Source organism: Sphingobacterium paucimobilis HER1398 (assembly GCF_000416985.1).
Taxonomy (GTDB): domain Bacteria; phylum Bacteroidota; class Bacteroidia; order Sphingobacteriales; family Sphingobacteriaceae; genus Sphingobacterium; species Sphingobacterium paucimobilis.
On record NZ_ATDL01000015.1, the window covers coordinates 57672 to 173014 of the forward strand.

Sequence of the window (115343 nt, forward strand, 5' to 3'; positions counted from 1 at the left end):
GTGGAGCCGGACGAACATGATATCATCTATTATACGGATGATACCGACGATCTTGTCTATATAACAAGTAACCTCGAAAGTGCACTGGATCGATATGAACTGGATTACGAATCCGTAAAAACAATCGATGTAGATCAATTTGAATTAGCTTAGCGGATATTAATCAAAACAGGAACAATGATGTCCTTTGTTTTTTCGACCAAGTCTGAAAGCAAGGTGTATCCTAAAACACATCGATTTTTCTAGATTAGCTGGCATTTTTGCTGTCTTTTGTCGTGTGGAGAGCGTTACGATAAGAGATTCCCCATTTCGCTATTTCGTCAATAATTGGACCTAATGTTTTTCCATATTCCGTTATCTCATAGACTACAGTAATTGGTTTGGTCTGCTGTACTGTACGTGTCACCAATTGATTTATTTCCATATCCTGAAGTTCTTTTGACAGCATTTTAGAACCGATGCCCTCTACTTCTCGCAACAGATCCATGAAGCGCATTTTATCCGTTTCGAGTAAAGTGCCCAGAATATGGAACTTCCACTTGCCTGAAAGGATCTCCATCGTATCTTTGATAGCAGTTATCCTTGTTTTACAGGTCTCACTATAATTGACCGACAGCTTTTTTTTCATAACATTCAGATATTTCCTTGTCTATTTCCCTTTGTTACAAAGTTATGGAACTCCACACAACTTCCCAACAGGAAAGTAGTTTCCAAAAGGAAACTAATGCGTATTGTGCAGTGACTTTGCTTTAGATTTGCAGACAATAAAATCAAACAACAATAAGATATACAAAATGAAGAAAACGTTTATTTTAGCATTCGCAGCAGCAACATTATTTGTGTCTTGTCAGGGATCAGGCGGTGATAAAACAGCTACCAGCAGCCAACAAGAGGTAGCAGAACAAAAAGGAGCAACGTATGTATTGGACCAAGATCAAAGTTCGCTAAAATGGACGGGGTATCATAAAGGTGGTTTTGATCCAAGATTTGGTACATTAAAGACTGAAGGTACCGTAGCTGTAGAGCATAATGCAATAACAGGTGGCTCGTTTACAATCGATATTAATTCAGTAGCAACTGACGAGAAATCAGTAGACTTGGCTAAGACTGGTGGTAAAACAGCCGCGAATCTGGATGAGCACCTAAAAAACGAAGATTTCTTTCAAGCAGACAAATTCCCAACAGCTAAGTTTGAGATCACGGGTGTTACGGCTTTTGACAAAGCCAATGATAAAAGTGTGATCGAAGGAGCAACAAATATCATCAGTGGTAACCTAACCATTAAAGACAAAACTGTAAACGTCACATTTCCTGCTAAGGTAGACATCACTGCCGATACGGTGCATGTGGTATCAAAATTCACCATTAATAGACAGGATTGGGGATTGACATATGGAACAGACGGAGATCCGAAGGACTGGGTAATCTCCCAAGAGATCGACATCGAATTGAATATACACGCTAAAAAATAGTGTGACTATGATTTTCTCTGCCTAAGGTTACAGGCAGAGAAAATTGCCGTTATAAGGCATTGTACTTCTCCTACGCAGCGCTGCATATTATATATTTTAGGCCAAAATCCATTAATTCTATATCTTCGTGCCTATGGAAAAGAAAATAACCGTTTTATTCGTATTGCTTTGCAATATATTCTTTCTTTGGGCACAAGACAGTACCGTTTATAAAGGGATAACGATTCAACAAGGCGATCTTTTGTTCGTGGGTGCCCAACCTGAAAATTTATCCGGTGCCATCAATCGGGTGACGCAACGCAATGCCGGTGATTCTTTTTCCCATATCGGGCTTATAGAAATCATACAAGGTATCCCTTACATCCTGCACGCTACGGGTAGTAAAGGTTCCGTAAAGGAATCTTTGGATAATATGATCGGTGACAATGACAGACAGCAATATGTCGTCTATCGAATCGACAGCATGTACATGGAGGCCATTCCTAAGGCATTGGAAAAAGCGCATCAGATGCTTGGAAAGCCTTATAACTGGAGCTATGTACTGACTGACAGTTCATACTACTGTTCGGATTTCGTAGAGCGGGCCTTCCGTCATATTGCACTCTTTCGACTCGAGCCGATGACATTCAAAAACCCGCAAACAGGTACATTTGATGATTTTTGGTTATCGTTTTATGATAAACTAGGAATAGCGGTGCCGGAGGGAGAGTTGGGCTGTAATCCGAATGGGTTAGCGGCCAGCACAAAAATCTATCGAGTAGGTACATTAGAAATAGAAAAATAGGTTAACTATAAAGGGTCGCTATGTGCGCCCCTTTATAGTTAACCTAATCCCCTATCACTAGCCATTTACCATTTTAACGGCAAGGATATGCTTACACAGTCCTCTTTTGCCCTGATGATTGGTAAACCAATTACAGGTGCACTGTTGCTTATCTCCCTGAATGATGACGGTATGCTGTACTCCTGATCCTTCTACACGGGCTTCTATATAAGCTGCTGTATTCTTTATAAACTGAACACCGGCTGTTGCCACAAGTTTCTTTGCATTTTTGAGCCTTGGATTCAAAGCCAGAATCCGTTCCATCTTAAAGGGCAGGCGTCTGTAATAGTGTTGATGGCTATGCAGGTCGTAACCTAATAAACCAATAGATGACAGCGATGCGGACAGCGTATCCATTGTATCAAAGTCTACATCATGCTCTATCGATAACATGGTCGGATCAAAGAGCTCATTGGACTTGAGCAAACCATTGACAGCATGTATCCATTCATCGGGTACAGCCTTAATCATGTTTTCAAGCACATTGCCCTCTCCGGAGAACCCTCTATAACTATCTGGCGAAAGTGCCAGAGTCAGTCTCATCTTTCCAAAATCGGCTACAAAAGCGGCACTTTCCGCTCCTTTCTCTTGATAGACGATCAATTTGTCGGCGTAGGTCAGCAATCCCTCCAGAAGTCTTAACCGTTGAATGCCTCCGATACGGACAGCATCGCCCGTACCAATCGGTGAAAAGATAAACCTATTGGCCCGCTTAGTCAAATAGAACTCTCCTTTCGCATTTCCTTTGGGAATCCCTTGAAATAGCTGAATAAGCTGTATCTTATTCAATTCAAACTGTACCTCCATACCTGCCAAGTACAATTGCACAGAGGTGAGTCCTTTGATCCAACGTGGTGGTAAAGTTACTTTCTTTTCAATGACTTTGGCTTTATCTGTACTGATAGCGACTTCTTGACTTCCTACCCCAAGCACCATCTTTTCTGTCTTTTTTACAGCATTCAAAGCATTGAGCATAGGCTCATTGAAATCTACGTTGGTCGTACCACTTGCTATAAATTCGCCGTCTATAGCGTCTTCTAATAAATCCAACCGTGCATACACGCCGTTACACGATGAAAAACCTTCAAAACGGATCTGATTAGTTCCCGCAGAGACGATAGGGTCGCGGAGACTCGGAGGCACAGGGCCAAAACTGGAGCGCACGACTTTGGACAAGGTCAATAGGCATTTAGAGGTCAATAAAGGATCAGTCAAACTTCCCCAAAAGAAACAGGGCACATTGGCCACTTCAGCCAGTTCCGACTGATGTGCCAACACCAATTGCTGTATCCCCGACTGTTGGGTCAGCTGCGACTGTCTTGCATAGCTAATTGCTAAATCTTGTTCTGCCATATGGTTATTTTCTTATTTTCTTTAAAACCGGTTGTAGGCTTTTATAAGCCTCTAAACGTTCGAATACCTGACTCTGTTCTGCTGTGAGACTATGCTGTTCCTTCGTCTGCAGATCATAGTAATACGCTATGATTTTTTTAAAATTGGTGGGCATCTTATCCGCTAGACTATAATGCTGCAATGCGACATCCAATACCTGCAACAGGGCATTGTTATGTTTGGAAGAGATATCTCGGCATTGTTCCAAAACCTCTACAAAGCGACCTATCGGCCCATAACCATGACTCAGTAAAACACCTAAGCACTGTCCTAATACATCCGGTTGTAACCTATTCTCCTCTATAGTTGCTATCAGCACCTCGACTGACATCGCACGCACCTCTTTTTCTTTGTTAAAAGTAGACGTAGCCAAATACAGATTAGACTGCCCGTCCATTCTGAAAAAACCGTGCAGCATCTGATTCAGATAGGACGCTGGAGCCTTCCCTCCGATATCGCTCTTGCTATTGAGCCCTAATGTCAAGAACATAGAAAGACTCTCGGTATTCTGTGGCATCAGACTATGCAAATAAGGGATATCCATCCTATGGAGGTAATAGGCCGCAATAGAACTCTTGCCGCGGCTATAGATATCTTTATGATACAGAAAAGTATCAATACCTTGCTTGAATGCAGGTAGTGGATAATTCAATTCATCCCCATTGTATACTTGTTCAGATTTTCTAGTAACGTAATTATACCCATTGTAGTAGGTAGGCTCAATGGTCAGTGCCGGCCGAAAAGGTCTGGCCGCAAATGGGATATCGGTTAACGGCTCCTGATCAAACTCCTCGAAGTATTCATCGGGATAATGGGTACGCGCCACCGTGGCCCATACGCCAAGCCACAGTAACTCTGCTGAGTCTTTCGAACTCAATAGATTCTTGAGCCATGACCGCTGTTGTGTCTTGATAGCCGTATCGACCCCGAATGCGTAGTTCAATACCTCGCGCATCTGCGGATCATTTACCTGCGAGACCAAAGGTATGGCCTTATCTAGTTCCTCCCTGACGGTACGGCTCAATGCAATCGCTAAATCGACAAAATCAATCTTCACCCCTGCCTGTTGATAGTCGAGAAGACGTTGGGTCAATACTGCAGGAGCAATCCAAAAAGGCTTATGACTTGGCAAGCTCAATAATGGTAGGTTTATGCCGTCTATGAGATGCTGTTGCAACTGTTGCATCTGATTCCCCATAAGGCTCATCCATTTGGAATAATTGGTATTACGGTCCTTATTCTGATATACTGTCTTTGGCCTGTAATACATATTCAAGAATACACTTGAGAAATGATCAAAACAAGCAGATTCGCGGTAGATACCACTTAATTGTTTGACGTAAGGTTCCAGTTGTTTTCTATAATCGGCTGGAAATGTGGGGGCATATTGCACCCAAGCATTCATCAGTATTTCTATCGCTATGGGGTCTGTCCCACCAATCACTTCGCCTATCTTGAAAAAGATATCATTCCATGTCTGCGGATAGTCTATTGTCTCGCTCAGATAGCTTACCTCTACTGGATCAAATGCATAGGCCTCCCTACTTTCTCCGTTCAGGACGGACAAGATCTCTTCTTCGGAATAAGCTGCGTCTTGAAATAAGGCCTGCATATCAGTCGCTACCGCCCCCATCATCTGAGGCCTGTAAATCTGTAATTTAGAGGCCAGTTCTTCGCTGGATTCCTGCTGATGTTTCAAGATGAATTTCGCGGCTCTCTCCTGCAACGCTAAATCTGGAATCATAAACAGATCTGCTGCCAGCAAGGCAAGACGTGCCTTTAGTTCCGGATATTGTTTTAATAGTTTATCAAACTGTATCAAAAGCGTCTTAAGACTGGTCTTAACGTCGCTACGCATAAAAATTCCTTCACTCCAATCTAAAAACTCTGTCAGTTGAAAATCAGGATGTGCCAAAAATGGTTTAAGATAGTCTACTGTAAAATTGACTACAGCACTATGTTCGGCATGCAACAACGGGAAGAACTTCTGTTGATGGCTCAAAACCACGTCTTCTGGCAATTGCAGACGATCTATCAGTTTTCTAAAGTAACTTTTGAGATTAATATTCCAATTTTTGGTCTGGGCTTCCAACGCACCTGTTACAATCAGATCGCGATCGATCTTACCGGCCTCCAAGAGGGTGCTGAATACCTTGTCCCAGGTCAGTTCATTGACGCTATTTTGATAGCTGTAGTCGTGGTATATATTTTGAATATTAGTTTCATATTCAAATACCAACGGGATATCCCGCTGAATAGTCAGTTCATCTTCGGTCAAAACTTTAAAATGTTTTCCCGACTCCTTGTAGTTGACCGATGATACAGAACCCGCATACAACTCGGGCTCAAACTGTATGTGTCCTAAGTCCTCTAAACGTCTCAGCTTGGAGTACGTTAGTCTTTGCCACTCATTGCGTCGGGCCAGCTGTAAGAGATAACCTCCCAACCAATCGGGCTTAGCGTATGTCAGAATATTTTCTACATCAGGACTTTCAACCTGCTCCATAAGTTCATAAAAAATATCCCAACTACCCGCATCAGATCCCGAAAAGGTGGCTAAAGCAAGTAATTTGACGATACGTTGCTGTTCCTTATTCCCTCTGGTTCCCCAATCGTACTGTGCCTTTTTGCGATACACGGGGTCTTTGGAGAGGTCGACATAATCAACCCAATATCTTTTAGCTGCACGGATTTCCTTTTTCAGCACTTCTAGATTACCGGTAGCATACTCTTCCAAATAAGGTATGATATCACGAACTTTACCTTCACTGATCAATGTCTTCATCGCTGCGACCGCTTCTTCCTTGCGCTGGTTACTTGCTGTAGGCTTACGTGCAGACGTTAACTTGCCCGTAGATGGTACATCGACACTTCCATCTTCTGAATACCCTTTTTTGGTCTTTTCAGCGATGAGCTTTTCTGCGTCTTTTAGACAAGCCTCTTCCGAATCGAATGTTTTACTTTTACTTTGTCCCGACGTCCCATTACGTCCGTAAGTGACCGTATGGGTCGTGCCTTCTGTCTGTATCTCCCAAAATTTGTCAGATGTACCGTCGATGTATTTTAGATGCTTGAACATGATATTTTTTAACGTATTTTCGATTCTTTCCTTTATTTGTTTCCTCTGAAATGTAATACAAAACTATGCACGAACAATTGTCATGCCATGGCCTATTGTATTTATAACAGCCACATGTCTTATTTAGCCACCATCCAGATCAATAACAGTATTAAACTTATTATCGGCTAAACCTTTACTCTCCGAAATATAGAGAATTAAAAATTAGCTAGGAATACAAATGTCAAATAGCGATCTTTAGAAAGCAGTAATATGAACGTTGTTTTCTAAGAATACATTAATTAAAAACATAGATATGGGAATGATAGCAGGGTACCTTATGGTTGATGAAGGGACTTTAGACAGTCTGATGGATCTAAAAAATGAGGATCTGGCCAATCGTATTTTTGAAATAGAGGAAAGCGGAGAAGCGGAAAGTATGGATATTGACAAATTATGGGATGCGCTGCACTTCTTTCTCACTGGTGTCTCTGCCGCCGATCCCATTGAAGAGAATAAGCTCAGTGAAGCTATCGTAGGCGTACACGGTTTCAACCTGGATGACGAGGAAGCTGATTTTATAGCCTGTATTGAACAGGACGAACTCCATGGTATCATTGAGGCCTTGGAGAAAATAGACTTTGAATCTTTAAGCGAAAATTTTACTCCTTCTAATATGAAGGAGTATGACGTGTATCCCAATGGTATATGGCAAGAAGACAAAGAGCTACTATTAAGAGAATTCAGACAAGCGTTGGCGGAGTTATTAGCTTTTTACAGGAAGGCAGTGGCCATGCACCGCCATGTTATCGTGAGTATTTTATAAGGTTTAATAGAGATACATCTTCTTCATCTTGGCCGTATCCACTTTCAAAACATCGGTCAAATAATTCTCTACAGTACCAAACTCCTTTTTCATATAGACAATACCTGATTGGAGGTACTCCGGTTTGACTGTCAGCAACGGTTCTAGATTTGGATACTGATCGATATACTTCTTGTATTTATCAGCCAGAAAGACCTGCGACTGCATATAGTCCTGGAGCACTACGTCCTCGTCCACACCAAGCGCAAAAAGGAAAAGTGCCGCAGCCATACCTGTTCGATCCTTTCCGGCGGAGCAATGAAATGCCAAAGGCAGAGACTCTTCATTTTGCAGAAGTCTAAAGAAAGTTCGATATTGATTAATGCTTTCTCGGTCAGTCAACAGAGCTCTATTCAAGTCCATCATCATCGTATCCAGCTGTTCCTTCGGAAGCCTTACAACATCAGACAATGAGGATACGGAAAGATTGCCCGGAGCGATAGTCAGATTATATACCTTGCCTTGATCAATCTTCTTACTGGGCTCTTGCTTTCTCTCCTCCTCTGTTCTAAAGTCAACTATACTGGACAAAGACAAACTATTGAGATATTGCAGGTCATTTTCAGTCAAATGTGCCCAATCGCCGGTACGAAACACTTCGCCCCATTTCACGAATCGGCCGTCAGCCGTTTTCATACCTCCAAGATCCCTAAAATTATATCCGCCTTCCATTGGCAACAATCGCTCAGCTATAAAGGCGGTTCCAGTAGGTGTTACCAATTGAAAATACGAACGGTAAGCACGTTTTCCATGGAGCGCAAACTCGCCTTTGCCCTCGCCCTGAGCCACAGGCTTGGACCGATCAATAGCATCAACAGATCTCCGTTCGTACAACTTCCATTTCTCATCAACATCTAGTATCAATATGGGTTCATCGGCTTGCTTATCTCTCATTAGTGTTGCTTTGTTTGTTAAATCTTGTCCTGTATAACCTATCCGATGCTGATTACATGCTGATAAGCTGAGGATAATTGATGATACAAAAAGCAGTTTTTTCAAGGTATTATTATTGCCATGGATTATACTCCACGTAATTTACAATTACCTGAAGGTAACCATTTTTCATCATATAAAAAGACATTTATTTCCTAATTATACTCCTGAACTCCTCCACGTATAATAGTGCATGCGCTCTCCAAGAGGAGAAAAACAGAATAAGATCCCCGTTATCGTCAGGTTATTTTATCTTTGCGGTCAACTATTTTTTTTACATGAAATTATTGAAAGATCGTATCCTGAAGGATGGCAAGAGCTTTGAAGGCGGAATATTGAAGGTAGACAGCTTTATCAACCACCAAATGGATCCGATATTAATGAAATCAATTGGTGTTGAATTCGTACGCCGTTTTGGACATTTACCCATTAACAAGATTGTAACCATCGAAGCGAGTGGTATTGCTCCAGCGATCATGCTCGGCTACCTTCTAGAACTCCCTGTTGTCTTTATTAAAAAAGCCGTACCGAAGACAATGGAAAATATGTTGACTGCATCAGTATACTCTTTTACCAAAGATAAAACCTATGATATCTGTGTAAGTCAAGATTTCCTGACGCCCAATGATCAGGTCGTATTTATCGATGATTTTCTGGCAAACGGCAATGCTGCCATGGGCGTACACCAGCTTATCGAAAAAGCTGGAGCCAGTCTATTGGGTATGGGATTCATCATCGAAAAATCTTTTCAGAAAGGACACGAGCTTCTGCGTGAATTAAACATACCTATAGAGTCCTTGGCCCGTATCAAGTTTCTAGGTGACAACAGAATTGAATTTGAAGAATAACAAATGTTCTACCTGTAAACAGGGATTTTTGACGTAGAAGACTTCGACAATAAGCTATGTCCTCCCTACATACCACTACAAAAAACCCGAAAAGAAAGGCCTATTTGGACGACTCTTTGGTTAAAGATTATAGAAGACCTGATCGCATTTTTACCGCTATCAGGTCTATACATTCTTCGATAGAACTATTCTTCCACTTTTACACGATAGATCTTAACCATATCTAGCCCCTTATCCCCAAGTGCCTTCATAAAATCCTGTGTCAGATCGATAAGCTTACCGGTTTTCACATCAAACACCCAGCCATGCAAGGTTACCTGGTGATTCAATATGGCATGTTGCACTTCTGGAATCTTAACTACATTAAGACATTGCTCTGCCACATTTAATTCCACAAGTCTATCGTAACGCTCATCCATATTTTCTATTGCGTTTAAGTGTGCTTGATGCAACCGGTACACATCTCGGATGCACCCCAACCAGGGGTTGAGAATACCTAAGTGCTCATGCTCCATAGCCGATTTGACTCCTCCGCAATTGTAATGTCCACAGATTACAATATGTTTCACTTTGAGGTGACTCACTGCATATTCTATAACCGATTTAGAGTTCAAATCCGTATTAGGGATAATATTTGCAATATTACGATGTACAAAAACCTCCCCAGGCTCCACCCCCATCAATTCTTCTGCCGAAACACGACTATCCGAACAGCCTATATAAAGAATCTCCGGAGATTGCCCTGCTGCAAGCTTTTCAAAATAAGTCGGATCGATAACAAGTTGCTTTTTAATCCATTCTTCGTTACTCTTAAAGATGTTATTGATGTCTGTCATAGATAATTATTTGGAGTAAAGTATTAATACATGTGTTTTCACTAAATGATAGATAGTAGGAAAGATACAACTATTATTACCTATATCGTATTCGGATCACCTATTTTTTTTAATCTTCCGACAACAACAGCTATAGTCCATCTATCACTATACTATATAGTACGAATGTATATCTCTGCTTGCTACAGAATTAAACAAAAAAAACCAACAACTTAATTGTTAGATTTGTCTAATTTAATTCATACCTTTGTATAACTAAATGCAGCAGTGACTGTATATCAAAAAGCTTATGATGGATTTAACATCTTTACAGAAAGGGCAGCAAGCGAAGGTCAAGGGCATAAAAGAAGGGTGTCCATACGAAATTAAACAACGATTATTGGACTTGGGTTTTGTTCACGGAGCCGCTATTCGCATCCAAAATATAAGTCCACTGGGTGATCCAATTGCCTATGAGATACATCGTACATTGATATGCTTGAGAAAAGAGGATGCGCTGTATGTAGGTATCGAAATTAAAGAAGGAAACAAAGATGATAAATAGTGCATGTGATAATTGTGAACTCAACCCCAATGCCAACCTCAAGAGACTGGGAGAAAGCGCTGGAGAAGCTCGCTATACCATAGCATTGGCAGGCAATCCCAATACAGGTAAGAGTACGGTATTCAATGCGCTTACAGGATTAAAGCAGCATACCGGAAATTGGCCTGGCAAGACTGTCACCAGAGCAGAGGGAAGGTTTTCTTACCAAGATAATACATACAAGATAGTCGATCTTCCAGGTACTTATTCCTTACTCTCCACATCAGAGGACGAAGAAGTAGCCAGGGACTTTATTCTATTCGGCAAGCCGGATGTCACGGTTGTAGTTGTTGATGCCAGCCGCCTGGAACGTAACCTGAGTCTCGCCTTGCAGATTCTACAGATTACAGATAAAGTGGTGCTCTGTCTCAATCTTATGGATGAGGCCAGCCGACATGGCATTCATATTGATGTCAGAACGATTTCTAAAGATCTCGGCATACCCGTAGTGGCTACCAGTGCGCGCAAGAAGGAGGGTATCTCTGAATTGCTCGCAGCTATTCGACAAGTGGCCATTGGAGCCTTTAATACAAAAAAACAGCAACACGTACGGTTTACAGGCCAAAGTGGTGAAGCCGTTGAAGATATTTCCTGGCAGTTGGCCCAATTGGATCCTAGTCTCCCCAATACACAATGGCTTGCCATGCGCCTTATCGAGGGCGATGCCCATATTGTAAATGCATTAAACAAGGGGGATATCTCTCCCCATATAAAAGACAAGCATGCTGTAGCTATATTAAAGGAAGCACATGCGTATCAAGAGCAAATTGGCAATGAGTATCGCGACAAGATCGTAGAGGCGATATATACCAGATCAAATAAACTGGTGAAGGACACCGTCTCCTCCGATTTGTCCAGCCGATCATTCCGTATCGATCGCACCATCGATAATATCGTCACCCATCGCTTCTGGGGATTTCCAATTATGCTGATACTATTGGGGCTTGTTCTTTGGCTTACCATTATCGGAGCCAACTATCCCTCGGAACTGCTTTCCACGTTATTATTAGAGCAACTATATCCGCTATTGAAGACCGCGGCTGGAGCCCTTCATCTCCCCTGGTGGTTGGATGGCTTCCTGATTGATGGAGTGTACCTCGCGACTGCATGGGTGATTGCTGTGATGCTACCACCTATGGCCATTTTCTTTCCCCTTTTTACACTTTTGGAAGATTTTGGTTATCTACCTCGGGTAGCATTTAATCTCGACAGCCTATTTAAGGGAGCAGGAGCCCATGGCAAACAAGCTCTTACGATGAGTATGGGCTTTGGCTGTAACGCTGCTGGTGTAGTAGCTACTCGTATCATCAACAGTCCACGAGAGAAGCTGATTGCTATCATTACGAACAACTTCTCGCTTTGTAACGGGCGATGGCCGACGCAGATATTGATTGCTACCATATTCTTGGGTGCTTTGGTTCCTAAACAATGGGCCGGTACGGTCTCCATGTTGGCAGTAGTATTTATAGCTGTACTCGGTATAGCTTTTACATTTTTCACTTCTTGGTTGCTGTCAAGGACATTATTGAAAGGAGAGTCTTCTTTTTTCACGCTTGAACTACCGCCATACCGTCCACCGCGTTTTCTACAAACGATCTATACCTCACTAATCGACCGGACATTGATCGTCCTTTGGCGGGCCATCATATTTGCTGCACCAGCTGGTGCGGTCATCTGGCTGATATCAAATATCGATATTGGCAACCAGAGCATCGCACTTTGGATGATAGAGGGGCTCGACCCAATGGGAATACTAATCGGATTGAACGGTGTCATTTTATTAGCCTACATAGTCGCTATTCCCGCAAATGAAATCGTTATTCCCACCATCCTCATGCTTACGACTATGGTATTAGGCAACACATCTATGGGACAGGGTGCCGGCGTCATGTTTGAAGTGGGTGACGCTGAAGTAGCGACATTATTACACACGGCAGGATGGACGACCCTGACCGGCATCAACTTGATGCTTTTCAGCCTGCTCCATAATCCCTGCAGTACAACCATTTACACCATATATAAGGAGACTGGAAGCCGTAAATGGACGACAGTTGCAACTATCCTCCCCATCTTGTATGGAATCATAGTTTGTTTTCTAGTTGCCAGCATATGGAATTATTTTCAATAGCGGAGTTTTGTCGTGTTGGCATTTGCGATTCATTGTCCTGACATATTTTTAGTACATTTATAGCCTGTTTATCGCATAAACAATCATAACTAAATAATGTACATATGATTTTTGGATTATTTGAAACGCTTACTACAGCATGCTTAGTACTACTATTGGGTTTTTTTCTCGTAAAAAAAGTAAAGTTCTTTCGGGACTATAACATTCCCGAGCCGGTGGTCGGTGGATTTTTTATTGCAATAATACTGTATCTTATTTATCATTTTTACGGTATCAGTTTTCAATTTGAAGGCTCTCTTCAAACTGCTATGATGCTTATATTTTTCTCTTCAATCGGACTGAGTGCAGATTTTGCCAAACTGAAGAAAGGAGGCAAACCCCTTCTCATATTTATTGGGGTAACAGGTACTTTTATCTTTGTTCAAAACCTTTTTGGGGTCTCCGTAGCCAAACTGGTGGGCTTAGACCCCAGTTACGGATTAATAGCGGGCTCTATCACCCTTACCGGCGGACACGGTACAGGTGCGGCATGGGCTGAAAATCTGACAAATACTTTCCAAATAGAAGGAGCTATGGAACTGGCTATGGCCTGTGCAACCTACGGTCTCGTGATGGGCGGCATAATCGGTGGCCCAGTGGCCAATTTTTTATTAAAAAAGAAAAATATAAATCCGTCTGCCAAATTAAACACCGAAGAGGTTCCGATAGAACCCTTTGAAAATCCAGAATCCAAGCGCCGTATGAACGTCCACAATGTTATCGAGACGTTGACTATGCTTGCCGTTTGTGTGACCCTTGGACAGCTCTTATATGAAAGCATGAAGGGATCCGCTTACGAATTACCAAACTTTGTGTGGAGCTTGCTGATTGGTGTAATCATTCGAAATATACTCGCCCATACCACAACCTATATCGTTAACGATCATGCAGTAGATACACTTGGCAATACGGGCCTATACTTATTTTTGACCGTAGCATTGATGTCATTACAACTATGGCAACTTTCAGGTTTAGCCACCCAAGTTCTTATCGTATTGCTCCTACAAACACTAATGATGATTCTGTTTGCTATTTTCGTGACCTACCGGGTTATGGGCAAAGATTATGACGCCATCGTACTGAGCGCCGGACACTGTGGTTTTGGATTGGGAGCGACCCCCACAGCCATCGCCAACATGCAAGCGATCACACTCCGCTACGGCCCCTCTCATAAAGCGTTTTTAATCGTACCTATGGTTGGAGCTTTCTTTGTCGACTTGATCAACAATGTATTCATCAAATTTTTCGTCAGCCTATTGACCATGTAATTCCAAGCCATGATCAAGTTCAAATATACGATCCTCTACGTTGCCGATGTAGCACAAGCTATATCTTTCTATGAACGCACCTTTCAATTTCGGAAAAAATTTATTACCCCTGAAAATGATTATGGCGAGTTAGATACCGGTGATACGACAATTTCTTTTGCTTCTCATACACTAGCTTCAAAAAACATAACAGACGGTTTCATTGCCAGTGATCATTCTCACCCCCCCTTTGGTATAGAACTCGGCATCACGACCGATACAGTCGAAGAACTTGTTCAGCGGGCTCTGCATAATGGGGCGACCCTTGTTGCATCTCCGGTATGCAAACCCTGGGGGCAAACAGTTGCTTACATCCGTGATATCGATGGTTTCCTTATTGAAATCTGCACACCCATTTCATAATTAGAACATGAGATACCAAGCTCTATATAAATCACCTGAAGTATCCCAATACAGGCACCTACGGGAGGCCTCGGGGCTCTCGCCAAAGACAGAAGAAGCCGCTGCTATCGGACTCCGCAATTCACTTTGTTGCGTCATCATTACCGATCTTGAAAACGACAATGAAACAGTCGGCATGGGCCGATTGGTCGGTGACGGCGGATGCCACTGTCAGGTTGTTGACATCTGCGTATTGCCCCAACATCAAAAACAAGGACTCGGAAAACTCATTATGCAAAAGCTGCATGATTTTATCGAAGATAAACTACCCGAATCCTGCTATGTCAACCTAATCGCGGACGGCGAAGCCTACAGACTATATGAACAGTACGGATTTAAATCCGTCTGGCCCAATTCTAGAGGAATGGGGCGCGTAAAATAAAGAGGAGCATATTTTGATATGCTCCTCCTTCTACTTTATTTATTTCCACCAGTAGTAATAATTATGGGCACCATCATACTGAAATCCACATCGTGGGTACAAGGAATTACCTATATCATTTGTTTTCTCCGTTTCCAGCATCAAACCACAAGCTCCAGTCTCCTCACACCACTGTTTACTCCGGTCAATGAGTGCTACCGACAATCCTCCTCCCCTATAGTCTGGGTGTACAAATAGATCGCTCAATAACCACTGGCGCTCCAACTTGGTATAGTGAAACAGTTTGTACAACTGTGCAAAACCTACGGCTTTACCATCTACCATAACTAAAAAAATTTCCGATTCGCTGTTTAGGAATCTTTCTTTAAGAAATGCCTTCCCTTTTTCCAGATCGGATTCTTGCCGATAGAAAATACGATATAGATTAAATAATTCGGCTGTCTGATCGAGATCTTCGAGACTGGCTTTTTTGACTGTGTAATTCATTGCTTCTTATAGTTTACGGTATATTTAGGCCGCAAAAGTATTTTTTATTACGTCTACACAGATGATCCAGTTTTTAAATAAAACCCAGTCCAACTATTCCCTCTCTTTCTACAGCTCCAACTCAAACACCTTCTGCTCCTTTTTCTGACGGAATCCCATTTTGATATAGAATTTATGACTCTCCGTGCGTATAAGATTGCAACGTACCCGGACCATATTACAGCCTCTGACACCTGCCCACACTTTTGCTGTATCCACCAAGGCCGCACCGGTCCCTCGCCCACGCACTCGATCACTCACTACCAGTCCAACGATCTCTACATGATAGCCCGAGTCTAGACTAACCGTATGATTTACCTGCATCCATCCTACCACACTATTATCGATGACCGAAACAGCGATCATCACATTTTTATCTGATAGTAATGTCGCTAGTCTCTTCTCGATAGTTTCCAGATCGTTTGGATATCCCAATTGTATAGCCAGCTCTGTGATTTCCTTACTGTCGTCAATTTTCGCTTCTCTTATCTCCATCATTCTTTTTTTATAGTTACCCCAGCCCGTCTTTCTCGTTCACCCTTTTCTAAGTTATCAAAACTATCTCCCCATCCCTACAATCATTTTCATTTTTTTCAACTTTTATACGATGTGCTTTTTGTAACATTTTAAGTAAACACAACTAAATATACCTCCTTAAATGTGCATATTTGAATATGCCTTTATTTTTCACACTGGATGATATCTATAAATTGTATAATACCGATCCCACCATCAGAGTGGATGGAATCGTTGTTCTAGACAAAAATGATCGTCCAAAAATAGAATATCCCGACCATCGTCATCAATTTGACGGGCTTCTATTTAGCTTTATGATAAAAGGCACTATGAAGTCCAGAATACATTTTCTAGAATATGAGGTCAATGTCGATGACACGGTCGTCATACTTCCCCAACTCATGATAGACGTTCATGAATTTAGTGATGATGCTGAAATGATCACCATGGGGCTTTCATTGGATTTTATAGCATCATTCTCCACCTTGAGAGAGTTCATCATGAATGACCAGATCAGATGGAGACCAGTAATCAAGCTTAACGAGGAGAGACAACAGCAACAAAAAGAACTCTTAGCACTCATTCTAAAAATCTACCGTGAAAAACAAAGTCCCAAGAAAAAAGAAATATTACAGCATCTGATCATTGCGCTTATCCATATAATCGCTGAGGTCTATACGGTAGGTACAACACAAAATACCGAAACCAAAAGTAGGACACACGAGCTTATCGATAATTTCTATGTGTTGATTACGAAACATGCTATCGAAGAACGAAGGGTAAAATTTTATGCAGATCAGTTGTACCTTACCCCACAATATCTATCGACCCTATTAAAACAGACAACCGGCAAGTCCGTTCTACAATGGATAGATCACATCGTCATCATGCAAGCCAAAACGTTAATAAAAACATCAAACCTGACCATCAAAGAGATCAGTAATCAATTGCATTTTGTTGATTCCAGTTTATTCTGTCGTTATTTCAAACGACATACAGGCTTCTCGCCCAAAGCATTTAAACACATTTAAATTGTATTTTTGTTAACACCAACGGCATGAATTTTAAACATCATTTTACAGCGACGCTGCATTGGACCTCACAACAGGAATCACCTGAGAGACAGTCTACTCGAATATCGGCAAAGAATCACCACATAAAAATCGATGGAAAGGCTATATTGGAAGTCTCGGCAGCTAAAGCATTTAAAGGAGACCCAACCCTTTATAATCCGGAAGACCTACTGTTGAGCAGCTTAATGTCCTGTCATATGATGTCCTATTTATATGTCTGTTCACAACATCATATCACTGTTATATCCTATACAGACAGCGCTCATGCGCTATTGGAAACAAGTGGAGATGGTAGTGGACTGTCATCCATCATGCCACATGTACCGCTACCTCTCTTAGCGGTTAATGATACAGCTAGCTGTCCATCGCTTCGATCTGCTCATCACTAAAGCCATCTAGCTTATCAAGTTGGTCATCCGACCAGGTCAATAAATCCGTCAGCATAAAGACCTGAGGTTGCTCATCATTCAGTTGGTTCACGTTGTCCAGCAATGACCCTTCAATTCCTTTTGGTTCACCATCACTTAAGATCTGATATCCCTCATCCAACCACTTTTGTATCTGTTCACGTTTCATTCCTCCTCCTATATTTTCTTATAAAAACTTTTACCTACTCCACAAAGTTAATCTTGCCGCCGGCCAATCTTCTTTGTTTCCTTTCGGAAGGGTTTCCATACACATCGATAACACCTCCAGCCCGAGTTTGGACATCGATACTCTTTCCTACATTCACCTGACATTTACCTCCTGCATTCGTTCGTACATAGGCCTGATCAGACAAGAGCGATTTTGCATCATAATGACCTCCAAATGTACAATTTACCACTTGGTCGCGGGTTTCTCCTTCTAAGCTGATGCTACCTCCCGCCGTACTCCAAGCCTCGACTTTATCCGTATGTAAGCGCAGATTTATACTAGCTCCCTCATTGGCAGAAAGAAAGATTGAGTCCGTTTCTATTTCAAAACCATCTGTACTTATCTGAGCACCTTTACGACCAATTATACTCGACACGTTAGTCACATAGAGGCTGACATCTACCTTTTGTCCCTGCATAATAGCGCTTGTCGTCATTTTCAATCGCAACACATCATCTGTCTGTATCAATTCCAATTGGGAGGCATATTCACCTTCGATAACAATCTTGTCTTCCGCTCCAGACAGCAACCTTACCCGGATCTTATCCGTTACTTCCAGTTCTCTAAAAGGGGTCAGTGTCCGTGACAATTGCGCACTCGCCTGAAAAAAAGAACAGGCAGTCAAAATAAGTATCAAAAAAAAATGCTTCATAAATCTATTTCTATCGTCCCAATTTTACCAATTCCTGCTCCGTATACATCTTTGCCCCTTTCAGGTAGTTAAAAAGCAGATCTTTTGTCTTCTCGTCACCCATTTTATATAGGTTACTGACTAAAAAGTCTTTGTCTTGCTCGATGTTATCTTTATATCCCAAATAGCTGGGGATATAGTACTGTATGCATAACCGAATAAAGCGCAGTTCTACGTTTGCAGGTTCCGCTTGTATCTGCTTTTCCAGAAGCTTCTTTCCTCCATTAAAATAACTCATTTTTTTAAACGGGCTGCCCGTATGCTTGGCCATGAACATATGAAAAGCAGCTTCGTACCCCTTTTCCACGGGGCTCTTGGCATATTTTTCCAAGGTCTCCAAGTGCCGTTCACATAGTTCCTGGTTCTTTACCCCTTTATTAAAGTCTCTACGTACGTCATCCAAATTTAGATACTGGCCTTTAGCCAAGACCACAAAGTTGATAATTCCGATACAAAGCAAGATTCCCTTCATACTGATAAAAGTTAATTCTTTAACAACCATTTACCTATCTCAAACTACATCCGACATATCAGTTCACCCCTATCGTACAGACACGGCACGAAAACACAAACGTATAATGGTTACATCTGTTAAATTACAAAAAATGAGCCAAGTATTTCTCATCCTTTTATCATTTACCTCTGGTAGAGGAACAAAAAAATATTACGGTGATAATCCTCTTACTTGTTGGCGTATATAAAGTGTTGGTATAAACAGTTAGCAATTTCTTCCAACAGTACAGGTTCATCATCTTCGAATACCTGTTTGCAACCATTAGTAATCGCTACAATTCCGAAACGCTCTTCGGGATGAAAAAACATAGCGCTATACAAACCATAAGCAGATCCTGTATGTCCTACCATCGTCTTTCCAGGTATGAAGTTATCGTTTTGCCGAAGCGCCAGTCCATAACCGGACTCTTGATTGACTGGTGTCTGCATTATTTTGGATGCCAAATCTCCTATTATTCGCACACCCGCAGATTTACCAAATCCCATGTGCATGATCATATAACGAGCAAGATCTTCGGCCGAAATTTTCATTCCTCCAGTTGGCGAGAAAACAGGCGTCGTATAGCCTAACTTATAACTTTTCAGCTCTTCACGACGTGCGGCATAAGCTGCCGGCTGAGCCTCAAAACGCTGTTTTTGTCGATCGTATTCATAGATATTAGCAAAAGCCGTCTTATCCAACGAATCTATACAGTATCCTCCATTAAGACCTAGCGGAGTCAATATCTGCTGCTTAATATACGTATCAAATCGAACTCCTACAGCACGTTCCAATGCGGCACCAGCCATATTAAAGTTCAAATTACAATACTCATATTGAGTGCCTGGCTCATACGTATTGTACCCTTCTTTCCAGTCAGGGTTATTAGCTGGATTGATAGCATCCAGATTAAAATAGCCATTTTTGTCGTTGATACTCGATGTATGCGAGAGTAACATTCTCAAGGTAATCACCTTATCCGGGAAATTAGGATTTCTTACTGGAAAGCCGATCAGCGTTCCAAAATCCGTATCAAGAGAAATCTTATTGGCTTCGACAAGCTGCATCCATGCCGTCGCTGTAAATGATTTTGATATAGATGCTATTCTAAAAAGATCCTGTGACGCACTCAATTGCGTCTTCTGTTCCAAATCTTTATACCCTACTGCGTCACTATGAATGATCTGTCCATCTTTGACCACGACATAAGCGACACCTACAGCGCTATAACGCTCTGCTATGGCATTTACTTTCTGTTTTACATCCTGTGAAAACGCAACGGTAATACTTCCTAGAAAAAGCAACAATAGGATATGTTTCATCTTTAACGATTTGATATAAGGTTCTCTTCAAGACCTAAAGCTATGAAATATATCTTAAAGCCAATCGTAAAAGATAGCCCACAATGATAGCGATCGTAAAACTTGACAAAGTACCTACCAATACATACTCTGTAAATTTAGTGTCTTTGGCATTTTTCAAGTCACCAAAACGAAATATGGATTTGGCCGCCAACAAAAAACCTATTCCCGATAGAAACCCAACCTGAATGAACAATACTATAATAAGCCGTTCCATAATTCCGATAAGCATTCCGGCATCGATCAGAGTACCTTTTCTTTGGTCGTTCAGTTCATTTTCCTGATTCCATTTGCTGAAAAACACCCGTAAGAAAATAGGGCTTACCACGGCAATCAATAAGAAGGCAATCACACATACTATAGCTTGGTCAGACAACAAGTGTTCCCACAGGCCCGGTGGCACGCCAAAACAATAAAACGTAGCTGTAATCAATACAGCCAAGTGTAAAAACTGATCCAATGCAAATAGAAAAACAGGCTTATAGGGCCACAGTTTCTCCCACCATATCTTGAGACTGTCTATTGCCAGGTGTGCACAGCCGATTCCCAGTATCAGCAACCCGTATTGAGGCCACGACGGATACAATACAGCAGTCAGGAGCAGTACATGTACCAGCACATGGAGCAATAGATAAAACACATTATCCCGGCGTTTGATTACCCAGCTCCGAGGTTGCAAGACAAAATCTCCGAGCAAATGTGCCAATAGTAACTTTAAAAATAGAGTCAGCATCTTTTCATTAGTTGTTCTGTGCAATAGATGATTGCTTTGTTCAATTTGTTCCATCCCGCCTTGGTCAGCTCAGTGCTCACCTGACTTTGATGTTTACGTTGTAATTTTTTTGCTAATTCCTGTTGGTTTGCTTTAGGAAATCGCAGTGCCTCGGACACTGTCTCCGCCATGTTGACCGTCCATCGATTTGCGATTTCAACACACAGATTCAGCATGATATTGCTTAGCTCATCCCAGTCCGCCCACGGCGATCTTACTGCGATAAGATCCTTATGAAGCGATTCGAAAGCTTCCCCTGAACGGACAAATGCATCTCCAAATGAATTCTTGATATGATCATCCATATAATCAACCGTACCTATCCCCAATCCCATCCTCACTTCCAAATCTCCCATCGACTTGATTCGGGACTTGAGGTAGAACATAGATTCTATAGATTTCTCTAGAGCAATCATCAGCTGAAAGCTATCTCCCCGGAAAATATCATATCTATCTGAACAGTCTTTCAAAGCCGATTCCAATTGAGGGAGCCATTCTCGGATATCCTTTGAACGCGAATCCACGATGTCCCCTGTTATAATTGCATAAAACTCCATTATGTCTTCATTTAATGCGATCATCTTACCTGATGATATTCAAATTTATCATTAATTTTGATGATATCTATAATTATCATTCATTTCAATGATAAAAACTTTATACACACTTGTCTGTTTTAAGATTTAAATATCTATTTTTAAAACAAATTGAAACCCAATTAAGTGCTGTACATATGAGTAAATTCCAAAAACAACTTAAAGCGAGTTCAAAATCCAAGCTCAAGGATTTTCCTACCCACATTGACAACATCAGTCCTGAGGAAGCCAAAAAAGAGCTAAAACAGGTACGAAAATCTATTGCAAATATACAGGAAGTCATGTACGCACACAACAAATACAGCGTATTGATCTGCTTACAGGGTATGGATACTGCCGGAAAAGACTCCTTGATTCGCGAGGTGTTCAAGGATTTCAATGCTCGTGGCGTAGTCGTACAGAGTTACAAGACACCAAGCTTCAGAGAGCTGCAGCACGACTACTTGTGGCGCCACTATATAGCACTGCCAGAACGGGGCAAGTTTACTGTTTTCAACCGTACCCATTACGAGAATGTACTCGTCACACGCGTACACCCAGAATATATACTCCAAGAAAACATACCAAAAATAACCGAAGTCAAAGATATACCTAAAGATTTCTGGAGAAACAGATATCAGCAGATCAATAATTTCGAACACCACATCCAACAAAACGGAACGATCATTCTTAAATTTTATCTACACCTATCCAAAGGCGAACAGAAAAGCAGATTACTACGGCGCTTGGACAAAGAGGATCACAATTGGAAATTCTCTCCAGGGGATCTTAAAGAGCGTAAGCGTTGGGAGGAGTATATGTCTTATTATGAAGAGGCCATACAACACACCAGCAAACCTGATGCTCCTTGGTACGTCATACCAGCAGATAATAAAGAGATATGCCGCTATCTCGTAGCACAAATAATCTTGGAAGAACTAAAAAAGCGTAAGGATATCAAATATCCAGATCTTCCTAAAGATATCGAAAAGCACATTGCGTGTTACCGCAAAGAATTAGAAAACGAGAAATAGGTTGGCCGTTCCAACACGTCCGCTACTTCAGCTATGATTAACTAATTGTTTTTTTTCAAGAACAAAGGCTATCCTATTGATAAGTTCGTAAATGGAGGTCATTTTTTATCAGGATTTATCAAAAAAATAGATTTGAAAATGAAGTATATATAATATATTTGTATCACCATGAGCACAACATCATATTTATCAGATAGAATCAATAGCCTTTCCGAATCGGCTACCTTAAAAATGACCAAATTAGGTCGTGAATTAGCCGCACAAGGCATCAATGTCATCAGTTTAAGCGTGGGAGAGCCCGACTTTAACACGCCAGAGCATGTTAAAGAAGCAGCCAAAACTGCTTTGGACCAAAACTATACACGGTACACTCCTGTCCCGGGATACCCGGAATTACGCAAAGCGATTGTTGATAAACTAAAAAACGAAAACGGATTGGACTATGATATTTCTCAGATTGTCGTATCCACCGGAGCCAAGCAGTCCTTGTCCAATGTTATTTTAACCCTGGTCAATCCTGGTGACGAGGTCATTATTCCCACACCTTATTGGGTTTCTTACTCCGAAATGGTTGTTCTTGCAGAAGGTAAATCTGTATTCATAGATACCGATATCGAAAGCAATTTTAAGATCACGCCGGCACAATTGGAAGCTGCTATAACACCGAAGACCAAAGTATTCATGTTCTCCTCCCCTTGCAACCCGACAGGATCGGTGTACAGCAAAGAAGAGCTACAGGCATTGGCTAATGTATTTGAGAAACATCCTGGCATCTTCATCATTTCAGATGAGATCTATGAACATATCAACTTCATTGACAAACACGAATCTATTGCTCAGTTTCCGAGCATCAAGGACCGCGTCATCATCGTCAATGGCTTTTCAAAAGCCTTTGCTATGACAGGGTGGCGCCTGGGCTACATTGCTGCAAGCAAAGAAATCGCTGCTGCCAATGACAAAATGCAGGGGCAGACAACCTCTGGAACTTGCTCTATCGCACAGCGTGCAGGAATTGCCGCTTACGAAGGTGGATTAGAAAGCGTCAATAAGATGAAAGAAGCTTTTGCCCGTCGCCGTCAGTTGGTATATGACTTATTGAATGATATACCAGGTGTTAAAACCAATCTTCCAGAGGGAGCTTTCTATTTCTTCCCTGAAATCAGCTCTTTCTTTGGGAAAAAAGACCAAGATGGCAATACCATCCATAACTCGGGAGACCTCGCACTGTACCTGCTCAACCAAGGTCATGTCGCTACTGTAGATGGAAACTCTTTTGGCAATGACAACTATATCCGACTATCCTACGCTGCTTCAGACGAAAATCTCAAAGAAGCTCTTCGCAGAATAAAAGAAGCATTGGCAAAACTTGCTTAACCCATAAAGAAGCTCCCTCTCCGACAGGGAGCTTTCTTATTTTGCCAACGATCTTAAACGTGCCTTTATTAAAAAATCTGATTTTTTGAAGCTACTCCCCTTTTGCACACTTCGCGGTATATAACAGAAAAAAGGGAACTCACAAAAGAATTTGCCACGATTCTGAATAAAAATGCATACCTTTGTGTGCTTTTTTAGCCCTATTGAGGACTGTTAAAACACATAAACACTGTTTACACATGAAATTATCACAATTTAAATTCAACTTACCTGAATCTCTGTTGGCATCTGAGCCATCTGAACAACGTGACGAATCGCGTTTAATGGTCTTACATAAAGATACGGGTAAGATTGAGCATAAAATCTTTAAAGACGTCCTAGATTATTTTGATGATAAAGACGTGATGATATTAAATGACACCAAAGTTTTCCCTGCCCGTATGTACGGTAACAAGGAAAAAACAGGTGCTACTATCGAAGTATTCCTTTTACGCGAGCTCAATAGAGAATTACGTTTATGGGACGTTTTGGTAGACCCTGCCCGCAAGATACGTGTAGGCAACAAACTTTACTTTGGTGATGATGACTTATTAGTTGCAGAGGTTGTGGACAATACCACTTCAAGAGGCCGTACTATCCGTTTTCTTTTTGAAGGTACAGACGAAGAATTCCGTCGTAACATCGAAATCCTTGGAGAGACACCACTTCCAAAATACATCAAGCGAAAAGCTACACCAGAGGATAAATTCCGCTATCAGACCATCTATGCCAAGAATGAAGGCGCCGTCGCTGCACCTACAGCTGGACTTCATTTTTCGCGCGAGCTGATGAAACGCCTGGAACTAAAGGGGGTGGACTTTGCAGAGATCACCTTACATATCGGCTTGGGCACTTTCCGTACTGTCGAGGTAGAAGACCTTACCAAGCACAAAATGGATTCTGAACAATTCATTATAACAGACGATGCTGCAAAAACAGTCAATCGTGCGATTGATGACAAACGCCGGATATGTGCTGTGGGCACAACATCCATGCGTGCTATTGAATCTTCCGTTTCAGCCGACAGACATTTGAAACCCGGTTCCGATTGGACCTCCAAATTCATCTATCCGCCATACGAGTTCAGTATCGCCAACTCCATGATTACCAACTTCCATACACCAGAATCAACTCTATTGGTTATGATTGCTGCTTTTGGAGGTTACGAAAATGTAATGAATGCATACGAAGTAGCTGTAAAAGAGAAGTACCGTTTCTATAGCTATGGAGACGCAATGCTTATTATCTAAGGATTGTAGCAATATTTTACGTACGTTTGAAGCGTGGATAGACACTATCCACGCTTTTTTAGATTATGTCCAATAAAATTGTCATTATAGCCGCTGGCGGAAGCGGTTCTCGCTTTCAGTCCACCCTACCCAAGCAATACCTCTTGCTCAATGGGCTTCCTGTCATGATGCACACCATCCATAGTTTTGTCGGCATTGCTGATCGGATCATCATCGTACTGAACCAGCAGATGAAAGAAACCTGGCAAGCACTGTGCGCCGAACACCATTTTGAAGTGCCTCACGAACTCGTAGATGGAGGCTCCACACGCTTTCAAAGTGTACGCAATGCCATCCGACATATCGTCAAGACATCTACAACAGCCATAGGTCACGATACGGTAATCGCTATTCATGACGCCGCCCGTCCTTTGGTCGACCGTAGCCTCATTAGAGAATCTTTTGATATGGCGTTACAAGGCAAGTGTAATGTATTGGCTACCCCCAGCACTAATTCCATCCGCATAGGCAGCCTGTCAGATTCCAAAGCAACCGACCGAAACACCATATGGCAGATACAGACTCCGCAATCGTTTCCAGCCCCTATATTGATCGAAGCATTTGAACAAGAGGAACTCCCTGAATTTACCGATGATGCTTCTGTCGTCGAGCGAAAAGGATACGCTATACAGTTGCTCGAGAGCAACGACAGGAATATCAAGCTGACCTTTGCGTCCGATTTCAAAATTGCTGAATTTTATCTGGACGCTGCTAAGCATTCCCTCGAATAATACGTAATAATACGACAATAATAGCGATCACCAATAGAATATGGATGATTCCTCCGGTTGCATGTCCACCAAAAAAACTGACAGCCCAGATAATAACAAGAATTACGGCGATTAAATAAAGTAGATTTCCCATAGCTTTATAGTTTAATTAATTTACAATGTTACGTTACTTATTTTACTCTAACGAACAGCCGGAAATCTAAAAGGTTTTGTTGAGAAACAAATTATTTCACCTCGATAGACAATCCATCGTATGCGGTGTGAACATGTGAAGGCAATATACCCTCAATGTATTCATGCTTTCCAAACCGGTGGCTTATATGGGTGAGATAGGCCTGTTGGGGTTTTATGTCATCGATAAAAGCGAGAGCCTCTTCCAATGTAAAATGCGATATATGGGGTGATTCCTGCAGTGCATTGACGACCAGCACGTCCACACCTTCCAATAGAGAGCGACTCTCCTGGGAGACGGTTTTTGCATCCGTTATATAGGCAAAGTTGCCTATACGGTATCCCATAACAGGCATCTTATAATGCAAAACTTCAATCGGCATTATCTGCTGACCGAATATATCGAATGCTACTCCAGGATTGACCTCTTCAAGATCCAGTTGTGGTACACCAGGATACTTTACCGCAGAAAAAGCATAGTAAAACTCGCGCTGCAGCGCTTCTAGCGTAGGAGCATCGGCATAGATAGCAATAGATTGCTGTTGATGGTAATTAAATGCGCGAACATCGTCCAACCCTGCAATATGGTCTTTATGGGCGTGTGTCATGAGGACAGCATCCAAATGATCCACATGTTCACGTAACATCTGGTATCTAAAATCGGGACCTGTATCGATTACCACATTATACCCATTATCCAATTCCACCAGAACAGACGTGCGCAGACGCTTGTCCCGCTTATCCGTAGACAGACATACCGGACAATTGCAAGCAATCACTGGCACCCCCTGAGAAGTTCCTGTTCCTAAAAATCGAATTTTCAATACCTAATCGTTTGTTTTCAATAATGACTTATAAAACACCCACTGCTTTTCCTCCATATCCTCCTTTTGGAGCTCAAAATCCCCGATAAGTTGTATCAGTGAATTGATCTTAATCTCTAGGTTCGAAAACTTATTGACAACGATTACCTTAGAATTTTGGATCACACAAGCCCCTGTTCTAAAGTTACCTTTTTCGTAACGGACTTTATAGCCCAACTCTTCCAATAAGTTCTCAATCTTATCCAGATTATACTGTGTAATCGATACCACTACTTCAATTTAAACTATTAATCTTTAACTAATTTTCCTCCTTTAGCAAGAGGTATCCTTACGCAAGAGCACCCTGTCTATATAGTTTCCGATGAAACCAAATCCATAGGCCATCAACTGCGTAAAGGCCGTCACCACGGACAACAGTCCTACCTTCAGGCTCTTTGTTTCGGAAGTGCTGTGCAATAAAAGCAATACGATGAAAGAAACCAAAAAAATATTTCCAAACCATACCAGATAATGTAGGAATATTGCATCACCAAACAGCAGCATATCCACCATATTAAGAACCAATACCCCTATTACTCCTATCGTAAACACCGCTGGCAGTGCATGTACAGGTTTCAGCTCCTTTGGGTAGATTTGTGCGATATCTATACGTCCCTTTCCAAAATTATAGATCTGCCTAAAAAACTGAGGCAGGCTGGTCCGTCTCTTATGGTATACAAACGCCTCTGGAATAAGACCTACCTTAAAACCCGCATTGATCATACGAATACTGAACTCAATATCCTCCGACCGTCGGGACAATTTATATCCTCCTGTTTTCTCCCATACCTCCCGCGATATCCCCATATTGAAACTTCTCGGGTGAAACTGGCCTACATGCTTTTTATTTCCACGTATCCCTCCCGTGGTAAAAGGACTTGTCATCGAATAACTGATAGCCTTTTGTATCGGGGTAAAAGATTCATGTGCTGCATCAGGCCCTCCAAAGGCATCCCAGCCCTGTAGGTCCAGTGCCTCTTTGACCATCGCTAAATACTCCTCTGGAACGAGGATGTCCGAGTCAAATACAATGAAATAAGATCCCTGCGCACGCTCAAATCCATAATTCCGAGCAAAGCCCTGACCTTCGTTCCTTTTCTCAAAATAATGAACATCCAGTACGCCTTCAAAGCCTTTGATCACCTCTTTAGCGGGTCGTGTCGATCCGTCTTCGACAATGATAACCTCAAAATCCTTATAAGTCTGCCTAGTTAAAGATGACAGCAACTCCTTAATCTCTTCAGGCCTATTATACAGGGGTATGATTAACGAAAAAAACATAGTTACACCACTCGTTCAATATGGTACTTATTCCGTTCAGAACTATTCCTTGACAGCAGTTCCGCAATAAAGCCAGTCAAAAACAACTGTGTACCGATCATAATCGCTAAAAGCGACAGATAAAACAACGGCTGATCGGTTACATTTCGGTATTCCGTACCGTTAGCAATGCTCATTAATTTATCCGAAATAAGATAGATCGTCATAAAAAATCCAATCAAAAAGCTGATAACGCCTATCGGACCGAAGAAGTGCATTGGCCGCTTACCGAATTTGCCTACAAAAAATATAGACATCAAATCCAAAAAGCCCTTAACAAACCTCCCAGCACCGAACTTGGTGGTGCCATATTTCCGAGGATAGTGCTGTACCACCTGCTCCTGTATATTCGAAAAACCAGCCCATTTGGCTATGACAGGAATATAACGGTGCATCTCACCATACACCTCAATACTCTTTACCACATCTTTCTTATAGGCCTTCAGCCCGCAGTTAAAATCATGGAGGTTATGTATACCCGACATCGCCCGGGTCACTGAGTTGAACAATTTGGTAGGAAGAGTCTTGGTAATCGGATCATAACGTTTTTGCTTCCATCCAGATACCAGATCGGCTCCTTGATTCATAACACGGTCATACAGTTCCGGAATCTCGTCCGGGCTGTCCTGCAGATCAGCATCCATAGTGATGACGACATCTCCCTGTGCCGCTGCAAACCCGACATTCAGGGCAGCAGACTTACCATAGTTACGTCTAAACTTGATTCCCGAGATCTGCTCGTGCTGTTGCTTCAGCTCCAGGATAACGGCCCAGGAAGTATCCTTGCTACCATCGTCAACCAGAATGATCTCGTAACTAAAATTATGGGCGACCATTACACGTCGAATCCAATCGGTCAATTCCGGAAGCGACTCGGCCTCATTATACAGTGGTACTACAACTGAAATATCCATATACTTATTAAAGAATCATTTACTTTTTGACGACTTTCGTACGAAACAACAAGGCTAGAACCATCGCAAAAACGAAGTTGACCAAAAGACTTATAAAAATAGGAGGCACCGAATTACGAAAAGACAGTTCAGAAAAAGCAAATGTCCTATCCTGCTCTATGATCTCCATCTGCTGATCGATCTCATCATCTGTCGCACCCCTGTTTTCCATTTCTACAATCTTGAGGTTCATCAGGTTTTGGTAACTTTCCTCAAGTACTGTTTTATCCAAAATCACCTTTTGGTACACCATAATACCTATTGAACTCACGACAATACTTGCTGCGAGAAAGATATAAATACTCTTCAGAGCCCTACTGAAAGTCCAATCGATACCATTTCTTCTTTTCAGAAGATACACCAGTCCGATCGGAATCAATACCGTTCCGATGACCTTTAATGTAGTACTTACCATATACAGCGCCGAATAACTGTCCGCCATACGGCTGTGGTGTATCGCTATTATCGAAAAAATAATGGACAGCACCCCTGATATCGCTCCATACACCAGAGAATCCTTCTTCTCTTCTTTTGTCAATTGATTAACCATATATTCAGGTTCTATTTACTAAAGTTAACAATAACCTGGTATATAGCAGTTTCATACGCCTTATTTGAAGCGCTATTTTCAAAATCTTTTAATTGCACGCCCGACGGGTTTGGCTCAAAGAAGAACGAAACCAACGGGTAGAAAAGTTCAAAAAGCTCTTCCTGCTCCGTTACCGTCCTAGATACCTTCGCGATTTCAGAGTAATCACTTTCGACCAATATCTGGTTAGCAATCACCTTTTCATAGATACTATATTCATCTTGGAATTCATCTTCTTCGACCAATAAAAACTCCTTCAAATAATCCTCGAGCGAAGGTTTAATCTCATCGTCTTCACACTCCTTCAAGTACAAAAACACATTGAGCAACTCCGTACCTCTATCGATCGTATCTTCTTCAATCTGCTCCCACTCTTCCGAGTCCAGATAATCCTCTTCCAGCTTCTGTACATCTTCAGCAAAGAAGTTGATCATCAACAGGTCAAAACTGATCTCCCGCAATTCTTCGAAACGCTGATGATCGTCAAATACCTGATCCAACTGTGCAACCTTCTCCATAAAAGACAAGTCCAAGTCATAGACCCCGGTCAACGCAGGCAAGAATTCCTTACTATCGATCCCCTCGATACGCGCATATGTATTTACAGCAGCATCTACTGCATTTTTTACTTTAATATCCATGTTACTTTTAATTAACAATCAACTTATTATTATTTATTACCAGATTTACTTTTCCTTGTAAATCCTGCCCCATTAACGGGTTATTTGTTCCTTTGGAACGATTACTTTCCGCATTAAAGATCCATGTGGCATTCATATCAAAAACAACTAGGTTAGCCGTTTCTCCCACCTCAAATTTAGGAACTTCCATTCCCAACACCTTCCTAGGTCCTACAGCCATCTTTTCGACAATAGCTTCTGCCGTCATGCCTGCACGGATAGCCAATGGCAAAGCTGTCTGCAAACCTGTTATACCGTTTTTAGCGATATGAAACTCCACATTTTTAAATTCGATCTCATGAGGCGTATGTTGTGAAACTATTGCATCAATAACGCCGTCCTTAAGACCTTTCAATAAAGCTTTTACATCTGTCTTCGTCCTTAGTGGAGGACACACCTTATAATTGGAATCAAAGCTAGCCACATGGTCATCCGTAAATACCAACTGATGTGCAGCCACATCACAGGTTACTTTTATTCCCTTCGCTTTCGCCTTCTTGATCAGATCGACCGACTCAGCCGTAGATATCGTTGTAAAGTGTATAGGAGCATCGTTATATTCTGCGAGAAACAAATCTCTGGACACCATCAAGGCTTCGGCAAGATTTGGACTTCCTTTCATTCCCAAAAACGTACTCATCACCCCTTCATTCATCTGATTATCTCCTGACATCGACGCATCTAAGGCAAAAGAGATGATCAACCCATCAAAGCCTTTGGCATACAACAGCGCACGTCCCATAAGTCCGGCCTCCTGAAGGCTGTGATTACCATCCGAAAAGGCAACAGCTCCATTCGACTTCATATCGTACAACTCCGCCATCTCTTTTCCTTCGCGCTTCTTCGATATGGCACCTATCGGATAAACATCGACCAGGTTGCCCTTTGCTGCGTTCACCAATAGCGCCACTTCTGCTCTGCTATGCACTGCAGGATCAGTATTAGGCTGTACAGCTATAGCCGTAAAACCACCAGCCGCCGCAGCAGCAGTACCTGTTGCTACATCCTCTTTAGTCTCGTAGCCGGGCTCCCCTATATTCGCATTCAGGTCAAAAAAACCAGCGCTTACGATACATCCTTTGGCCTCGATCACCTTCAGATCCGAACCACTCTGTTTCAGCTTCTTCCCTATATCTACAATCTTTCCATCTTGGATTAAGATATCGATTTCCTCCCCGTTCAATGGGTGATTGGGTAAGACTAACCTAGCTGAAGAAATTAAGACTGTGTTCATGGATATGTTGCTAATATTTAATTTGTTGTAGAAATCTTAAAGAAAAGGAACCGACAAAAACCAAAGAAAAGAGCATAGAGATAAGCCTTGCCCTACATAAAATCATAAAGTAGAATGATACTATATGTCGCTTCATTAAAGGACAAACCTACATAAATTCTCTTTTATACGCAATATAATTGCGTTGTAATGTAAAGCAAATTTTGCAGGTCTTCTCCTTCATTTGGATTTTTCTACTCTCCCCATCTGTAGGAGTCTATTTTCAGATCGGCTAACGAGAATATGCGATCCACCACTGTAGCAGCCAGTTCTTCCATGGTCTTCGGAAGACTATAAAAAGATGGGCTAGCAGGGCATATAATCCCTCCCGCTTGAGTCACGCTGGCCATATTGTTGATATGGATCAGGCTCAGTGGTGTTTCTCTCGTGACGAGTATCAGCTTTCTTCTTTCTTTCAAGATCACATCGGCTGCTCTTGTCGTCAGATCTGAAGAAGTGCCATTGGCAATACGGGCCAGCGTTCCCATGGAACAAGGACATACGACCATCGTATCGTAATTAGCAGATCCCGAAGCAAAAGGAGACATAAAATCATGCTTCGAATAAAAGGTAAAATCCTTATAGTCGCGGTAGGCTTCGTTCTCTAATTCAAAACGCCATACATCCTTTGCATTATCAGACATCACCACGCCTACGTGCGATACCTGATCCCCCATCTGCTCCAACTTATCCAATAGTACCTTAGCATATAACGAGCCTGAAGCCCCGGTCACTGCGACCACTATCTTACGTTTCATCATATTCTCTTTTCGTGTAGTTAAGCCGACCTCCATCGCAATCAACGTGTTTCCAGCAGTCGGTTTATCGGAATAGAATATTCCATTCCCAGTGACAAAGCTAGCTAAAAACTTCAGTAAGTATTTTTGTTTTACGTCAGCGCAATGGCATAAAAATATCCAAAAACAAGACACACCTCATTTCCATTAATCACAGAAATAAAAAAAAACCATTGATAATCAAAGAGAATACATCTATAAAAAAAAGGGTCGAATAAGAAATATTCGACCCTACATCTACCTATGAAAAACATGCCCTTGGGGAGGGCACTACAAATGTACTAAGAGAAAGTATATTTACAACGCATCGTCGATTCTTTTATTGTCAGTTTTCGAATATTTGTAGTTGTTCAGCTACAAGATCGCTACAGCATCTACATCCAGATACGCCAGGAGCGATAATTCCCAAAACGACAAGAGTTGAGAAATAATTAACATTTTAAATATTACCAACATTTTATCCGAATACCCTTTTTTTTTATTTATTTCGAATCAGTTAAAAAGTGCTACTATACTATGAGTTCGACCATACTAGAAGAATATATCGAAACCGGTAACCATCAGGATCTGGAGCTATTGTTAGGCCAGGACAACAGCCTTGTCCACCAAAAGACCAGTCACGACATTTCTCCACTTCTGTTGTCCTGTTATTACCACAAACCTCAGGTAACTCAAGTCATTTTAAAATTCATCTCTACCATTACCGTACATGAAGCGTGCGCCACAGGCCTTCTGCAACATATACAAATGATGATAGAACACAAGAAAGAAGTCGTAAACGAGTTTTCCGATCATGGTTTTACCCCATTGGGGATAGCCGCACATTTTGGCAAAGAAGATGTGGTACGCCTCCTTCTATTGCACCATGCCAATCCGAACATCTGTTCACAAAACGGATACACGACATACCCTTTGCATGCTGCTTTAGCAGCAAACCATACGGGTATCGCCAAGATGCTTATCGAAAGCGGTGCAGAGGTCAATGTCCTTCAATATGGCAGTGTAGCCCCCTTGCATCTTGCCGCCCAGCACGGCAATATCGATCTTATCGTCGCACTCCTCGAGCAGGGAGCAGATATAACACAGCTGACCAACGCAGGCCAATCTGCCTCCGATCTAGCGGCAGACAAAGGTTTTACAGCGATCGCTGAGATACTGAAGATTTAATCCGACGGCCTTAATATCGCCGTCCCGACCGCGCAGTCCAAGCACTTTTTGCTCTCGCAGTACCCATTTTTCAGGCGCAGCAGCGCCTGAGAGTCTGCAGCACTGTGGCAATGAAGCCCTTGACTGCTATAATAAGTAACCACTTCGTTCTTTTCGGGAGGCAACTGCTCCATCCACTTCAGTGCCCGTTCGATCAGAGTTTCATCTTTCAAAAATTGACCATAGGAAAACAAGACGGGGATAAAACAATTGATAGCGATCAGATGGAGATAGGTATCCGTCCATCCGGTGCTGTGTTCCTTTGTCGGACTGCCAAACCTAAAATGGGTCTTCCAATAGGTATCCAGTTGCACTGCGCGCATCCGATCAAACCATTCTTGAAGATCCTCCGTCGTACGCATTCTTTCCAATCCATAGACCAATACGGGCAATTGCGCTGCCAATTGTGCCAATCGATATGTCGGAAAATTATAAGGTCTGGTTCGCATAAACTTCCAATAGGCCGGAGCCATACATTCCAGGTTGTGAAGCTTTCGCAACAAGCCATAGCTCGTCTTCAAGCGGACAAAGTAATCATCTGTGCATGCATCTTCCAAAAAACCAGCTACACCAAAGAGCAGGGCTGTTATCTTATCTGGTTCATCCCGGTATTTATACAGCAGATTCGGTGCTATTCTAGACAATAACTCTTCAAAGGCTGCCGCATTAACATTCGTACCAAATGCCCTTCCAAGAGCAATCAGGAATACCCGTTCCCAATCTTGCTTTGTAGCCGCCAGCCAATGGTGATTTCGCTTGTACTTTTCCTCCAGACGCTCGATGAGCAGACGGGTCAGCCACCCCGGACGTATCTTATCCAAAACCCCACTCATCCTTCCTTCACAAGCGATATAGCGCTCTTCTTTCCGCAACTCATCATAGCGCTGCAGTAACTCCGACTGTACAAAATCACGCAACAGCAATGTAGGGATCGCAGTCCCATCCAGTCGCTGTATCCCCTCTGTACTTCTCCGCCACACCACATGCAGCACTGTTGCGCTATAAGCCGGATCCAGATGGTGTCCGTGCCGCTTCCAATCCCCCTCATCAACATGCATTTCCACATGCCCCTTCCATCGAACACCGTTCAGTTCGATCAAGGCATATTCAAAATCAGGGCCCGCATTTCGATTGTACAGTCCCACCTCTATCGTTTTGAGCGCTTCCCCTTCTTGAGTCTTTAGGTTAATTGGATCATATAGTCTATAGCGCCAGATAAAATGTAATAATTCTTCCGGATAGTCCATCCCTAAAGATAGCAACAATCACTTGAAAAACAAATCATTACAATCAGCAGTATCGAAACACCCTAACGGTAGTATAGACGTAAGACATCGGTGGCGACCTGTTTTTCTACTTGTGGCGATTTTCCCAATGCAGGTGCTGGGATTCCACTTCCCCAGGTCACATCACCGACAAACACCCGAGCCTCATCCCACAGACCCGCGCTTATAAACATATCCAATGTCTTGGTTCCTCCCTCGATGATCACCGATTGTACATCCATCAGGTAGAGCTGGTACAGTATATTCTGCGGCAAGTACAGGTCAAAATTCTCCAATGCTATATATTTTAAGTGACCGTCCCATTCCGTCTTTTCTTCATTAAAGACAATCAGATCCGTCTGACTGTTTTCAAAAAGACGATTAGTGGTAGGTACCGCAAGCTTTTTGTCGATGAGAACACGCTTGGGCGACTTGCCTGACCAGAGTCTATTGTCCAGCATAGGATCATCAATCAATGCCGTAGCCGTTCCGATCAAGATAGCATCCTCTTCTGAGCGCCACTTATGCGTCAGCTGTTTGCTGACCTTGTTGCTTATCCACCGCTGGCTACCATCCTCAGGGGCAAAGAATCCATCCTTTGTTTCGGCCCATTTCAATATAACATACGGACGATTCTCTTTAATTCGAGTAAAGAAACGTCTGTTGACAAAACGACACTCTGCTTCCATCACACCCACCTCTACCGCTATACCAGCCTCACGCAGCTTCTGTATTCCGAGCCCATTGACCTTCGCAAAAGGATCAGCACAGCCTATCACCACCTTCGGCACCCCCAGGTCAATCAACATATCCGCACAGGGAGGCGTCTTACCATAGTGTGCACAGGGCTCCAACGACACGTACACCGTACTCCCCTTCAGCATATCCAGAGCCGTTTCCTCCCCATAAGTCAGCTTCACAGCGTTGACTGCATTCACCTCCGCATGCGCTCCCCCATAGGGCGAGGTGTAGCCCTCCCCTATGATCTTGTCTTTCCATACGATTACCGCCCCCACCATGGGGTTAGGGCTCGTAGTTCCAGCCCCCAACTGCGCCAGTGCTATACAGCGAATCATGAACTTCTGATTTTCAGTCATAGCACAAACTTACCACTTTATATAAAAAGAGCCACTAGTCTAAACTTAAAAATTAGCTAAATTTGTCCTATGGACAACACATGGCATTCAATAGGGCGATCATTTCAGGAAGTATTGCAAACACTCTACCCACTGGCAGAGACAGAACAGTTATTTCTATTCGCTGTAGAAGATATCACCGGCAGTACCCCCTCCCAATACCACCGCATCAAGAATGAAGAGGCCACAGCAGCGCAAGCCGCTGCCATGCAGGATATACTGGCGCAACTTCAGACCGGCCGACCGATACAACATATAGTAGGTTATGCCCATTTTTACGGCCATATATTCGAAGTCAGTGAAGATACACTCATACCACGACCAGAGACCGAAGAGCTCGTACACCTCATTCAACAGGATCACAGGGGAAAGCAAGCTATGAACTGTATCGATATCGGCACCGGCAGCGGATGCATCCCCATCTCGCTGGCCCTGTGCATGCCGCAGCACAACTACTGGGCCGTAGATATATCCCCAGGTGCACTCACCGTTGCCAAGCGCAATGCACAGAAGCATGGAACTGCCATTCAATTCATCCAGGCCGATATCCTCGAGTGGGACCTCGTTTTTCAAGCCGGGCAAACCTTCGACATCATCGTCAGCAATCCACCTTACATTACCAATGACGAAAAGAAAGAGATGCATCAGAATGTATTGGCATTCGAGCCCCACAGCGCACTTTTTGTAGAAGACAGTGCACCTCTGTTATTCTACGACTATATAGCAGATTTTGCAAAAGCACATTTAAGTCCAGACGGGTATCTCTATTTTGAAATCAACCAATACCTGGGAGCCGAAACTGTCGAACTCCTTTCAAAAAAAGGTTTTCAGCAGGTAAAACTGTACAAAGATATCAACGGAGCCGACCGTATGATACGGGCGAGCCGCTTGTAAGCAGTCTACGGCGACATCTTTGCATCTTTTTTTTCACTGGGAAACAACGATTTAAAGACTTCTGCACAAAATAACACATCAAACACTTGGCACATATCAAGGATTTTTCTACCTTTGCATCACTTCAAACAACGAAGGATAATTCAAAATAAAGAATTAGGATTCCGTAGCTCAGCTGGTAGAGCAATACACTTTTAATGTATGGGTCCTGGGTTCGAATCCCAGCGGGATCACAAGAAAAGCTTCACTGCAAAGTGAGGCTTTTTTTGTGCCCTTCAGGGGCGAATCCCCACCTCTCCCCCTTACTTCTATTTTTTTCAGAATTCGCGTTCGTTACAGAACGCCTATCTTTGATTTTCGCAATAGTCCTTTAATCTGAATAAAAACATTGCCCAATTATAACTGCACCACCGATAAAAATCGGTTTTCTTCTTCCAGTTAAAGTGCTTAAGAATGACAGTGGTGACACCTTCCTTTTCTAGGAGTTCAAAAGAGATTCCCGTCCCAACCCATTCTTCATCAGATGCTATACATTCCCAAACAATCTTACGGTTTTCCTCCAATTCAACAATCTTCATCTTGGTCACATACCCTTCGTCAAAATCAAATTCATTGATAAAGCCAATTTCGGGCTTTACTTTTAATATGCTTGTCCATACTTGCTTTAAACCTTCCTCCGATGTAAGCGCCTTATACACCTTGTCTACAGGCGACTTGATGTAATTAAGTTGTTCTATGTGTTCCATTTATGAATAGTTTATCGATGTTCATTTCAAATCATTAATCCGGTTGATATACATCAAATTGATTGGGACACGTCTCCACCCTCTCAGCAGTTGCCGTACCATCCTTTAAGATCACAAATCTAACCCTCCTTTTTTTTAATCAACTTGGCATAAGACAATAAATCAAAATAGACGACAGATCTCCCTTATTATCAGCGATCAGCCTTTAATCAAATTAGGGTTTGTTTTTTGCATATATATCTTTTAAATTTGGTGGCGAAGCACTAACTTTTACCGAAAATTCCATTGCGTACCGACGACAAGTATACAGATATCGAGCTTATTGAACTTTCCAAAAACGGAGATCAACAGGCATTCGCTATACTATACGAGCGCTACCGCATCATCGCTTACAAGCATGCTTATCTCTTCTACCAAGACTATGATAAAGCACAGGATGTGACACAAGACGTTTTTACCAAGCTCTGGAACAAACGGGAAACTCTGCACATCACAAGCAACTTTTCAGCTTATTTACACCGCATGGTTCGGCATATTATCCTCAACCAGCTCGATCACCAAAAAATTGCCCAGAAGTTTTACGATTACACCGAAGCCCAGCAAACCACACCGCGTAATGATGTGGACGAGTATATCATAGAAAAAGAACTAACAGCGATATTGTACAATAAGATTGACAAGCTTCCAAAAAAAATGAAAGAAGTATTTCTCTTGAGCCGCGAAGAGCAGAAATCTCATCAGGAAATCAGCGAACAACTCAATATCACCACCAAAACCGTCAGACAACAGATTTACAACGCCCTTCTCATTCTAAAAAGCAATCTGAAGTATATCTTTATTCTTCTTTTTTCATCTTTTTAACTTTTTTCTTAGACAACGGCAAGACTTAACTGTCTTATGCTTATGGTGGCGCTTTATAGCCTATATTTTACATGAATAAAAAGGAATTCGAAATATTATTAGACCGCTATAAATCCGGTCAGGCTACTGCAGCAGAAAAGCAGTTGTTATACCGGTATTATAATGCGTTTATACAGCACCATGACCTAGAAGATTTTGATCCGTCCGAAGCGGAAAACCGGTTAAGACAGTGGTCACCTGTTATGGACATAGAGCCTACCAGAAAACGTTTATTCCCTTGGAGGCAAGTGGCCGCCATATTTGTTATAGCCTCTGTCGCGGCCATATATTACTTGCGCACCATACAAATAGGAACGGATACCGATATCCTCAGCGTACAGGAGTCCATCGGAGCCCCAGTCAGCAAAGCTATCGCCATACTTCCCTCCGGAGATACCGTTTTACTCGATGGCACACAAGAATCAGCACAAAAGCTCCTTGCGTTGCAAACGAAAGGAAAACAAACTAAAGAACAACTTATTACCGTAAAGACGCCCCGCAGCGGCAAGCTTCATTTCACCTTACCGGACGGATCTAGTGTATGGCTCAATTCGGAGACTACCATGACTTACCCTGCTGCATTTGGCGAAGACAACAGATCCGTCAAGCTCGAAGGAGAAGCCTACTTTGAAGTAGTCCAGATCCAACACGGAAATAGCAAAACTCCATTTACTGTGCATTCAGCACAGCAAGAAATAACCGTTCTGGGTACCAAGTTCAATATAGCAGCATACCCAGACGAATCTGTGAACAGCACCACACTTGCCGAGGGATCCGTTGCCGTGCGTCGCCCCAGCCAAGCCAGCAGTACACTGCTCAAGCCTAATCAGCAATACATCGCCTCACCTTCAGGTGAGCAGGTAATCAGCGTCAATGCCTCAGAAACAATAGCCTGGAAAGAAGGTATCATTACCCTTTCCAATCAGGACCTATCCAGTATTATACGGATGATCGAGCGCAACTACGATGTCACTTTTGAAAGCAGCGGATTACCTCGCGACCTCAAATTCAACGGCGAACTACAAACTACTTTGGCGTTGGACGAACTGTTGGACATATTGGAGATCAACTCAGGCCTTCAGTTTAGGCGTAACGGAAAAACGATAACAATAGTAAAAAACAAATAAAATGACTAACAATTTATAATACTAAATACAGGAGGAACTACATGGAAAAAAGATAATACAAAGACCCATAAAGCCTAAAAAAGCAGAGATGCGGACACATCCCTGCTGTAATACTAAAGGCTAATTTTTATTTACAACTGATTTTAAATAAATAACCTAATCATCAAATGTATGAATAATCGTGCTTATACTAAAAGATGGTACAATATTCTATTGTCTTCTTTTAGGAAAAACAAAGTAGCATCACCAAAAATCACATTAGAAATGCGTCTGTTAACTTATCTTACTTTAGGTGCCAGTTTGCAATTATCCGCCAACTCCTATGCCCAAAAAATAAGCATACATACGGATAAAGCAGCCCTTGAGACCGTCTTTAAGGAAATAAGAAAACAAAGTGGCTATTCTTTTATTTATAAAAGTGCTTACCTAAAGAATGCCGCTCCCGTATCGGTCTCTATAGACAATAGAAACCTCAAGGAGACGCTGGACAAACTACTGAAGGATCAGCCTTTTGACTACGTCATCAAAGGTAAAGTCGTATCCTTGGTACCACTGACTGCGCCACGCCAGGCCAATTCTGTTTCTTTTGACGAAGAAATAGTCCAACAGCGCCCTATCTCTGGCTATGTCAAAGATCAGCAGGGCAATCCCCTACAAAAAGCAACCATCCGAGTCAAGGGAAGTAATATCTCCACCTCTACGGACGAAAAGGGGTTCTTTCAACTGAATGGTGTAGACCGCAGTGCAACCCTTTTGATCAGCTTTCTGGGTTTTGACAATCTCGAGGTCTCCGCTGCCTCCAACCTGCAGAGCCTTACGTTACGACTCGCCAAGCAGGAAGTCGAAGAAGTCGTTGTCCATACTGGATTCCAGACCTTGAATAAGGAAAGAGCCACAGGTTCCTTTGGGCTTATCGACAAGGCTCAGATTGAAAAACCGACAAGCAATATTGCGCAACGCATTATTGGTACAACTGCTGGTGTACAGGCTACCCTCGATGTAGACGGCAACCCACGCTTCGAGATCCGTGGACAGACCAGTCTCAATATACGGGACAGTAAGGGTGAATTAACCGCCAATGCACACCCCTTAGTTGTTGTGGATGGGTTCGCCATACAGGGGGATTTCAATTCGATCAATCCGAATGATGTCGAGAGTATCACCATCTTAAAAGACGCCGCTGCAGCGTCCATTTGGGGAGCACGTGCGGCCAATGGTGTGGTGGTTATTGTCACCAAAAAGGCAAAACAAGGTACTCCGTTAAAAGTCGACTTCCAGGCCTTCACCCGTGTCGGCAAGAAATTTGATCTTTCCTACGTCAACCCTCTAGCCTCTTCGGCCGAGACCATCGAATATGAGAAACGCGCTTTCAACAGGTGGTACATAAGCGAGAATTCAGGTTCTTTGGAATCAAACTATAACAAAAAGTGGTCACAAGGATTGGTTGCCCTCAGTGAGCATCATTTGGGCTACATGAGTTTAGCCGATCGCGATGCCGAATTAGAGCGACTGAAGACATTGGACAATCGCAAGCAGATCGAAGACCTCTTACTGGCCTCCCCTGTTACTCAACAGTACAATCTTACGCTTCAAGGCAGCGGTGCCAAGATGAATAATCTAGTTTCTATGCTCTATGAGCGCAACCAGAGTAACTTCAAGGAAACGGGCAACGACCGCTACATGCTCAACTACCGCACCACTGCGAGCATCTTCCCTTGGTTGGACGTACATGCATCGACCATGTTGCAGTACAATGACTTTAAGAAAAACGGCATAAAGCTTTCGGATTCAGACAACTTCAGCATAAAAGACCTATCTCCTTATGACATGTTGGTCAATTCTGATGGCTCCTACACCAATATCCATCAGTATTATTGGCCTATTATGGAACGTTTTGTGCCTATGGATCGTTTTCCTTATACAGACTGGACTTACAATCCCGTACAGGAAATCTACGAACGCGATCACCGCACCAAAGAACTGAATACCCGCTTGATGGGAGGGCTTACCTTCAAACCATTTAAAGGGCTTACCTTTGATACAAAACTTCAGTATGAGCACTTCAATACCAACAACCGTTACTTATACAAAGAAAACTCCTTCTATGTACGCAAACGGGTCAATGAAGCTACCGCTTGGGACAACAAAAAGAACACCTTTATTCCCAACTTGCCTAAAGGTGGCTTGATCGAGCAACCTTTTGAAAAACCCAGAGAATGGGGTCGCAGCACTGTAAATTCCTACACGTTCCGCAATCAGCTCAACTATAATAGGACTTTCGGATTAGACCATGAGATCAATGCCATAGCAGGTAGTGAAATCAGTAATATCGTAAGCGAACAGTTCTATACCCCACCTTCCTACGGATTCAATGAGGAGACCCTTACCGTAGGCAGCTATCCGAATGGACCAGGCGGCACCTTCAATCCGATCAAGAACTGGTTAGGTAGCAACCAGACCTTCCGTTACACCAATTCCTTCACGTACCGTACCGAGCGCTTTGTCTCTATGTTTGCCAATGCCGCTTATACCTATCGGAACAAGTACACCCTATCAGGTAGTATCCGTACAGATGCGTCCAACATGATTACAGACGATCCGGCATATCGTTATGCGCCATTTTGGTCTATTGGTGGATCCTATCAGATCGGCAGGGAGGATTTTATGCAACAGTATACTTGGCTAGACCGTTTGAATCTGAGGTTGACCTATGGTTATAACGGTAATGTGGATCGCTCAACTTCCTTCCGCCCACTTGTGGCTCTGGACAGCAATCCAAATGTATATACCAATGAATATACAGGCCGAATCAGTAGCTATGGAAATCCAACGCTCCGCTGGGAGCGTACGGCGACCTGGAATGCCGGTATAGATTATTCCCTATGGCAGGGCAAGCTCTATGGAAAGATCGATGTGTACAACAAGCAAGGGAAAGACCTCATTGCACAACTATCCATTCCTGCAGTAAATGGAACCAACGCACAGAAGCTGAATAATGCCGAAATCAGCAATCATGGTATCGAACTTGAATTAGGTACTGCCTTACCATTACATGGATCCGATATCACCTGGCGTGGTAGTTTCAACTTTTCATACAACAAAAATAAGGTCAACAAATTATTTGTAGCCAATTATGCTGCTAGCGAATTATATGGACGGGATTACGGCGCCTACGTAGAGGGGTACGATGCCAATGCCTTATGGGTGTTCCAGTATGCTGGCGTGCATGATAAGCAACCTATGGTACATGGCACCAACGGCGAGCTTTATGATTTTGGGACTTGGACACCAGGCGATGGTCGTGACTACTTATTGCATGCCGGTACGCGCGTAGCCCCATATACATTAGGTTTTAGCAACAGTTTTCAAATCTATGATTTTAACCTATCATTCATCCTGACCGGTAAATTGGGACATAAGTTTCTTAAACAATCGTTCAATTATCCAGCCATTGGAACGAGTAGACTACTTCCTAACAATAAACTAGGCGAAGTCATGAATGGCGATCCTAATTCGATCATTCCATTACCATTAAATGACATCGAACCCCGGTATTATTTCTGGGATAGATTCTACCCGTACATGGATTACTTGGTCACCAATGCGTCCCACCTGCGTATGCAAGAGGTCAATGCCAGCTATCGCTTACCTACGGAAAAGTGGAGTTTATTAAAGCAGTGCAATGCTATGGTATACCTACAGGGCAATGACCTATTCACCGTATTATTCAACAACACAGGCGAAGATCCGGAGTACCGCTTAGGTACGATGAAACCACGTCCACGTTTTACATTTGGTTTGAAGGTTGGATTTTAATTAATAAGGAAAGATGAAAACTACAATAAAGAAAACGAGCAAACTATCCCTAGCTATACTTATTTCCGCCGCACTGTCTTTCAGCAGCTGCAATAAATTCTTAGATGAAAAGCCATCCAAATCTTCCGATCTGGTGGTGACCACGACGGATCAGTTGGACGCATTGCTTAATAGATATCAAACCTTCTATTCCGAAGGCAACCGTACGGCTATATACAGTACGGATGATTATAATTTCACTAAGCAGATCTACGATGCCCGTCCTGCAACATTTGGCATGGCGGCCGTGGAGTTTGCCCTTTGGGATATTGAGTATCTTCAAGACGATACCCGCGAAAACTTTTGGAAAAACGAGTATACCAAGATCTTCAATGCCAACATGGTACTGGAGAATCTAAGCCGTGTGAGCGGAAGCCAAGCAGACAAGGACCGGTTGAAAGCTGATGCACATTTGATCCGTGCCTACAGCTACCTTACTTTGGTCGATACCTACTGCCTTCCTTATACCGAATCAAACAAGAATGAGCCTGGTCTGCCGATCAAGCTGACCACCTCGTTTGAAGAGTCTACAGCACGGGCACCATTGCATGCAGTATATACACAGATTGAATCCGATCTTGCCGAAGCATCCAAAGCAAATGTTCCCCTTGTACAGCAAGGACGTGCAAGACACTGGCGCGCCAATACGGCTGCAGTCAATGGTCTAGCTGCCCGCTATTACCTGATTCGCAACGACTACAACAAGGCCCTTGATTTTGCCAGCAAAGCATTGAGCGAGTATAGCACTTTTGTTGACTATAATACCAATATGCGCTATGGACGTAGCAGTACAGTCAATATCAATACTGGTACGCCCAATGCGGAGACAGTCACATTGCAGTTTCCCTATACGCACGACAATCAAACTGACTTTACGGATATGTTACAGTGGAAGGAGTTTTTGTACTTCCGTATGCTGAATCACGAAAGCTGGTGGTATGTTCCGAGCCAGGAACTGATCGATCTCTATGACAAGAACAACGATCTGCGCTACGAGTACCACTTTGTCGAAGGCTATTCCTACGACCGTGGTATGACCAAGCCTGCGTACGATTGGCCCGGTTACGTTTTTTTCTATAAAGACCGTATACCTTCGGGGCCTACTGTAGCGGAGATGACACTCATCAAGGCCGAATGCCAGGCAAGGTTAGATCAAGTATCGGCTGCTATGACCACCGTCAATACCTTACGGGCCAAACGGATGAAACCAGGCGCATGGGTGGATCTCCAAGCGAGCAATAAAGACGAAGCGATCAAGAAGGTGCTCGAAGAGCGTCGTAGAGAGATGCCGTACACACAGCGCTGGTCCGACATCCGCAGGTTCAACAACAATGACTATGCAGGCGATGATGTACTTTTGACTCGCAGTTTCTATCCGTACAATGCTTCGACGGTACAGGCTGACCAAGCGATCAAAACGTATCAGCTACCCAAAGACTCCAGACGATTTGCTGTTCCTATTCCACGAACAGAGATCATTTCAAGTCAAGGGGCAATTGTTCAGAATACCTATTAATAAAACAAAAGGGACATCTTTACGATGTCCCTTTTTTGATTACAGTAGGCTGACTTCATTGATCATCAGCTCCAATTCATCCTCATTGTCTGCATCCGTTCTGAAGTTCTCAAAGATCAGATTCCCCTGCTTATCGATCAGAAAATTCATCGGTGCTGCCCCTCTATTATCCAAGTTGCCCTTATCCCGTCCCTTTACATCTTCCAATGGCATAAAGCTATAGCCTGTGGACTTCAAGAATGGCAATACATAATCATTCTGCGAGGAAGCGATATTGATTCCGATATAGGCTAGCTTATCTTTTGTAAATTTACGTACTACATTTTCGAAGTGAGGGAACTCTCCTCTGCACGGTCCGCAGCCCGGATACCAATACGTAATGAAAGTAACTTTCTCCTTAAAGTCTGCCAGACTATTGCTGCTTCCTGCATAGTTTTTCAACTCAAATGGTGTAGCCACTCGCGCGTTAGTCCTCAGGCTATTCGATATAGCAGCTTGCACTGCCCCCTTGTCCTTACCAAGCTCCTGTCCATAAGCTGTCAGCGATTCTTTAATAGCAGGAGAAGGAGATTTCGTATAGAATTCCATTAAAGTTGCAAAGGCCTGATCCGTCTGCCCACTCTGTTGCAATACCTCAGCCTTAGCAACCGGAATCATCTTAAATACCGATGAATAGCGTGAGACCTTGATACCATCCAATACCCCCAGTGCCTTATCCCAGTCCTTACTATCCTTCGCCTCTTTATATTGGGCAAATTTTACTGCGGTTTCTGCATTCTGCTGCCAATTTTCCTGCTTCGTCATTTCGAAAAGTTCTGTAGCGAGTGCTGCAGCTTCCGTATAACGCTTTTGTTTCATTAACAAGTCACTATATGCAGACATCCCACTTCCTGTCCAGTTGTACTTTGCCGGCGAGAAGTCTTTCTTAAGGCGTACATATATAGCCTCTTTTTCTTTAACATCCGACGTCTGATGCGCCAACCAATACAGCGCTTGCGCGCCTCGCTCACTGGTATTGAACTTGTCTGCTACAGCAAGACTTAGACTTCTGTTCTTCTCGGGATCGATATTTTTGAATGAACTTGCATAGTAAAAGGCATAGCTCGCATCTTCTGGATCTATTTCCGTAATTTTCTTTAAGTATTCTCTTCCCTTATCTTCCTCTCCCCAACGTGACGCATCAGACCACAATGCGGCATAGGCTTCCTTCAGATTCGGATTGATCTGGATTGCTTTCAACAGGTAAGTTTTCGCTTTGGGGCTATACTCATTCTCCAAAGCTGCTCCCAATGCAAATGGAATATTCGCATTTTTAGGTTTTTCCTTCATCCAGCCCTCATACAGACTGAAGAGTGCCGGATTTTCGATTCCCATAGCCTTGATCAGCTCCATGTGATACCCCACACTGTCAAAATTATTTTTAACCTTCTTCTGTAGTGCTTTTAATTCCTTAGGAGCGATCTGTTCTGTCTTGGCAGCCTGTTGTGCCTTTACTTCATTTGAAGCCGTACCGTAAGTCACAGCCCCCATCAGTGCCAGTCCGACAATAGTTAACTTTTTTCTGTTCATCTTTTAATATTAGTGCTTATTATAAAAAATCAGTTGCTATGTATAAGACAGCTATGGCTGGACTTTGTCTAAGATTTATTTACACACTGGTAGGCTAAAAGATTCATTACAAGACACTCAAAGTTATTCGCCTTAGTCGGACAATACCAAAAAACAAGACTATCCTATTTCGGTCAAAACGGAATATAAACAAGCCGCTCTTTAAATTTACCAGCGACAAAGACAAAGAACATCATACGCATAGGACGTATCTCCATTTGATGAACCAATATATAATGTATCATGCTCTTTGTCATAGGTGATCAGCATCGGGAACCGACTTGAGCCTCAGCAGATAGCACACCGCTCAGTAGGCCTACAAGCAATAGACTGCGTATCATAGATTATCTGTTTTTGAATACAAAGCACCATTCATCATCATCTGGATGGTTATCATAAGTGTTTAAAAATTCAGGAATAAAGATAGTCCCTATTTGTAAAAAAACAGCTATACAAAAAACAAAACATTTCGCTCAAGTGTATTTATTTAAAACAAACTTCATATATGCTCATCCTACTACTGTCCTGTTTACTTATCCTTCTCAGCATCCTCCCCTTTATACAACATCAACATTGGATTTTCCGCGTACCCGAGTTCCTAAAGCTACAGATTCTTATTCTGCAAGGGGCTGTCTTTGTACTGCTATTCATTTTTAGCAGCAGAGATCCACTCTTTTGGTCGATACAGTCTATACAACTGCTGTTAATGATCTATCATATGTATATCCTGTCTCGGTATACTAAGTTCTGGCGCACACCAGTAATTCAGAAATCTGCTTCAGCTTCAGATCATATTAAAATTATCTCCTGTAATGTATATCAGGATAATCGGGAGTACGAGCGTTTTATAACCTTAGTCCGAAAAGAAGCGCCTGACATTGTGCTTACGATGGAAAGTGATAACCACTGGGAGCAGGCACTACGTCAGCTGGAGAACGACTATCCCAATACTCAAAAAGTCACATTAGACAACACTTACGGAATGCACTTCTATACGCACCTCCGGGTAATAAAGATTCAGACACATTATTTTGTAGCCGATGATCTCCCCAGTATCGAAGCCGAACTTGAGACTAAGGATGGGCACCGTTTCATTTTCTTTGGTGTACATCCTCCGCCACCGAGTCCCACCGAAGAAGAAAATTCGAAAGAGCGTGACGGTGACCTTCTGAGCGTAGCCAAGCGTGTACGTCACTATACACTACCTGTCGTGGTTGCAGGAGACTTTAATAATGTAGCGTGGGCAAAGAGTTCGATTCTATTCAGAAAAACCAGCCAGCTTATCGATGCCCGTATCGGCCGGGGAATACTCGCGACTTTCCATGCTAAGTATTGGTTCTTTCGGGTTCCTCTGGATCTACTATTCCATAGCACGCAGGTATTCGTCGACCGATTAACGATTCTCCCCGATATCGGATCGGATCACTTTCCTGTATCCTGCACCTTCCATATCGACCGACAATCTGATGATCAGGTAGAGCGTGTGGAGAATCTGGACAAGGACGAGATGCAGGATGTGAACGAGCTGATCCAAGAAGGTAAAGAAGAGGAAAGCGACAATAGATAACAGCATGACAGATGAACAGCATCTTTATGAATAAAATATAGCCGGTAATAGGGATTGCCGTTGTCCTCAATTGTCCTTAATATTGACCTATATTTCGACAACTATGCATATAAATTATTTAAGCATTAGCTTGGTTGCTTTTTTGATGAGCGCCTGCACACAAAAAAACACGACTTCGACGCAAGAAACAGCCGATTCTGTAACGCTCACTGGGAATAAGGAGGTATCCAATCGGGCGGACATGCAGGAGATAACTGCAACTGACACATCCATCGATCAAGGAAAACAATGGTTGGAAAACATTTTCAAAACAAAAAATTCGGACAGATACTTTCCCGACTACAATGTAGAGGAAAAACTGTGCACCAAGCAATTTCAGGAATTTATTGCCGATTCGGGCGAACTGTACAGTGCTTCCAACCTGACGGACGAAGAATATCCCGCCGCCGAGAAACGCTATAAAGACAAATGGTCCAAAATCTATCCCATCGAAGAGCGCGAAATGTGGCTATTCGGGAGAGGCAATGGCGATATCGGAGAACTCCAAAAGCTAGAGATTTCGAAACTCAAAGACCATATCTACCGTGTATTCATCGATTATGGTGAGGGTATAAAAACACAGAATGAGGTAAGTCTCGTTCTTGAAAAGGGGCATTATAAAATTGATTACTGCAAGACAGAGTTTATTGATTGAGGTCAGTTGTAGACCATTACCTTAAGATTGCTTCATTTCATTCGCAATGACGGAGTTGCAAACGGTGTCGTCATCCCGAAATTGGGACAAGTAATCGACCGTAGTGGAGAATCCCAAAGGGCGCTTTGAAGCAATATCTAGAAACTATATAATCACCGCTATACAGTTGATAGACCCGTTCGATTCCGCTCCGCTACACTCAGGGTGACGTTTGCTTTTACTGTCATTAAATCTCCGAGGTGCTAATTAAAAAAACTCACCTTCCGCAAGGACCTGTATTATCTATTATTAAACAGTGCAATGACGACAGGTTATACCTGTCCACCCGATAAAAGTGGGGACAGGTTCAATAACACGCTTACTTAATCAAATTATCTGAATACAATTTAGCTTCTCGTATACCGTATATAGCACTAAAAGGCTTTATGAAAGCTCCATTACAAAACTGTTTCAGTACTTCAGTCAGCGGTTCCTTCTCCCTTCCTCGCAATAGGGCCTTAATACCAGAACTTGCTAAGAATTCCTGCTCCGTCCATTTTGAATCGTATAAAAAGGAGGCTTCATAATTAACCTTTTCTTTTTTGTATAAGGGTTCTATAACATAGATAGTGTCCTGTAGAACCTTGTAAAAGAAAGGTTCGCCGTACCCTACATCATCGATACGAAGTCCCTCCTCCGTTTTCTTTACCTCGAAAACATGATAGCTCATTAGTAGCCTAGCATACCCTATCGGAGGAAGATATTTTATTTCATTTTCCACAAAGTGACGACTAAGTGCCTCTTGCAACATCATATCATCGCACACCACCCTATCAAAGAAATTTGGCCCACGGTTAGAAAAGTAAATAGTGAATCTAGACGAATCCTTGAGCATAGATCCGATTGAAAGAAATAGATAATTCGTGAGCAACTCCTTAAATCTTCTCATACCTCCACGAAACTCTCCCCATACTCCCGGATTTGGAAAACCAAGATCCTGGAGACCATTCACATCAGTATAGCTATAAATATCCATCACTTGTGATTCTGTCTGAGGATCATACTCTCCCAGCAACATATACACTATCGAATCACGGATATTTTCATCTGTAAGGAACAAAGAGTCTAGAGAAGCATCCCACTCACACGAGTCTCCTTCCCAGTAAATACTATCTTTTATTCTATAGCATATTGGTCCATCTGAAAAGGATAGTCCTCCCCGACTTAAAAGCTTATTCAACCTCCATCCCCTTGCCTGAAAAAGCTTTTGAACGTCTTTAGAAAGCTGTTCTAGACTTTGATCGGTTGGCGATTGTGCATAGGCCTGTAATGTAAAAAGTAACGCAATCAGTGGTAATAAAAGATATCTCATATATAACAAGATGCCTAGCTGTACAACATTCCATAAACTAGCGCAAGGACGTTATGTACAACCTTACTAAAACAATTCCTCTTTAACCTGTATCTTGACAAAAGCCATCTTTTGTGTTTTACCTTTTGCAGGAGACGAATTGAGCGGGTACACCGCAGCATAGTATGTATTCTTATCGGCCCAGAAGGCTTTTTCATCATCCGCTATCTTGAAGTTGGTAAAGTTGACGTACAACAGGCCTTGCTGCCCTTTTTCCGATGGCACATACCTACTGATCACAAAATCACTGCCGACACTGGAGTTGGACGTAACCCACGACAGGCAGCTTCTGGCCGGAAGAACCTGCGGATAGCCAGCAGCATACAGATCATACCTGACCGAAGCGATCGGTTCATAAAACGTGTAGTAAGTCTCATTCGTAGCATCCGAACTTTCGTGAAATACCTGTAGTCCCATAAACTTCGATTGCCCGATATACGCATTATAGAACGTACCTTCTTCTTCCGAGGTGTTCTCATACGGGGTGATACGATACGCCTTGTCTTTATCCGTATACGTCCATATGTTGTTCTTTAATTTGACATCGGGGTTCTTTACCAGGACTTCATCCACTCGATGCGCTGATGCTTTTAGAAACTCCTGCTCTGATACTTCGGCTATCGTTCCATATGCGTCAAATGATTTATTTTTGAAATCATCCACGGCTTTATAGGTACTGCTTCTGATCTCATCCAGCTTTGCCCCTTTCAGGGTCAGATCAAATGAAGCTGTAAATTCCGATTTCAGGACAAAGGCCTGGATACTGTTTGAAATATTATTCTCGATGCTGTAATGTATCGCGTAGAAGCCACCGACCTCCTCAAAGCCGTAATAATTATCCAGCTTGTGGCGCTGTACCTTGAGGTAAGCCGAGTCCGCACTTGGCGCTATGAAAAAATGAACAGAGTCCATCTTGGTAAACAATTGAAAAGGTACCTCCTGTACATTGTCCACCCCCTTTATCTTCTTAAAGTCCGCCAAAGTGACCACCCGCGGTGTAGCCTGTACTTCCACTTTGTCCGATTCCGTTTTTTTATTCTGCGAATTGCATGCCGTGACTGTACCTACGATGGTAGAGACGAGTAAGAATTGATATAGGGCTTTCATCTGTGCGTGTTCTATTTTATTAGCGAATATATCAGTAATCACAGAATCCAGCAACACATCGACGATATATCACACAAAATTGGCTGAAAACAGGGATACCGTTATCAACGATATAAAGCTCTTTTCGGCAGAGCTCTGCCAAAAAGAGCGAACAAATCCGCGTTATGGAGTTATGGAAGCCACCTTATTCTCTACAGCATATCGAAATATTTATACTGCGGCGGAAAATATGTCAAAAAACACTATCTTTATTATCGCAACCGCCGTTACTGTAACCACGGTTGCGATAATTAAAAGTTAGTCCACGGATGAAATTTTATAATAGAGAAAACGAACTTTTGCTCCTTCGAAAAATTGAAGACCGCTCCGAACATGTAGCTCAGATGACTTTTATGGTGGGCAGAAGGCGTATCGGTAAGACCAGCCTCTTACTCAAAGCATATGAAGACACCCGTCATATTTATCTATTTGTTGCCAAAAAGAGTGAAGCGTTACTTTGTTTGGAATTCACAGAGGTTGTAAAACAGAGTCTAGATATTCCCTTTTTCGGTGAAATAAAAACATTCAAAGATTTGTTTGGATGGTTGATGGATTTATCAAAGAAACATCATTTTACAGTTATCATCGATGAATTCCAGGAGTTTGCTTCCATCAATAGCGCTATATTCTCGGATATGCAAAAACTATGGGATCTTCATAAATCCGAAAGTAAAATAAACTTGATATTATGCGGCTCCGTTTATTCCTTGATGATAAAGATTTTTGAAGGAGCGAAAGAACCACTATTTGGACGAGCCAACAATCGTATCCTGCTCAAATCTTTTGACATTGTTACTTTAAAAGAGATCCTTCAAGATCATTCCCCGCAGTACACGAGCGAAGACCTCCTAGCTTTCTATATGATAACCGGTGGAGTTGCAAAATATGTAGAACTACTAGTAGAAGCAAATGCATTTACTCAGAATGATATATTAGACACGCTATTATCCGAAAACTCACTCTTTTTAGATGAGGGCAGAAATGTACTTATCGAGGAGTTTGGTAAAGATTACGGCAATTATTTCTCCATACTTTCACTCATTGCGTTAGGCAAAACAGCGAGAGCCGAAATCGAATCTATTCTAGAAATACAGGTAGGAGGCTTTCTTGATAAGTTGGAGAACGAATACGGACTTATAAAACGTGTTCGTCCTGTATTATCAAAACCCAATAGCCGAAGTGTCAAATATAGTATCGAGGATAATTTTTTGAGTTTTTGGTTTAGGTTTATTTACAAGAATCGTAGTGCCGTAGAAGCGAATAATCTGGGTTACATCAGACAGGTAGTAGACCGAGATTATCCAACCTATTCGGGCAAAATACTTGAAAAATATTTTATCGAAAAGCTTAAATTAGAAAAAAGCTACAATCTGATAGGCACATATTGGGAGAAACAGAATCAAAACGAGATCGATATTGTAGCCCTCAATGACTTGGATAAGGTCGTACTATTTGCAGAAGTAAAGCGCAATGCCGAAAAAATAGATATCGATATCTTGAAACAAAAAGCACGGACACTGTGTACCGAACTAAAAAAATACAATCAGAATTTTATAGGCTACTCCTTAAAAGATATGTAGTAAACGACAGCACGCCCCAAGTGGACTGGGGCATACTGTCACTTCCTCCTCCACCAATAAAACACCACTACTATCGCGATAATGGCCAATGCCCACAGCCAGCTGGATAGCGGATAGGTGGTTTTCTTGGTATGCGTCAGCTGCTGTACCTGATCGCTTTCAAAACCTAGACTATCGTAGCTATGCTCTACTGCCGCAACTTGCTGTTTTAACGCACGCTGCTCACCGTATACGATCTGTCCCGAGCGACTCCAAAGGCCGATGTCCGGGTGAAAGTAAAAGCCACTGTCGCCACTAAAGTACCAGTAGCGGTAGCTGCTGTCTTGGCTATTGACCTGTACCCATGAGGCACTGGCCTCCAGGCGGCTCTGAGACTGACTATCCAGATGCAGCCGTTCGCTTTTTTCTTTATTTACTCTGCATCCGCAACATACCGTGAAGAGCAGGAAGTATAATATTCTGGTGTTCATATCCAAATTCATTTACTGTGTATTTTTGTAGAGTACATAGACCCATTCGACTTCGCTGCGCTACGCTCAGGGTGACGTGTCTAACTTCTATAATCCCGATAGCTCAGGACAAGCTCTCATAACTTTGTAACTTCTCTAACTTTGTAACTTTATAACCTTATCACCCTTTTTAACTCCTTTAACTCTCACCAACCCAATCCGCATAACCATACACTGTCCGTACATGCCTGCGCCGCGATTCTACCCGATCGTTGCTATTGCCTTCGATCGTCAGGATGAACTGTCCCTGCCTTTCTTTGATCAGCCCCACATGATGGATGCGCCGTAAGCTGCTGCTGTAGATGCCAAAGAGGTCTGCGGGCTGTATCTTATCCGTATCCTTATAGCTTTTGGCTTTGGGAAATAGAGCAGGCGACCAGGGATTGCGCGGTTGTGAAAGCCCCGACTGCCCATAGCACCAGCTGACAAAGGCAGCGCACCATTCATAGCCTTTGGTTAGTCCAGTGTAAGCCAGGTATTGTTCGATGCGAGGGCCATCGTTGTTACCAGTTGATTCTTTTACGCCCAGTTCTGCAGAAGCTATAGCTATTATTAAGTTTCTTTTGTCTTCCATGCCAGACGGGCGTGACACTTGGTATCGGCCAAGTGTCCAAGCCTTGTCGCTCGAACCTTTTGACTGTACTGTAGTGCTTCCTTCTGCTATTGTCAAAAGCTTCACAGGCGACATTAATCCCGATTGTAAGGGAGTTCTAGTAGCACTAGCTGAATAAAACGGTCTAGGTTGCGCAAGGCCTAAAGAATTGTCGACGCGGGGGCCATCGTTGTTGCCCGTTGATTCTTTTACGCCCAGTTCTGCAGAAGCTATAGCTATTATTAAGTTTCTTTTGTCTTCAATGGCAAAATGCTTACCTATTATGCCACTCAAGCCGTGGCGGGGCTCATACTTTTTTCCGCAAAAAGTAAGCAAAAACTCGTCGCTGGATATTTTTAAAACAATGGATTGTGCATCCTCCTTCAAATTTTTAAAAATATCGAAGGCGACATTTCTCGATATTGTACAGATTGAACTAGTAGCACTAGCTTTAAAAAACGGTCTAGGTTGCGCAAGGCGTAAAGAATTGTCAATGCGAGGGCCATCGTTGTTGCCTGTTGATTCCTTTATGCCCAGTTCTGCAGAAGCTATAGCTATTATTAAGTTTCTTTTGTCCTCAATGGCGGACCACCTAGGCACTTTCCCTTGATAGAAAGTGCCACAAAGATCAATACTATTTAACCTATGTTCATCACGGCTTCGTAAAGCTATCAAGGCGGTTTCCAAGGTCTCCATTCCTTTTTTCCTCCCCATAGACTGGAACCGAGCTTGCGAGCTCACCGAAGGTAAATCCTTATGTAGTGCAAAATGTGAGTTTTTGTAAATTATAGCTTTACGGCCTTTGACTCCATATGCTAAAAGGTCATCCTTAACGGGGAACTGCTTCAAAGGCGATAGATGAAGTAATTGTACGGATCTGCTCTTAGTAGCACTAGCTTTAAAAAACGGCCTAGGCTGTGATGCCGTTAAGAATTTAAATAATGGAACCGTTAAGAAAATCAAACTGTCTGAGCCAGATACATCGGGCGAGTTTTTGATTTTTAGGATCCAGGATTTGAATTTAGGAGGAGCAGCCAAGCCTTGACCTTTATGGACTTTTGTTTGTATATGGTGTCCATGAACTCCTTTCAGTCGGTTTGGTTCCTTTTCTGTCAAGAGAAAAGGAACTGGCCCAGCCGCGGCTACAGAGCGGCATAAAACAGGTCTTACAACACTACCCTCATCACCATTACTCCGGCATAGAGCAGTAAGAAGAATACCGAGAAATAAAGAATACATTGTTGCCATGATGTCAATTGATTAAAATGTGAACGGAAATTTTTACGGAACGTTTTAAAAGGTTGCCACAGGAGCTCCTGCAACCACAGGCTGCACAGTATCGCTGCCACGCCGATCAGCAGGCCAAATACGGCCACCGTAAGGATACCTATATCAAGTATACCCGCCTTGGGATCTACGAAAACCAGCAGTTTCCCTATTAAAGTGAACAGTAAGGTTAATACCACTAACCCACTGATTAAGTAATATTTCAAATTTGAAAGAAGAAAATTATCTCCAACCTTCCACCTCTGATCGGAAGCGGGCAGTCTGTATGTCCATGTTGCCATTTTTATTAGTATTTAGTAATTGTAAAGTTATAGCTGTTATGAGAGCATCTCCCGAACTATCGGCATCAGGAAGGGCCCGAAGGCCCATTCCAATAGTGTTCTCACAAGCACTAATCTACAGTGGCATCCTCACCGTAGTCTTTGATCTCTACAGCTTTCTTGCCAGGGGTATCCGTCAGCGTAATTCTGTACTTCGAATTTTCGTAATCGGGATTCTCCTCAGTCATGGTATAGTTCCAATGCGTATTTGTGGTGTCAAGTGGTGCGACTGTGGCTGCTCCACTCTCGACAACCACATCACTAGCATTAAGCACTTCTATTTTGACACTGAGGACCTGAAGTACGTCTTTGATCAACAAGGAGATCTTTTCACCTGCATTACCTTGGTACCCCATATCATCCAGTAGTGCTACATAGGGCTTTACGAGATAATCTCTAAAGGCTACGTTATAAGCCGTCTGATTGACATTGGCCTTTGCCTGGTAAGCTTGCTTGAGCTGCGGATCCTGTATTGCTGCTTTAGCGTACAGTGCGGCTCTTGTAAACTTGTTCATGACAGACTGTTGATCGCTCGAATACTCGCGGTTCGTCTTCTGCCGGGCTCTTTTAGCGATAATAGTCTGATCGCCTTTTAATCGAAACACAAGGTTCCGTCCTACTCGACCTGATGTGCCCTGCATGATCAGGTTGTCTTTTGATTTTGCCATTTTAAAAAAATTATTTGACGTTTATAATTCTGTTTGTGCAAGCCTGCTACCGGGGCGCCTTCCGATGTGCTTACGAAACAAAGGTTCAAACAAAACACCATAAAACAATGACTGCTAATTAATTGCGACCATATAAAACGAAAAAAGAAGAAAAAGGAAGGAATAGGAAGCTCTCTTGTCTTGCGTACCAGACGTGCACCTTGTTTCCTTCGGAGATTGCTTCGCAATTTTTCCCAAAAAGAAGCAAGAAGCAGTAAAACTCGTCACTGAAATCTTTTGGCTGTATGGCCAGTGAATCCCATTACAGTTACCAAAAAATTCGAAGGTGGCAGTTGAAGTGTGTATAAGCTTCAGCTGTTAAAGATGTACTGTTGTTATGTGGTTGTTGTGTCAAACATGTGTGGTTATTGTGTCAAACATGTATCGTTATTGTGTCAAACATGTGTCGTTATTGTGTGGCCGTTGTTTCTTTTAGGTGTTCTTTATGTTCTTTTTATGGGTATTTCCTATTCATAGAAGGTTTATAGACGGTTCATAGGATGTAAGAAGTCCCTTCACTACGATCGCAATGACGGGACGAACCAGATTCTTCGAAGGTTAAATTTAAGCACCTGTAATTCTACTAGATAGAAGACTCCGTCTCTGGTTTTCGTTTATATTTCTTTATGGTTTTGAGGATTTCTTCGGTAAGATAGTAGTCCTTGGCGTCGAGTTCATAGGAGGTAAACAGCTTTTTGAGTCGATAGAACTTGGTATCGGCTACTTTAAAGATCTCTTTGAGGTCGGCATTATCGATGATCATCTTTTTCAACATCTCTTTGTCGGTAGGGGTTGATAACGAAATCAGCTTTCCAATAAGCTGGTTCTGTTTTTTTGTCAACTTCAATCTTTTCTTGTCATGTTGAATCAATACTTTGATTAACTGCTCCATAATAGCTGTGGTCTAGGTTATCCTACATTGTTTTATCCTGATAACGTTTAAGCTGCACCAGCATTTCTTCGAGCAACTTGCGCAAGTTGATGATGGTATATCGATCCAGCTCGCTATACTTCTTACGCAGGCTTTCGTACGATAGGCTGTCTTGTGCATTTGTTCTAAAGCTTGTCTGCAGAAAATAGAAATAGGGTTTTAGCTGCTGCTCGGCGAGTATGCCTGTATCCCGTGCCAACCGCAACAATAAGAGTATCTGCCGCACTGTAAGCCCTACAGTACACTTTCCTTTATCTGTATGCACTAGCTCTGCAAAGCCACTTAACCACTGTCTGTAAAACATTATCTGGTCCTGGAAAAAGCTTTCGTAAGCGGCCTGCTTAATGCCTGACAGTTTTATAGCGCCCTGCAACTCTACACGGACGTCAATCTGCTCCTGCATATCCGAACAGCACTGACGGAGTGCTGCCATAAACTCCATAATCTGTCCATTAAAAGCCAACAGTTCCTTCTCCCGGTCTATTGCAGCGCCTTCATTCTGCAGCTCCAGCAGCCGTGATCGTATACTCTGCAACTGATGCTGTAACGCTGTATCTGACATTTCTATCTGTTTTTAATTACCCTCATATTCAGCATATCACGAACGTTCGCTTTATAAGTCCGGCCTATGGGCACCTCTTTAGAGGCCGAGTTGCGCAGTGTTATGATCTCACAGGCATTATCGACACTTGCTATATTCTTGAATGCGACTATACATCCTCTATGTACGCGAATAAAGTGCTCGGCAGGCAGCAGCCTTTCAAAATCGGCCAATGCCAGACTAATGATATGCGAACCATCTGTATGCGTTACTATGGTATTGTCGGACTGTGCTTCCAGGCATTCGATATCGATCAGTTGAAGGTTGAGCGTACTGCCTCCGCATACTTTAAACATCACGTAATCTTCCAGGCCGATCGGCAATACCGCAGTGCTACCTCCACTCTGTTTTTGGGTTATGCTCTGCCATACGCGGTCTATCGCTGTATGAAACAGCTCGGGCTTTACCGGCTTGGTGAGGTAGAATGCTATCCCCAGCTCAAAAAGCTCGGCACCGTACACCCGATCTGCCGAACAGCAGACCACCTCTACCTGATCCACCAACAATCTGATCAGATCCAACCCATGGATATGAGGCATGTGCAGATCCACAAATACCAGTTCGACAGGATACTTCTGTATCATAGCGAGCACTTCACGGGCATCCTGCGTCCCCCCGGCATAGAGCAGGTCGTGCCTTTTCTTTATCAGTGACTTAAGGGTATTGATGCCTTCTATCTCATCATCTACCACCAGACATTTCAATCTTTTCATATATAATTATTCGTTCAATTAATTGTTTTCTTGATGGAACTCATGAATGCTTCGCATTTATTTCATGATCCGCCAATTACCTTATTTCTGCTCTATCCGTAATCCGACATAATACCGATCATCTCCAATCTCCAGAGCTTCAAACTGATAACATCCTGGAAATGCGATCTCCAATCTGGAGCGCAGGTTTCTGTGCCCAGTGCCCAATGAGCTTTGCAGTCGCCTCGCCTTATCGACTATATTGGTACACTCAAACAGCACCGCCTCCTCGGTAATCGACAGCTTTATCTCTATAGGAGTCTGCCCCTCGGTGTATATCCCATACTTGAAGGCATTTTCGACCAGTGTAATCAGCGACACGGGCACGATCTTGTGCGACAGCGACATTCCCTCTACCCTGTAATCGATATAGGTGTGCTCGAAACGGCTACGTTCTAAGGCGATATAGCTTTCCAAAGCTTCTACTTCCTTATAGAGCAGCACCTTTTTTTTACCTTCCTCGGAGGCTGACAAGATGTACCACATCAGATCGCTCAACCTGTCCATATCACCCGCTACTGCGGGGAGCAGTTCCTGTGTCCGACTGCGCATCCCCGCCAGCGCATTAAAGAGAAAATGTGGGTTGACCTGTACAGTACGCAGGGTAAACTGCATCTCCCTGGCTTCTATCTCCTTCTGGTGTCTCCGCAGAGCTTCCTCCTGTCGTAAGCGGTCGTTGATCCGCGACCAGATATGAAACAGCAGGCTTCCCGCCATAATCCACACGCCGATATAATTGGCAAATACAGTCCAGTAATACTGTTCGCGTTTTGTGAAGAACAGCTCCTCCCTGAGCTCGCTCCACTCTTCTCCCATATAGTACATCCCTTCGGTCAGCAGTACATATAGAACGATAATAAGCAATAATGATTTCCAGATCATTTTTCTAAAAAAAACAACATACAGTATCGCTAGACAAGCGTTAAAGACAAAGAGCAGAATAAGCCAAGCGATCAGCTGACTGAGCCCATCGGCCTCGGGCTTTAGCTTGCTGTTGATAAGCAACATCAGAAGCAAATATATAGGCCAACAAACCAACTGTATCCTAATGCTCTCCCGTAAGAAGATTTTGCCAGGCATGATTCAAAGTATTGGTTAGCAGCCCTAATATACAAAATCTTCTGACGCTTAATAAATTATGGAGAACCTCCGTAACCTGTCCGCTGCAGTAACCTGATCTTGTCCTGGGCGATCGAGAAACAATACAGATCCCTTTTGCGGAACAGTCCGCAAGTACCATCACTCTCGTAATATATACCATATTGCATGGGGTCATCGTAAGGTCCAGCTTCGAGCGAGTACCACTCCAGGTGCCTGAGCTGGACATCCGGCCTTATCTTCTGGAGGAACGGCCAGTTGGTCCACTGCTCTGGCCAGCGCCCGAGGTAACCCGCAAACCAATCGTACAGCCTGTACAGCACGGAGCGCACAAACAGTGCCCTGTTGCTATGTGCCACCGGTGTTATCGCAGGCATACTCTCTATACGAACAGTATTGTCGTGTCGGACAGCCAGCATGGGGTAGATCGGCAGTCGAAGTGCATGCGCCAGTCCCACCGTTCCACGCGGTACCTCGATCTCTCTTCCCAGAAATGACACCGGCTCCAGGACATGTCTTTTGCCGTATGCTATCCCCTCCAGTCCATCTACATATACCAACAGGTGATGTCCCTTTGCGCTCAGTTCGTACATCTGACGGAGTGCCCCCCTGTCGGCCGCATTGAGCAGCGTAAAACGGCCTTGCCGTGTGGCCTGTCCAAGCAATTTTTCGAGACCCGTATTACGTTGTTCCCATTCGTGATACACCTTATCCCCGACTAAGAGAGCGAAGGGTTCCTTGGCTTTCAGCAAGAGGTAGTTGATCAATTGATAGGCGCCAAAGTGGTAGGTACATATCATTCCTTTCTGCGCTCTTATTTTCTTCAGAAAGCCTCTCCACCCCCTTATGGTATAGGGATAACTTCCGGAAAACAGCTTGAGATCCCAGGAATCCATCTTGAGCTGCCAGAGGCTATCTCTGAATATCCTCCGGTGGTCCCCATAGCTCAGCTCTGGGAAGAAGTATGCCATATTCGCGCTCATCTCTGTAAGGCGATTGATGATCGTGCGATTCCAATCTATCCCTTCCTTATAGAGTCTGTTGTGGAGCCGCTGCAGCTCCTTTTTGTAATCTTGTACGGTGTCCATATCATTACGATTTTAATCGATACGGGCACTGCCAATAATCTAGGGCGGCACCCGTACCAGTAGATTACCAATACCAATGTATGCCTGGTAAGAAGACATCACATGGGCTTGACTCGCCTTTTACCATTACCTGCGCGGCTACAATTGCTGTGGCACACGCCACCGTCTTCACGCGCTGCATTCTTTTCTTTTTCAAGGGTACATTGTGCACCGTTACTTTTCTTTTTGTTTTCATCGTTTCTGTTCATTTAATAAAACCTTAAATGGGGCCCCAAAAACGCATGCATCCATACCCCAAACGTATTCAAGAGAAAATAAAATGAAGAAAGAAAAGGTAGACAACCTTATTACCCGATGAGTGGCAGCCTACAGCCGACGAATGAAAACTGTCTCTCGATGTCACCTCGCAAAAGCTGCTTGATTCATTGTCCCTAAAGACACCTCAGCGAAAGGTAGATCCAATGTCACCCCTGTCACTTGACCCTTCGACTTTTAAGCCATTCATTTGTATACAAGCAAATTATAGACACATCGCAAAACCACGCCTTATGATACCTGGCTTTATGATCCATCTGGGAGCGATCTATCCGGCTATCGCCAAAAGCAATAAGTTGCCCAAAGAGGTATCCTATCGCATCCCCTATGCGCAGGTCGACAGCTGGTACAAGGACAGGTACAATTGGTGCTGCATGCAGTGGCACAATGCCAAGCACGTCTACCTCTACAACATAGAGCTACAGCTGTCCGAGCGGACGCGGATCGCTGTCGATATCAACCACCCCGATACACACTGGCAATATGCACTCCAAGGCGGCTACAGCCTAGTCGGTCCGGATGGCGCTATTCCGGTATTGGGGGAAGGCGGCAAGCACCTGCTGCGGGGCGCTCCTAGTCATCTACAGGTGGAGGTCGAAGCAGGGCGCCACTGGATCGTAGGCTTCCATGTTGCAGCGAGCTGGCTGGGCCGCTATCCCGAAGAGCTCGCTATCGACGAGCAGCACATCTCCCGGGAACTGCAGCACGGTATACTGTACCAATCTGCCCCAACAGCCATCAGCGAACTGGATCGAGCCGAGCTGTACTACCTATTGGGGCTTGGCCCCAGCCGGCATATCCTGCAGGACAGTCAGATCTACCTGCCCATCTCCAAACTTGTCGAACAGATGCAGACCCCAGATGATACTGCACTATCCCCCGTCCAGAATAAGGTACAGGCTGTAAGATACTATATCAAACAACTCATCGATACCGATCAGGCCGTACCATCGATCAGTGCACTGGCGGATCGATTTGGCATCGACAAAAATTATCTGGGGCGCAGGCACCAATTGCTGCACGGGGAAAGTCTCGCCACCTACATCTTCGACCAGAAGCAGGATCGAGCGCTAGTGCTCTTGGCGAAGAAGAAACCTATAAGCGATATCTCCCACCTATTGGGGTACAGTCACAGTTCGGCATTTCGAAAAGCTTTTATAAAAAAACATGGGATATGCCCGAGCGAATACCGGCGGCGCGGCACCTAGCTTTCGGGATTCAAGCGTTTCATGCGTGCTTTGTACAGATAGAGCATCATATGATGCATAAAAGCCAGGGGATCGAGCTGCATCTGGAGGATCGCCATCTCGGGTGTGGTTGCATACTCGGCGATGATCCGTTCAAACAGGCCAAAGGGGATCTTGATGCCCAGGGTATGGTGCCACCAGTACCACACGCGCTTGCGGTGGCCTATTTTCTTGTAGCATTCGACACCATCCGCCTGATAGGGATTCAGGGCCAGGGTTTTCAAGAAGGCTAGCGGCAGCTTGAACTGAGCCGTGGTATGGAAGGCACGGCAGCGACGGCAGTAATACACCCTGCGCTCGAGGCGCTTCTCATTGTCGGTAAAGATCATATTGGTAGCCACGATCATCTTGGCCCTATTGAGTGCCAGCGGGCGCTTGCCACAGGGCAGCTTTTCCAGCTGCTCCCATTCCAGATGGGCCGGTACGACCACACGCTTGCTCCATACCTCCCGGCTGGCCGACAGCCTATGGCCTATCACATCATAATACCTGACCATAACCGTATGCTCCCGTACCGCCAATACGAAAGCAAGCTTTCGTTTGGCAGAAGGCCACACCCATACCCATGTATTGACTTCATAATCCATAGCACCCTCCTTGATTTGTTATTGAAAATTAACAAATTTAATCCACATAAACTAATAATAAACTGAAAATCAACAAGAAAACCAAATCACAACTGCATTATCTTAATAATTGCACGATTAATCACAAAACATGAAAACACACAACGGTTTTTCTTTCTTAAGTTTGTAAGACGAGTGCCACAAACTGTAAGGCAGTCAAGTTACCCCTTAAAACATACCATCGAACATGGAAAAAATGAGCTTGAAAAAGATTGCTGCAGGATTGGCCAAGCCAACACTACTGAATGATTTCATTTCATACGGCGATGTTGCTGCTGTGATTGAAACTGTGGATGGAAATATTTATACAGGTATCAGTATTGATACGGCCTGTTCACTCGGACACTGTGCCGAACATAGCGCTGTATCCGAAATGTTAAAGCATGGCGAATACAGAATATTGACTATGGTAGCAGTTGACAGCCACGGAAACGCCGTCCCACCCTGTGGAAGATGCCGAGAGCTGATAAGTCAGTTGTCAGCGGAAAACAGAAAAACAACAATTGAAGTCAGCAACGGAGTTTTCAAAACGCTTGAAGAATTAATGCCTTTCGATTGGAAAAGAGATTCCGACCGAAAGTGGTAGCTATCACGCTAAAGAATACCCAAACAGGAAAATTAATAGTAAGCTGAAAATCAACAGCAAAACTGGATTATAACTCCTTTCCCAGACGTGTAAGTAGCGCAGTATTGAAATACAAAAAAAATTGTAGCAAAGAAAACTTATGGCTATATTTAAATAAATTAAAACCAAACTTCAATTTATGTTTTCATTTGGAATTATATTTATTTACCTCATCTGGGGAGGATTTATCGCAATCGTATTATATGGATTGTACCGCGTACTGTTGGCATTATTAGAAAAATACCTATCTGCTAAAAACGACCATACCGCAGCCATCCGTGAGCAGAACCAAGCACTACAGGAAATCGCTGCCGCTATCAGAGAGTCGAATGATAAAAACGGTGAAACGCCTGAGATTATTTAATTTGGTTAGTACTATGTAATCAACTTTACTTTTACGTAAAAGTAATTGATAGGCTATACTTAAAACAATAGATAATGTTTAATACTGGACAAAACTTGGAAGATAATTAGTATTAATTTGTGCGAGGGCAAAGAAAAAAAAGTATCTATTGAGAGGAGGAAAGAGAAGAAAGAAATCCACCTCTGATTTATGTTTCTTCGAGGCTATCAGAGGTGGCGTAAAAGATGTAGAGTATATAAGGGTTAATTAAAATACCTGAAGCATCTAACTTCAGGTATTTTTTTAGTCCATTACAGCGTTGAAAGCCTTAAAGTTTTTCTCTGATCAAGTCTCTTGTATAGCTGATTTCGGGATCCCTTTCGGAACGGAAGTATTTTAAAAAATCGTCTATCGACAGCTCTCGGTCAGGCATTACCCCTCTTCCATTGTCGGTCTGCGCATTGAAAAAGTACATCTCGGACATCGGGACAGTCAAGATAGATTTGGTATTGGGCAACTGATAGTTCAAGAACCAAGCTGCTGTGGTACTCTGCTCGCCACTACCGGTTTCTTTACCTATCACCAGTCCACGCTTGTTTTTCTGTACCAAGGATGCAAAATAAGTAGCAGCCGACACGGTAGCTCCACTGGTGAGCACATATACGCTACCTTTAAAAGCGTCTTTATCTGGTGGGTAGTTTTCAAGTTGGCTTTCCTTTAGCCGAGCATTGCCGACATAAAATCCAGTTAATGAATCCTTATTAAATCGCTGATTCATAAAATTATACATATTTCGTATATCTTCATCAGACATTTTGCGACCATTGTTTATAGCATATTCTGGATAAGCAATACTTATAGTTTTGGTCCGCTGGTTGTATACATTATCAAAAGATTCACTGGCTAAAAAAGAATATAACAGAGCTGAGATAGCAGGATTACCTCCTCCGTTTTTGCGGATATCAACAATGACGTGACGGATTCCTCGTTTCTTTACCTCTTTAAAAAATTCACTAAATTCTTTATACGCAAAAGACTCATCGAGAGCAAAGGACATCACGGTAAGAATGCCGGTGCTCTCTTTGTCAATATAAGTACCATATACATAATACGAGGTTTCCAAGCGGTTAAATGGTGCGATACCCAGCCTACTGCTGTGTACGCCTTTGGATGGATCTAGAGCTAGCAGTACTTGTTCTTGTTCCTTATTGCTGCCAGCTGGCCGATAGCGTACACTGTATTGTTTAGGACTAGCATTGTAATATCCCCATACACTCTGGAAATCGCCATAGAAGCGATCCGTCCCCGTACTAATAAAACCGTCACTGTAAGAGCTTGCCGCTAGCAGACGCATTATGGCAGCTGTATTCTGTCCATTAATTTCCAAGATCTCTGCCCCATAGGGAACGGAACTTCCTTTGCCATTGACAAATATTTTATCCTTTTCAATAACTACTGGAAACGGAAAAAAACGTGTATCCCTTATGGTCTGTCTAGAGTTTTCGGGGGATAACTGTAGTTTGGTATGTACATCCCTAAATAACTGCAAGGGAGAATATCGCAATATAGCGTAGAGATCTTCTTCTTGGTGAGCGAGGCGCATCAAAGAGTCCAATTGTTGCTCCAACCGGACGGAATCAACAAACTTGTAAGGGTGTGGATGTTGTTTCTTCAAAATATCTGACGCCAGCTTAAAATCTGAGATAAGCCCCTCCTTGGTCAACAAAAAGTCCTTATCTTCCTGAGCCCATAGCTGTCCTAGCCCGATAAAAATCAGGGAAATTAAAAGTAATTTTCTCATGGTTTATGTATTTATATTTTCTAAATCAAGTCCAGAATCCCTTCATTACGTATGATCATCATACCTTGTCGATCTTCTGTAATTCCTTCTTTGAGCGAGTAAGTATATTGAGGCCGATGTCCATTCATTATGGTCGGCATAAAGCCAAACTGAATACCAGGCAGCTCTTTTAGTTCCTCACCCACTTCGATAATATGTGTAGAGATCATAAAAAGTGATTGCCGGTAACGTGCAAAGCCCCGTGTTACGGCTAAGGTACCGTCAAAGGCATCCTTGACATTAGTTCCCTTAAATAGTTCGTCGAAGAATAACACCAATCTGGCACCTGACGCTACAGCTTCAGCGGCTTGCTTGACGCGTATTACCTCCGAGTAGAAATGACTATATCCTAAAGCAACATTGTCGGCCACATTGATGGATGAATACATCCCCTCTCTGACAGAAAATTCATAGGATTTTGCAGCAACAGGGAATCCCATATGAGCAAGATAAAGAGATATCCCCAAGGTCTTCATCCAAGTGGACTTACCAGCCATATTGGCTCCTGTTAGGAAAAAAAGGTTATGCTCTTGACCCAAGTGAAAATCATTACCTACAGCATGTTCAATAGCGGGATGCCTGAGATCAATTCCTTTCCAAATATTGGTCTCTACGGATTGAACAATGGGATAAGTAAAATTGCGCTCCCTTGCTACATTACTGACTGCAATATACACGTCCAACTCGGCGATAAACGACAATATATCTCCTACACAAGATGACAAGCTACCTTGAAGCTGTTGTTGATAACGTGCAATCTGGAATAAGGTAAAACCTTCGTAAATATTACTAACCACTAACTCTCTAAAGACCCCAGACTGTATTTGTTGTCGTATGAGTTCGATACGCTGTGACATAGGATATGGCATATCTTTGAGCTTCGGTATTAATTGATCTAATTTTTGTAAGACCGACACCAGTGCATGTAATGCCTGCAATTCTTTCTTGAATCGTGTATCGTTCAATAGCTGAACAAGTAAGCGATTCCAAAAAACCTGAAAGTAAGTTTTGATCGTGCTTTGAGAATATACCCGCGAAAAGTATTCTGCGAGTTCAGAAAGTTCTTTAGCATCAAAGGGAAACTCAATATCCTTGTGCTGAAAAAAGCGAAAGCAATCAATTCGATTTTCTATTTCTTCTTTAGTGACCAAAGGAACTTTAAACATCCGGTCTAGCAGATGCTCCCCCGCCCTGCTTTTAACACGGGAAAATAACTGTTGGACAGAACCTGGTTTAGATCGTCCCAATAGGTTAAGCTCTTCGAGCGTCTGTTGGTCTACTTTAAATTTCATGCGTTACTCCTTTCTCCAGAATATCTAATATTTGCTCATTTTGTATAATAAGCATACCATGGCGATCATCGCTCACTCCATCTTCCAATGTATAAGTATAAACTGGACGATGTCCCTCCATCTTCGTAGGCAGGAACTGAAATCCGATCGCACCTTCTTCACACAAGGGTTCGGTAGCCTCCACAATATGGGATGATATCACAAACTGACTGTTTTCCGATTGAAGAAAACGTCGGCTGACAGCGACAGTTGCTTCCATCGCGTCTTTCACATTGGTCCCCCTAAATAACTCGTCGAATATTACGAAAATAGATTTACCTGCTCGCAGACTTTCTACCACATCCTTGACCCGTAATACTTCAACATAAAAATGACTGGCTCCCATACCTAAATCATCAGGGAGATTTATGGTCGTGAATATACCGTCAAGGACAGAAAATTCCATACTCACAGCTGGGACAGGAAACCCCAGGTGTGCCAAATAAAGAGCAAGTGCCAGTGAACGCAGAAAAGTACTCTTTCCGGCCATATTAGCACCGGTCAGAAATAATAAGCGTCTTTCCTTACTAAATTCAAAACTATTGGCGACAGCCCCTTCAATGGTTGGGTAATACACCCCAGTAGCCCGCAGTATACCAGTCCCTCTCGGTAAGACGGTCGGTAGTGCCCAACCGTGCTTTGAAGCAGATTTTCCGACAGCGAGATAGGCATCTAGACGGTACAGATGTTGTAACAACTCTTTTAACTCGATCCAGGCAACACTTCGAAACAAGGTATCAAAAGCAGTTACAGCACTATAGGACAACTTCTTACCATTAAAACTTCCTAATACTGGTTGTAGTGATGGTAGACTCAGTATCGACAAAATGGAAGTGACAAGTTCCTCCAGCCCTACTGCTTTCATTGCAGCATCGGAATGAAAAAAACTATCTACCCTTTGCAACAGATCCAACATAGCTAATACCCCCTCCTCTATCTCTTTATCTTGCAGATAAAGTGCTTCGCGCTCTTGCTCCTCTGCCTGCGAATGCTGCATATAGCGCTCTACAATATCAAAAAGATTGGACGGAAAGGGAAAATCAAGGCCTATTGCCGAAAGGTATGAAAACATACGGATACGTTTTTTTATATCTTCCTCAGCGGACAAAGGCTGTAAAAACAATTGCTGTAGATGTTGAGTGCCTCCACGTGTATAAGTATGATCAAAAAGTTTGAATAATGGGGAATTTCTCAAATCCCCCATTAACCCTAAATCGCAACGGCTCTGTTCATCAATTTCTAATAATGGTTTCATATTATTGACGGTTACGACGAATTAAAAATACGATGGAAAAAAGTAACAGCAGACCCGGCAAAATGTACAGCATCACTATTTTTTGAATTCCTGCCGTAGTTGCAGTTAAATTCAGAAAGATATCGTTCCTTTTATCCTTCGTGATAAAAACGGGAAATAGGTTATCCGTCATCCAACTGTACATCGGCAATAGATCCCAAATCGGATTGACACGCAACGTACTGCCTACGTCGGCATCGCCATGAATAGAAACACGTTGGGTTTTATCATCAACCTTTTTAGACAGTGTCAACCAAACATCGAAATTAGGTTGCTTTATATCTCCTCGATCAGGCTCAAATAATGGCGGTAATGAATCCAGTACCACTATACCTCTCTTTAAGAAAGTATTACGGTTAGCCTGTGTTTGTGACAAAGTCCTTATAGCATACTCAGAGTTATCCTGATCATAATTCATGGCTGTAGCACCGACCACCTTTCGATAAAGGCCAGCACTATCTATCTTTGTTTTCTTTTGTATTGCTTCTACTATTGAAGGGAATGGTTCTGGGACTATTGCTACCAGTTCACTAGGAATATTGAGAGGAATAACGTGATCAGGCATCTCATCGTACGTTACTTCAATCAACCGACCAGGCAATAATGTTACGCCAGTATACAGAGAATCGAGCAAAGGATTTAGAATCATCTGCTTATCGGGTTCCCCAAACAAAGCAACATTACCACCTTTATCAGCAAACTTTTTTATTTTCGCTATTTTAGAAGAACTGAGCTCTGTCTTAGGGTCGGCAACAGCGAGTATCTTTATCCCTTCTGGAATCTCTTGGGTATCTAAATTGATAGAATCTACATCATAAGCAAAGTTAATCAGTGATAATCTAAAAAGACGATCTATGGTATGTTTATAATACTCCCTCTCACCTAACTTATAGATATTTCTCTCGAGGTTACCTGTTGTAAAAAGCAACTTAGGAGCGTGCTCTTGCTGTAGCCTTCTAAGAGCGGACGATACATGCATCTCATCTGGCCAATAAGTGTCATCAGGAAAGGTTCTTATAATGGCTGATTTACCGGTGGACTCTAGTGTCATAAACGGCATTGCGTATTCATCCTGGTAATCGCCTAGTTTGCGTATGGAATCGGGTGAGATAAAACGGTCAAAATCCGATTTATTTCCGCGCCCTTCTAATTGAAGAAGTGCAATTTCCTCGAGACTCTTCCCCTTATAATTTTTAAACAATGTGCTATCCCCATCTTTGACATCATAATAATACACGTAGTCAAATTTGATATCTGGCCGGAAGCGAACATATTTCTCCCAAAACCCCCATACATATTCATTTCTATTAGCAGGCGATGCACGATCGTAATACCTACTAAACAGGTTGACATAAAGAGTTGCCTTGAGTGGCTTTTCCTTAGGTAAATCACTGATAATCTGCTGACTCTTAGCTTTGATGGTATTATCTTTATTCGTGGTCACATCTATATAATAACGGATAGACGGTTTCATCGACAAGTATCCCGCAAACAATATGGGAATGATAACAACAAGATGCCTCAGCAGCGTTACAGACCAAGGTTTGGATTCGATAGATCGTTGCATACGCAGCCAAGTAAGTAACAGGAACAATATGCAAATCGACAGATAATATACGAGATCGTAAGACGTAATGAGACCGAGAATCATCTTTTCAGCTCTACCTGCAATTGACAGAAAAAATGTAAATTCTCTGAAGAAATCGTACTGTTGCCACAAGGAAGATATATTTCCCAAAATGAACAACGTCAAAAACGTAGCCAAAGCCGAAATAACTGGATATACCGTAAGACTGCTGAAATACATACCAATTGCAATGTAACAGGCCGACATCAAAAACATAGCCAGCAGACTGGGCACCAAGTACCCCCAATCCACATTTGATATCGAAAAAGTACCGTAAACCACAAAAACGCCAACGATAATTACAAGGATAAGTGCAAAAACTAATAAAGAAAGATACTTACCCAACAGAACATCTCTCATTTTCAGAGGAGATGAATGCAATAAACGGATAGTACCGGCAACCTTCTCTTTACTGATGATCGCCATGGTCAACAGTGGAAAAAACAGGTATAAGTGCTGAAAGACCCTTGGATAGATTGATTCGGTGAAAATTGATTTTGACAGCCCCCCATGAAAACCAGAGAAAGAGCTATCGTTTTCGATCAACATATCCTGCCATTTGCTTAGTGCTTCTATTATTGAGTAATATGAAAAAGAGCATAGTGCTATAAAAGCAATTAGTAAAAACCAAGCTATAGGTGAAAAGAACAACTGCCTGAGCTCTTCTTTTGCAATTCGAAGTATCAATTTCATGTTATTTATTTTTTATTGGTCAACTCCCGGAAGACTTCGTCCATATTATTCTCTATAGGACGCATAGACTTCAATTTCCATCCTTTTTGTATCGATAGTTCCATCAGCTGTTGTGATAGGATATCCAGATTATCGTAAGATATTTTAAATGTTCCTTTTGTCTCGATCTCCACACTGTTGACTCCAGGTAACTGGGCAAGCTGTTCCAGATGAGGCGGATTATCAAATATAACCTGTAGATAGGTCGATTGTATCTGTTGCTGAAAGACTGATGTCCTGTCCGAGAATAATACCTCACCTTTATCAATGAGAATAATTTCATCACATAATTGAGCTATCTCCGTCAATATGTGTGAAGATAATAGCACCAAACTCTGCTCAGCCACTTCCTTTATTAGCCGACGGGTCTCGATCAGTTGATTCGGATCAAGGCCATTGGTCGGTTCATCCATCACCACCAAGAGCGGTTTATGGATGATCGCCTGCGCAATCCCCACACGTTGTCGGTATCCTCCAGATAGGTTTTTTAAAAGACGTCTTCTAAAATGCATAATCTGACAACGTTCCAATACCTCTTCTACAGCTTTAGGAATAAGCTTCGTTTCCATAAGTCGTAGGCTAGCAGTATAATAAAGATACTCTTCTACACTCAGGTCTAAATACAAAGGAAGTATCTGCGGCAGGAAACCTATCGAGGTCTTAGCACGCTGTGGTTGCTTTCTCAGATCTACTCCATTGACTATCACGCGTCCATCTGTCGGCTTTAGCGCACCACATATAATATTCATCAGGGTGGATTTGCCGGCACCGTTGGCTCCTAGCAGCCCATATGCTCCGACCTTTGGGATATCGACATTTATGTCACGAATAGCCCATCCTGCCCCATATTTGTGGGACAGGTTTTCTGTTGTTAAAATACTCATATTATAGTTTATAGTTCTTTAAAAATGATGGACCAGAATTGTAGAAAAACTGGGACTTGTCAACTTGTGGGGTCCTCCTGTTAACACCAAGCTGACGCTACGATTGCGATAAATATTTGTATTAAGGGACTCTGTGGATATATCCAAACTAAATTCACAGAGCACCTGTCCCGAAATAGCGTCCCTAAATTCAAAGACATAGGGTGGGGTTCCTTTTTTCGCAGATAACATATGGAAATTGTTGTTGATCTTATCCAGATAAGATATTTCTTGTTGCGGACGATCACTTCCCCGAATGTAGACATCTACTGCAGACTGGTCCGGTGCTAAATGAACGAATCTTACGCCAACAAGGCTATCTGCAGGGGATAATCGGGGCAATTGTTCGTTTACCGTTCTATACTCCGGATTCTGCAAAGTTCCTGTTAGGAAAAGCGTCTGGATCGGAGCAGCATCGGCATCGATCGGTATTAAAAATAAAGGTTCGCTATCCGGTAGCGTATCAGGAACATGAAACAAGCCTAGTTCTTTATTCTTAGAATTAATAGTATACTGCCCTCCAGTGGTAAACCAAACGCCGTAGTTAACCTGATTGGCTGTCATATATCGAATAGGTTGTCGCCCTTTAAAATTAGTCTTAAGCGTACCAGCACCGACTACTGCATGCACCAGCGTCAAGGAGCTGACTCTTTGTAGCTCTTGATCTTCCTGCTTACAAGCGGAAACACAAAACAGACTAAACAAAGTTCCTATTGTACAACATTTTTTAACGAACTTGATCATAACCTTCATTTTGAATTAAGTTTTTATTGTTTCTTATTTCCTCTTCTGGAATCGGGTATAGCAGTTGCCAGTCTCCAAGCCAAGGACTATTGACCGGATACTGAGCGAGTAAGGCTTTGGCCCTTCCGCTTCTACATATATCTATCCAATAATGTCCCCATTCAACAAAGAACTCAACTTGGCGCTCCTGCCAGAGAGATGCGATCAATCCCTGCCGATCTAATGTTAATGGCAGATCGTCCAAACCGGCGCGGTCACGAATTCTATTTAAATCTGTACGTGCTGCAGCAATATCCCCACTGGGATCAATCAGTGCTGCTTCGGCACGGATTAAGTACATCTCAGCAAGTCGCAATACCATATAGTATTCTGGAGAAGGAGCCCCTAGCGCACCATTGTGCCTTCCCTGTTTATATTTAAAAGGATAATAAACAGGGGTCGGCGATGGCAACTGGGAGGCCGTACGGTCGGTATGACCCACCCAGATGTTTTTGCGTTGATCATCAGGCTGAAAACTGGCCAATAGATTATCGGAAAGTCTGTAGTATGCTCCTCCTGTATTTATGGGATTAGGCAGAAGCACAATTCCCTCGGGTGTAGCATTCAGCAAATCCGAATAGTTATTAGTAGGAAGAAGCTGCAGTATAGCCTCGGAGTTGTTGGCCTTGAATACATTCGAAAGATCCTCCAAGTTGAAAAGTTCGGAAGCTTGTATGACTTGATTTGCTTTTAACAAAGCGTTTGGATAATCTTTTCTATATAGATACGCTCTTGCTTGCAATGCGAGGGAAGCCCAAGCATTGACACGGACACGCTGTCCCGAGCCCGCAGCGAATACTCTTGGCAAATTACGTTCGGCTTCCTGCAGATCAATTAAGATCTGATTGTAAACTTGATCCTGTGGTGTTCGCCTATAGGTACGTGTCTGATTAAAATCCGTTGTGAGCACTAATGGAACATCACCAAAAAACTGGAGAAGAGACAAATGTGAAAACGCTCTCCAAAATTTGGCCTCCGCAATAAATTGTCGTTTTACACTATCTCTCAACTCTGTAGATTCGGATTTTAAAATCCCCTCTATCGTTGCATTAGCTAAAAATATTGCCCGATAAGCAGATGTCCACATCTGATCTGCATTTTCTTTGTTTAATTGCCATAACACAGGCATACCACTGGACCCCAGATCTGATTGTACTATCTCGTAAGAAGACCGGGCTCCCGCTAGAGTCGTCAGTCCTCCTGAAAAAATACTGCTACTGATATTATTTCCAGAAGTGCCATGAATGAGATAGTTATAAAGTCCCATCAAAGCATTTTCCGCTTGTTTTTCCGTAGCAAACATCTTTACTTGTGCAATAGCATCACGAGGCTCGTCAATAACCAACCATTTGGAACATCCACCAAACAAAATGGCTATGATAAAACTAAAGGAGATTATTAGATTTACTTTTTTCATAACTGATCGTTTTAAAACCCAATATTTAAACTTCCGACCAAAATTCTAGGAATTGGAATAAGCGATCCTTGGTTTATTTCCGGTTCAGCGGCATAAGCTGACCATTTGTATAAATTTTGGATATTCATAGCGACTCCCAAGCTCTTGACTCGCAGTTTTTTCAGTAATTGTTCGGTAAGGTTGTAAGAAACGGAAAGATTGTTCCATGACAAAAAAGACGCATCTACTGGAGTTGTCGGCAACTGAAGACTGGTAGTTGTAAATTTGCCATAAATCGCTTGATCTCCCGGATATTGCCAATGCCCCTCCAGTACACTTTTTGAATAGATGGCATTTTTCATACTTCCATATGCTAAGGAACGGATTAAATTATTTCCCAATTGTTTCGAAAAAGCAAACTGGGAAGAGATACCGAATGATTTCCAGTATAATCGGAAGCCAAAGCCTCCCGCATATCGAGGATTCATGTCATAAGACTTATTTCGATCGTCTTCAACACCTGGTTGGTTAGAAGATATTGAGGTAATGTATCCATCGCCATTGTGGTCTTCAAAGGCATACTTACCTGTCAAAGGATCTATTCCGATAAAGTTCAAATCGTATATAAGATTGGTTGAGTATCCAATTCTATAAACATTCGCATAAGGAGAGTCCTCCAACCCTGGGTATGAAATCAGTTTATTTACGGTTCTTCCCCAATTAAAATCAAAGTTCAGATTCCAATCCGTTTTTTTAATAACCTGTGCATTAAGCATAAATTCTAACGATTTGTTCTGAATATCGGCGGCCCAGTTACTAGTTACGCTTTTAAACCCCGTATATATAGGGATAGGGATTTCGGTTAATTGTGATCCCGACCTGCTTTCATTAACAGCTGCAGCAAAATTAATGCGATCATCCAGAAAACCTATATCCAACGCCAGTTCGGTAGATCGCAATGATTCCCAACGATACTCCATATTAAAAGGGGCAACTGGCATAAAAGGTTGGACTCCATCATAGGGATGAAACTTGGTAGATGTCTGCTGGTCAAGAACAGAATACAGACTTAAATATCTATAATCCCCAACTGCATCAGACCCGGTCAAAGCATGGTTTCCTCGGAACTTGAGAAAACTAACCCATTTTGGTAAATGTTGCTTTAACCACCTCTCCTCAGAGGCTATCCAAGCCAAGCCCACAGAACCAAATAAGCCGAACTGTTTGCCTGGGGCGAAGCGCGAGGAACCGTCTCTTCGTCCATTAAGATTTAAAATATATTTGTTCTGCCATTGATAATTAAGCCGCATAAACAATGAAGCATATCTGTATTCTGAAAACTGGGTAGAAACATCTTTCATCAAAGCATTATTGATACTGTTCATCATATCATCAGCCTCAAATAATCCTGTCACTGCATTCACATCTGTAGAGCTGGTTTGATAGCTCGTTCCTAACAGTGCACTGAGATTGCCGCCTAAGAAGTATCTACTGTACGAAAGCTTAGGTTCTATCATCAGACTGTTAACATCCGTCTTGTTGAACAATGCAGTCGAGATAGCCGCAGACAGTGGGTTCATAGAGATCTGTGGGATTGACACATCACTTTTATTGTTGGATTTGGTATAACTGGATAAAACCTCCAAATCGAATCCCCTGAAAATATTGACATTAAAAATCAAAGAAGCCATAAGATTATCTGTCTTGATCACATTTGGCCTCAACAGATACTCAAAAGGATGACTATAAAAAGGGGAATTTGTCGTATTCCACTCTTCAAAATTAAGGTCTCCATTATCGTTGAAAACTGAGGGCGCATTAGGCACCTGCAATGCTTGGTCGAACGTGGTAGCAATAGCATCCGTATTACTGTTTGAGTAGTTGATATTTAGATTGGTCCTTAAACGATTATCAAAAGCGTTGTTAGTCAAGTCTACAGAGATATTCCCCACACGATTTCCGCCTTCATAATTATATAAATCTTTATTCTTCGTATAGTTACCGTTCAGCCTGTAAGTTGTGCGCTGATCTCCGCCACTGATACCTAGACTCACGTTACTCTTATACCCTTCATTAGAAAGTGATTTCATCCAATTTTGCGATCGTGAAGAATTCCAAATTGTCAAATCTGGTGCGTTCTCGGGAGTCGGAGTTATACCATCGTTGTGTAACGCTTCTCTACGAACAGCAATATATTGATCCAAAGACAATAATTTGGGAAATTTTGAAACCCTTACTATTCCATGGGTAACATTGGCGCTGATTTTGGCTTCGCCTACCTGACCTTTCTTGGTGGTAATAAGGATTACTCCATTGGCAGCTCTAGATCCATAGATTGCGGTGGCATCGCCATCCTTCAGCACTGAAATACTTTCTATATCTTTGGGGTTGATATGGAACAAAGGACTCTGACCTCCTGTCATGGACCATCCATCCTGAATCAAACCTGGCGACACTCCTTTGTTATATGGAAAAGCTCCTGGAGATGCTATAACATTGATGGGCACACCATCAACTATATAAAGGGGTTCAGTAAGTGCATTGGGATTAAGGCTTTTCTTACCGCGAAGCTCAACTTTGATGGGTGCACTGGAATGTGTAGAAGTGGGTTGTACTATCAGTCCCGGGACACGCCCTTGCAATGCCAGCAAGGGATTCATCACGGGTTGTTTTTCTATTTCTTCTGCTCCTATTGTCACCACATTACCTGTACTAAAACGTTTAGATTGCTGACCATAAGCAATAACCTGTACTTCGTCCAAGGACGAGGTACTCTGCGGAAGCAATAAAGCCATCGATCCCTTTAAGGAATTTAACAGAGCAACTTCAGGCACCTTGGTAAGATCCAGGCTATCTTTTCTCTCTTTCCTCACCAACTGTACAGCACCTCCTCGACGTACCACACGAGCAGATTCTAAGCCCATCATAGTGATATCGATAGACTCGCCATCTTTGACCAGTAATTGGAACTCGCCTTTATTATTAGAAGTTGTACCTTTGAGCTTACCCACCACACGAATAGTCGCTCCTACTATGGGTTGATAGCTATTATTCAACAACACCCCTTTTACCGTATCATTTTCCTGCCTTTGAGTTAACGCAAGATTGGAATTCTCTATAGTCTTACGCTTAGCCGGCGTATAGCTGAAAGTGACATTCTTCTCGTGTACACTGAACTGTAAAGGAGCGATCTTAGACAATGCTTCCAAAAAATCAAGGAGAGACATCCGCTCAGTAGGTACCCGCACCCGGGGCACCTCTGAGAAGAGATTCTGATTGGCCAAGACTTTAAATCCTGTCTGCTCGCGTATTTCGTCAAATACCTGTTTGAGACTCAGGGGGCTGTTCTGTATATTGATCTCCTGCCCAAACGCATGACCTGAGAACAGCAACAATACCCCGAACATTCTCCATAAAAATGGGTTGAAAGTACGCCATCGATTTGGATTTAGCCATGCTATGGCCCGATAAAATCTGATAAACAACAATTTCATAATATTAGGATTGGTTTTCGTTATAAATCGTGAGTACGCGGTTTTCGAAATGCAGGGACAGCCCCAAGGACCGCAATATCATAAGAAAGCTCTTCAGGCTGGTCGTTCTGTCGATGTCTCCTGATAAGACCAGCTGAGGCAACGCGCCTTGGTATTGTACGTCAATATCATACCAACGGGCGATCTGCCGCATCGCATCTTTGAGCTCGACCCCCTCAAAATCAAAGCGTCCATCCTTCCAGGCTCCTATCTGGCCTAAGCTCACCTGATTCAGCGCAAATTTCTGATCACCACGTCTTATGCTGGCCTCTGTTCCAGGGGATAATAAAACAGGGGATATATGTCCTTGCCCTGGCGCCTGAGCTGCCTGGAGTTTTACACTTCCTTCCAGTAGAGCAACCTTGTGCTGGGAGTCGTCTTTATAAACGCTCATATTGAACTGTGTGCCCAGTACCTGTACTTCAAGGGTATTATGTTTTACAAAAAAAGGACGTTCTTTATCATGTTGCACATCAAAATACCCCTCTCCCTCTAAATGCACAGCTCTATTGCCTCGGGCAAATCGCGTAGGGTAACGTAGACTGCTGCCGGCATTAAGCCATACCTTTGTACCATCGCTCAATACCAACTGTACAATTTTACTACCACGGGGATTGGTCAGCGTATTGTAGGTTATAGGGTCTAATCCTTCTTCGGAAACTTCATAACGGACACCCTCCGCCGTCCTTCGCAAATCACGACCGAGCGCAAGATCCGAAGATAGACTGTCTAATATAACAGACCGCCCATCGGCCAGCGTGATATAGGCTTGTTGATCCAATGGGGCTGTAATCTGCTCGGCCCGCTGATAAACTACTTCATAGGGATCGATCAGGACTGCAGATGTAAAAAATACTTTCCATACGGTCAAAGCGGATAAGGCCAGAATAATACAAGCCGCGGCTATACGCCAAGATAGAGAAGGTAAGCGTCTGCTCGTCCTTCCTAATATCTGATTTTCTATCGAACGCAGTCTATTGACAGACAAACTAGGTCCATTAAAATCTGGCTCTAAAAAGGAGGCATCGATAGCAGCTTGAAGTCGTAACCGATAGGTGGGCTCTTCCACATAGGTAAAGAATTCATCTATCTCATCAATACTCAATCCGTCCGCTAAATAGGACTGTAATAATAGTTCAAATCGGTCTTCTTGTCTCATACGTTTATAATCTTGAAGATCATTATATCCCCAATCTATACGTAAAGACAGTTAGAACAGACAGCCCTCATACTGAAGGTTGTATTTTTTTTAAAATTATTTTAGGATAGGGTAAGTGACGATATACAATAACAGGTATTCCATACCGTATTTCTTAAGTTCTTCGCGGATATTACCCAATGCTCTGCTCATATGTATACGTACCGTGCCGGGAGAAATTCCGAGCTCTTCGGCAATCTCGGCATAGGTCAAAAACTGTTCTTTGGCCAACTGGAATACCAAGCGCTGTTGCTGAGGCAATCGGTTGATAATCTCCTGCAAATAAGTGGCAAGGTGCCTTTCGCGAAGACGATAGTCTGTAGAATTCTCGTAGATAGGCTGTTCGGTAATCCACTGTTCTCTCATAGCCTTATCCTTAGCCAGCTTTTGAAGATAGTTGACCAAGTAATTGCGACTCACGATAAACAACCAGTTTTTAAAACTGTCTAAATCTGCAAGGGTATCCCGCTTCTGCCATACCTTCAAAAAAATATCCTGCAATACTTCTTCTGAAAGTGCTGTTGACTTTAAATAACTATAAACAACCTTAAAGACGGGATCCTGATAATGTCTAAAAATCTCTACGAAAGCTTCCTCATCGCCTACAGAAATGCGCTGGAGCAGCTCTCTTTCTCCGATTATCTCTTGCAATATCATAAGTTAGTTTACTTGATTAATGATGAAAGGTAGTTATTTTTTCTCATATTATTATGAACAAGCCAAGAAATAAAATATTGAAATACCACCAGACTCAGAGCCACTTACGTATCATCTTACCGTGCCTTGAGCATAAGAAAACTCTCATCCATATTATCAATACGATGGCTTTGATCTGTTATTGAAATTCAACAAACAAAAGCACGATAAAGCAATAATAATCTGAAAATCACCCCAAAAGTCGTATTATAACCCCTATCAAATCGTGTAAGGACTACCTCCTGCCCTGTTATTCGCTCTACCTTTGGATTATGAAGCAATGTAATACAAAGATGAAAGCGACCATACTACATATCACCCATCACAGCATCCGGATATTTCTGATGCTCTTTTGGCTATATGTAGCTATGGATAAGATTTGGGATCTGCCTCAATTCCACCATTCCTTACTCCAGCAGCCATTTCCAGAGTGGTGGGCAGACATCCTTGTTTGGTTCCTGCCCGTTACCGAACTAACGATCGCCATCCTGTTTGTGCCGCGAGGAAACAGCGCATTCACATCAGGTAAGTTTCTACGCTACTCAGCTTTTTTATGGAATCCTTACTTCCTTTCGGCTGTGTTGCTTTTTATCTTCTCGATCTATATTGCTTTGGGTGTACTGGACGTGTATACCGAGCGACCGTGTGGTTGTGCTTCCGCATTGAGCAGCCTCTCTTGGACCTGGCATCTTGTTCTCAACATATTCCTATTGCTCCTGTCCCTAATGGGGTGGTACCTATATCATAAGTCATCCAAGGCGGTGCCATCACGATACAAATGGAGAAAAGCCATACGACTGTTTTTATCGCATATCGTAGTGGATGTTGTCTGTTTTCTGGTTTATATCATCACGGTTGTCAAAATGTTTAAAATGCGTTTTGCCCTATTCCCGGGCAGGCCGGTACGGAGATAAATTATGATACGTGGGGCTCCGCGTCAAACTTGCAAAAGAACACCCGAGGTACTAACAGGATGGATACCCCTCGTAAAAGCAATGTATCTGTCACGATTAAAGAAATTAGAGTTTTTTGTGGGGGTAAACTTTTTTTAAGATTACAAAAAAGGCCTCGATATGAAAGCAATCGCATTCATAAAAAAATACGCTACGGCAGGGATTGCCTTAGCGGCTATAATAGGATTTTCCGCATTTAAAATGAGCGATGATCCTATCCAATCGACAAGGGTATTGGCATACAACAATGCCACTGAACAGTACGAGGAAGTGACAGATTATAATACAAACAAATGTATTCCCGGAACGGAAATTTGTTCATTTACGACCGAGGCAGAGATTGGTTCTGCACCAGGTCAGGTGCCGTCTGAAATACCATTAGACCAGTTAAACGATTATCTACCATTGATGACTCAATTAGGTGATAATCATAAGCAATATGATTTTTCAAAATAATATAAATCAAAAAGCTTCTTTAATCTCCCGCAAATGCGGGAGATTTTAGTTATGGTCTATAATATACTATTCAATACTTCAAAAAACTCTTTTGTGCGACCAACAATAGTAGGTTTTGGTAAAAATGCTGTCACCAAGTTACCATCCTTATCTACCAACATTAGCTGCGGATAACCGTAATAATTATATTTAGACAACATTTCATGTTGATATCCATCCTGACCGATCCAAAGGTCCAACGTCCCGTCGCTAGTATATTGTCCTGACTTTACACCTTCGATAAATTTATCAAAAGTGCGATCTACATTGACAGTAACATGTAGTAGCTTATCCTTCTTATCATAGCAGGCCAGTTCTTTCTCCAAGGCCTTACTCAAATCAATACAGGCACGACAGCCCTTATACCAAAATTCAACTAACATGACTTTCCCTTTCAGGTCACTTAGTGGAACTGAATTCCCTAGCGCGTCTTTTAAAACAATAGGATACACAGGGCGGCCTTTTTCGTTATTGTCGTGCGAAAGTTTTGCGATATTAAGTAACTCTTCTGCCTTTAATAGCTTAAAAATGGAGTCTGGCTCCCTTACCGCTAGCGAATTATAAATTACAAGGTAATCCAGATAAAAAGTAGTTAGCAATTGATCCAGCAAATACCCATTATAACTTTGTTTAAGGTTATGAAACAACTTGACATCAACTTTATCTTTCGTCACTCCAGACATTAATCCAGCTTTCTCCAGCTCAATCAGGTATCGCAGATGAACATAATTATACAGTAATTTGGTATCCCAATTATCCGAACAGTACTCATCTGCCAGATGCATTATTTTTTCAACCGTATTCACAGCAAAATCGTTTAAACGAACACCTTGTTTGTCATACGCTTTGTAACTCATCGAGTTCATCAGTCCCCATATTTTAAAACACTTATAATCGAAAGCAAGCAGCTCTGCTATTTTCGGCAATCTTTCTTTGTAAGCTTGTGCTAAAAAGTCAATTTCACGTAAACAGACTTCTAACTCACTTATTTCTTTATTGTAGTCCGCTTCAGTCGTATTAGTCTTCGCTCCTTTCTTAGTATCTATTTGATGTAATTTATGTTGAAAAAGATATAAATCCTCATTAATATTCGATAGTATGATACCTCTATTCGTAACATTAAGATAGAGCTTAGAATCTTTTGCGATTAATAAAAGGTTGCCCCGAAAGTGAGCCAGTTCAATGCGCAGTCCCGAATCCCCTTCATAATAAACCTTAATATAATAATAGGCTGCAGGATCTTCTACCTCAAAATGGAATCTTCCCTTGCTATCTATTGTATCCGACAGATTCAGCGAATAGAATGAATTGAATTTTGACAGATAATTGGTATGTACTTCGAGATAAACCTTCCCATCGGAAGATATGTCCGCATCCAATCTTCCCGTAATTGAAGTTTTCGCAAAGATAGGATACGTTAAAAAGATAAATAAAATGGTGGTTATATGATTCTTCATAGTAAAGGATTATTTAACAGTTGAAATAATGGTTTCTTCTTCGGGTATTGGAAATACATAAAAGCTTGAATTGGGAGGAAGATGAAACATGGTTCCATCCAAATCCCTGTATAGGTTGATATTCCAACCTTCTTTATTCAGTCTTTTCAGATCAGACCATCGTAAACCTCGCCACGCCAGGCTTTTTCGTCGTTCGTCCAAGATCAGTTCTAACAGTTGATCGTCTGGGATATTTTGAATATCCGTATACCTCCCCGTTTCAAACCGATTCTTAAGTAATGTATTGATATCTGCTATTGCCAAATCATGCTGTCCTGTCCTTGCATATCCTTCTGCTCTGATTAGGTAGATTTCATCCGTTGCCAAACCTGAAAAATCATAGCCACCACCGAGGATATACCCTCTTTTTTTATTGTAGTTACCTACCCTATTTTTCATGTACATAATCGGAAATCGAAGATCATGTGGACTATATTTTTCCAGTAACAAGGTGTCCACTGCTAGAAATAAAATCTCATTGATGGAAGTCAAAAAAGCATTATTGGTATAGTGATTAGAGAAATAGATCACTTCGGACAGATCCTTTTCAAATGGAGTCGCACAGCTTAGACAGATACTGTTATAATCGATCAGTTTATCATATTTCTGTAGGCAGTGGTCTGCATATAACGTTGCATTAGGATAATCTCCCATGGCTAAATATAGGCGTGCGAGTAGAGCAAAAGCTGCCTCCTGAGACGCTCTATTTGGATTATTCAGCGGAAAGGGTTTGCCGTCCAATAAGTCGACTGCCTCCAATAAATCTGTAATAATAAAGCTGTAGGTCTGGTGTACCGAAGAGCGTCCCTCCATCTTGTCGATATCTGCAGATCTACGGAGCGGAAGTCCACTACCAACATCTTCATCTGTTGGATCAAAGACAGGACAAAATGCGGTAACCATATCAGCATAAGCATATGCCCGGTAGAAAAGTGCCGTTCCTCTTATAAAATCCCTACGTTTACCGTTGCCTGAATCGTCTATTTCCGCCAATCGATCCAATACAGCGTTGGCATAAAAAACAGCTTTATACTGCCCGTTCCAATCGGCTTGGTTAGGTTCTCCGGCAAAAGGTCTTTCATTCCATACGTACACGTTTTTTTCGGTCATACTGGGCATCGCATCATAGTCCTTCCTACTGACTATATAATAATCATCACAGGCCGCCAATTTCAGATTGCCGGTTTTTCCGAACACAAACCCATTTTCCAATAGATTTTCCAGATCATCATAATCGGTTAATAAATCAATCTCCATTGAAGGCTTAACCTCCAGAAAAGAACTGTCGCAGGAAGACAGGCAAAACAACAATGCTATTATATTTAATGTTTTCATAATTGTATTTTTTAAAAATTAGCCTTGAAACCGATAGACCAGCTTTGAGGCACTGGAGGACTGGAAATGCTATTGGGATCTATTTCTTGTTTATTGGCCCGCCATAATACAGCTACATTGTTAAAGTAGCCGTAGAGCTGCATCCTTGCCACTGTATTCGCAATGGCGCGTTTGAGAGCAAAATCATAAGTAAGCTGTATATCCTGCAGTCGAATATGATCGCCTCGCTCTACCAATATCTCCGCATTATTGAAAAAAGCGGAACGGTTTGCATTCATAGGATACATCAGTGCTGGTATATAAGTCGACAGCTCATCACCTGGTTGCTGCCACCTGTCCGAATATCCCTCTTGTGCAAAACCATAGGAACTACCATTGAATACATTTCTTCTTCGGAAATGATAATCCATTTTGTAAGTTATATTGAAGGAAAGATTAATAGATTTCCACTGAAAATCGTTACGCCAACTTCCAAAATAGCGGGGACTCCCCGAGCCATGATATTTTATTCGGGATGGATCTACCTGATTCAATATCGCGGTATAATTGGACGATGGCTGATCATTGAATACCCCAATCGGCAAGCCTTGATTATCCAAACCCTGCCAAGGAAAACTAAAAATTGAATTCTGCGGATAACCTACAAGAGGGTTAGACCAATTGGATTCGACAATGGTACGGTTAGAGCCTTTTGCAGCATCATATCTTACGATTTCGTCCTTAATCCAATTGAACAACCAATGTGAAGTCCAGCTAAAATCTCTGTATTGAATATTTCGCGAAGTAATATCTACATCAACACCATTGGTCTTGACCTGAGCCGAATTGCCTCTATATTTGGACAGTCCAACCTGTGGAGCTATAGGACTGTCGCCTATGAGATCAATCCCTTTATGATAATAGTAGTCCAGGCTACCGCGAACCCGATCATTCCACAGTCCGAACACCATACCGACATTCATCTTCTTGATCTTTTCCCATCGAAGGGATGGATTGGGAGGATTCAGAATTTCGGTGTAGTAGGTACCCCACTCATTGATGCCGTTGCTACTGCTACGCCCTATGGTAGAGGTGAGCAGTGCTGAAACCGATCGGTCTACATTACCTGTATAACCAAAGGTCGCCTTGACCTGCATTCTATTCATCCACCCTATATCAAAGAAGGATTCGTTGTGCAGGTTCCATAACAAACCTGTAGACCACAATGGCACACCTTTTTGGTTGGAACTCACACCGAATAGATTAGACGCATCTTTTCTTGCACTAGCTGTCCATACATAACGCTCCTGATAAGTGATGGAAGCATTGCTAAAGTAAGAACGATAACGGTCCACGCCCCCACCTTGACCAGCACCAGTGGGCAACCTACTGGACGAAGAAGAGTTATAGTACAATGGAAATGCATCTATAAAGTTCATCATTGTATTGGCATTGGTGCCCGTCTCCGGATTATAGCCATAATACCTATAGCTGTTGTATCCATTCTTCCTTTCATTGATTTCAAGGCCTGTCAAGACATTGATCTGAAAACCATCAAACAGCCGTTTGGCATAGTTTGCCTGCAGTCTACCATAGTTTTCGATATTAAAATTTTCAGTCCTGTCCAAAATGCCCCCCATAGGAACCGGATACTTTATAATTCCTGTGGTGGGATTGTACTGGGTATAACTATTGATCAAGTGTCTCGCATAAAAGGAATTGGCCTCTGCCAATACCTCCCGTTCGGCTTGCTGATCGGCATACTGGTAACGCGCCACGATGCTCAACTCGGCTGTTGGCCTATAAGTAAGCGCCAGATTCGTACGCAACATCTTGGTCGCTGCCGCTGTACGGTGTAGATTTAACTCCTCCAATGGGCGGTATTTCCAATCCATCAACAAACCTTTACCAACAGAATCGACATAATCTGCCCTAAGTACACCCGATGAAACTGCTAAAGATTTTCCGTCAACATCCAAAATCTGATCATAGGGTGACAGCGGGTTGTAGGTATTACCTGATCCCTTATCATCAGCCTGTGTGTATGACAGTCCCAGTGAAAGTTCCAACTTATTCTGCCAATAGTTGTTAGCCCAGTTACTATTCAAAGTTTTTCTATTTGAAGCATTAGGCCTAGACATAGCAATATTATTGTCATAGCCAGCGGACAGATAGAAGTTAGATTGTTCATTTCCCCCTTGTACACTTAATGCGTACTGTTGGTTCACTCCTGTACGATATAGACGATCCTTGATATCACTGCGTACTTGGTTTCTCCTCAGCTGCCCGAGTTGCATCTCGGCCTGATCTGCTGAAATGGCTTCCAGCTTACGTTTCTGAAAAATATCAACTGCCTGCGGGATATAACTGTACTCGTTGCGCAGGCTTGCGGCATAGTATCCTTTTTCAAACAGAAATTCCTGCATATCAATATATTCACTCGATGACAGTTGTGGTCGATAAAATAGATTGGGTCTATCTGTGATTGTGACATTACTGTTGAGATCTACTTTGGTCCGTTGACTACCACGACCGGACTTAGTCTGTATTACGATGACACCATTACCTGATTTAGCTCCCCATATCGATGCAGCGGCCGCATCCTTAAGTATGGTGATAGACTCGACATCATTTGGATTCAATGTGTTGATGTCTCCCTGAAAAGGAAAGTTGTCGACCACTATCAATGGATTTGGGTCGGCAAACAGTGTAGAGCGGCCTCTTATATTGGCAAAAGCCTGATTGTTTCCCACCTGGTTTTTATCAAACAACACGCCGCTACTGACACCATCGAGACGCTCCAGTAAATTGGTCGAGACTCTCCTACTTAATAGCTTATTATCAACCTGTACGAAGCTTCCCGTAGCTCGTTCTTTGGATATATTCTGATATCCAGTGGATACCACTTCCACTTCTTCGATCTGCTTTTCATTGGCCTGTAGGGCGATATTCAATAATGTAGCTGTATTCTCATAGGCAACCCGTTGCTCCTTATATCCGATATGTTTTGTTAGTAATACTCCTTTAGGCTTATCCACACTGATGGTAAACCTTCCCTCCCTATCTGTAAGCGTGTGTTTCTTATCCACGGTTACAGAAGCTCCTTCGATCGGCTTCCCATCCGAAGTCGAGAAGACCGTACCTCTCAATAAAAGCTGTCTTAGGCCATTGGCCTCCTGCCCGAAGACAGGAGAAACCAAAAGGCCAGTAAACAACACACAAAAAATTATTAATATACGCGACACGTCATTGCGCTGTGTCCCGCTTGTCCCGAAAATCGGGAATTTACTTCGGGAAGCGAAGTGAAGCAATCTATTTTGTTTTATCAGGCAAGTACAGCCCTGCCCAAAGGGCAGTCCTCTCCCAGCCTTTAAAAGAATGTTCATTTTTTTAAGGGTACTATGCAATGATTAGTACATTGCAGATTCAAAAATCAGTTTGATTTTTGAATGCCACCTATCGAGGTCATAATTGGTTTTAAACGTTAGCTGCGTGGCATTTCAAAAAAAGAATACAAGTACCAGCCTTCACATTGTAATAAAAATACAATATGACATACAAACAAATTTGTACCAGTAGAAAGTAATATCTATCTTTAATGTGTCAGATTAAATAATTGATATCAGTCTACTGTACTTTCTTCGTATTGTACTGTGGCTGGTATTCAGAAATAGGGTGCTCTCTTAAGAGCAGTCTCCTTTCATTTTTGTCGTCATCCCGAAATCGGGACGAGCAACCGACCGAAGCGGAGGAATCTGTGAGTTAAATGCAGAGTACTGTAAGAAACTCCCCCTCTTTTCTGTAGACCTAAATATCAACCTTACTCTGGCGGAGCGATAATATTTTTTTGAAATAGTGAATGGAAAAACCGGTGACAGCGATCCTGGATCGGGTCTGAGTGGTTCTTTTTGGTCGTTTCTAATCGTCTCATAATCATTTAATGTTTATAAAAACGATGACGCTCAATAGCTTAAAGAAAGGCAAATTGGTATAAAAACCAATAGGGCGAACTTCTGAGCTTAATGGTTGAGGGAAACCGGCAAAGGAACCCCAGCAGTATAATCTTCACGAGATTTTTCTGCGTTGACCTCCAAAAAACTGCACGAAGCCCGCCCTATTGGCTATAACTTATCTGTAAAGATAGAAATAATCCAATAGATAATGGCGAACTCGCAGTCTTCTCGCTGGTCAAATTTTGCCGGTTTTCTCATACGAGAGACATCGTTAAGGTAGAGAGTTTTGCTCTCCCCTTATTTGTCGCTTTTCAATTAACTAAATCAAAGGTAAACAAATAAATACAAAATATAAAAATATTTTCAATAAATATGAGTCCAAAAAGTGTCATTGAGGAGTTCGTAATAGCGCTGGAGTACTATATGGATTTCTATGGTCTTTATGAATTAGACATAAAAAAATTACTGCACGCTACTACAAATATTGTCGAAAATATCAAAGAGGGGAAAAATGGTCCAACAATAACTAAAGCTGAATCTATATCCCAAATCTTCGGAATAAGATATTATCAGTTCGTTAATCCGGATTTTTTCCCACTCGACAAGGCACAACTCCCTCAGGCAACGATTACAGCAATAAACGAAAGAACAGAAAGTGGCCCACCAGAATCTAAAGGAAAATACAATAAACTCGAATTAAATAAGGCTGTACTTGACGCTTTGAAAAAATTTAAAAGAAAAAAGGAATTTCTTGCCAAAGACGTTTTCGATGCGCTCTCAGATGATCTTAAAGAGAAATTAATATCTCCTACCCGAGTAACTGGTCTTTTCTCAAATGAACTGAAAAGGAATGTCGAAAAGACTGGAAATACTCTAGAAAGATCAGGACCAGGTAGAAAACAAGAATATTACAAATTAATATCATTAGAGTTTAAGGAGTGAGTTAAAAGTAAAAGAAAAAATCAATCTATTGAATTGAACAAAAGTATCCTCTATCCTTTTGTTGAGGATGCTAAATATAACAAGCTACAGTACACAAGGTGATTCAAGGAATTAAGGTCAATATATCTAAACTTAATTAACGAAACCTGTTATACTAACCTGATTTTAAAAGCCATATATAGTGCGTAAAAAAATAGATACAAACAATAAACTTGATCCAAAAATACGATTAAATACGATTTGCCCGTATTTTACGATGTTTCCACTGTCTTTTCCATATCGGGTATTACAAAGCTCAAAAAAGTCAGATATTATCTACGATCCATTTTGTGGTAGAGGTACCACTAATTTTGCTGCTCGAATATTGGGACTGAGCTCTTATGGCGTTGATAGTAATCCGATAGCTCATGCGGTTGCACAATCAAAATTACAGTATGTAGATCAAAATCATATATATTCAAGATGTGTTGATATTATTAATGAATATGACGCTATAGATATTCCACAAGGAGATTTTTGGGAATTGGCTTATCACCCTAATACCCTTATTAGCATATGTCAACTGCGGAATTACTTTATTAATAAAGAATTATTGGATGATATCGACATTTCACTAAGAGCTTTAATTCTAGGTATTTTACATGGCCCCCGAATGAAGACTCAACCTTCATATTTATCTAATCAAATGCCACGTACATTTTCTACCAAACCAAATTACTCTATTCAATATTGGAGAAAAAACCTACTCTCCCCTACAGAAGTCAATTTATTAGATCTCGTTGAAAGACGATCCAAATATATATTTAACGAACATCAAGTAAAGAAAGTTGATGGTGCTATCCTATTAGGAGACAGTAGATCGCTAACAAATACATTTGAAAATAAAATAACCAGAGTAATCACTTCTCCTCCATACTATGGTATGTCAACATATGAACAGGATCAATGGTTAAGAAATTGGTTTTTAGGAGGAAACGACCAGGTAGACTATACAAATCGTGCGCAACTAAAACATGGTTCTGAATCAGTCTTTGTGAACGACTTGGCTAAAGTTTGGGCCAATACTGCACATAGATGTACACCAGATGCTAAATTAACAATTCGTTTTGGAGCATTACCAAGTAAATCAAAAAAGACTCCTCGTGAATTAATAAAAGAATCTTTAACATTAGCAGATTGTGGTTGGGAAATAAGCACTATACGGTCTGCAGGAGAACCGAAATCAGCCAATCGACAGGCAAATCAGTTTAAGGGAACTACTGGTAATTATGTAGAAGAAATAGATGTATACGCCACTTTAAATACATAAACATGTTTGATCCTGAAGAAATCCCCCAAATCAAGCAGGCTATCAAAGAATGCGCGATAGTTGATAAAAATCTATTGGAAGATCTCCGCGCGGAAGCAAATGAAATGCGATCAAACGTACGCGTAATTAAGCCCCGAACCATAACCACATTTTCTTTAGTCGCAACTGATGGAACCAACAACAAACTCATTTATAATCCATTTTACTTCCAAATAATCAGAGTTGTAGATTCATATGGAAATAACCTATGTTTAGATGTCATTACCCCCACAACAGATACAGATATATTAAGCCAAAGACAATTTGATGATTTAGGAAACCCTCAAACCTTGTTAGGTATACTAATGAAAGATCTAGGGTGTAAGACTTTAAATGATTTAAGTCCTATGATTCCTTCGGGGAAAAAAATGAGAGAAAATTCAACAGAAGTTTCCAAATCATGGGTGTTGACATACAGAGATTTATGTGAATGGGCAGTGTTATATAACAAAATTTGTTATGAAGGCTTCGCAAGCAATACTGTAATTGTAAAAGACGGACTTTTAAGGAGTAAAATATTCAAATACGATGCAGCTAATAAACGTCCTCTTTTTGTGGAAATGATGAAAAATATTAATACTGCAATCGAAAATGCATACAAACAAAAAAAAATTAAAATTTTCTTTGTTGGTTTAGCAAAGCATAGTCAGGTATTATCCAGATATTCATTAGCAATGCAAATAGAAAATATTTTCCCAACAGGAGAACCGAGATATGCTAAAGTTCCGGAAGAGATGGAAAGAAATTCGTATGTATGGAAAGAATACATGAAACGTGTTGATGGAGAAGAAGAGGAAGTGGATAGAGAAGTAAATAAATATTCCATGGGAGAACTATATTTAGTTCGGTTTGGAAAGAAAAGCGGTGATCCAGTTTGGGCAATAGACCTTTTAAATTCTCAATCATCTACTGATGCCGAAATATTTGGATATCTATACATGGATACATTAGATGGATTCCCAACACCTCATTATCCGGCTTGTCTACAAAAAGCTTTGGAGAATGCACAAGTAGTAGATTTTGATCTGGACATCCTTCAGGATGAGGTAGCACAGGCTGTCAAAAACATATTACCAGATGATAAAAAAGATATAATTGATTACCAAGCTTTAGGTAACTCTTCAATAATGAATAGACAATCATGAAATTATTTCCAGAAGATAAAATAGTCGGAATCTTTAAAGGATTCAGTGATGGCGGATTAGAGTTTCACGCCGATATTGTTCTAAAATATGATAACATATTCCAAAACATCCCAATGCATGGGCAGTTTTTAGTGGTAGCATTAGAAGGTGATAATGAAGCTGTTCTTGGTCGGATTACCTCTGTTGCAGCATTAGGGAAACTAGCAGGTACAGCAGGTGAAGATTATGCAATAAGAGCTATTTCCGAAGGAAGAGAAGTGTCGGAAGATCTGAGAGAGGGTTACTTAAAATATAAAGTTGATATTCGGGTTCTCGGAGTTATAAGACTCAATGGAAAAAAAATAGTTTTTGCACCTTCTCATAGAAGATTACCACATGTAGGAAGTAGAGTAGCTTTCCTGTCAGACGATGTTTTAAAGGAAGTAGCAGGACATAATATTGTTGACGAAGCAGATGAACCAGCGCCAGCTTTTGGTTACCTAGCATATGGAGAATTTGTATATAATGGAAGTAAAAGCGATACTCAAGCTGTTTTAGAGTCATGGATGGTCCCAAAATCACCAGAAGTGATAACAAAATTTAAGATCGAACAGTTAGTGTCCAGAAGATCCTTCGTATTTGCAAGAGCAGGTTTTGGAAAGTCCAATTTGGTAAAACTTCTTTTTAGCAATCTTTATAAAAAACCACCAGTCATCACAAAGAAACAAGGAAAACAATCCCCTGTTGGCACAATTATATTTGATCCGGATGGAGAATACTTTTGGCCGGACGATAATGGCAGACCAGGTCTATGCGATGTACCACATTTAGAAGACAAAGTAGTAGTATTCACCAATAGAGAATCTACCAGCCCATTCTATCAGTCTTTTGTTGCTGGAACTATTCGTCTTGATATAAGAAGACTAAGACCTGCAGAAATAATATCTATAGCCCTTCCTCCTGAAAGACAGAGCCAACAAAACGTTCAAAAACTTAAAGGGCTCAATGCCGCTAATTGGAGAAGGTTGATAGATCTAGTTAATATTCATGGAAATACTACTCCTATTGAAGAATTAAGAGATATTATATTAGGAGATCAAAGTAATGACAGGCAAGATGCCGAGATATTTGCAATTCGCTCTAATATTACAACCATTATTAGGCTTATACATGATCCAGGCAGTCAAATGTTAGATAAACTTTTTGATTCACTTCGCAATGGTAAACTATGTGTAGTAGATATATCGCAGATGCGTGGGGCCAATGGACTAATACTTTCAGGCATCATTCTTCAACAAATATTTGAACACAATCAGACAGAATTCACAAAGGCAGAACCAGATAGTATTCCTACGATCGCCGTTATAGAGGAAGCTCAATCTGTATTAGGCAATTCAGGAGGAACAGATAGCCCTTATATTGCCTGGGTTAAAGAAGGTCGAAAATTTGGATTAGGAACCGTTTTGATTACACAGCAACCAGGAAGTATATCAGATGAAATATTAAGTCAGGGGGATAATTGGTTTATATTTCACTTACTTTCTGCTGTAGATTTAGGCGCGCTTCGCAAAGCCAATGCACACTTTAGCAATGACTTATTAAGTTCTTTATTAAATGAACCAATTCCAGGAAACGGAATATTCTGGAGTAGTTCCGGAGGAAAGCCCTACCCTATTTCTGTAAGAGTCTTGAGTTTTGAAAAGTTATTTAAGGTAAAAGATGTAAAATATAACGAGTCACCAGGAAATACATTCAGCACTATTCTTCAAGAAAAATTCAATAAAAAGCTTGAAGAAGTACGAAAAGAGGTAGGAACAGTAGAAATTAAAATAGACGATGAAAAAGGTTATAACCCGGATCAACCACAAGAAGACACTTTAGAAATGTTTATTAAAAGTGCCTTCAAAAAAATTAATGTCGACCATGATTTACAAAAAAAATTGAGAAATAATAATGCTCATTGGATGTTATTAAAATCAAAAATACTTGAAGGACTTCCTGATAACATAGTAGACAGAGACGATATTGCTCAACAATCAGTTAGCCGTTTTATGAATGAACATTTTGGAATGAATAAATGGACTACAGAACGAAGAGCTAGGAAAGACGATCCAAGTAAAACCACAGCATATTTAATAATAAAATAGATTAACCCACTATGCTAAATGTAAATATCGTACAAAATGAAGTATATAACTTGCTTGTTAGGCATTGGCAAATTGATCCTTCGTTTAGATTCACTTTTCGTAAAAGTAATAGAGGAAGCCGTTTAGATAAGGGGTATTGGTTCTATGGGAATGAATGGTATTTAGCGGTTTCCTTCTGGACAGGAATGGATTGGAAAAATAAAACACCAAATATTATTTTTGTAATTCTTTTAGACTCTGGAAAGACTTACCTTGAGATTAATACTTCCGACTCTGATGAAAAAAGACGGTTTATAACTAATTTTTTTGTAAATGAATTAGGACTTATGCCAAATGGGATACGATACCAAAAAAGCTACCAGGACAATTACTTAGTAAGTTTAGAAAATTTCATCCAAACCGATAAGATAATAATTGACAATATAATAACAGAAAATGCTAAATCCTTCTTCTCTAAAATTAATGATGGTATATATTTTATAGAAGCAGTAGATTTTGAAGGACAAAAAGAAAAAATCGATAGATATAGAGAGAATAATCTTATACACGCTTCAGTTGACACTCAGAAACCGATAAAAATATGTACGATAGAAATTCTTAACTATGGTCCTATTAAGAATATCCACATAAGTGAAATCCCCTTTTCCTCTCAATGGATATTTTTCACGGGAGAAAACGGTACTGGGAAAACTTCTATTCTTCGAGCCATCGCGACAGCAATTTGTAATCAAAAAATACATGCAAGTAAATCTGAAAGTGAAAATGCTAAAATCACTATAGAACTATCTTCATCAACTTTAAATATAACTAGTTACACATACCCATATAACCGAATCATAGAAGAAAGTGCTTTTCCATTAACTAAGGGGTTTGCAGCTTATGGACAATCCAGATTAAAAACCACTCATGGATTAGATTCAAAAAGCTTAAAATCTATTTCCACAGAATTAACATCATCACTATTTAATGATGAGACCGCCTTGATAGATTTACAATATCAATTCGATGTTTGGAATAGTCAGCAAAATAGTCAATTTAGTAAACGAAAAAATTATATAACTGAGATTCTTACGGACATATTGCCAAATCTATATGATATTAAATTTGATGATCAAATCGAAGATAAAGCAGTAACTACATATATTGAAAAAGACCACGACGGTGCTGAATTTACTAAAGTAACATTCAATAAATTAGCATCTGGACTGAAAAGTATGATTGCTATGATAGGCGATATTCTAATAAGATTATACAATCAACAGCCAGATATAAATGATCCTTCTGAGTTCACTGGAATTGTTTTGATTGATGAAATCGACATACACCTACACCCAAAATTGCAGAAACAAATTGTCCAGCAACTTAGTAAGACATTTCCAAAAGTTCAATTTATTGCTTCTACACATAGTCCTATTTCTTTCTTAGGAGCTCCAAAGAACAGCCAAATCTATAGAGTAGAACGAAATTCCGTTGAAGGAGTCAAAATTAAAAGGTTGGATGAACTATTAGAATTGGGAGATCTTTTACCAAATACCATATTAACGTCACCAATTTTTGGATTTGACGATATTGTACCAGAAAGTCATGATCAAAAAAGACTGATAAGAACAGAGACAACTTATTCAGATATAGAACTCAATGATATTGTTCAAAAACGAATACTATCTTTTCTTACTGACGAAAAAGAGCAGCAATTGATTGATTTATTTAAATCTAGACGACAATGAGATTTGTGGTAAAAAGAGAAGAAGATAAAACAGATCGTTTAGCATCAAATGAAACATACCAAGCATTGTTAGCAATAACAAATACTCTTGATAAAAATTTAATTACGGATACTATTTATAGAGAAGCATATGATCATCCTGATGGGAAAAGGTCTAGAGTGGAGGATCGTCTCTCTTTAGCCTACCATAATAAATGTGCCTATTGCGAAAGAATCTGTAAGGCAGATATCGAACATTATAGACCAAAAAAAGCAGTAAATGAAGACGGTTCGCATCCAGGATATTATTGGCTTTGCTATGAATGGACAAACCTCATACCATCTTGCATAACGTGTAATAGAGAAGGGGCAAAACACAATAAATTTCCGGTGATAGGTCATCGAGTCTCAGCGCCAATGTTATTGGCAGATGGAAATATAGATCTTGCATTATCCAAAGCTGGTGTAACTCCGCTAGTTGATGAAAGACCTTATTTGTTACATCCTGAAGTGGATCATCCGGAGGATTATTTTGAATTTGAAATAGACCCAGATGGTGAAGGAATTAGAATTATTGGAATTGATGGTGAAGGTAGAGGAAATGCCACTATACAGATTTGCTTATTAAATCGTCTTGAGTTAAAATTGGATCGAGTAGAACGAGTTATTAATGATTTTAAAGATGCGATAAATGCTCTTTTTCTTAAACTAGAAAATGGGAACATTAATGATGGTCAATTAGCAGATCGTATCAGCGAACATATAGACTTATTACATGAACGTAGTCTTCAAGAAAATAGGAATCATACATATCTTAGTAAATATATTGTAGCTTCGGCAGAAAATTTTGAAAAGATAGTGCTCCCATTTTTAGACCTCAAAATAAGACACATACTTATAGAAGCTTTCAAATCAACAAATTAACTATAAACACATCATTTTACCCTTGTTATAATTTAAGATTATTGATCCTCATGGAGAGTTACTAATTATTCGGGAAAATGATATGTATTAGCAATTCAAAAATATCTACTGAGACTCTTCTAAGTTTAACATTTCACAATATCTTTAGTCATTATGAATATATTTCCATCAGACCAAGAACTGCCAACACAACATTTAGCAGCGTGTTTTAACAGCACCTCTGCGACCTATAAATTCTATTGGCTACTGGCTATAACTGATGCTATACAAAGTGGACAAAAGGAGATAAAGAAAGAGCAGCTATTCGCATCAATGCTGTCCAATGCTTGGTATACTGTTAATTATTTTCAGGTTTCATTTGGTCAACAGGATATGATACAGCATACTGTACGCCAACTGAAGGATATCGAAGGCCTCAATATTGATGAAGACCGCTCGAGGATAAAGATGCGACTGGAAAACTCGGACAACCCAAAAACGCGCAAGCTGTTATTCCATTTTGACAACCAGGTCCCCCATTGGTTTCTGAGTCCATGGTATACGGGAATAAACAGTAGAGGGAAAATATATGAACTATCGCAGGATGAGGTTAATCAACCTATATATAGGCTGTACAAGGATAGGATAATCATTTCTGATAAATGGTTTGTGTACTTGACTAAGCACATACGTATCATAAGAGACTATGTATACTGGAATCTGTCGCTTTTTTTGCAAGTGCGTAATCCCAATGTACCTGACATACCAAACAAATTGATAAAGCCGGCTAGCCGTAATTCATTGATCAAACAACGTAAATTTTGGGATTATGTAATAGATGTCAATGGCCCTCTAAGTTGTATCTATACAGGCAAGGAACTATATAAAGGTCAATATCATGTAGAGCACTTTGTACCTTACAGCTTTGTATCGCACGATCAGATATGGAATCTGATACCGGCAGACGGCAGCTTTAATGTGAGCAAAAGCAATAAGCTTCCTACTTTAGAACACTATTTTGAGCCGTTCTATGCTATGCAGGACACAGCAATACGTACCTATATGCGTGATAAGCCTAATGAAAGATTGTTGGAAGATTATTTCTATATTGGCACTGATCTGAGTACTGGACTGTCACGTGATAAATTCTATGATGTTATCAATCCTCTGGTGACTATTGCGTCGAATAATGGATTTGAGTTTTTGTATAAATAGTTTGGGATATGGGGATTAATAGCTTTTTTGAGATCGGTAAAAACAGGCACATTGGTGAGACTGGATATTTTTTCCTGATAAGAGACGGCTTTCCTGTAAGTCCTGGACATACGCTAATAATATCAAAATCACTTCGTAGGGATTATTTTGAGCTTACCGTTGACGAAAAGACTGATCTGGACAATGCTATCATGCTGGCTAAATCACTTATTGAAACAGAGTTTACGCCAGATGGCTATAACATCGGCATGAACTGTGGCGAAATGGCTGGTCAAACGGTGTTTCACTTCCACTGTCACCTTATACCTCGCTATGCTGGTGATATGGAGAATCCTCGAGGTGGTGTAAGGCATTGTATAGCAGGGAAAGGTGCTTACTGAGCATACGAAACAAGCAATACATCTATCACCACAAAGGATATCTAGCAGGAAACTAGATCGAGCATCTTTGGTGATGATACCACATACGCTAGTGTCTTATTGAGAGGAGCTATAAAGCTATCTTCTATTGAAAATCCCAACTAGGCATCAATAGTGGTATAGAACCTCTGCTAAATGTCTTTATTGATAGGCCTGTAATTCCTCCAGTGCCTTTTCAAAAGCACTTATAATTTCGTCTACTTCTGCCTCATCGGTAAATCTACCGATACTGAGACGTAATGTAGCGTAAGCTATATTGGGGTCATTCTTCATCGCCATAAGTACGTGTGAGGGTTTTATTTCCTTGGAGGTACAAGCGGATCCATTGGAGAGTGCTATGCTGTTCTTGGATTGTATGATAATCGCCTCTGCATCGATATCTCCAAAACGGAAACTGATAATGTTGGGAAGCTTGTCCACTGTATCTGTATTGAGTGTGAAGTCGGAGATCTTGCTTACCCCTTCGACAATACGTTGGGCTATCTTGGAAATTCTGGCTGCCTCCTCTCCCATTTCTTTCTTCGCTAATGCGCATGCTTGACCAAAACCAACGATACCTGGGGTGTTCAATGTCCCTGAGCGGAAACCGCCCTCGTGACCACCACCATGCATGTGTGCCATAAGTTGACTCTTACTGATATAAGATCGGTCAATGTACAAGGCTCCAATACCATTGGGCCCATACAGCTTATGTGCCGAGCAAGCTAAAAGATCTATAGCCATTTTACGGACATCAATTTCTGTCTTGCCTAGAGCCTGTGTGGCATCTGTGAAAAACATAGCATGATGAATGTGTGTCAACGCTGCAATCTTTTCGATAGGCTGTATAACTCCTGTTTCATTATTGGCGTACATGATGGAGACGAGCTTTGTATTGGGTCTAAAGCTCTGTGTCAACTCCTCCAGATTGATTAATCCATTGCTATCAACGCCTAAATAGGTAACCTCTGCTCCCTGGGATTCGATGTAGGCGCAGGTATCCAGAACTGCTTTATGCTCTGTCAGCGCGGTAATCATATGAAAGTCCTTACGGCCACTGGCTTCAAAGGAACCTATTATAGCAAGGTTGATGGCTTCGGTTGCTCCTGAGGTGAAGATGATATCTTCACTCTTCTCGGCATGAATAAGATCGGCGATCTGCTGCCTTGCCGTTTTCACGGCATCAGAGGCCTCTTGGCCGTAGAAGTGTGTACGACTAGCGGCATTGCCAAATCGTTGCGTAAAATAAGGTAGCATAGCCTCTACAACCCGCGGATCCGTAGGCGTGGTCGCCGCGTAATCAAGGTATATTATCTCTCTATCTTCGGTCATCTTTATACTTCCTTTTGGAAGTCTAAAGATAGCCTAAGATTGGTGAAAGTGGATGTAAAAGTTTTCAACTTGGTCGATATGCCAGTACGTGAGTATGAAGACTTAACTAACAGCATGAGCTCTATTATAGTTTTTAGTTATATAAGGCATTAAATTTATTGAAATGCTATCTATTGAAAGCTGTGTATGGCACATCCTAATCAGATACTTCTATAATTCTGTTCAAAAAACATAAACTTATAGAATCATCCATTATTTCAACTAAATTAGAAATAATGAAAAATATCATCATAGATTTTAGCTCAACTGCTAACGTACAAAAAGGCATTGTAGAGATTTCCAATCACTTAATGAATCACGCTATCGTCATAGGTAATTCTAATTATGTCATTACGGAATTTGAATTTTATATCATGACACCCGAAAATGGTGTCCATCATGACGGTTACACCTATGAACATCCTAGACATCAAACCAGAGGTAAGTTCTTCTTGCATGCATCGGGAGTAGATATCACCTTTGGCGATGATACTACATACGCTGGTATCCTATTAAGAGGAGCAATAAAGCTATCTTCTATTGAAAATCCCAACGAGGCATCCATAGAAAAATATATCAATGGCCCCATCAACCTAGCGGACGAACTGGTACATCAAATCGACATAGAGAATGGTACTACGATTGGATTCAGACCTGTAAATCTCGGTAACATCTCATTCGTAGATGCATGGGGGCCACGTGTGGGATTGAAAAAGGATAAATTTAATAGTTGGGAAGACTTTATAGATAGAGACCTTCGCTTTCTAAGATCCTTATCTCCTGAAACTATGTCGAAGGTGGATACCGAGAAGAAAATAAAGATTCGGAAAATCGTATCGAAGTCGTAACATTCTGAATGTAACCTTTTTGTTAAGGGAATGAATGTGCATACTATCGGCATGGGAATTGCTGTTATATCAGTATTCATAATTTAGGTTAATAATTGGTTAGTTAAAAATCCCTGAAGCTCCCCGCTCCAGGGATTTTTGTTGGCTCATCAAATCAATTGCTGATGCTTTAAATATTGTTCTTTTTCATCTCACTAACTGCGTGATCTACGGCACGTGCTGTCAGTGCCATGAAGGTCAGCGATGGGTTCTGGGTTCCGGTAGAGGTCATACAGGCACCATCGGTCACGAAGACATTGGGGCAGCTATGTACCTGATTCCACTTATTAAGGATTGATGTCTTAGGGTCATGCCCCATACGTGCGCCGCCCATCTCATGAATATCCAGTCCCGGATTTTTGGCTATTCGATTCTGCTGTATATTCTTCGCTCCAGCGACATCCAACATTTCGGCGCCCTGAGTAAGGAAATCTTCTAAGCTTTTGTAATCATTATCCTGATAACCTACGGATGTAATAAGCTGTGGAATACCGTAGCCATCGACTGCTGTATCGCTGAGGCGAACATGATTTTTTGCGTGGGGAATAGTCTCTCCCTGCATCATCATAAATACGCGCCATTTGCCCGGCATAAGTAATGCATCTTTATAATCAGCTCCTACCCCTTCGGCAGAGTGATCTGCAGCATTCCTATAGGCTGAGAAAAAGGATGCATACCCCCGTAGAAAATCAGTATCTTGCTGATGCACATTTCTAAAATTGGGAATAAGTGGTTGCGTGGGTCGTCGCCCATAATAATATTTATCCTCAAAGCCATCAACCTCAGCTGAGATATGCCCCATGTAGTTGTGAAATGCGACATATCTGCCTAAAAGGCCATTGTCATTGCCTAGTCCGCTAGGGAATCGCTGGGATTTTGAATTCAACAAGATCTGATTACTGGCCAACGCCGAGGCATTGAGGAAGATAACTCTTGCATAATACTGATGGACCTCTTTGGTAATCCTATCGACAATCTGTACACCTATAGCTTTGCCCTGAATATCATCATACAGAATTGACTCGACCACAGCATCAGGACGTAAAGTGAGGTTGCCGGTCTTGGTCGCCCAGGGTATGGTAGAAGCATTGGAACTAAAATAGCCACCAAAGGGACATCCCCGATTACACAATGAGCGCGCCATGCACTGTGTCCGTCCCTGCGCTATATGAACGGGTTGCGGCTTGGTGACATGGGCACAGCGCCCACTGATGACCTGTCTATCGGTATAGCTGGTATTGATGCTGCGCTGTATCATCTTCTCGACGCTATTGAGCTCAAAGGGCGGCAGAAATTCTCCATCAGGCATGGATATATTGCCTTCTTTTTTTCCGGAAACTCCAATAAACCGCTCTACATGACTATACCACGGTGCAATATCCTTGTACCGTATGGGCCAGTCTACAGCAAAGCCATCGCGCGCCGGTCCCTCAAAATCAAAATCGGACCAACGCTGTACTTGTCTGGCCCAAGTCAGCGACTTGCCTCCCACCTGATAGCTCCGTATCCAGTCAAAAGGTTGCTCCTGTATATAGGGTTGCTCACTGTCTTTAGTAAAGAAATGCATGGTATCCTCTCCATAGGCATAGCATTTTGATACGATCGGATTATCCTTGGAAATCGACAGCGGTACCCGATTATGGTGTTGGAACTGCCAGATGTCATGATGTGCTGTTGGGTAATCCTTGATGTGCTTAACATCCTTGCCTCGCTCTAACATCAAGGTTTTGAGACCATGCTCGCAGAGCTCCTTGGCAGCCCAGCCTCCAGAAATTCCTGAACCGATGACTATAGCATCAAAGTGTCGATTATCTAAACTATCTTTCATTATTGGTGGATAATTAATAGACATCACTTAAGGCGATCTTGACACCTGTCTCTCGACTACGCTGTGCGGCCTGCATAAACTGAAATATCTCGATGGTCTCGCTTGCTGATACAGGAGGGAGACCGGTATCAAAGAAGGTCAGTATCTCGGCTACCAAAGGACCATATCCCACAAAAGGGCCTAATGGAGATATACCGATCTCGCCAAAGGCAACGCCAGCAATATTGGAAGCTCCACGGCGTATCCCACGGACTGTGCCAGTGCGACCATCACTCCAGATACCGATTACCTGCTCAAAATCGGGGTGATATACGCGATACACTTCCTTACAGCCTGTCCCCATTACGGTAAACAGCATCTCTACACCGTGGATCATATACCAAGCCTGATCGATGTGATGTGGTTCGATCTCTGCAGGAGTGTATACGTCTGCTCCGAGTACCTTGCCAATCTTGCCGCCTGTAACTTCACGCACCAACTGGTCGTACCGCAACGAGGAAGAGGAAAAGATAGGTACCTGTTTGCGTTCAGCCAAATCAAATATAGCTTTGACCTTAGCGAGATTCTCGCCCATAGGCTTATCTACAAACAGCGGTTTGCCAGCCTTGATGACCTGTTCGGCCTGCTCGAGATGCACCCGACCATCGTTAGACTCTAGAAGGATGTAGTCGACTTTGCTCAATAGACTTTCTATAGAATCGACAATTTCTACTCTCATATCACGCATGGCCTGTATAATACGCGGCTTCATTTCTAAGGCCGAGGGAATGTCTTTACTACCATGGGGATAAGCGGCGACAACGCGGTATCCCCTATCCTTGAGCGTTCCCTGGTTAATATCCTTGGTAAACATCTCACTATGTGAGGTATCTAAACCGATGATACCAATCTTCTTGATAGGCTGCTGCTCACCGGCCGTACTAAAGGACTGTGTCAATACCAACCCTCCGGTCAGTAAGCCCATTTTCTGTAAGAATGCACGACGTCCAGCAGGAGTTTGCTTCAAATTATTATCCATTGTCTTCATCATTTATATTTTTGGCATTGGAGGTAGACTGAAACCATTATGATAGGTGTGTTTGATCCACTCATTGGCTGCTTCCAACGCATTAACTTTGGTAAATTGTCGATCAAACTTAGGATCTCCATCGATCACGCTAAACTCATCGACAGACACGATATCGAGCTGATCAGAAGGTTGAATATTGGTGAATTTCATCTTTGCTCCGTCCCAAAGCAAGTCGCGATGAAGTCCCTGTAACCGGACAGCAAGAACGCCCATAACGACGGTTTCGTTCAAAGGACCCGCAAACGCGAAGTTGGAACTTGCCTCCTTACGGTTTGCTTTGGATTCCTTGGAAGCGCGGATCCAATCTTGCTCGTGGGCATTGGAGGTCCAGATATTACCATTGCCCCCAGGTACCCTAGGGATCCATGCTTTCGGTTTATTGAAATTGTCCATTCTTGAAACTGGTAGTAAAGTGGGGTTCATCCCATAGCAGCCTGTCATAATCTTACCTTTCTTGCCCACGAAAATGATGCCACCGTTCTCATCGCCCATCATCATCCCTGGGGCTAGCTCCGTAGGTCGGTCGGGCAACAAACCGCCATCATACCAATGCACGGTAACCTCAGGCATATTGACCTGTCTGATTCGCCCACGGGCAGGAAAGGTATATTTTACGATCTCGGCATGCGGTGGCGAATAAAGGTTGCTCAATGTAGAACTACCATTGACCTTGATCGGGTACTTAAGATCGAGTGCCCAATAGATAGGATCCATAATATGACAGGCCATATCTCCCAGTGCTCCGGTTCCGAAATCCCACCAACCCCGCCAATTCCATGGCGTATAAGCTTGATTGTACGGACGCCTGGCTGCTGGGCCTAAAAACAGATTCCAATCCAACTCGGAAGGAACCGTCATCTCCTGTTTGGGCTTCATCAACCCCTGTGGCCAGATCGGTCTATTGGTCCAGCAATGTACCTCGTAGACCTCGCCAATGGTATCGGATTGTATCCACTCGGCAACCTCTCTACAGGCATCAAAGGAATTTCCCTGATTACCCATCTGTGTAGCAACACCATATTGCTGAGCCAATGCAGTCAACAGCCTGGACTCATATACGGAATGGGTCATCGGCTTTTGTGTATAACAATGCTTACCGAGGGTGATGGCATGTGCAGTGACACCTGCATGGGTATGATCAGGGGTAGCTACCATGATGGCATCGATACTGCTTCCCATCTGATCAAACATCGTCCGCCAGTCTTTGAAGGTCTTGGCTTTGGGATAATCGGCAAAGGTCTTACCTGCGTATTTCCAATCCACGTCACACAATGCGACAATATTCTCGGTATTCATATTGGCCAGATTGCGTCTCCCCATACCGCCAACACCAATACCTGCAATATTTAACTTATCACTGGGAGCAGTATGGCCAAACTTCTTGCCTAATACGGTATTGGATACAATGGTAAAGCCTGTCATTAAGGCTGCATTTTTAATAAAGGTTCTTCTTGAATTTTCCATGATATACTATGTAGGGTACTTGTTAATTAATGGGTTCTATTTCCAGAACCAAGGCTTCTCTTGGCTCTAACTCGAGGACGGTATAGATCTTTCCGTTCTGATAGGTTCCGATAAACTGTTTCTTATTCTCGATACTTCTATAAAGATTACCTCGATCGGCAAGGTCATAGTCCTGTGCCTTAAAATCCAGTCGTATCTGTGTTTTGACGCTGCCCAAGTGGACTATTGGTAATCCCAACTGACCGTCTGCAGATTGCCAGGCTCCTATCAAAACGGTGGGCATATCTTTTTGAAAAGTACGTACATGTTCGTTCTGCCCGGCATAAATAGATAATTTGGACAGTGTTACCTGCTGCATCAATGGAGCAGGTAGAATCACTGGTGGACGACAAAAAGCACCATACAAGAGATATTGTGGGTACTGCTTACGCAGTCTGGCCAGTCTTAATAAATAGTTAATCTCCTGGGGACGTTGTAGCAATTGATCGACTGTAAAATTAGCCAACATAGGTTGCATCCCCCATATAAATGAACGTCCTTGTTCTATCATAAACTGTTGGCTATAGACACTGTCCAACAGTCCTTGGGTATCAGGCCGATTAGCCTGAGGCCATTTCTCATCGTAAGGTGGGCTCATCAGGGAGGAATAACTACCATAACTCAATGCATATTCATGATACACAGACTGAAAGAGTGGAATAGGCTCCCACCCGTCATCTCCAGCATAGCGCTCGCGGCTCACCTGCAGGGAAAGAAACAGATCCAGAGATGGCAGCCAAGCTTCACAGGAGCCTTCGCCGGAAAGCGCAGTAGCGATAGAGCCTCGTTCACGAACTTCGCGAGCCATCTGCCGGGAAGCATGGGCCCAAAAATTGCCTCCACCGATGGGATGCCCATGTGTCGGATCGTAGCACTCGCGCTGTATACAGGCTTGATCCATATAAATACCGCCAAGTCCAAAATCGCGGAGTAAAGTGTCTGCCAGGTCGGCGTACCAATCTCGCCAGAAGGGGGTGCCTACACACATATTGGTCAATGATCTATTGGTAAACACATTGTACACATGGGTATGTAGCTGACCGGAAGGACTTTTGATCGCGTAACGTGCTGCCTCTTGTTTTTTCCAACTAGCGGTCTGATCGCCCCATTGTAAAGCGTTCATATAGACTAATGCATGAATGCCGTGTTTCTTGGCTAAAGTGATATGCTCCCGAAAGCTATCGGTGCCTTCCCGGGGCGGTAGGTATTCCGGAAAGCTGTCGTCATAGGAGCCCTGATGCCACCAATGCCAAAGCACACTAATAGGCTCGTCAAACTGTTGGCGTAAAGCGTATAGCGGTTGTAACACTTCTTCCGAACGGCCCCTATTCCATATCCACAGGCCTGTAGTTAATACCCAATCGGGAATAAGTCTGTTTTTGAGACGGCTCTGCTGTGCCCAGTCTTGTTGCACCGCCCAACTTTTGTAGAGGGCAGCCGCGGTCATCCAATCTCCCTGGTAACCACCAATAACAACGGAATAAGGTATTTTGTATGTGGCACTTGGAGAAAGTGACGGAATATGTTCGATATCGAGTACCATACCCCTATCCTGATCGAAACGTGCCGCAAACTGCTTGGCGTACATCGCTGTATCGGTACAGGCCAAATAGAGCCCTTCTTTGTCGTAGAGTGTTATAAACTGCATGGATAGCAGACCTGGATATGTCCAGCTAAAACTGTGTCCCCCAGAGGACTGAAGTGCCTGTCGTGGCTGTCTCATCAACTCGCCCATCCAATGGGGTACCGCCAGTGTACCATCAGCAAGCTCATCAAGTCCACTAACCTGTGGAAAGGAAACCCGACTTAAAATCATATCGCTCATACCCGCTACTGCTATATTCCAATATGACAGTGATGTGAGCGAATCTATACGGATGTGGACGGCAATGGTAAATGCCGATGCTGACTCGCCCTTATAGGAGCGCCAAATCAACTGAGCCTCGTTGGGAGCAGCACACATGATTTCAAAATCGACAAAATCCTGAGGCCCCACAATAACAGACTGCCCCTGATCTATCATCGATAGTGTCCAAAGATGATTGATACGGGATACTTCGTCACGGATTATTGTGCCAGCAGTCTTGTGGCGTAAAGCCCGGAGTATACCCGTATGCCGATCTATTTCGATATGGAGATCTCCTCCGCTTAGCAATACCTTCTCAGAGGTATAAGATCGTGCTGCCTGAGGCTGCGCCATGCCTGGCACAATGTAGACTATACAGAGTGCCATGGCGCAGGAAAGGGAACCTAAAATCTGTCTTATCAAATAAAAACACTTCATATCTTCTAATGGGATTAAAGAGTTGGCAAGCCGAGTTTCTGCCGTCGTACGACCGTTTCGCATAATCGCTTGTACATTGTCTTGTGTACAGGAACAGTGGAGGTAAATAACTTTAGAATAGTACTCTCGGACTGATAGTAGGCTATTTTTTTGGTATCGAAAATATTATTCTGGCCGAATACGTCAAGATATTCGTTAAACTTGGTTCTATAGGGATCAAAGTAAAGAATGTTGTCGTCGAATTCCATCTCTAAGCCCAGTCCATAGGTGATAGCTGCATTGCAGGCTGCCTGTAATCTACTAAAGGGCACCGTACTATAGAAGAAATAATTAGGCTGTAAATAACTGTCCGAAAACCCTAAGGCTGTTGGGTTGGTGTAGCCGGGTGACTGCCACCAGGGAATCCAATTGAAACTAAGATTCAATCCGCTCAGGTAGCTGCCCATATCTGCAATGGTGGTTCCATTGTCCTCTATCGCCTCTCCTATCCAATAAAAGCCGTCTAGGGTGAGGTGTCGGAAATTAGCCGCATTGAAGCGTGCGCTCACCTCATCAACGAACCATTTACAGGCTTTGGTCTTATGCCCGGGTGTTTGAAAATTAAGCCAAATTCCTTCAGCCATTCCCCAATTGTTGGCGACAGCTGTCAAGGGCTCCGGAATACCGATGACAATCCGTCTCTTAGAAGGTGGCTGTCCTGCACTCCAGGTGGCGTCGTCAATAGCCTGGTCCAACTCATGCAAGGAACGCCCCTGCTCAAAATATTTATCGATCAATGTCGCCCAATTGGCTTTTTGTGCCGGTTTAGCAGGATCTCCGTGGCCTACAGTGAAAGAAAAACCTAGATCATCGCTGAGTTCTAAAAATAAAAACCCATCAAACATCCATTCATATACGTGTTGTTCGTTTTTATAAACCACGTAAGGATGAAACGCGTAATAATCCCAAACCTGCCCCTTATTGGTACCACCACCATAAATAAGTACCATATCACGTACGTGATTATTATGATAAGATGCAGCAGTGGAGACAAGATGTGTATCCATTGGTTTCAATCCGTCAATGCTAAAATCAGTATTGTAAGGTTGCTTTTGACAGGCAAAAAGCACCATCAGAAGAATGTACCACATCATCCTTTTAGACCAAAGGAATACTGTTCTGTATAAAATCATATCTCTACAGATTAAATTGTTAATAATTCAGAAAAGATCCTGCAGCAGTACTACTGCAGGACTAACAACATCAATGTTTTATATAAGGTGGATTCTGTACTTTTTGCCTTTTGGTAATAATCTCACTCAATCTCTTGTACAGCTCTTGATCTGCTGGATTTATGGATTGGTAGAGCTTTAAAATAGTATTTACAGATTGATAATAAGCTAGTTTCTTGGTGTCGTATACAAGATTTTCTTCAAAAACGTCCAGATAATCATTCAGTTTGCCACCATTGCCTCCCAATACGGACTCATCGAATTCGACTTCAAGATCGATATTGTGCTTATTGGCTTCGACAGTGGCCTCCTGTAGACGTGAGAACGGCACCTCATAGAAGAAGTAGTTGGGCTGTAAATAGACTTCGCTAAAACCATACTTCTGAGCGTTGTCGTAACCTGGCGACTTCCACCAGGGAATCCATACAAAGGTCATGTCTTTCTTTTTGAGGTAATCTCCGACAAACGAAATCATCTCTCCTGTATGATCTACCTCCTCGGCAATCCAGTAAAAGCCCTCTAACTCTAGATTTTTAAACGCTGCATTGGTGAAAGCAGTACGGGCTTGATCGATAAACCACGTACAGCCCGCTACACGGTCCTCATCTTTGGAAAAATCGAGCATCTTACCGTCCACTTCTCCCCACTGTACGGCACCGCGCATAGGCTCGGGGATACCGATGACGACTTTTCTCTTTTGATTTGGCGGACCAATTTCTTTTGTGGTTTTATCCAAACGCTGATCCAGTGCTGGAATAGATTGTCCTTCTTTGAAGTAATTCTGAATCAAAGCCTCCCAATGTACTTTCAACCCTGGGTTGGGCGCATGCCCTGTAGTGTAAGCATGTCCGTCGCCATCATTGAGCTCTAAAAAGAGAAAACCGTCAAACATCCATTCGGCTGTCGGCCCGTTCTGATAAGAGACATAGGGGACAAACTTGTCATCGGTCCATTTATCGACAGCCGCTTTACCAGCCCCATAAATCAATACCAGATCTCGGATACTGGACTTCTTTCCTTCGTTAGGCTCTACGGGATTTACCGGTTCTTCTTCGGTCTCCTGTCCTGTATAATCGGAATACATATAATCCCTTGCACAGGATATCATACTTGTGTTCACCAATAGACATATGATGAGGTATATATTTATCTTATTCATTGTTTCAAAATTTTATCTTAATACACTACTACTCGACTAGATAATCCATTCGGTATTTACGGATTCCAGCATTGGAAGCGGATTGATTGGAAATGGCGCTCAACCCAACGAAGATATCCACCTGAAATCCTTTGACCTTGGCATGTAAATCGCCAGAGGTAAAATCTGTACTGATACCCAGAGGCCCTGATTCGAAAACTTTAAGATCTTCATAACCGGTCTGTCCTGGCATCAAACTAAGTTTGCTCTTGTCAGTAATCTCGAAAACAACCAAGCGTGCTTCTGAAGTAGCCTGTTTACCCTGTGTCAACATCGCCACGAAAGTATCACTCTGTACTGTAAACACATCGTAGGCCAATATCTTGTAACCGTGGGATTTGGGATTCAATTGGTACGTTGCACCTGAGGGCTCCTGTATCTCGAAACGACTTCCTTTACCATCGTTTTCATTGGCTCCATCATTATACCAGGATATATAGAGATCCGAATCACCAGTTGTGTTAGCTCTTTTGACAAGTGCGATATCCCAGCTCCCTCCGGTCTTGAGGACATCGTATTTTACGACCTTAGGTACGGATGACACGGGAACTCCATTATTCAATTCCCAGGAATAGTATTGTCCGTTGGGCATCGTGGTATAAATGTAGGCTTTGCCGCTACGGATATTTCCGGTTATAGTGGTCTTGTTGATACCAAACTGTTCAATATTGAGCGGATCCCAGGATACAAATGTAAATAGCTTGTCGTAGTTGTTATTGGTCTCGCCAAACCGCCAGAACTCATAGCCTTTGCCGAATTCATTTTTTGTGGTGATCGCCATATTACCATTCGAATCACCTGAAATCTGCGTTGCAAAGGTCGTTGGCTGATCGATCTTGCCGGTAGCTTGTCCATTTTCAGTGTTGAAGGAATGAATCTTGCCTAAACTCCAGTCTTCAAACTCACCAATATAGAAATGGTTTTCGGCCAAAGCAAAACTCCGGATATTAGTCCGCGTCAACCCCAGGTCTTCGATACTCCGAAACCATAGCTGTGTGAACTTTGTTTTGTTAAACTTGGTAGGACGGATTTCAATAGTATGTGTCCGCAGTGTACCCTTACCATCGGTAACCTGGATAACCATCGGTTCTGTGAAATCCGCAATTGTACCATTGATATTTGGCGATATGCTACATGTAGGTTGAAGTTTGATCCGAACCTGAAGTTTGGTGAGATCTAATGGTTCTTTGCTTGTATTGGGAACCTCAATAATAATACGGTCTCCATCTTGATACGGTGCTACCTGGGTCGATTGGTATTCTAAAGTACCATTAAGCTTAGTCACTCCAAACTCCAATAGGCCTACCGTGTAATTCATACCTGTCTTCTTGACGGTAATTTGGTATTCTTTGGAGTCCCCTCCTGCAGCCACCACGCGTATGGTGGCGGGCTGAGTAAGATCTCTAATTCCTTCCAGTCCTGACTCGATGACTGTACCTACGGGGAGGGAGGCTACAAGCTCCATTCGGGAGAGGTCATTTTCGACGAGCTCCCCTACATCTGAGGCATAGATTGGCACCTCGAATGTAATCTGATCATCGGTGATCTCGCCTTGATAATAGCGTTCGGTGCCAACAAAGCGGACACTGATGGACTTTATACTGGTATCTGAGCTATAGCTGCGTTCGTCTACTTTTTTACATCCACATATCTGATACATGATGAAAAAACTCAGAAAAAGTTTTATAATTTTTTTCATATCAATTTCGTTTTAGATATTACTGCCATAGGAGATCCTGCTCGCATGCCGTATTATTGCGCACCTCAAATTCTGGAATGGGCACGGTATAGTACCGTTCAGGAAAATAATGATCCGCCTTGTCGCAATCGACAACGCTATAGGTAAAACCTGTACCTTCTTTAGTAATCTCGACCCCATGCATACGCTTGGCATCTAATACAGACTGCGCTAGCTGCCATCGTCTCAGATCCCAATAGCGGTGCCCCTCGACAGCAAATTCACAGATCTTTTCTTTTTGTAAGTCTTGCAAATAAGCTGTCCAGCTACTCTGTAACGGCTTATTGGGCAGCCCCACCCTATTCCGGATTTTGTTCAGGTAATTGTATGCCTTACCATAGTCACCCATGTGAGCATATGCTTCGGATAATATGCAGAGGATCTCCGCATAGCGCATTTCTATCCAATATTGATCACTTTTTTCCTGGATAAAGTCTTTGGGCTTACTATCTAGGAATTTGCGGATAAAATAGCCTGTAACGGTACGATTACGTGCATTGCCATCGAAGTATTCGATATACCCATCCTTGCCGCCTACATAGGTTTCGATCTGGCGTCCTTTCCAATCGGCTCCATTGTATAACACTGTAGCGTAAAAGCGTGGTTCTCGATTGAGATAGGGATCGCTAGCATGCAACGGATTGTTCCAATCGAAAGCCTGCCATTGTCCAGCTTGCTGAATGTCGAAACTACTTACTAGCTCTTCGGTAGGAGATGCATAACCGCCATAACGTTCCATATCGCCTGTAGGACTAAAATACTTATCAAAATCATGTGTCAAAGTAGGCCTTTGGTAGTATGAGGCCAAGATTATTTCTTTATTATGTGTCAGATTGAAGACCTGGGTATAATCATCCAGTAGCATATAGGTGCCTTTGGCCGTAGCCAAGATCTCAACCTGTCGTGCGCCAAAGATGGCATCATTCCATTTTTTTGCGTACAAGGCAGACCGTGCCATAATACCGTAGGCGGCACCTTTGGTAATACGCCCAGTGTGGACAGCATCCCAACTTTCAGGAAGCTTTTCGGCTATATCTTTGAGCTCTTGAATAACCCATGTCCATGATTCGTCAACAGAAGATCGCTTCTTGTTCTTCTCCGCTGGTCCATCTAGTTTTTCATTGTCTACACGGAGAACAACACCTCCATGACGAACAATAAGCTTGTGGTAAAGAAAGGCGCGTAAAAAGCGAACCTCTGCAATACGGATCTGTAATTGCTTGGCATCGATCTTGTCACCGTAACGACCTGCATCAATAATGAACTCATTGAGGGATTTTATTTTTTCATAGGTTGTGGCCCAAGGACTCAGCGCTTCAGTCGATGCAGGACTGAGGTAACTGGGACGCATATTGATCCTATTATGCTCGGTATCCATATAGGTCTGCGAATACTTGATAATATCCGCATATCCATCTGTAAGGCTGACTCCTCCTATCTCCGCATACATATAGAGCGCTCCGTATAGACTATTGATATAGAGGTCTAAATTATCTACATTTTTCCAGACGATTTCATTTGAATACTTGTCCCGAGGTGTGACATCCAATGATTTGTTACAACTGCCCAAACATAAGAGCAGACAAAGCATAGCTAATGTTTTATTCTTAAAAGTCTTCATAATTAAAATGTTAAACTGGTACCAAAACTAAATGTACGCTGCTGCGGGTAATACCCGTTATGTACGCTGGGACTCTCTGGATCCAGGTATTTAAACTTGGCAAATGTCAGTAGATTAGATCCCGCCAAAAAGACACGAAGTGACTTTATATTAAATCGCTTAAGTGTTGACTCGGGCACTGTATAACCTAAAGCAGCATTTTTCAAGCGGACAAAAGCTCCATTCTCTATCCACCAGGATGAATCTAGGGAATTACCTCCGCTGGGTACCAAGGAAAGACGTGGGTACCTGGCTTGGGTGTGCTCGGGTGTCCATGAATCCTCAAGCAGGTACCTCGGACTATTGTATCCATTGCCATAGAAGGCCTTTGTAAAAATAGTATTGTCCGGAATACCATGGTCATACATGCCACTGAGCAGTATATCATTCAGTGCGCTTCCTTGCCACATCATGGAAAAATCAAATCCCTTGTACTGCAGATCGACATTGAAAGCATACATCAACTCTGGCAGATCGGGACGTGTGCCGACAGCCATATCGTCCTGCCTGGTGAGCTTGCCATCTCCGTTGAGGTCTTTGTATATGATGTCGCCAAGACGCTTATAACCTCCTCCGGGAGGTGCTGGCGTATTCTGCAATTGCTCCTCGCTCTGATATAGACCAGTCGCAATATACACCAGACGCTGCCCTATGGACTTACCCAATAAGCTCTGCCATGGGTGTATATTCTCGGTCTCCACTATAGAGAGAATTCTATTCTTGGCATAACTCATATTGCCACTGATATTGTACTGTAAAGATCCCACGTGATTACGGTATCTTAGCTGTAACTCCATGCCCCTAGCATCTACGGCGCCACTGTTTTCGATGGTCGGGAAGTTACCGCCAAGGGAGGATGGATAAACATTTCCAATATTCTGTAGGATATCATAGGTGTATTTGTAGAAAGCATCAAACTCTACGCTGAGCTTATTGCTCCAAAGGCCTGTCTCGACGCCGATATTGTAGGTTCTTGTCTTTTCCCAGGTTAGATCAACACTTGGATAAGAACTGCTGGAATTTAATCCAAACTTTTGCGTAAGCTGATCGCCTAGTGCAATAACCGGAGATGATGATAGATTGAAGTACTGTCGATATAAGAAGGGATTGACATTGTCTTGCCCTAACAGTCCGGCGGAGCCTCTGAGTTTGAAGGAATGTTCTTCTCCTATGTTATCTTTCCAAAATTGCTCATTAGACAATATCCATCCCATAGATACAGAGGGAAAAAATCCCCAACGGGAATGAGCTGGAAATTTATAAGATCCGTCTCTTCGGAAAGCTACTTCTACCAGATACCGAGAATCGTACGCGTAATTGAAACGACCTACATAACCTGCTCTAACGGATTGATCTGACATACCAGCATTGGGTGTAGGAGGAAATACCTGCCCAAGAGACAGCTCTGGAAGGTCCCGAAGTGGAAATCCCCATCGGGAAGCAAAAAGAGTATTGGAATTGCCACGTTGCCATTCAAAAAGCAATAATCCTTCCATATCATGCTTCCCTATCTCCATTTTGTAGCGTACGGATGGACGCACTAACAACTGACTGAAATTATCGGAATTCTGGAACAAACTGCCATCGGCCAAGAAACCGTCCGAGAGTGTCCTGGAATAGGTTCCGGTTTCAGAAATGAACGTATTGAGATAGTATGGGGTCGAAAAGCTTTTGGAATTTGCGTATTTTCTATCAAAGCTTCCGAAGAATGCCACAGTCAATCCATCGATATATTTTGGAGAATAGGATAATTGTCCTGATGTCTCAAAAAGTGCATTTTTACCTTCCTGAAAACCGCTTAATTCCGCTGCAGCAAAGGGATTCAGCGTCATATAGGAGGATCCTGTAGGAAGGCCTTTGTATTCGAATGGTAGAAATGGATACATATATAGAGCCTGTGAAATAGGATTGAACAGAGCCTGCTTTCCGTAAGATATAGATCCAGGGGCATAGGAATCTTCCAAGCGTCCCGCTAGGGAAAGGGACAACAACCAGCTGGCATTAGGATTCATATCGATATTGGTCCTTACATTATACCGCTCGAACCGCATATCCTTGACTACGCCTTCTTGCAACATACCGCCTATACTACTGAAATATCGAATATTCTCATTGCCGCCATGGAGCGAAATGTTATGTTGTGTAGAAGCCGCAGCATGTCCTAGAAATTCCTTTTGCCAATTGGTGTTCTCTAGTCCATCGGAAGGATCTCCATTACTCATCAGGGCAATTTGCTCCTCGCTAAACCACGGCTTATTTCCATCCATTTCGTTGGCTTTATTATGCCATCGCGCATATTCTGTTCCGTTCAAAAAATCAGGAAGTTGCGTGTTTTGAGAAGCAGTGACGGAGCCGTTATAACTGAAGGTCGGTTTGACCCCGTTTTTTCCTCTTTTGGTTGTTACTAAAATCACGCCATGTGCACCTTTGACCCCATAGACCGCTGCTGCCGCTGCATCTTTTAATACGGACACAGTCTCCACATCGTTGGGGTCGACGTTTTGAAACGAACGTTCGATTCCATCCACTAAAACGAGTGGGCTGGAGTTATTATAAGTGCCATACCCTCTAACCAACATAGAAGCTCCATCGGCTCCTGGCTGTCCACTCTGTTGCTGAAATACGACGCCTGGCAGCTTTCCGACTAGAGCCTGGCTGACGTTGAACATGGGCACTTTTAATATCTCTTTGGACGAAACCTGGGCTACCGAACCTGTGAGATGGGTTTTGGCCTGTTGCCCATAACCGACTGAG

At 42.3% G+C, this 115343-nt stretch carries 100 protein-coding genes and 1 tRNA gene (2 of these 101 cut by a window edge); 40 read left to right on the top strand and 61 right to left on the bottom strand.

The features are described 5' to 3' along the window. A protein-coding gene (locus M472_RS33245) for an SMI1/KNR4 family protein (RefSeq protein WP_021070225.1) crosses the window boundary here: on the top strand, positions 1-153 show its final stretch. The gene continues 1278 nt to the left of window position 1, outside the view; only the last 153 of its 1431 coding nucleotides appear in the window; the start codon falls outside the window, past its left edge; the stop codon is at positions 151-153. Between the two features lie 94 nt (positions 154-247). Here the strand turns inward: M472_RS33245 and M472_RS33250 are convergent, their stop codons facing one another. Next, positions 248-628: a winged helix-turn-helix transcriptional regulator gene (locus tag M472_RS33250; RefSeq protein WP_021070226.1), complete on the bottom strand. Its 381-nt coding sequence runs from the start codon at positions 626-628 to the stop codon at positions 248-250. A gap of 166 nt (positions 629-794) precedes the next feature. Between M472_RS33250 and M472_RS33255 the strand changes: the two genes are divergently transcribed. Both M472_RS33255 and M472_RS33260 read left to right on the top strand, forming a co-directional pair. Continuing rightward, a complete protein-coding gene (locus M472_RS33255; protein WP_021070227.1) occupies positions 795-1472 on the top strand; it encodes a YceI family protein in 678 nt (225 codons plus the stop codon). A gap of 133 nt (positions 1473-1605) precedes the next feature. After that, a complete protein-coding gene (locus M472_RS33260) occupies positions 1606-2256 on the top strand; it encodes a YiiX/YebB-like N1pC/P60 family cysteine hydrolase (RefSeq protein WP_021070228.1) in 651 nt (216 codons plus the stop codon). A 57-nt stretch (positions 2257-2313) separates the two neighbouring features. Here the strand turns inward: M472_RS33260 and M472_RS33265 are convergent, their stop codons facing one another. Together M472_RS33265 and M472_RS33270 are read right to left on the bottom strand one after the other, a co-directional pair. Then, positions 2314-3648 (bottom strand): SWIM zinc finger family protein, encoded by a 1335-nt coding sequence (locus M472_RS33265; protein ID WP_021070229.1) that lies wholly within the window; start codon positions 3646-3648, stop codon positions 2314-2316. A gap of 4 nt (positions 3649-3652) precedes the next feature. Then, entirely contained in the window at positions 3653-6766 is a 3114-nt protein-coding gene (locus tag M472_RS33270) for a DUF6493 family protein (protein ID WP_021070230.1), read from the bottom strand. Between the two features lie 295 nt (positions 6767-7061). Between M472_RS33270 and M472_RS33275 the strand changes: the two genes are divergently transcribed. Continuing rightward, the gene (locus tag M472_RS33275) at positions 7062-7571 is read left to right on the top strand and encodes a YfbM family protein (protein WP_021070231.1); all 510 of its coding nucleotides are present in this window, start codon (positions 7062-7064) and stop codon (positions 7569-7571) included. 3 nt (positions 7572-7574) lie between these two features. On the opposite strand, the gene M472_RS33280 is transcribed toward M472_RS33275, so the two are convergent. Continuing rightward, positions 7575-8504 carry a tyrosine-protein phosphatase gene (locus M472_RS33280; RefSeq protein WP_021070232.1) on the bottom strand — a complete coding sequence of 310 codons (930 nt, stop codon included), beginning with the start codon at positions 8502-8504 and terminating at the stop codon, positions 7575-7577. Positions 8505-8821: 317 nt separating this feature from the next. Here M472_RS33280 and xpt point away from each other — a divergent pair, with 317 nt between their 5' ends. Beyond that, on the top strand, positions 8822-9391 hold the full coding sequence (gene xpt / locus M472_RS33285; protein ID WP_021070233.1) for a xanthine phosphoribosyltransferase: 570 nt from the start codon (positions 8822-8824) through the stop codon (positions 9389-9391). Positions 9392-9576: 185 nt separating this feature from the next. Here xpt and M472_RS33290 read toward each other — a convergent pair whose 3' ends face one another. Continuing rightward, entirely contained in the window at positions 9577-10227 is a 651-nt protein-coding gene (locus M472_RS33290) for a carbonic anhydrase (RefSeq protein ID WP_021070234.1), read from the bottom strand. Positions 10228-10516: 289 nt separating this feature from the next. Between M472_RS33290 and M472_RS33295 the strand changes: the two genes are divergently transcribed. The 5 genes from M472_RS33295 to M472_RS33315 all read left to right on the top strand — a co-directional run bounded on the left by M472_RS33295 (position 10517) and on the right by M472_RS33315 (position 15068). Continuing rightward, the gene (locus M472_RS33295) at positions 10517-10771 is read left to right on the top strand and encodes a FeoA family protein (RefSeq protein WP_200859615.1); all 255 of its coding nucleotides are present in this window, start codon (positions 10517-10519) and stop codon (positions 10769-10771) included. Then, the gene (gene feoB, locus M472_RS33300; protein ID WP_021070236.1) at positions 10761-12938 is read left to right on the top strand and encodes a ferrous iron transport protein B; all 2178 of its coding nucleotides are present in this window, start codon (positions 10761-10763) and stop codon (positions 12936-12938) included. Before M472_RS33295 ends, feoB begins: the two co-directional genes overlap by 11 nt. 104 nt (positions 12939-13042) lie before the next feature. Continuing rightward, positions 13043-14245 (top strand): sodium/glutamate symporter, encoded by a 1203-nt coding sequence (gene gltS, locus M472_RS33305; RefSeq protein WP_021070237.1) that lies wholly within the window; start codon positions 13043-13045, stop codon positions 14243-14245. Between the two features lie 9 nt (positions 14246-14254). Further along, positions 14255-14647, top strand: a complete 393-nt coding sequence (locus M472_RS33310) for a VOC family protein (RefSeq protein ID WP_021070238.1) — start codon at positions 14255-14257, stop codon at positions 14645-14647. A gap of 7 nt (positions 14648-14654) precedes the next feature. Beyond that, a complete protein-coding gene (locus tag M472_RS33315; RefSeq protein WP_021070239.1) occupies positions 14655-15068 on the top strand; it encodes a GNAT family N-acetyltransferase in 414 nt (137 codons plus the stop codon). A 39-nt stretch (positions 15069-15107) separates the two neighbouring features. Here M472_RS33315 and M472_RS33320 read toward each other — a convergent pair whose 3' ends face one another. Next, positions 15108-15554, bottom strand: coding sequence for a GNAT family N-acetyltransferase (locus M472_RS33320; RefSeq protein ID WP_021070240.1), 447 nt, complete (start codon positions 15552-15554; stop codon positions 15108-15110). Between the two features lie 108 nt (positions 15555-15662). After that, positions 15663-16091: a GNAT family N-acetyltransferase gene (locus M472_RS33325; protein ID WP_021070241.1), complete on the bottom strand. Its 429-nt coding sequence runs from the start codon at positions 16089-16091 to the stop codon at positions 15663-15665. Between the two features lie 176 nt (positions 16092-16267). Here M472_RS33325 and M472_RS33330 point away from each other — a divergent pair, with 176 nt between their 5' ends. Both M472_RS33330 and M472_RS44950 read left to right on the top strand, forming a co-directional pair. Continuing rightward, positions 16268-17140, top strand: a complete 873-nt coding sequence (locus M472_RS33330) for a helix-turn-helix transcriptional regulator (protein ID WP_021070242.1) — start codon at positions 16268-16270, stop codon at positions 17138-17140. A gap of 26 nt (positions 17141-17166) precedes the next feature. Then, on the top strand, positions 17167-17571 hold the full coding sequence (locus M472_RS44950; protein WP_081643146.1) for an OsmC family protein: 405 nt from the start codon (positions 17167-17169) through the stop codon (positions 17569-17571). Here the strand turns inward: M472_RS44950 and M472_RS33335 are convergent. The 6 genes from M472_RS33335 to M472_RS33360 all read right to left on the bottom strand — a co-directional run bounded on the left by M472_RS33335 (position 17537) and on the right by M472_RS33360 (position 21692). Continuing rightward, complete coding sequence (locus M472_RS33335) at positions 17537-17758, bottom strand: hypothetical protein (protein WP_021070243.1); 222 nt, start codon at positions 17756-17758, stop codon at positions 17537-17539. The genes M472_RS44950 and M472_RS33335 overlap by 35 nt on opposite strands. Positions 17759-17792: 34 nt before the next feature. Continuing rightward, positions 17793-18470, bottom strand: a complete 678-nt coding sequence (locus M472_RS33340) for a head GIN domain-containing protein (RefSeq protein ID WP_021070244.1) — start codon at positions 18468-18470, stop codon at positions 17793-17795. A 10-nt stretch (positions 18471-18480) separates the two neighbouring features. Then, complete coding sequence (locus M472_RS33345; RefSeq protein WP_031301641.1) at positions 18481-18981, bottom strand: hypothetical protein; 501 nt, start codon at positions 18979-18981, stop codon at positions 18481-18483. A gap of 209 nt (positions 18982-19190) precedes the next feature. Beyond that, a complete protein-coding gene (locus M472_RS33350) occupies positions 19191-20324 on the bottom strand; it encodes a serine hydrolase domain-containing protein (RefSeq protein ID WP_021070246.1) in 1134 nt (377 codons plus the stop codon). Positions 20325-20364: 40 nt separating this feature from the next. Next, on the bottom strand, positions 20365-21096 hold the full coding sequence (locus M472_RS33355) for a DUF3307 domain-containing protein (RefSeq protein WP_021070247.1): 732 nt from the start codon (positions 21094-21096) through the stop codon (positions 20365-20367). Then, positions 21090-21692: a hypothetical protein gene (locus M472_RS33360; RefSeq protein WP_031301643.1), complete on the bottom strand. Its 603-nt coding sequence runs from the start codon at positions 21690-21692 to the stop codon at positions 21090-21092. Before M472_RS33360 ends, M472_RS33355 begins: the two co-directional genes overlap by 7 nt. 176 nt (positions 21693-21868) lie before the next feature. Between M472_RS33360 and M472_RS33365 the strand changes: the two genes are divergently transcribed. The 4 genes from M472_RS33365 (at position 21869) to M472_RS33380 (ending at position 26177) form a co-directional block, all read left to right on the top strand. Then, positions 21869-22744, top strand: coding sequence for a PPK2 family polyphosphate kinase (locus M472_RS33365; RefSeq protein WP_021070249.1), 876 nt, complete (start codon positions 21869-21871; stop codon positions 22742-22744). A 168-nt stretch (positions 22745-22912) separates the two neighbouring features. Then, positions 22913-24118, top strand: coding sequence for a pyridoxal phosphate-dependent aminotransferase (locus tag M472_RS33370; protein ID WP_021070250.1), 1206 nt, complete (start codon positions 22913-22915; stop codon positions 24116-24118). Positions 24119-24357: 239 nt separating this feature from the next. Continuing rightward, positions 24358-25407: a tRNA preQ1(34) S-adenosylmethionine ribosyltransferase-isomerase QueA gene (gene queA, locus M472_RS33375; protein WP_021070251.1), complete on the top strand. Its 1050-nt coding sequence runs from the start codon at positions 24358-24360 to the stop codon at positions 25405-25407. A gap of 65 nt (positions 25408-25472) precedes the next feature. Then, complete coding sequence (locus M472_RS33380) at positions 25473-26177, top strand: IspD/TarI family cytidylyltransferase (RefSeq protein WP_021070252.1); 705 nt, start codon at positions 25473-25475, stop codon at positions 26175-26177. On the opposite strand, the gene M472_RS45205 is transcribed toward M472_RS33380, so the two are convergent. From M472_RS45205 to M472_RS33420, 9 genes are all read right to left on the bottom strand, one after another. Next, the gene (locus M472_RS45205) at positions 26158-26310 is read right to left on the bottom strand and encodes a lmo0937 family membrane protein (RefSeq protein ID WP_021070253.1); all 153 of its coding nucleotides are present in this window, start codon (positions 26308-26310) and stop codon (positions 26158-26160) included. The genes M472_RS33380 and M472_RS45205 overlap by 20 nt on opposite strands. Positions 26311-26401: 91 nt before the next feature. Beyond that, positions 26402-27172 (bottom strand): MBL fold metallo-hydrolase, encoded by a 771-nt coding sequence (locus tag M472_RS33385; RefSeq protein WP_021070254.1) that lies wholly within the window; start codon positions 27170-27172, stop codon positions 26402-26404. 3 nt (positions 27173-27175) lie between these two features. After that, entirely contained in the window at positions 27176-27442 is a 267-nt protein-coding gene (locus tag M472_RS33390; protein WP_021070255.1) for a hypothetical protein, read from the bottom strand. Positions 27443-27484: 42 nt separating this feature from the next. Beyond that, positions 27485-28492 carry a glycosyltransferase gene (locus tag M472_RS33395; RefSeq protein WP_021070256.1) on the bottom strand — a complete coding sequence of 336 codons (1008 nt, stop codon included), beginning with the start codon at positions 28490-28492 and terminating at the stop codon, positions 27485-27487. A 2-nt stretch (positions 28493-28494) separates the two neighbouring features. Continuing rightward, on the bottom strand, positions 28495-29445 hold the full coding sequence (locus M472_RS33400; RefSeq protein WP_021070257.1) for a glycosyltransferase family 2 protein: 951 nt from the start codon (positions 29443-29445) through the stop codon (positions 28495-28497). Between the two features lie 19 nt (positions 29446-29464). After that, entirely contained in the window at positions 29465-30034 is a 570-nt protein-coding gene (locus M472_RS33405) for a DUF4199 domain-containing protein (protein ID WP_021070258.1), read from the bottom strand. A gap of 11 nt (positions 30035-30045) precedes the next feature. Further along, positions 30046-30714, bottom strand: a complete 669-nt coding sequence (locus tag M472_RS33410; RefSeq protein WP_021070259.1) for a hypothetical protein — start codon at positions 30712-30714, stop codon at positions 30046-30048. A gap of 7 nt (positions 30715-30721) precedes the next feature. Next, positions 30722-31987: a dihydroorotase gene (locus tag M472_RS33415; RefSeq protein ID WP_021070260.1), complete on the bottom strand. Its 1266-nt coding sequence runs from the start codon at positions 31985-31987 to the stop codon at positions 30722-30724. 233 nt (positions 31988-32220) lie between these two features. Further along, positions 32221-32787 (bottom strand): UbiX family flavin prenyltransferase, encoded by a 567-nt coding sequence (locus tag M472_RS33420; protein ID WP_031301645.1) that lies wholly within the window; start codon positions 32785-32787, stop codon positions 32221-32223. A gap of 552 nt (positions 32788-33339) precedes the next feature. Between M472_RS33420 and M472_RS33425 the strand changes: the two genes are divergently transcribed. Then, positions 33340-33990 carry an ankyrin repeat domain-containing protein gene (locus tag M472_RS33425; protein ID WP_021070262.1) on the top strand — a complete coding sequence of 217 codons (651 nt, stop codon included), beginning with the start codon at positions 33340-33342 and terminating at the stop codon, positions 33988-33990. On the opposite strand, the gene M472_RS33430 is transcribed toward M472_RS33425, so the two are convergent. Together M472_RS33430 and ribD are read right to left on the bottom strand one after the other, a co-directional pair. Then, positions 33987-35276 carry a DUF2851 family protein gene (locus tag M472_RS33430; protein ID WP_021070263.1) on the bottom strand — a complete coding sequence of 430 codons (1290 nt, stop codon included), beginning with the start codon at positions 35274-35276 and terminating at the stop codon, positions 33987-33989. The two genes, M472_RS33425 and M472_RS33430, sit on opposite strands and share 4 nt — an antisense overlap. A 62-nt stretch (positions 35277-35338) precedes the next feature. Beyond that, positions 35339-36391, bottom strand: a complete 1053-nt coding sequence (gene ribD / locus M472_RS33435; protein ID WP_021070264.1) for a bifunctional diaminohydroxyphosphoribosylaminopyrimidine deaminase/5-amino-6-(5-phosphoribosylamino)uracil reductase RibD — start codon at positions 36389-36391, stop codon at positions 35339-35341. Between the two features lie 69 nt (positions 36392-36460). Here ribD and prmC point away from each other — a divergent pair, with 69 nt between their 5' ends. Next, positions 36461-37324: a peptide chain release factor N(5)-glutamine methyltransferase gene (gene prmC, locus M472_RS33440; RefSeq protein ID WP_021070265.1), complete on the top strand. Its 864-nt coding sequence runs from the start codon at positions 36461-36463 to the stop codon at positions 37322-37324. A 160-nt stretch (positions 37325-37484) separates the two neighbouring features. Next, positions 37485-37557: transfer RNA gene (locus M472_RS33445), tRNA-Lys, on the top strand. Positions 37558-37668: 111 nt separating this feature from the next. Here the strand turns inward: M472_RS33445 and M472_RS33450 are convergent. Continuing rightward, the gene (locus M472_RS33450) at positions 37669-38070 is read right to left on the bottom strand and encodes an SRPBCC family protein (RefSeq protein ID WP_021070266.1); all 402 of its coding nucleotides are present in this window, start codon (positions 38068-38070) and stop codon (positions 37669-37671) included. A 285-nt stretch (positions 38071-38355) separates the two neighbouring features. On the opposite strand from M472_RS33450, the gene M472_RS33455 reads away from it, so the two are divergent. The 4 genes from M472_RS33455 (at position 38356) to M472_RS33465 (ending at position 45468) form a co-directional block, all read left to right on the top strand. Beyond that, the gene (locus tag M472_RS33455; protein WP_021070267.1) at positions 38356-38931 is read left to right on the top strand and encodes an RNA polymerase sigma factor; all 576 of its coding nucleotides are present in this window, start codon (positions 38356-38358) and stop codon (positions 38929-38931) included. 71 nt (positions 38932-39002) lie between these two features. Next, positions 39003-40097: a FecR family protein gene (locus tag M472_RS44495; protein ID WP_021070268.1), complete on the top strand. Its 1095-nt coding sequence runs from the start codon at positions 39003-39005 to the stop codon at positions 40095-40097. Between the two features lie 171 nt (positions 40098-40268). After that, positions 40269-43913: a SusC/RagA family TonB-linked outer membrane protein gene (locus M472_RS33460; RefSeq protein WP_021070269.1), complete on the top strand. Its 3645-nt coding sequence runs from the start codon at positions 40269-40271 to the stop codon at positions 43911-43913. Between the two features lie 13 nt (positions 43914-43926). Then, positions 43927-45468 carry a RagB/SusD family nutrient uptake outer membrane protein gene (locus M472_RS33465; RefSeq protein ID WP_021070270.1) on the top strand — a complete coding sequence of 514 codons (1542 nt, stop codon included), beginning with the start codon at positions 43927-43929 and terminating at the stop codon, positions 45466-45468. 39 nt (positions 45469-45507) lie between these two features. On the opposite strand, the gene M472_RS33470 is transcribed toward M472_RS33465, so the two are convergent. After that, on the bottom strand, positions 45508-47037 hold the full coding sequence (locus M472_RS33470) for a TlpA disulfide reductase family protein (RefSeq protein ID WP_021070271.1): 1530 nt from the start codon (positions 47035-47037) through the stop codon (positions 45508-45510). A 544-nt stretch (positions 47038-47581) separates the two neighbouring features. Between M472_RS33470 and M472_RS33475 the strand changes: the two genes are divergently transcribed. Together M472_RS33475 and M472_RS33480 are read left to right on the top strand one after the other, a co-directional pair. Beyond that, positions 47582-48643, top strand: coding sequence for an endonuclease/exonuclease/phosphatase family protein (locus M472_RS33475; protein WP_022829332.1), 1062 nt, complete (start codon positions 47582-47584; stop codon positions 48641-48643). 103 nt (positions 48644-48746) lie between these two features. Continuing rightward, positions 48747-49337, top strand: a complete 591-nt coding sequence (locus M472_RS33480; protein ID WP_021070273.1) for a hypothetical protein — start codon at positions 48747-48749, stop codon at positions 49335-49337. Positions 49338-49695: 358 nt separating this feature from the next. On the opposite strand, the gene M472_RS33485 is transcribed toward M472_RS33480, so the two are convergent. Together M472_RS33485 and M472_RS33490 are read right to left on the bottom strand one after the other, a co-directional pair. Beyond that, on the bottom strand, positions 49696-50688 hold the full coding sequence (locus tag M472_RS33485; protein ID WP_021070274.1) for a hypothetical protein: 993 nt from the start codon (positions 50686-50688) through the stop codon (positions 49696-49698). A 66-nt stretch (positions 50689-50754) separates the two neighbouring features. Continuing rightward, positions 50755-51834 (bottom strand): hypothetical protein, encoded by a 1080-nt coding sequence (locus M472_RS33490; RefSeq protein WP_031301651.1) that lies wholly within the window; start codon positions 51832-51834, stop codon positions 50755-50757. A 308-nt stretch (positions 51835-52142) separates the two neighbouring features. Here M472_RS33490 and M472_RS33495 point away from each other — a divergent pair, with 308 nt between their 5' ends. Beyond that, complete coding sequence (locus M472_RS33495) at positions 52143-53453, top strand: ATP-binding protein (protein WP_021070276.1); 1311 nt, start codon at positions 52143-52145, stop codon at positions 53451-53453. A 38-nt stretch (positions 53454-53491) separates the two neighbouring features. Here the strand turns inward: M472_RS33495 and M472_RS33500 are convergent, their stop codons facing one another. The 9 genes from M472_RS33500 to M472_RS33535 all read right to left on the bottom strand — a co-directional run bounded on the left by M472_RS33500 (position 53492) and on the right by M472_RS33535 (position 61338). Next, entirely contained in the window at positions 53492-53923 is a 432-nt protein-coding gene (locus M472_RS33500) for an SNARE domain-containing protein (RefSeq protein WP_021070277.1), read from the bottom strand. Between the two features lie 178 nt (positions 53924-54101). Further along, positions 54102-55802, bottom strand: a complete 1701-nt coding sequence (locus M472_RS45745) for a C40 family peptidase (protein WP_235049499.1) — start codon at positions 55800-55802, stop codon at positions 54102-54104. Then, on the bottom strand, positions 55721-56122 hold the full coding sequence (locus M472_RS33505; protein WP_021070279.1) for a hypothetical protein: 402 nt from the start codon (positions 56120-56122) through the stop codon (positions 55721-55723). Before M472_RS33505 ends, M472_RS45745 begins: the two co-directional genes overlap by 82 nt. Positions 56123-56232: 110 nt before the next feature. Next, positions 56233-56829, bottom strand: coding sequence for a hypothetical protein (locus M472_RS33510; RefSeq protein ID WP_021070280.1), 597 nt, complete (start codon positions 56827-56829; stop codon positions 56233-56235). Between the two features lie 622 nt (positions 56830-57451). Beyond that, entirely contained in the window at positions 57452-57760 is a 309-nt protein-coding gene (locus tag M472_RS33515) for a hypothetical protein (protein WP_021070281.1), read from the bottom strand. Between the two features lie 22 nt (positions 57761-57782). After that, positions 57783-58361 (bottom strand): hypothetical protein, encoded by a 579-nt coding sequence (locus M472_RS33520; protein ID WP_021070282.1) that lies wholly within the window; start codon positions 58359-58361, stop codon positions 57783-57785. Between the two features lie 2 nt (positions 58362-58363). Then, complete coding sequence (locus tag M472_RS33525) at positions 58364-59113, bottom strand: LytR/AlgR family response regulator transcription factor (RefSeq protein ID WP_021070283.1); 750 nt, start codon at positions 59111-59113, stop codon at positions 58364-58366. Positions 59114-59194: 81 nt separating this feature from the next. Next, positions 59195-60160 (bottom strand): sensor histidine kinase, encoded by a 966-nt coding sequence (locus M472_RS33530; protein WP_158499901.1) that lies wholly within the window; start codon positions 60158-60160, stop codon positions 59195-59197. Positions 60161-60288: 128 nt separating this feature from the next. Beyond that, a complete protein-coding gene (locus M472_RS33535) occupies positions 60289-61338 on the bottom strand; it encodes a lysophospholipid acyltransferase family protein (RefSeq protein WP_021070285.1) in 1050 nt (349 codons plus the stop codon). 425 nt (positions 61339-61763) lie between these two features. Between M472_RS33535 and M472_RS33540 the strand changes: the two genes are divergently transcribed. Then, the gene (locus M472_RS33540; protein ID WP_144062701.1) at positions 61764-62861 is read left to right on the top strand and encodes an AraC family transcriptional regulator; all 1098 of its coding nucleotides are present in this window, start codon (positions 61764-61766) and stop codon (positions 62859-62861) included. On the opposite strand, the gene M472_RS33545 is transcribed toward M472_RS33540, so the two are convergent. Further along, positions 62858-63487, bottom strand: a complete 630-nt coding sequence (locus M472_RS33545) for a hypothetical protein (RefSeq protein ID WP_021070288.1) — start codon at positions 63485-63487, stop codon at positions 62858-62860. The genes M472_RS33540 and M472_RS33545 overlap by 4 nt on opposite strands. A gap of 226 nt (positions 63488-63713) precedes the next feature. Between M472_RS33545 and M472_RS33550 the strand changes: the two genes are divergently transcribed. Both M472_RS33550 and M472_RS33555 read left to right on the top strand, forming a co-directional pair. Next, complete coding sequence (locus tag M472_RS33550; protein ID WP_021070289.1) at positions 63714-64112, top strand: cytidine deaminase family protein; 399 nt, start codon at positions 63714-63716, stop codon at positions 64110-64112. 178 nt (positions 64113-64290) lie between these two features. Further along, positions 64291-64515, top strand: coding sequence for a hypothetical protein (locus M472_RS33555; RefSeq protein ID WP_021070290.1), 225 nt, complete (start codon positions 64291-64293; stop codon positions 64513-64515). A gap of 307 nt (positions 64516-64822) precedes the next feature. Here M472_RS33555 and M472_RS33560 read toward each other — a convergent pair whose 3' ends face one another. The 10 genes from M472_RS33560 to M472_RS33605 all read right to left on the bottom strand — a co-directional run bounded on the left by M472_RS33560 (position 64823) and on the right by M472_RS33605 (position 79808). Next, on the bottom strand, positions 64823-66295 hold the full coding sequence (locus M472_RS33560) for a S41 family peptidase (RefSeq protein WP_021070291.1): 1473 nt from the start codon (positions 66293-66295) through the stop codon (positions 64823-64825). A 20-nt stretch (positions 66296-66315) separates the two neighbouring features. Continuing rightward, positions 66316-67626: a MutS-related protein gene (locus M472_RS33565; RefSeq protein ID WP_021070292.1), complete on the bottom strand. Its 1311-nt coding sequence runs from the start codon at positions 67624-67626 to the stop codon at positions 66316-66318. Continuing rightward, positions 67616-68920, bottom strand: a complete 1305-nt coding sequence (locus M472_RS33570; RefSeq protein ID WP_021070293.1) for a MutS-related protein — start codon at positions 68918-68920, stop codon at positions 67616-67618. Before M472_RS33570 ends, M472_RS33565 begins: the two co-directional genes overlap by 11 nt. A gap of 1 nt (position 68921) precedes the next feature. Continuing rightward, the gene (locus M472_RS33575; protein ID WP_022829334.1) at positions 68922-71279 is read right to left on the bottom strand and encodes an ABC transporter permease subunit; all 2358 of its coding nucleotides are present in this window, start codon (positions 71277-71279) and stop codon (positions 68922-68924) included. Positions 71280-71284: 5 nt separating this feature from the next. Further along, positions 71285-72202, bottom strand: coding sequence for an ABC transporter ATP-binding protein (locus M472_RS33580; RefSeq protein ID WP_021070295.1), 918 nt, complete (start codon positions 72200-72202; stop codon positions 71285-71287). Between the two features lie 18 nt (positions 72203-72220). Beyond that, positions 72221-72985: a DUF4397 domain-containing protein gene (locus M472_RS33585; RefSeq protein WP_158499902.1), complete on the bottom strand. Its 765-nt coding sequence runs from the start codon at positions 72983-72985 to the stop codon at positions 72221-72223. Next, positions 72969-74441 carry a RagB/SusD family nutrient uptake outer membrane protein gene (locus tag M472_RS33590; RefSeq protein WP_021070297.1) on the bottom strand — a complete coding sequence of 491 codons (1473 nt, stop codon included), beginning with the start codon at positions 74439-74441 and terminating at the stop codon, positions 72969-72971. The genes M472_RS33585 and M472_RS33590 overlap by 17 nt, the downstream gene beginning before the upstream one ends. Before the next feature lie 11 nt (positions 74442-74452). Beyond that, a complete protein-coding gene (locus M472_RS33595; protein WP_021070298.1) occupies positions 74453-77914 on the bottom strand; it encodes a SusC/RagA family TonB-linked outer membrane protein in 3462 nt (1153 codons plus the stop codon). A gap of 4 nt (positions 77915-77918) precedes the next feature. Next, the gene (locus tag M472_RS33600) at positions 77919-79112 is read right to left on the bottom strand and encodes a FecR family protein (protein ID WP_021070299.1); all 1194 of its coding nucleotides are present in this window, start codon (positions 79110-79112) and stop codon (positions 77919-77921) included. Between the two features lie 96 nt (positions 79113-79208). Continuing rightward, positions 79209-79808 (bottom strand): RNA polymerase sigma factor, encoded by a 600-nt coding sequence (locus M472_RS33605; protein ID WP_021070300.1) that lies wholly within the window; start codon positions 79806-79808, stop codon positions 79209-79211. 311 nt (positions 79809-80119) lie between these two features. On the opposite strand from M472_RS33605, the gene M472_RS44505 reads away from it, so the two are divergent. Both M472_RS44505 and M472_RS33615 read left to right on the top strand, forming a co-directional pair. Then, positions 80120-80761, top strand: coding sequence for a MauE/DoxX family redox-associated membrane protein (locus M472_RS44505; protein WP_021070301.1), 642 nt, complete (start codon positions 80120-80122; stop codon positions 80759-80761). 159 nt (positions 80762-80920) lie between these two features. Beyond that, complete coding sequence (locus tag M472_RS33615) at positions 80921-81256, top strand: hypothetical protein (protein ID WP_021070302.1); 336 nt, start codon at positions 80921-80923, stop codon at positions 81254-81256. Between the two features lie 56 nt (positions 81257-81312). Here M472_RS33615 and M472_RS33620 read toward each other — a convergent pair whose 3' ends face one another. From M472_RS33620 to M472_RS33630, 3 genes are read right to left on the bottom strand one after another with little or no spacing between them, the layout of a single operon-like run. Next, positions 81313-82752: a TlpA family protein disulfide reductase gene (locus M472_RS33620; RefSeq protein WP_021070303.1), complete on the bottom strand. Its 1440-nt coding sequence runs from the start codon at positions 82750-82752 to the stop codon at positions 81313-81315. A gap of 9 nt (positions 82753-82761) precedes the next feature. Beyond that, on the bottom strand, positions 82762-84126 hold the full coding sequence (locus M472_RS33625) for a RagB/SusD family nutrient uptake outer membrane protein (RefSeq protein ID WP_021070304.1): 1365 nt from the start codon (positions 84124-84126) through the stop codon (positions 82762-82764). Positions 84127-84137: 11 nt separating this feature from the next. Continuing rightward, the gene (locus M472_RS33630; protein WP_081643149.1) at positions 84138-87491 is read right to left on the bottom strand and encodes a SusC/RagA family TonB-linked outer membrane protein; all 3354 of its coding nucleotides are present in this window, start codon (positions 87489-87491) and stop codon (positions 84138-84140) included. Positions 87492-88430: 939 nt separating this feature from the next. Here M472_RS33630 and M472_RS33635 point away from each other — a divergent pair. The 8 genes from M472_RS33635 to M472_RS33670 all read left to right on the top strand — a co-directional run bounded on the left by M472_RS33635 (position 88431) and on the right by M472_RS33670 (position 97822). After that, positions 88431-89000, top strand: a complete 570-nt coding sequence (locus M472_RS33635; RefSeq protein WP_021070306.1) for a hypothetical protein — start codon at positions 88431-88433, stop codon at positions 88998-89000. A 181-nt stretch (positions 89001-89181) separates the two neighbouring features. Beyond that, positions 89182-90309 carry a DNA modification methylase gene (locus tag M472_RS33640; RefSeq protein ID WP_022829335.1) on the top strand — a complete coding sequence of 376 codons (1128 nt, stop codon included), beginning with the start codon at positions 89182-89184 and terminating at the stop codon, positions 90307-90309. Between the two features lie 2 nt (positions 90310-90311). After that, positions 90312-91493 carry a hypothetical protein gene (locus tag M472_RS33645; RefSeq protein WP_021070308.1) on the top strand — a complete coding sequence of 394 codons (1182 nt, stop codon included), beginning with the start codon at positions 90312-90314 and terminating at the stop codon, positions 91491-91493. Continuing rightward, positions 91490-93619 (top strand): ATP-binding protein, encoded by a 2130-nt coding sequence (locus M472_RS33650; RefSeq protein ID WP_021070309.1) that lies wholly within the window; start codon positions 91490-91492, stop codon positions 93617-93619. The genes M472_RS33645 and M472_RS33650 overlap by 4 nt, the downstream gene beginning before the upstream one ends. Positions 93620-93630: 11 nt before the next feature. Continuing rightward, positions 93631-95346 carry an AAA family ATPase gene (locus tag M472_RS33655; protein ID WP_021070310.1) on the top strand — a complete coding sequence of 572 codons (1716 nt, stop codon included), beginning with the start codon at positions 93631-93633 and terminating at the stop codon, positions 95344-95346. Then, a complete protein-coding gene (locus tag M472_RS33660; protein ID WP_021070311.1) occupies positions 95343-96248 on the top strand; it encodes an HNH endonuclease family protein in 906 nt (301 codons plus the stop codon). Before M472_RS33655 ends, M472_RS33660 begins: the two co-directional genes overlap by 4 nt. A gap of 153 nt (positions 96249-96401) precedes the next feature. Beyond that, on the top strand, positions 96402-97442 hold the full coding sequence (locus tag M472_RS33665; protein ID WP_021070312.1) for an HNH endonuclease domain-containing protein: 1041 nt from the start codon (positions 96402-96404) through the stop codon (positions 97440-97442). Positions 97443-97450: 8 nt separating this feature from the next. After that, positions 97451-97822, top strand: a complete 372-nt coding sequence (locus M472_RS33670) for an HIT family protein (RefSeq protein WP_021070313.1) — start codon at positions 97451-97453, stop codon at positions 97820-97822. A gap of 180 nt (positions 97823-98002) precedes the next feature. Here the strand turns inward: M472_RS33670 and M472_RS33675 are convergent, their stop codons facing one another. Continuing rightward, on the bottom strand, positions 98003-99172 hold the full coding sequence (locus M472_RS33675; RefSeq protein WP_021070314.1) for a cysteine desulfurase family protein: 1170 nt from the start codon (positions 99170-99172) through the stop codon (positions 98003-98005). A 275-nt stretch (positions 99173-99447) separates the two neighbouring features. On the opposite strand from M472_RS33675, the gene M472_RS33680 reads away from it, so the two are divergent. Further along, positions 99448-100059 (top strand): hypothetical protein, encoded by a 612-nt coding sequence (locus M472_RS33680; protein WP_021070315.1) that lies wholly within the window; start codon positions 99448-99450, stop codon positions 100057-100059. A gap of 169 nt (positions 100060-100228) precedes the next feature. Here M472_RS33680 and M472_RS33685 read toward each other — a convergent pair whose 3' ends face one another. The 9 genes from M472_RS33685 to M472_RS33725 form a co-directional block, all read right to left on the bottom strand. After that, entirely contained in the window at positions 100229-101926 is a 1698-nt protein-coding gene (locus M472_RS33685; RefSeq protein ID WP_021070316.1) for a GMC oxidoreductase, read from the bottom strand. A 13-nt stretch (positions 101927-101939) separates the two neighbouring features. Continuing rightward, a complete protein-coding gene (locus tag M472_RS33690; protein ID WP_021070317.1) occupies positions 101940-102956 on the bottom strand; it encodes a Gfo/Idh/MocA family protein in 1017 nt (338 codons plus the stop codon). Then, entirely contained in the window at positions 102957-104459 is a 1503-nt protein-coding gene (locus M472_RS33695; protein WP_022829336.1) for a Gfo/Idh/MocA family protein, read from the bottom strand. It lies immediately after the preceding gene. 22 nt (positions 104460-104481) lie between these two features. Next, positions 104482-106845, bottom strand: coding sequence for a DUF6259 domain-containing protein (locus M472_RS33700; protein WP_144062702.1), 2364 nt, complete (start codon positions 106843-106845; stop codon positions 104482-104484). Next, positions 106797-107954, bottom strand: coding sequence for a DUF4855 domain-containing protein (locus M472_RS33705; RefSeq protein ID WP_081643151.1), 1158 nt, complete (start codon positions 107952-107954; stop codon positions 106797-106799). The genes M472_RS33700 and M472_RS33705 overlap by 49 nt, the downstream gene beginning before the upstream one ends. A 70-nt stretch (positions 107955-108024) precedes the next feature. After that, positions 108025-109152, bottom strand: coding sequence for a DUF4855 domain-containing protein (locus tag M472_RS33710; protein WP_022829337.1), 1128 nt, complete (start codon positions 109150-109152; stop codon positions 108025-108027). A gap of 28 nt (positions 109153-109180) precedes the next feature. After that, positions 109181-110890, bottom strand: coding sequence for a DUF5018 domain-containing protein (locus M472_RS33715; protein WP_144062703.1), 1710 nt, complete (start codon positions 110888-110890; stop codon positions 109181-109183). Positions 110891-110909: 19 nt separating this feature from the next. Then, positions 110910-112550, bottom strand: a complete 1641-nt coding sequence (locus M472_RS33720; RefSeq protein WP_021070323.1) for a RagB/SusD family nutrient uptake outer membrane protein — start codon at positions 112548-112550, stop codon at positions 110910-110912. A gap of 2 nt (positions 112551-112552) precedes the next feature. Further along, positions 112553-115343 carry the 3' portion of a TonB-dependent receptor gene (locus M472_RS33725; RefSeq protein WP_021070324.1) on the bottom strand. Its footprint extends 659 nt past the window's final position, so the window shows 2791 of its 3450 coding nt (coding positions 660-3450); its start codon lies off the right edge, out of view; its stop codon occupies positions 112553-112555.

Coding starts and splice junctions, on each gene's coding strand:
- M472_RS33250 (WP_021070226.1), bottom strand. CDS start 628: ATGAAAAAAAAGCTGTCGGTCAATTATAGTGAGACCTGTAAAACAAGG.
- M472_RS33255 (WP_021070227.1), top strand. CDS start 795: ATGAAGAAAACGTTTATTTTAGCATTCGCAGCAGCAACATTATTTGTG.
- M472_RS33260 (WP_021070228.1), top strand. CDS start 1,606: ATGGAAAAGAAAATAACCGTTTTATTCGTATTGCTTTGCAATATATTC.
- M472_RS33265 (WP_021070229.1), bottom strand. CDS start 3,648: ATGGCAGAACAAGATTTAGCAATTAGCTATGCAAGACAGTCGCAGCTG.
- M472_RS33270 (WP_021070230.1), bottom strand. CDS start 6,766: ATGTTCAAGCATCTAAAATACATCGACGGTACATCTGACAAATTTTGG.
- M472_RS33275 (WP_021070231.1), top strand. CDS start 7,062: ATGGGAATGATAGCAGGGTACCTTATGGTTGATGAAGGGACTTTAGAC.
- M472_RS33280 (WP_021070232.1), bottom strand. CDS start 8,504: ATGAGAGATAAGCAAGCCGATGAACCCATATTGATACTAGATGTTGAT.
- xpt (WP_021070233.1), top strand. CDS start 8,822: ATGAAATTATTGAAAGATCGTATCCTGAAGGATGGCAAGAGCTTTGAA.
- M472_RS33290 (WP_021070234.1), bottom strand. CDS start 10,227: ATGACAGACATCAATAACATCTTTAAGAGTAACGAAGAATGGATTAAA.
- M472_RS33295 (WP_200859615.1), top strand. CDS start 10,517: ATGATGGATTTAACATCTTTACAGAAAGGGCAGCAAGCGAAGGTCAAG.
- feoB (WP_021070236.1), top strand. CDS start 10,761: ATGATAAATAGTGCATGTGATAATTGTGAACTCAACCCCAATGCCAAC.
- gltS (WP_021070237.1), top strand. CDS start 13,043: ATGATTTTTGGATTATTTGAAACGCTTACTACAGCATGCTTAGTACTA.
- M472_RS33310 (WP_021070238.1), top strand. CDS start 14,255: ATGATCAAGTTCAAATATACGATCCTCTACGTTGCCGATGTAGCACAA.
- M472_RS33315 (WP_021070239.1), top strand. CDS start 14,655: ATGAGATACCAAGCTCTATATAAATCACCTGAAGTATCCCAATACAGG.
- M472_RS33320 (WP_021070240.1), bottom strand. CDS start 15,554: ATGAATTACACAGTCAAAAAAGCCAGTCTCGAAGATCTCGATCAGACA.
- M472_RS33325 (WP_021070241.1), bottom strand. CDS start 16,091: ATGATGGAGATAAGAGAAGCGAAAATTGACGACAGTAAGGAAATCACA.
- M472_RS33330 (WP_021070242.1), top strand. CDS start 16,268: ATGCCTTTATTTTTCACACTGGATGATATCTATAAATTGTATAATACC.
- M472_RS44950 (WP_081643146.1), top strand. CDS start 17,167: ATGAATTTTAAACATCATTTTACAGCGACGCTGCATTGGACCTCACAA.
- M472_RS33335 (WP_021070243.1), bottom strand. CDS start 17,758: ATGAAACGTGAACAGATACAAAAGTGGTTGGATGAGGGATATCAGATC.
- M472_RS33340 (WP_021070244.1), bottom strand. CDS start 18,470: ATGAAGCATTTTTTTTTGATACTTATTTTGACTGCCTGTTCTTTTTTT.
- M472_RS33345 (WP_031301641.1), bottom strand. CDS start 18,981: ATGAAGGGAATCTTGCTTTGTATCGGAATTATCAACTTTGTGGTCTTG.
- M472_RS33350 (WP_021070246.1), bottom strand. CDS start 20,324: ATGAAACATATCCTATTGTTGCTTTTTCTAGGAAGTATTACCGTTGCG.
- M472_RS33355 (WP_021070247.1), bottom strand. CDS start 21,096: ATGCTGACTCTATTTTTAAAGTTACTATTGGCACATTTGCTCGGAGAT.
- M472_RS33360 (WP_031301643.1), bottom strand. CDS start 21,692: ATGGAGTTTTATGCAATTATAACAGGGGACATCGTGGATTCGCGTTCA.
- M472_RS33365 (WP_021070249.1), top strand. CDS start 21,869: ATGAGTAAATTCCAAAAACAACTTAAAGCGAGTTCAAAATCCAAGCTC.
- M472_RS33370 (WP_021070250.1), top strand. CDS start 22,913: ATGAGCACAACATCATATTTATCAGATAGAATCAATAGCCTTTCCGAA.
- queA (WP_021070251.1), top strand. CDS start 24,358: ATGAAATTATCACAATTTAAATTCAACTTACCTGAATCTCTGTTGGCA.
- M472_RS33380 (WP_021070252.1), top strand. CDS start 25,473: ATGTCCAATAAAATTGTCATTATAGCCGCTGGCGGAAGCGGTTCTCGC.
- M472_RS45205 (WP_021070253.1), bottom strand. CDS start 26,310: ATGGGAAATCTACTTTATTTAATCGCCGTAATTCTTGTTATTATCTGG.
- M472_RS33395 (WP_021070256.1), bottom strand. CDS start 28,492: ATGTTTTTTTCGTTAATCATACCCCTGTATAATAGGCCTGAAGAGATT.
- M472_RS33400 (WP_021070257.1), bottom strand. CDS start 29,445: ATGGATATTTCAGTTGTAGTACCACTGTATAATGAGGCCGAGTCGCTT.
- M472_RS33405 (WP_021070258.1), bottom strand. CDS start 30,034: ATGGTTAATCAATTGACAAAAGAAGAGAAGAAGGATTCTCTGGTGTAT.
- M472_RS33410 (WP_021070259.1), bottom strand. CDS start 30,714: ATGGATATTAAAGTAAAAAATGCAGTAGATGCTGCTGTAAATACATAT.
- M472_RS33415 (WP_021070260.1), bottom strand. CDS start 31,987: ATGAACACAGTCTTAATTTCTTCAGCTAGGTTAGTCTTACCCAATCAC.
- M472_RS33420 (WP_031301645.1), bottom strand. CDS start 32,787: ATGATGAAACGTAAGATAGTGGTCGCAGTGACCGGGGCTTCAGGCTCG.
- M472_RS33425 (WP_021070262.1), top strand. CDS start 33,340: ATGAGTTCGACCATACTAGAAGAATATATCGAAACCGGTAACCATCAG.
- M472_RS33430 (WP_021070263.1), bottom strand. CDS start 35,276: ATGGACTATCCGGAAGAATTATTACATTTTATCTGGCGCTATAGACTA.
- ribD (WP_021070264.1), bottom strand. CDS start 36,391: ATGACTGAAAATCAGAAGTTCATGATTCGCTGTATAGCACTGGCGCAG.
- prmC (WP_021070265.1), top strand. CDS start 36,461: ATGGACAACACATGGCATTCAATAGGGCGATCATTTCAGGAAGTATTG.
- M472_RS33450 (WP_021070266.1), bottom strand. CDS start 38,070: ATGGAACACATAGAACAACTTAATTACATCAAGTCGCCTGTAGACAAG.
- M472_RS44495 (WP_021070268.1), top strand. CDS start 39,003: ATGAATAAAAAGGAATTCGAAATATTATTAGACCGCTATAAATCCGGT.
- M472_RS33460 (WP_021070269.1), top strand. CDS start 40,269: ATGAATAATCGTGCTTATACTAAAAGATGGTACAATATTCTATTGTCT.
- M472_RS33465 (WP_021070270.1), top strand. CDS start 43,927: ATGAAAACTACAATAAAGAAAACGAGCAAACTATCCCTAGCTATACTT.
- M472_RS33470 (WP_021070271.1), bottom strand. CDS start 47,037: ATGAACAGAAAAAAGTTAACTATTGTCGGACTGGCACTGATGGGGGCT.
- M472_RS33475 (WP_022829332.1), top strand. CDS start 47,582: ATGCTCATCCTACTACTGTCCTGTTTACTTATCCTTCTCAGCATCCTC.
- M472_RS33480 (WP_021070273.1), top strand. CDS start 48,747: ATGCATATAAATTATTTAAGCATTAGCTTGGTTGCTTTTTTGATGAGC.
- M472_RS33485 (WP_021070274.1), bottom strand. CDS start 50,688: ATGAGATATCTTTTATTACCACTGATTGCGTTACTTTTTACATTACAG.
- M472_RS33490 (WP_031301651.1), bottom strand. CDS start 51,834: ATGAAAGCCCTATATCAATTCTTACTCGTCTCTACCATCGTAGGTACA.
- M472_RS33495 (WP_021070276.1), top strand. CDS start 52,143: ATGAAATTTTATAATAGAGAAAACGAACTTTTGCTCCTTCGAAAAATT.
- M472_RS33500 (WP_021070277.1), bottom strand. CDS start 53,923: ATGAACACCAGAATATTATACTTCCTGCTCTTCACGGTATGTTGCGGA.
- M472_RS45745 (WP_235049499.1), bottom strand. CDS start 55,802: ATGGCAACAATGTATTCTTTATTTCTCGGTATTCTTCTTACTGCTCTA.
- M472_RS33505 (WP_021070279.1), bottom strand. CDS start 56,122: ATGGCAACATGGACATACAGACTGCCCGCTTCCGATCAGAGGTGGAAG.
- M472_RS33510 (WP_021070280.1), bottom strand. CDS start 56,829: ATGGCAAAATCAAAAGACAACCTGATCATGCAGGGCACATCAGGTCGA.
- M472_RS33515 (WP_021070281.1), bottom strand. CDS start 57,760: ATGGAGCAGTTAATCAAAGTATTGATTCAACATGACAAGAAAAGATTG.
- M472_RS33520 (WP_021070282.1), bottom strand. CDS start 58,361: ATGTCAGATACAGCGTTACAGCATCAGTTGCAGAGTATACGATCACGG.
- M472_RS33525 (WP_021070283.1), bottom strand. CDS start 59,113: ATGAAAAGATTGAAATGTCTGGTGGTAGATGATGAGATAGAAGGCATC.
- M472_RS33530 (WP_158499901.1), bottom strand. CDS start 60,160: ATGTTGCTTATCAACAGCAAGCTAAAGCCCGAGGCCGATGGGCTCAGT.
- M472_RS33535 (WP_021070285.1), bottom strand. CDS start 61,338: ATGGACACCGTACAAGATTACAAAAAGGAGCTGCAGCGGCTCCACAAC.
- M472_RS33545 (WP_021070288.1), bottom strand. CDS start 63,487: ATGGATTATGAAGTCAATACATGGGTATGGGTGTGGCCTTCTGCCAAA.
- M472_RS33550 (WP_021070289.1), top strand. CDS start 63,714: ATGGAAAAAATGAGCTTGAAAAAGATTGCTGCAGGATTGGCCAAGCCA.
- M472_RS33555 (WP_021070290.1), top strand. CDS start 64,291: ATGTTTTCATTTGGAATTATATTTATTTACCTCATCTGGGGAGGATTT.
- M472_RS33560 (WP_021070291.1), bottom strand. CDS start 66,295: ATGAGAAAATTACTTTTAATTTCCCTGATTTTTATCGGGCTAGGACAG.
- M472_RS33565 (WP_021070292.1), bottom strand. CDS start 67,626: ATGAAATTTAAAGTAGACCAACAGACGCTCGAAGAGCTTAACCTATTG.
- M472_RS33570 (WP_021070293.1), bottom strand. CDS start 68,920: ATGAAACCATTATTAGAAATTGATGAACAGAGCCGTTGCGATTTAGGG.
- M472_RS33575 (WP_022829334.1), bottom strand. CDS start 71,279: ATGAAATTGATACTTCGAATTGCAAAAGAAGAGCTCAGGCAGTTGTTC.
- M472_RS33580 (WP_021070295.1), bottom strand. CDS start 72,202: ATGAGTATTTTAACAACAGAAAACCTGTCCCACAAATATGGGGCAGGA.
- M472_RS33585 (WP_158499902.1), bottom strand. CDS start 72,985: ATGATCAAGTTCGTTAAAAAATGTTGTACAATAGGAACTTTGTTTAGT.
- M472_RS33590 (WP_021070297.1), bottom strand. CDS start 74,441: ATGAAAAAAGTAAATCTAATAATCTCCTTTAGTTTTATCATAGCCATT.
- M472_RS33595 (WP_021070298.1), bottom strand. CDS start 77,914: ATGAAATTGTTGTTTATCAGATTTTATCGGGCCATAGCATGGCTAAAT.
- M472_RS33600 (WP_021070299.1), bottom strand. CDS start 79,112: ATGAGACAAGAAGACCGATTTGAACTATTATTACAGTCCTATTTAGCG.
- M472_RS33605 (WP_021070300.1), bottom strand. CDS start 79,808: ATGATATTGCAAGAGATAATCGGAGAAAGAGAGCTGCTCCAGCGCATT.
- M472_RS44505 (WP_021070301.1), top strand. CDS start 80,120: ATGAAGCAATGTAATACAAAGATGAAAGCGACCATACTACATATCACC.
- M472_RS33615 (WP_021070302.1), top strand. CDS start 80,921: ATGAAAGCAATCGCATTCATAAAAAAATACGCTACGGCAGGGATTGCC.
- M472_RS33620 (WP_021070303.1), bottom strand. CDS start 82,752: ATGAAGAATCATATAACCACCATTTTATTTATCTTTTTAACGTATCCT.
- M472_RS33625 (WP_021070304.1), bottom strand. CDS start 84,126: ATGAAAACATTAAATATAATAGCATTGTTGTTTTGCCTGTCTTCCTGC.
- M472_RS33630 (WP_081643149.1), bottom strand. CDS start 87,491: ATGAACATTCTTTTAAAGGCTGGGAGAGGACTGCCCTTTGGGCAGGGC.
- M472_RS33635 (WP_021070306.1), top strand. CDS start 88,431: ATGAGTCCAAAAAGTGTCATTGAGGAGTTCGTAATAGCGCTGGAGTAC.
- M472_RS33645 (WP_021070308.1), top strand. CDS start 90,312: ATGTTTGATCCTGAAGAAATCCCCCAAATCAAGCAGGCTATCAAAGAA.
- M472_RS33650 (WP_021070309.1), top strand. CDS start 91,490: ATGAAATTATTTCCAGAAGATAAAATAGTCGGAATCTTTAAAGGATTC.
- M472_RS33655 (WP_021070310.1), top strand. CDS start 93,631: ATGCTAAATGTAAATATCGTACAAAATGAAGTATATAACTTGCTTGTT.
- M472_RS33660 (WP_021070311.1), top strand. CDS start 95,343: ATGAGATTTGTGGTAAAAAGAGAAGAAGATAAAACAGATCGTTTAGCA.
- M472_RS33665 (WP_021070312.1), top strand. CDS start 96,402: ATGAATATATTTCCATCAGACCAAGAACTGCCAACACAACATTTAGCA.
- M472_RS33670 (WP_021070313.1), top strand. CDS start 97,451: ATGGGGATTAATAGCTTTTTTGAGATCGGTAAAAACAGGCACATTGGT.
- M472_RS33675 (WP_021070314.1), bottom strand. CDS start 99,172: ATGACCGAAGATAGAGAGATAATATACCTTGATTACGCGGCGACCACG.
- M472_RS33680 (WP_021070315.1), top strand. CDS start 99,448: ATGAAAAATATCATCATAGATTTTAGCTCAACTGCTAACGTACAAAAA.
- M472_RS33685 (WP_021070316.1), bottom strand. CDS start 101,926: ATGAAAGATAGTTTAGATAATCGACACTTTGATGCTATAGTCATCGGT.
- M472_RS33690 (WP_021070317.1), bottom strand. CDS start 102,956: ATGATGAAGACAATGGATAATAATTTGAAGCAAACTCCTGCTGGACGT.
- M472_RS33695 (WP_022829336.1), bottom strand. CDS start 104,459: ATGGAAAATTCAAGAAGAACCTTTATTAAAAATGCAGCCTTAATGACA.
- M472_RS33700 (WP_144062702.1), bottom strand. CDS start 106,845: ATGCGAAACGGTCGTACGACGGCAGAAACTCGGCTTGCCAACTCTTTA.
- M472_RS33705 (WP_081643151.1), bottom strand. CDS start 107,954: ATGATTTTATACAGAACAGTATTCCTTTGGTCTAAAAGGATGATGTGG.
- M472_RS33710 (WP_022829337.1), bottom strand. CDS start 109,152: ATGAATAAGATAAATATATACCTCATCATATGTCTATTGGTGAACACA.
- M472_RS33715 (WP_144062703.1), bottom strand. CDS start 110,890: ATGAAAAAAATTATAAAACTTTTTCTGAGTTTTTTCATCATGTATCAG.
- M472_RS33720 (WP_021070323.1), bottom strand. CDS start 112,550: ATGAAGACTTTTAAGAATAAAACATTAGCTATGCTTTGTCTGCTCTTA.